The organism is Bradyrhizobium niftali, from assembly GCF_004571025.1.
Lineage (GTDB): Bacteria > Pseudomonadota > Alphaproteobacteria > Rhizobiales > Xanthobacteraceae > Bradyrhizobium > Bradyrhizobium niftali.
In genome coordinates, this window is sequence record NZ_SPQT01000016.1 from 108,979 (window position 1) to 197,038 (window position 88,060).

At 64.3% G+C, this 88,060-nt stretch carries 85 protein-coding genes, 2 tRNA genes and 5 pseudogenes (1 of these 92 cut by a window edge); 58 read left to right on the plus strand and 34 right to left on the minus strand.

Annotated features, from left to right (window positions below):
- The 4 genes from uvrB to E4K65_RS26000 all read right to left on the minus strand — a co-directional run.
- Positions 1–1,582 carry the 5' portion of an excinuclease ABC subunit UvrB gene (uvrB, locus tag E4K65_RS25985; RefSeq protein WP_135176549.1) on the minus strand. 1,334 nt of this gene lie to the left of the window's left edge, so only the first 1,582 of its 2,916 coding nucleotides appear in the window; its start codon is at positions 1,580–1,582; its stop codon lies beyond the left edge, outside the window.
- Between the two features lie 92 nt (positions 1,583–1,674).
- Positions 1,675–1,905: a hypothetical protein gene (locus tag E4K65_RS25990; RefSeq protein WP_135176550.1), complete on the minus strand. Its 231-nt coding sequence runs from the start codon at positions 1,903–1,905 to the stop codon at positions 1,675–1,677.
- A gap of 35 nt (positions 1,906–1,940) precedes the next feature.
- On the minus strand, positions 1,941–2,168 hold the full coding sequence (locus tag E4K65_RS25995; RefSeq protein ID WP_027548436.1) for a hypothetical protein: 228 nt from the start codon (positions 2,166–2,168) through the stop codon (positions 1,941–1,943).
- 137 nt (positions 2,169–2,305) lie between these two features.
- Positions 2,306–3,223: a LysR substrate-binding domain-containing protein gene (locus E4K65_RS26000; protein ID WP_135176551.1), complete on the minus strand. Its 918-nt coding sequence runs from the start codon at positions 3,221–3,223 to the stop codon at positions 2,306–2,308.
- 123 nt (positions 3,224–3,346) lie between these two features.
- On the opposite strand from E4K65_RS26000, the gene E4K65_RS26005 reads away from it, so the two are divergent.
- The 3 genes from E4K65_RS26005 to E4K65_RS26015 all read left to right on the plus strand — a co-directional run bounded on the left by E4K65_RS26005 (position 3,347) and on the right by E4K65_RS26015 (position 5,288).
- Entirely contained in the window at positions 3,347–4,126 is a 780-nt protein-coding gene (locus tag E4K65_RS26005; protein ID WP_135176552.1) for a sulfite exporter TauE/SafE family protein, read from the plus strand.
- Positions 4,123–4,353, plus strand: a complete 231-nt coding sequence (locus E4K65_RS26010) for a hypothetical protein (protein WP_135176553.1) — start codon at positions 4,123–4,125, stop codon at positions 4,351–4,353. Before E4K65_RS26005 ends, E4K65_RS26010 begins: the two co-directional genes overlap by 4 nt.
- Before the next feature lie 236 nt (positions 4,354–4,589).
- The gene (locus E4K65_RS26015) at positions 4,590–5,288 is read left to right on the plus strand and encodes a glutathione S-transferase family protein (protein WP_167771147.1); all 699 of its coding nucleotides are present in this window, start codon (positions 4,590–4,592) and stop codon (positions 5,286–5,288) included.
- 45 nt (positions 5,289–5,333) lie between these two features.
- Here E4K65_RS26015 and E4K65_RS26020 read toward each other — a convergent pair whose 3' ends face one another.
- Together E4K65_RS26020 and E4K65_RS48800 are read right to left on the minus strand one after the other, a co-directional pair.
- The gene (locus E4K65_RS26020; RefSeq protein ID WP_167771148.1) at positions 5,334–6,107 is read right to left on the minus strand and encodes an outer membrane protein; all 774 of its coding nucleotides are present in this window, start codon (positions 6,105–6,107) and stop codon (positions 5,334–5,336) included.
- A 345-nt stretch (positions 6,108–6,452) separates the two neighbouring features.
- Complete coding sequence (locus tag E4K65_RS48800) at positions 6,453–6,650, minus strand: cysteine-rich CWC family protein (RefSeq protein WP_135176556.1); 198 nt, start codon at positions 6,648–6,650, stop codon at positions 6,453–6,455.
- 114 nt (positions 6,651–6,764) lie between these two features.
- On the opposite strand from E4K65_RS48800, the gene E4K65_RS26030 reads away from it, so the two are divergent.
- From E4K65_RS26030 to hmuQ, 3 genes are all read left to right on the plus strand, one after another.
- Positions 6,765–8,342, plus strand: coding sequence for a DUF1800 domain-containing protein (locus E4K65_RS26030; protein ID WP_167771149.1), 1,578 nt, complete (start codon positions 6,765–6,767; stop codon positions 8,340–8,342).
- 2 nt (positions 8,343–8,344) lie between these two features.
- A complete protein-coding gene (locus E4K65_RS26035; protein WP_167771150.1) occupies positions 8,345–9,562 on the plus strand; it encodes a DUF1501 domain-containing protein in 1,218 nt (405 codons plus the stop codon).
- A gap of 144 nt (positions 9,563–9,706) precedes the next feature.
- Entirely contained in the window at positions 9,707–10,030 is a 324-nt protein-coding gene (gene hmuQ, locus E4K65_RS26040; RefSeq protein WP_008544592.1) for a heme-degrading protein HmuQ, read from the plus strand.
- A gap of 16 nt (positions 10,031–10,046) precedes the next feature.
- Here hmuQ and E4K65_RS26045 read toward each other — a convergent pair whose 3' ends face one another.
- The 6 genes from E4K65_RS26045 to E4K65_RS26065 form a co-directional block, all read right to left on the minus strand.
- Positions 10,047–10,988, minus strand: a complete 942-nt coding sequence (locus E4K65_RS26045; protein ID WP_135176559.1) for an aldo/keto reductase — start codon at positions 10,986–10,988, stop codon at positions 10,047–10,049.
- Positions 10,989–11,240: 252 nt separating this feature from the next.
- Positions 11,241–11,696 (minus strand): GNAT family N-acetyltransferase, encoded by a 456-nt coding sequence (locus E4K65_RS26050; protein ID WP_027548413.1) that lies wholly within the window; start codon positions 11,694–11,696, stop codon positions 11,241–11,243.
- Positions 11,697–11,768: 72 nt separating this feature from the next.
- Positions 11,769–12,572: a PAS-domain containing protein gene (locus tag E4K65_RS26055; RefSeq protein WP_135176560.1), complete on the minus strand. Its 804-nt coding sequence runs from the start codon at positions 12,570–12,572 to the stop codon at positions 11,769–11,771.
- A 128-nt stretch (positions 12,573–12,700) separates the two neighbouring features.
- Positions 12,701–12,895: a hypothetical protein gene (locus E4K65_RS26060; protein WP_074077493.1), complete on the minus strand. Its 195-nt coding sequence runs from the start codon at positions 12,893–12,895 to the stop codon at positions 12,701–12,703.
- Positions 12,896–12,932: 37 nt separating this feature from the next.
- Complete coding sequence (locus E4K65_RS47485; RefSeq protein ID WP_164937506.1) at positions 12,933–13,109, minus strand: hypothetical protein; 177 nt, start codon at positions 13,107–13,109, stop codon at positions 12,933–12,935.
- Positions 13,110–13,266: 157 nt separating this feature from the next.
- Positions 13,267–13,917: a glutathione S-transferase family protein gene (locus E4K65_RS26065; protein WP_092189885.1), complete on the minus strand. Its 651-nt coding sequence runs from the start codon at positions 13,915–13,917 to the stop codon at positions 13,267–13,269.
- Between the two features lie 642 nt (positions 13,918–14,559).
- On the opposite strand from E4K65_RS26065, the gene E4K65_RS26075 reads away from it, so the two are divergent.
- The 8 genes from E4K65_RS26075 (at position 14,560) to E4K65_RS26110 (ending at position 23,584) form a co-directional block, all read left to right on the plus strand.
- Complete coding sequence (locus E4K65_RS26075; protein WP_135176561.1) at positions 14,560–15,762, plus strand: pyridoxal phosphate-dependent aminotransferase; 1,203 nt, start codon at positions 14,560–14,562, stop codon at positions 15,760–15,762.
- A 399-nt stretch (positions 15,763–16,161) separates the two neighbouring features.
- Complete coding sequence (locus E4K65_RS26080; protein WP_135176562.1) at positions 16,162–16,644, plus strand: DUF992 domain-containing protein; 483 nt, start codon at positions 16,162–16,164, stop codon at positions 16,642–16,644.
- Positions 16,645–16,794: 150 nt separating this feature from the next.
- Entirely contained in the window at positions 16,795–18,843 is a 2,049-nt protein-coding gene (locus E4K65_RS26085; protein ID WP_135176563.1) for an elongation factor G, read from the plus strand.
- Between the two features lie 317 nt (positions 18,844–19,160).
- Positions 19,161–19,433, plus strand: a complete 273-nt coding sequence (locus tag E4K65_RS26090; protein WP_027547696.1) for a helix-turn-helix domain-containing protein — start codon at positions 19,161–19,163, stop codon at positions 19,431–19,433.
- 94 nt (positions 19,434–19,527) lie between these two features.
- Positions 19,528–21,288 (plus strand): SulP family inorganic anion transporter, encoded by a 1,761-nt coding sequence (locus E4K65_RS26095; RefSeq protein ID WP_135176564.1) that lies wholly within the window; start codon positions 19,528–19,530, stop codon positions 21,286–21,288.
- 70 nt (positions 21,289–21,358) lie between these two features.
- A complete protein-coding gene (locus E4K65_RS26100; RefSeq protein WP_135176565.1) occupies positions 21,359–22,198 on the plus strand; it encodes a shikimate dehydrogenase in 840 nt (279 codons plus the stop codon).
- A 56-nt stretch (positions 22,199–22,254) separates the two neighbouring features.
- Positions 22,255–22,881 carry a hypothetical protein gene (locus tag E4K65_RS26105; protein ID WP_135176566.1) on the plus strand — a complete coding sequence of 209 codons (627 nt, stop codon included), beginning with the start codon at positions 22,255–22,257 and terminating at the stop codon, positions 22,879–22,881.
- A gap of 97 nt (positions 22,882–22,978) precedes the next feature.
- Positions 22,979–23,584 carry a hypothetical protein gene (locus E4K65_RS26110; protein ID WP_430649042.1) on the plus strand — a complete coding sequence of 202 codons (606 nt, stop codon included), beginning with the start codon at positions 22,979–22,981 and terminating at the stop codon, positions 23,582–23,584.
- Positions 23,585–23,822: 238 nt separating this feature from the next.
- On the opposite strand, the gene E4K65_RS26115 is transcribed toward E4K65_RS26110, so the two are convergent.
- Positions 23,823–24,959: an alpha-hydroxy acid oxidase gene (locus tag E4K65_RS26115; RefSeq protein WP_135176568.1), complete on the minus strand. Its 1,137-nt coding sequence runs from the start codon at positions 24,957–24,959 to the stop codon at positions 23,823–23,825.
- Between the two features lie 106 nt (positions 24,960–25,065).
- Here E4K65_RS26115 and E4K65_RS47490 point away from each other — a divergent pair, with 106 nt between their 5' ends.
- From E4K65_RS47490 to E4K65_RS47495, 14 genes are all read left to right on the plus strand, one after another.
- Positions 25,066–25,233 carry a hypothetical protein gene (locus tag E4K65_RS47490; RefSeq protein WP_167771152.1) on the plus strand — a complete coding sequence of 56 codons (168 nt, stop codon included), beginning with the start codon at positions 25,066–25,068 and terminating at the stop codon, positions 25,231–25,233.
- Between the two features lie 222 nt (positions 25,234–25,455).
- Positions 25,456–26,799, plus strand: a complete 1,344-nt coding sequence (glmM, locus tag E4K65_RS26120; protein WP_135176569.1) for a phosphoglucosamine mutase — start codon at positions 25,456–25,458, stop codon at positions 26,797–26,799.
- A gap of 242 nt (positions 26,800–27,041) precedes the next feature.
- The gene (locus tag E4K65_RS26125) at positions 27,042–28,292 is read left to right on the plus strand and encodes an MFS transporter (protein WP_167771153.1); all 1,251 of its coding nucleotides are present in this window, start codon (positions 27,042–27,044) and stop codon (positions 28,290–28,292) included.
- Positions 28,293–28,520: 228 nt separating this feature from the next.
- The gene (locus tag E4K65_RS26130; RefSeq protein WP_135176571.1) at positions 28,521–29,339 is read left to right on the plus strand and encodes an outer membrane protein; all 819 of its coding nucleotides are present in this window, start codon (positions 28,521–28,523) and stop codon (positions 29,337–29,339) included.
- A gap of 168 nt (positions 29,340–29,507) precedes the next feature.
- On the plus strand, positions 29,508–30,269 hold the full coding sequence (locus E4K65_RS26135; RefSeq protein ID WP_135176572.1) for an outer membrane protein: 762 nt from the start codon (positions 29,508–29,510) through the stop codon (positions 30,267–30,269).
- 74 nt (positions 30,270–30,343) lie between these two features.
- The gene (locus E4K65_RS26140; RefSeq protein ID WP_135176573.1) at positions 30,344–30,934 is read left to right on the plus strand and encodes a glutathione S-transferase family protein; all 591 of its coding nucleotides are present in this window, start codon (positions 30,344–30,346) and stop codon (positions 30,932–30,934) included.
- A 14-nt stretch (positions 30,935–30,948) separates the two neighbouring features.
- Positions 30,949–31,413, plus strand: coding sequence for a GNAT family N-acetyltransferase (locus E4K65_RS26145; RefSeq protein ID WP_135176574.1), 465 nt, complete (start codon positions 30,949–30,951; stop codon positions 31,411–31,413).
- Positions 31,414–31,586: 173 nt separating this feature from the next.
- Positions 31,587–31,778, plus strand: coding sequence for a hypothetical protein (locus E4K65_RS26150; protein ID WP_235885730.1), 192 nt, complete (start codon positions 31,587–31,589; stop codon positions 31,776–31,778).
- Positions 31,779–31,857: 79 nt separating this feature from the next.
- The gene (locus E4K65_RS26155; RefSeq protein WP_135176575.1) at positions 31,858–33,030 is read left to right on the plus strand and encodes a phosphoserine transaminase; all 1,173 of its coding nucleotides are present in this window, start codon (positions 31,858–31,860) and stop codon (positions 33,028–33,030) included.
- Between the two features lie 125 nt (positions 33,031–33,155).
- Positions 33,156–34,745 carry a phosphoglycerate dehydrogenase gene (gene serA / locus E4K65_RS26160; RefSeq protein WP_135176576.1) on the plus strand — a complete coding sequence of 530 codons (1,590 nt, stop codon included), beginning with the start codon at positions 33,156–33,158 and terminating at the stop codon, positions 34,743–34,745.
- Between the two features lie 283 nt (positions 34,746–35,028).
- A complete protein-coding gene (locus tag E4K65_RS26165; protein WP_135176577.1) occupies positions 35,029–36,201 on the plus strand; it encodes a thiolase family protein in 1,173 nt (390 codons plus the stop codon).
- A gap of 325 nt (positions 36,202–36,526) precedes the next feature.
- Entirely contained in the window at positions 36,527–36,748 is a 222-nt protein-coding gene (locus tag E4K65_RS48805; protein WP_235885731.1) for a hypothetical protein, read from the plus strand.
- Between the two features lie 308 nt (positions 36,749–37,056).
- Positions 37,057–38,607, plus strand: a complete 1,551-nt coding sequence (locus E4K65_RS26175) for an FAD-dependent oxidoreductase (protein WP_135176579.1) — start codon at positions 37,057–37,059, stop codon at positions 38,605–38,607.
- 51 nt (positions 38,608–38,658) lie between these two features.
- A complete protein-coding gene (locus E4K65_RS47495; RefSeq protein WP_167771123.1) occupies positions 38,659–38,796 on the plus strand; it encodes a hypothetical protein in 138 nt (45 codons plus the stop codon).
- Positions 38,797–38,986: 190 nt separating this feature from the next.
- Here the strand turns inward: E4K65_RS47495 and E4K65_RS26180 are convergent, their stop codons facing one another.
- Positions 38,987–42,493 carry a PAS domain-containing sensor histidine kinase gene (locus E4K65_RS26180; RefSeq protein ID WP_135176580.1) on the minus strand — a complete coding sequence of 1,169 codons (3,507 nt, stop codon included), beginning with the start codon at positions 42,491–42,493 and terminating at the stop codon, positions 38,987–38,989.
- A 615-nt stretch (positions 42,494–43,108) separates the two neighbouring features.
- Between E4K65_RS26180 and E4K65_RS26185 the strand changes: the two genes are divergently transcribed.
- The 3 genes and pseudogenes from E4K65_RS26185 (at position 43,109) to E4K65_RS26195 (ending at position 44,829) form a co-directional block, all read left to right on the plus strand.
- Entirely contained in the window at positions 43,109–43,543 is a 435-nt protein-coding gene (locus E4K65_RS26185) for a phasin (RefSeq protein ID WP_135176581.1), read from the plus strand.
- A 191-nt stretch (positions 43,544–43,734) separates the two neighbouring features.
- A tRNA-His gene (locus tag E4K65_RS26190) sits at positions 43,735–43,811 on the plus strand.
- Between the two features lie 359 nt (positions 43,812–44,170).
- Positions 44,171–44,829, plus strand: a pseudogene (locus E4K65_RS26195) (TenA family protein).
- A 184-nt stretch (positions 44,830–45,013) separates the two neighbouring features.
- Here the strand turns inward: E4K65_RS26195 and E4K65_RS26200 are convergent.
- From E4K65_RS26200 to E4K65_RS26215, 4 genes are all read right to left on the minus strand, one after another.
- Positions 45,014–46,642, minus strand: coding sequence for a M48 family metalloprotease (locus E4K65_RS26200; RefSeq protein WP_135176582.1), 1,629 nt, complete (start codon positions 46,640–46,642; stop codon positions 45,014–45,016).
- 47 nt (positions 46,643–46,689) lie between these two features.
- Positions 46,690–47,181, minus strand: a complete 492-nt coding sequence (locus E4K65_RS26205) for a hypothetical protein (protein ID WP_135176583.1) — start codon at positions 47,179–47,181, stop codon at positions 46,690–46,692.
- Positions 47,182–47,628: 447 nt separating this feature from the next.
- A complete protein-coding gene (locus tag E4K65_RS26210; protein ID WP_135176584.1) occupies positions 47,629–48,999 on the minus strand; it encodes a tyrosine-type recombinase/integrase in 1,371 nt (456 codons plus the stop codon).
- 213 nt (positions 49,000–49,212) lie between these two features.
- Positions 49,213–49,297 (minus strand) — tRNA-Leu (locus E4K65_RS26215).
- Positions 49,298–49,452: 155 nt separating this feature from the next.
- On the opposite strand from E4K65_RS26215, the gene E4K65_RS26220 reads away from it, so the two are divergent.
- Complete coding sequence (locus E4K65_RS26220) at positions 49,453–49,992, plus strand: disulfide bond formation protein B (RefSeq protein WP_025575944.1); 540 nt, start codon at positions 49,453–49,455, stop codon at positions 49,990–49,992.
- A gap of 3 nt (positions 49,993–49,995) precedes the next feature.
- Here E4K65_RS26220 and E4K65_RS26225 read toward each other — a convergent pair whose 3' ends face one another.
- Positions 49,996–51,081, minus strand: a complete 1,086-nt coding sequence (locus E4K65_RS26225) for an AbrB family transcriptional regulator (RefSeq protein WP_135176585.1) — start codon at positions 51,079–51,081, stop codon at positions 49,996–49,998.
- Positions 51,082–51,172: 91 nt separating this feature from the next.
- Complete coding sequence (locus E4K65_RS26230) at positions 51,173–51,460, minus strand: PsiF family protein (RefSeq protein ID WP_135176586.1); 288 nt, start codon at positions 51,458–51,460, stop codon at positions 51,173–51,175.
- A gap of 200 nt (positions 51,461–51,660) precedes the next feature.
- Between E4K65_RS26230 and E4K65_RS26235 the strand changes: the two genes are divergently transcribed.
- Complete coding sequence (locus E4K65_RS26235; RefSeq protein WP_025575949.1) at positions 51,661–52,158, plus strand: hypothetical protein; 498 nt, start codon at positions 51,661–51,663, stop codon at positions 52,156–52,158.
- A 47-nt stretch (positions 52,159–52,205) separates the two neighbouring features.
- On the opposite strand, the gene E4K65_RS26240 is transcribed toward E4K65_RS26235, so the two are convergent.
- Positions 52,206–52,754 (minus strand): TetR/AcrR family transcriptional regulator, encoded by a 549-nt coding sequence (locus E4K65_RS26240; RefSeq protein ID WP_135176587.1) that lies wholly within the window; start codon positions 52,752–52,754, stop codon positions 52,206–52,208.
- A 102-nt stretch (positions 52,755–52,856) separates the two neighbouring features.
- Between E4K65_RS26240 and E4K65_RS26245 the strand changes: the two genes are divergently transcribed.
- The 5 genes from E4K65_RS26245 (at position 52,857) to E4K65_RS26265 (ending at position 55,659) form a co-directional block, all read left to right on the plus strand.
- A complete protein-coding gene (locus E4K65_RS26245) occupies positions 52,857–53,285 on the plus strand; it encodes an acyl-CoA thioesterase (RefSeq protein WP_135176613.1) in 429 nt (142 codons plus the stop codon).
- A 3-nt stretch (positions 53,286–53,288) separates the two neighbouring features.
- The gene (locus E4K65_RS26250) at positions 53,289–53,762 is read left to right on the plus strand and encodes a PaaI family thioesterase (protein ID WP_025575958.1); all 474 of its coding nucleotides are present in this window, start codon (positions 53,289–53,291) and stop codon (positions 53,760–53,762) included.
- Between the two features lie 44 nt (positions 53,763–53,806).
- Positions 53,807–54,190 carry a CidA/LrgA family protein gene (locus E4K65_RS26255; protein WP_027544341.1) on the plus strand — a complete coding sequence of 128 codons (384 nt, stop codon included), beginning with the start codon at positions 53,807–53,809 and terminating at the stop codon, positions 54,188–54,190.
- Positions 54,187–54,909 (plus strand): LrgB family protein, encoded by a 723-nt coding sequence (locus tag E4K65_RS26260; RefSeq protein WP_025575961.1) that lies wholly within the window; start codon positions 54,187–54,189, stop codon positions 54,907–54,909. Before E4K65_RS26255 ends, E4K65_RS26260 begins: the two co-directional genes overlap by 4 nt.
- 87 nt (positions 54,910–54,996) lie before the next feature.
- A complete protein-coding gene (locus E4K65_RS26265; RefSeq protein WP_135176588.1) occupies positions 54,997–55,659 on the plus strand; it encodes a DsbA family protein in 663 nt (220 codons plus the stop codon).
- Positions 55,660–55,739: 80 nt separating this feature from the next.
- Here the strand turns inward: E4K65_RS26265 and E4K65_RS26270 are convergent, their stop codons facing one another.
- The 3 genes from E4K65_RS26270 to E4K65_RS26280 all read right to left on the minus strand — a co-directional run bounded on the left by E4K65_RS26270 (position 55,740) and on the right by E4K65_RS26280 (position 58,099).
- Positions 55,740–55,946 carry a hypothetical protein gene (locus tag E4K65_RS26270; RefSeq protein WP_025575964.1) on the minus strand — a complete coding sequence of 69 codons (207 nt, stop codon included), beginning with the start codon at positions 55,944–55,946 and terminating at the stop codon, positions 55,740–55,742.
- Positions 55,947–56,028: 82 nt separating this feature from the next.
- Positions 56,029–57,099 (minus strand): carboxylesterase family protein, encoded by a 1,071-nt coding sequence (locus E4K65_RS26275; RefSeq protein WP_135176589.1) that lies wholly within the window; start codon positions 57,097–57,099, stop codon positions 56,029–56,031.
- Positions 57,100–57,127: 28 nt separating this feature from the next.
- Complete coding sequence (locus E4K65_RS26280; protein ID WP_025575966.1) at positions 57,128–58,099, minus strand: S1C family serine protease; 972 nt, start codon at positions 58,097–58,099, stop codon at positions 57,128–57,130.
- A gap of 292 nt (positions 58,100–58,391) precedes the next feature.
- On the opposite strand from E4K65_RS26280, the gene E4K65_RS26285 reads away from it, so the two are divergent.
- The 6 genes from E4K65_RS26285 to E4K65_RS26310 all read left to right on the plus strand — a co-directional run bounded on the left by E4K65_RS26285 (position 58,392) and on the right by E4K65_RS26310 (position 65,695).
- On the plus strand, positions 58,392–59,810 hold the full coding sequence (locus tag E4K65_RS26285) for a M20 family metallopeptidase (RefSeq protein ID WP_167771154.1): 1,419 nt from the start codon (positions 58,392–58,394) through the stop codon (positions 59,808–59,810).
- 262 nt (positions 59,811–60,072) lie between these two features.
- Positions 60,073–61,863, plus strand: a complete 1,791-nt coding sequence (locus E4K65_RS26290; RefSeq protein WP_025575968.1) for a peptide ABC transporter substrate-binding protein — start codon at positions 60,073–60,075, stop codon at positions 61,861–61,863.
- Positions 61,864–61,892: 29 nt separating this feature from the next.
- The gene (locus E4K65_RS26295) at positions 61,893–62,852 is read left to right on the plus strand and encodes an ABC transporter permease (RefSeq protein ID WP_011084172.1); all 960 of its coding nucleotides are present in this window, start codon (positions 61,893–61,895) and stop codon (positions 62,850–62,852) included.
- Entirely contained in the window at positions 62,818–63,735 is a 918-nt protein-coding gene (locus tag E4K65_RS26300; protein ID WP_025575971.1) for an ABC transporter permease, read from the plus strand. Before E4K65_RS26295 ends, E4K65_RS26300 begins: the two co-directional genes overlap by 35 nt.
- Positions 63,735–64,730, plus strand: a complete 996-nt coding sequence (locus E4K65_RS26305; RefSeq protein WP_135176592.1) for an ABC transporter ATP-binding protein — start codon at positions 63,735–63,737, stop codon at positions 64,728–64,730. The genes E4K65_RS26300 and E4K65_RS26305 overlap by 1 nt, the downstream gene beginning before the upstream one ends.
- Entirely contained in the window at positions 64,727–65,695 is a 969-nt protein-coding gene (locus tag E4K65_RS26310) for an ABC transporter ATP-binding protein (RefSeq protein ID WP_027544333.1), read from the plus strand. Before E4K65_RS26305 ends, E4K65_RS26310 begins: the two co-directional genes overlap by 4 nt.
- A gap of 24 nt (positions 65,696–65,719) precedes the next feature.
- On the opposite strand, the gene E4K65_RS26315 is transcribed toward E4K65_RS26310, so the two are convergent.
- The 3 genes from E4K65_RS26315 to E4K65_RS26330 all read right to left on the minus strand — a co-directional run bounded on the left by E4K65_RS26315 (position 65,720) and on the right by E4K65_RS26330 (position 68,847).
- Entirely contained in the window at positions 65,720–66,343 is a 624-nt protein-coding gene (locus E4K65_RS26315; protein ID WP_347340971.1) for an HAD family hydrolase, read from the minus strand.
- A 202-nt stretch (positions 66,344–66,545) separates the two neighbouring features.
- On the minus strand, positions 66,546–68,450 hold the full coding sequence (locus tag E4K65_RS26325) for a sensor domain-containing diguanylate cyclase (RefSeq protein ID WP_167771155.1): 1,905 nt from the start codon (positions 68,448–68,450) through the stop codon (positions 66,546–66,548).
- A 178-nt stretch (positions 68,451–68,628) separates the two neighbouring features.
- Positions 68,629–68,847, minus strand: a complete 219-nt coding sequence (locus tag E4K65_RS26330; protein ID WP_025576695.1) for a dodecin — start codon at positions 68,845–68,847, stop codon at positions 68,629–68,631.
- A 291-nt stretch (positions 68,848–69,138) separates the two neighbouring features.
- On the opposite strand from E4K65_RS26330, the gene E4K65_RS26335 reads away from it, so the two are divergent.
- Together E4K65_RS26335 and E4K65_RS26340 are read left to right on the plus strand one after the other, a co-directional pair.
- Positions 69,139–70,140, plus strand: coding sequence for a glycoside hydrolase family 16 protein (locus tag E4K65_RS26335; protein ID WP_135176594.1), 1,002 nt, complete (start codon positions 69,139–69,141; stop codon positions 70,138–70,140).
- Positions 70,141–70,142: 2 nt separating this feature from the next.
- Entirely contained in the window at positions 70,143–71,606 is a 1,464-nt protein-coding gene (locus E4K65_RS26340) for a GH1 family beta-glucosidase (protein WP_135176595.1), read from the plus strand.
- Positions 71,607–72,092: 486 nt separating this feature from the next.
- Here the strand turns inward: E4K65_RS26340 and E4K65_RS26345 are convergent, their stop codons facing one another.
- Positions 72,093–73,322: a hypothetical protein gene (locus E4K65_RS26345; protein WP_135176596.1), complete on the minus strand. Its 1,230-nt coding sequence runs from the start codon at positions 73,320–73,322 to the stop codon at positions 72,093–72,095.
- A gap of 103 nt (positions 73,323–73,425) precedes the next feature.
- Between E4K65_RS26345 and E4K65_RS26350 the strand changes: the two genes are divergently transcribed.
- From E4K65_RS26350 to E4K65_RS26365, 4 genes and pseudogenes are all read left to right on the plus strand, one after another.
- Positions 73,426–74,094: a hypothetical protein gene (locus tag E4K65_RS26350; RefSeq protein WP_135176597.1), complete on the plus strand. Its 669-nt coding sequence runs from the start codon at positions 73,426–73,428 to the stop codon at positions 74,092–74,094.
- 41 nt (positions 74,095–74,135) lie between these two features.
- Positions 74,136–74,228, plus strand: a pseudogene (locus E4K65_RS49545) (ATP-binding protein); the annotation flags it as partial.
- A 308-nt stretch (positions 74,229–74,536) separates the two neighbouring features.
- Entirely contained in the window at positions 74,537–75,538 is a 1,002-nt protein-coding gene (locus E4K65_RS26360) for an ornithine cyclodeaminase family protein (protein WP_135176615.1), read from the plus strand.
- Positions 75,535–76,368 carry a phosphate/phosphite/phosphonate ABC transporter substrate-binding protein gene (locus E4K65_RS26365; RefSeq protein ID WP_135176598.1) on the plus strand — a complete coding sequence of 278 codons (834 nt, stop codon included), beginning with the start codon at positions 75,535–75,537 and terminating at the stop codon, positions 76,366–76,368. Before E4K65_RS26360 ends, E4K65_RS26365 begins: the two co-directional genes overlap by 4 nt.
- A gap of 8 nt (positions 76,369–76,376) precedes the next feature.
- Here E4K65_RS26365 and E4K65_RS26370 read toward each other — a convergent pair whose 3' ends face one another.
- Genes E4K65_RS26370 through E4K65_RS26380 form a run of 3 tightly spaced genes read right to left on the minus strand, consistent with a single transcriptional unit; the run spans position 76,377 to position 79,072 of the window.
- Positions 76,377–77,417 carry an ABC transporter substrate-binding protein gene (locus E4K65_RS26370; protein WP_135176599.1) on the minus strand — a complete coding sequence of 347 codons (1,041 nt, stop codon included), beginning with the start codon at positions 77,415–77,417 and terminating at the stop codon, positions 76,377–76,379.
- A gap of 18 nt (positions 77,418–77,435) precedes the next feature.
- On the minus strand, positions 77,436–78,284 hold the full coding sequence (locus E4K65_RS26375) for an ABC transporter permease (protein WP_167771156.1): 849 nt from the start codon (positions 78,282–78,284) through the stop codon (positions 77,436–77,438).
- Entirely contained in the window at positions 78,281–79,072 is a 792-nt protein-coding gene (locus tag E4K65_RS26380) for an ABC transporter ATP-binding protein (RefSeq protein WP_167771157.1), read from the minus strand. Before E4K65_RS26380 ends, E4K65_RS26375 begins: the two co-directional genes overlap by 4 nt.
- A gap of 182 nt (positions 79,073–79,254) precedes the next feature.
- Here E4K65_RS26380 and E4K65_RS47505 point away from each other — a divergent pair, with 182 nt between their 5' ends.
- The gene (locus E4K65_RS47505; RefSeq protein WP_167771158.1) at positions 79,255–79,428 is read left to right on the plus strand and encodes a hypothetical protein; all 174 of its coding nucleotides are present in this window, start codon (positions 79,255–79,257) and stop codon (positions 79,426–79,428) included.
- A gap of 570 nt (positions 79,429–79,998) precedes the next feature.
- Here the strand turns inward: E4K65_RS47505 and E4K65_RS26385 are convergent.
- Positions 79,999–80,751 (minus strand): anti-sigma factor family protein, encoded by a 753-nt coding sequence (locus tag E4K65_RS26385; protein ID WP_135176602.1) that lies wholly within the window; start codon positions 80,749–80,751, stop codon positions 79,999–80,001.
- The gene (locus E4K65_RS26390) at positions 80,751–81,293 is read right to left on the minus strand and encodes a sigma-70 family RNA polymerase sigma factor (RefSeq protein WP_135176603.1); all 543 of its coding nucleotides are present in this window, start codon (positions 81,291–81,293) and stop codon (positions 80,751–80,753) included. Before E4K65_RS26390 ends, E4K65_RS26385 begins: the two co-directional genes overlap by 1 nt.
- A 480-nt stretch (positions 81,294–81,773) precedes the next feature.
- Here E4K65_RS26390 and E4K65_RS26395 point away from each other — a divergent pair, with 480 nt between their 5' ends.
- The 7 genes and pseudogenes from E4K65_RS26395 to E4K65_RS26425 all read left to right on the plus strand — a co-directional run.
- On the plus strand, positions 81,774–82,337 hold the full coding sequence (locus E4K65_RS26395) for a GNAT family N-acetyltransferase (protein WP_167771159.1): 564 nt from the start codon (positions 81,774–81,776) through the stop codon (positions 82,335–82,337).
- A gap of 382 nt (positions 82,338–82,719) precedes the next feature.
- Entirely contained in the window at positions 82,720–82,950 is a 231-nt protein-coding gene (locus E4K65_RS26400; protein ID WP_135176605.1) for a hypothetical protein, read from the plus strand.
- 745 nt (positions 82,951–83,695) lie between these two features.
- Positions 83,696–84,619, plus strand: a pseudogene (locus tag E4K65_RS26405) (IS3 family transposase); the annotation flags it as partial.
- 4 nt (positions 84,620–84,623) lie between these two features.
- Positions 84,624–85,997 carry an IS30 family transposase gene (locus E4K65_RS26410; RefSeq protein ID WP_135176606.1) on the plus strand — a complete coding sequence of 458 codons (1,374 nt, stop codon included), beginning with the start codon at positions 84,624–84,626 and terminating at the stop codon, positions 85,995–85,997.
- A 37-nt stretch (positions 85,998–86,034) separates the two neighbouring features.
- A pseudogene (locus E4K65_RS26415) lies at positions 86,035–86,313 on the plus strand (IS3 family transposase); the annotation flags it as partial.
- Positions 86,314–86,445: 132 nt separating this feature from the next.
- Complete coding sequence (locus E4K65_RS26420) at positions 86,446–86,709, plus strand: PepSY domain-containing protein (RefSeq protein WP_135176607.1); 264 nt, start codon at positions 86,446–86,448, stop codon at positions 86,707–86,709.
- Between the two features lie 107 nt (positions 86,710–86,816).
- Positions 86,817–87,504, plus strand: a pseudogene (locus tag E4K65_RS26425) (IS110 family RNA-guided transposase); the annotation flags it as partial.
- 66 nt (positions 87,505–87,570) lie between these two features.
- Here the strand turns inward: E4K65_RS26425 and E4K65_RS26430 are convergent.
- Positions 87,571–88,060, minus strand: a 490-nt coding sequence (locus E4K65_RS26430) for an AI-2E family transporter (RefSeq protein WP_135176608.1), incomplete at its 5' end; no start/stop codon positions are given.

Sequence of the window (88,060 nt, forward strand, 5' to 3'; positions counted from 1 at the left end):
CGGTGACGTGGCTCTCGTCGGCGAACACCAGCGCGTTGTCGGGGACATACTCGAACAGCGTCGGCGGCGGCTCGCCGGGCAGGCGCCCGGTGAGATAGCGCGAATAGTTCTCGATGCCGGCGCAGCTCCCCGTCGCCTCCATCATCTCGAGGTCGAAGGTGGTGCGCTGCTCCAGCCGCTGCGCCTCCAGCAGGCGTCCCTGGTCGTGCAGCTGGTCGAGCCGCATCTTCAATTCTGATTTGATCGACTTGATCGCCTGCACCAGCGTCGGGCGCGGCGTCACATAGTGCGAGTTGGCGTACATCTTGATGAATTCGAGCTCGTCCTGCTTGTAGCCGGTGAGCGGATCGAATTCCTCGATGGTCTCGATGGTGTCGCCGAACAGGTTCACGCGCCAGGCCCGGTCCTCATAGTGCGCCGGGAAGATGTCGATGACGTCGCCTCTGACCCGGAACGTGCCGCGGGTGAAATCGGCCTGGGTGCGCTTGTACTGGAGCGCGACGAGGTCGGCGATGAGCTGGCGCTGGTCGATGCGCTCGCCCTTCTTCAGCGCGAAGGTCATCGCGGTGTAGGTCTCGACCGAGCCGATACCGTAGATGCAGGACACCGACGCGACGATGATGACGTCGTCGCGTTCGAGCAGCGCGCGCGTCGCCGAATGGCGCATGCGGTCGATCTGCTCGTTGATGGAGGAATCCTTCTCGATATAGGTGTCCGTGCGCGGGACGTAGGCTTCCGGCTGGTAGTAGTCGTAATACGAGACGAAGTATTCGACCGCATTGTCCGGGAAGAAGCTCTTGAACTCGCCATAGAGCTGGGCGGCCAGCGTCTTGTTCGGCGCCAGGATGATCGCGGGGCGCTGCGTCGCCTCGATCACCTTGGCCATGGTGTAGGTCTTGCCGGAACCGGTGACGCCGAGCAGCACCTGCGAGCGGTCGTTGCGCTGGATGCCCTCGACCAGCTCGGCGATCGCGGTCGGCTGGTCGCCGCGCGGCTCGTAGGCCGACTTGATCTCGAAGCGCACGCCGCCTTCGGACTTTTCCGGGCGCGGCGGCCGATGCGGGGTCCACACCTTCGTGGAGCCGTCGTCCTTGCGGAACTCCGGTCGGCCCTCGCGGATCAGCGATTCCAGCGCGTCTGCGGTGGCCTTGACGCCGAGCGCTTCCATCTTGGTGCGCGGCGGGCGCGCCAGCGCCTCGGCGTCGTCCTCCTCGGTAGGCAGACCAAGCTGCCGTGCCAGTTCCGGATCGAGCGTCGGGATCGTGGCCGCGGTGCCGTAATTGGCCTGCGGCGCCTCGTCCAGTCCCGCCGGGCGGTCACTGGAGAAGTCCTTCGGCGTCGAGGCCCGCGCGCGATGCGCGGCGGCCTCGCCCCCGGCGCGACGGTCGCGCGAATTGTCCGGCGGCGGCTGGAGGCCGGTGCCCGATCCAAGCCCGGCATCGCCACGGTTGATGGCGGGATTGAGCAGCTCGGCCAGCGCCGGCCCGATCGGCTGCACGTCAGGGCGATGCGCCTTCGAGTTCGGGGCCTTGGACTTGGGGGATTTGCCGGATTTTTCGGAGGATGCAGGTTTCTTCGCCATGAGGCGAATATGGGACGAGTCCGCCCCTCAGGAAAGGGCGAATGCCCGTCCGTGCTCAGGCTGCTGACAGCAGGTTGGCAGCAGCCGCAGGATCACGCCACCGGCGGCGGGCCCTCGTCGTCACCGGCCGCCCGCTGCGGCTTGAGGATGTCGAGGTGGATCCCGCCGCAACCGGTGCAGCGCATGGTCCAGTACTCGCATCCGGCGCGGCCGCCGATCACGCGGACCACCGTGAGATCGTTGCCGCATTCGGGACAATTCGACAGGACGGTGCGGTCGTAGATCCGAGGCCGTGTTGCGTCGTCGAATTCGATGACTGACATGACCGGTTCCCCTTTTGCGTGCTGTCCCTGACCGATCATTCGTCGTCGCTGTCGTCCGCCCGCCGGCGGAAGCGATCGATATGGTGCTTGGCGTCGGCGATCGCCGCGTCGCGATCGGGCCAGGCGAAGCCGACTTCCATGGCCGGAAACAGCACGCCGTCGATGGCAACCGGGCTGAAATCGGCGCGCCGGATGCGGGCGTGCCACAGTCCCTTGCCAGCTTCGAAGGATTCGATGTCAAAGCCGTCGTAAATGGTCGTCATTGGTAGTCCCCAGAGTGTCTAGTTCGAGTCTCTTGCTCGAGTGCCTTGTTGGAGGGTCAGGGGACCACGTTTGCGGATTTCAGGATGTGAAGCCGTTCACAAGGGACGGGGTTTTTTGCCGGCGGAACCGCTGAGTGTCAGTTCCGCGTGGTGGTGCGGCCGGTCCGCCTCACCGGGCGGGCGGCAGGTTCCGACGCCGCGCGCATGATCCAGCGGCGGAACGCGGCGAAATCGCGCTGCTCGGTCTGGAAGCTACGATAGACCAGATACCAGCGCATGCCCTTGGGCACCGAGAGGTCGAACGGCGCCACCAGGCGTCCGGCGGCGAGATCGTCGTCGATATAGGGCCGGATGCCCATGGCGATGCCGAGCCCGTCGGCGGCGGCCTGGAGCGCCTGGCCGTAGAACTGGAACTCCGGCCCGCGCGCATTGATCCGGGCGAGGTTGGCGGCCTTCAGCCAGATCGGCCAGTCCTCGGCTGAATGCGCGACGCGGATCAGGCTGGGTCCCCTGAGATCGGCCGGCCGCTTCAATGAGGCGGCGAGACGGGGCACGCAGACCGGCGTGAGATCGCCGGCGAACAGCGGCTCGGCGACGAGCCCGGGCCAGTCGCCGGTGCCGAGCTTGATGCCGCAGCTCCAGTCCTCGCCGAACGGCACCGATGCGCCGCCAGTGGTGAAGCGCACCTCGATGTCGGGCTCCTCGTTGCGAAACTCCGACAGGCGCGGGATCAGCCAGCGCATCGCAAAGGTGTGGCCGACGCCGATGGTGAGAACGCGGACGCTGGAGGGCGCCGTCACCTGCGCGGTCAGGCTGGCCAGCGCATCGAAGATCGGCGTCAGCCCGCTCTGATAGGCGCGGCCCGCCTGCGTCAGCACCAGCCTGTTGGCCTTGCGCTCGAACAGCGCGACGCCGAGCCGCTCTTCGAGCAGATGCACCATGCGGCTGACGGCGGCCGCCGACACGTTGAGCTCGACGCCCGCCGCAGCAAAGCTGCCGGTCCGCGCCGCCGCCTCGAATGCCTTGATGCCGTTGAGAAACAGCAGCCGCCGCAATTGACCGACCCTCAGGAAAGCTGATGCCAGGGCAAGATAACTCAGTTTGCGAAGTCAGGGCAAGCGAGGCACGTTCCCCTTCGCCTCTCCCCGCCGTCCCTCACTCGCTACAGGAGACCCCACGTGACGCCCACGATGATCGCTGCCCTTGGATTGCTGATGGTCGCCACCGCGTTCCTGTCGGGACTGTTCGGCATGGCGGGCGGGCTGATCCTGATCGGCGTGCTGCTGGCCTTGATGCCGCTGCCGACCGCGATGGTGCTGCATGCGATCACGCAGATGGCCTCGAACGGCTGGCGCGCTTTCCTGTGGCGCGCGCATATCCGCTGGCGGCCGGTCGCGAACTATATGGTCGGCGCTGCCATCGCGCTCGCGGCCTGGTCGCTGACCCGCTACGTGCCTGATAAGCCGACGGCGCTGCTGCTGCTCGGCATCACCCCGTTCATGGCGCGGTTGCTGCCGACGAACATCAAACCGGACCCTGACAGGCTCTGGCAGGGCACCGTCTATGGCACGATCTGCATGGGCTTGATGCTGATGACCGGCGTGTCGGGCCCGCTGCTCGATACCTTCTTCCTCGGCGGCGATTTCGGCCGGCGTGAGAAGGTGGCGACGAAGGCGATGTGCCAGCTCGTCAGCCACTTCACCAAGCTGATCTATTTCGGCGGCATCATCGACCAGGCGGCGAGCCTCGATCCCGTGCTCGCCGGCGTCGCGATCGCAGCTTCGATGCTCGGCACCACGCTGGCGCGGCGCATCCTCGAAGCCATGACCGACCAGCAATTCATCGCCTGGTCGAACAAGCTGATCACCACCATCGCCTGCTACTACGTCGCCTATGGCGGCTGGCTCCTGGTTCGGACCCCGGTACTGGCGGCCTTCGACAAGGGAGGTTTGCAATGAGCGAGACCGCCGATCCGCTGGTGCTGGACTTCGTCGAATGGGTCGCGCGCGAGCCGCGCGCCTATGCCGAGGTGATTTCGACCTGGAAGACGTCGTGCCCGCGCCTCACCATCTGGGAAGACGCCGCCGACCGCGGCTACGTCGCGCGCGAGACGGTTGCCGGCCTCGGGCTGGTCATCGCAGTGACGGAGGACGGCGAAAGGTTTTTGCGAACTAACGGGCGGTGAGCCAAGCGCAGCTGTCATCATCCGCGAAGGCGGATGATCCAGTAAACACCGGCAGCAATGTATCTCACGACCGCGGCGGCGTACTGGATGCCCCGCCTTCGCGGGCATGACAACGGAATTTGGTATGCGCATCTCTCTCCACATCGTCATTGCGAGCGCCAGCGAAGCAATCCAGAATGTCTCCGCGGCGGCAGTCTGGATTGCTTCGCTGCGCTCGCAATGACGGAGCACCAGCCATGTCGCTCAAACTGTTCGAACTCGTCGGCACCGACGCCTCGCGTCCCTTCAGCCCGTATTGCTGGCGCACGCGAATGGCGTTGGCGCACAAGGGCCTGGCGGCGGAATCGCTGCCCTGGCGCTTCACCGAGAAGAGCGCGATCGCGCCGCACGGCTCGGAGAAGGTCCCGGTGCTCCTGCACGACGACAAGCCCGTCGTCGATTCCTGGGCGATCGCGAACTATCTCGAAGACACCTTTCCGGATCGCCCGTCGCTGTTCGGCGGCGAGGGCGGCCGCGCCATGGCGCGCATGATCAACGCCTTCGGCGACATCGCCATCGTCGGCGGCATCTTTCCGCTGATCATCGCCGACATCCCGAAGAATCTCGCCGACGCCGATGCCGCCTATTTCCGCAGGTCGCGCGAGGCGCGGTTCGGTGGCAAGACGCTGGAAGAGATCATGGCCAGCCGCGATGCCGGCGTGGTCGCCTTCCGCAAATCGCTCGAAGTGATGCGGCAGACGTTCAAGACGCAAGCCTATCTTGGCGGCAATGCGCCGAACTACGCCGACTACATCGTGTTCGGCGGTTTTCAATGGGCGCGGGTGGTGAGCCCGTTCAAGCTGCTGGAGGCGGACGATCCGGTCTATGCGTGGCGCGAGAAGCTGCTCGATGCGTTCGACGGCATGGCGCGGACATCGCCGGGGCACGCGGTGTAGCAGATCGGAGGGCGGGCTCGGCCGAAGGCGCGAGCCCGACTTGCGTCAGAACTTGTAGGCGATGCCGAAGCGGCCAATGTCGCTGCGCAGCTTGGTCGAGACGTTGAAGGTCGCGGTAGGCGTGTTGCCGGTTGTGACCAGGCCGGAGGTGGAGACCGAGCCGAGGTCAACGTGCAGGTATTCCCCGCTCACCACCCAATGTGGCGTGATCGCATAGTCGATGCCGGCGCCGACAGTCCAGCCGACCCGGGTCTGGCTGACCGCGGCCGTCTCGAATTCCGAGCCGAATCCGAGCGGCGAGAAGCCCACATAGCTGTTCGAATATTTGACGTCGCCGATGGCGACACCGCCGGTAGCGTAGAAGAGCGCCTTGTCGACCGCATAACCGATGCGGGGGCGAATGGTCGCGAGCCAGTTGGTCGAGACGGTGGTTGTGAACGCCGCGGTGCCAACGGGGAAGGTCAGGAACGGACTGCCGGCCGTCGCGACCGTCTTGTCGAAGTGGCGCCACGAAATGTCGCCTTCGACGCCGGCGACGAAACTGCCCCATTGCCGATTGTAACCGGCCTTGCCGCCGACGATTGCACTGGTTCCCGATAGGCCCGGCGAACCGATGGCGTTCAGTCCGGGAATGTCGGCGGGGAAGTAGAGCGCAACCGGCCCGTTGACAGCGCTGAGACTCGGATCGGCTTTGTTCCAGCTCGCGCCGGCGCTTCCGCCGACGTAAAATCCCGTCCAGCTGAACGGCGCGACCGCCGGCAAGGCCTTGTAGGCCTGGGCCTGCATGTCGGCTGCCACCGCCGCGGAGACGGACGCCATTCCCCCGATGGCCGCGAAGAGCGCGAGTCGTGAGAAGCAAATTCGTGACATGGAAGCCCCTGACCGATGAAATCTCAGGTAGTTCAATAGCAGGGGGCCGGTCGATGGGCTGTCCCTGAAATGTCACGCCGGTGCTCAGCAACGGCGTCGAGACTGACATGATCAGGCCCGTGACGACATCGGGCAGGAAATATCCGATAGCGCGGAAGCCGCTCGGGGCTGCGGTGTAGCTGCTGCGCACACTCTCTCCGTAACGTCGTCCCGGCCTGGTGCGCAATTGCGCACCAGGCCGGGACGACACCGAAAGTGTAGCGCGTGCTCGCGTCTCACCGACGATGTTGCGGCCTACTTTGCCGCGCTCGCTGCCGCCTCCCGCAGACAGTCCCGGCACAGACAATCCTCGCCCTTGACCGGCATCGGCAGTCGCGCGGTTTCCTCCGCGCACCAGCAGGTGCCCGAGAGATCGCAGCCGAACTCGGTGCCGCAGCGGGAACAGGCGAGGCGGCGCGGTTCCTGCGTTGAGGATTCTTTCGGAATTGTCATGATTTGCGCAAAAGGTGTCTCGTCATTTTCATGTCGGGTTCATCTCCCGCTGCGGTATATTATCCGCCGCGCACAGACCAGGAAAGCGGTTGGCAATCCGCGAAGGACAAATCGATGGCCCGCGATTCGCAAGCCGCCCTCGTTGCGCTCAACCGGTTCGGCTTCGGCGCCCGCGGCGGGGCATCCGGCGATCTCATCAACGCGGCCTCGGATCCGCGCGGATTCGTCAAGGCGGAGCTGAGCCGACCCAACGGCGTGCTGCTGGAGGCGCCAGGGCTGCAATCCACGCCGCAGCTCGGGCAAGCCGTGTTCGCCTATCAGGACCAGGTCAAGCAGGCGCGCGAGGCCGCCGCCAAAGCCGGCGCGCCGACTGAGGCGCCGCCGCCGCAAGCGCCGTCCGATCAAAAGCCCGGACTGCGCCGCAATCTCTCGCTGAACGCCGCGGCGACGGAAATCGCCGGCCAGATGGCCGAGGCCAAGCCGACTGACAGCAAGCCGGCCGACACTATGGCGAAGCCCGACACCATGCAGCCGAACATGGCCGCACCGCCGGCCGCCAAGCCCGCGCCACAGCCGCTCAACGTGATCCAGAAAACCTTTCGTACCGAGGCGCTGGCGCGCTTGCAGCGTGCGACGCTGGTCGAATGCGGCTTCACCGAGCGGCTGGTCGTGTTCTGGTCCAACCATTTCTGCATCTCCGCGAGCAAGGGCGAGCTGGCGCGGATCTGGGCCGGCGCGTTCGAGCGCGAGGCGATCCGGCCGCACGTGCTCGGACGTTTCGCCGACATGCTCAAGGCGGTCGAGCAGCATCCGGCCATGCTGTTCTTCCTCGACAACCAGCAATCGCTCGGGCCGGACTCGCGCGCGGGGCAAAACCGCAAGCGCGGGCTGAACGAAAATCTCGCGCGCGAGATCATGGAGCTGCATACGCTCGGCGTTGGCGGCGGCTACACGCAGGAGGACGTCACCTCGCTCGCGCGCATCATCACGGGCTGGACCTTTGCCGGAAGGCAAGGCGGGCTCGGCACACCCGGCTCCTTCGCCTTCAACGTCAATGCGCACCAGCCCGGGCCGCAAGTGCTGCTCGGCAGGACCTACGAGCCGACGGGGCTGGCTCAGGGCGAGGCGGCGCTCGCCGACATCGCCCGGCATCCGTCGACCGCGAATTTCATCGCGACCAAGCTCGTCCGTCATTTGGTCGCCGACGATCCGCCTCAGGCATTGGTCGCGCGCCTGCGCGACGTCTTCGCCAAGACCGACGGCGATCTCAAGGCGATGGCGACGGCGCTGGTCGATTCCGACGAGGCCTGGAAGGCGCCGCTGACCAAGATGCGCTCACCTTACGACTTCGTGGTCGCGAGCGGCCGGCTGCTCGCACGCGTGCCGGAGGATCCCGGCGGCTATCTCAACAATCTCAACCTGCTCGGTCAACCGCTGTGGTCGCCGGCCGGTCCCAACGGTTTCCCGGACACCACCGCCGCATGGGCGGCGCCCGAAGGCATGAAGCTGCGGCTCGACATCGCCGCGCAGATGGGCGCGCGGCTCGGCAACAATATCGACCCGCTCGACCTCTTGGAATTCGCAGCAGCAGACGCGGCCTCCATCGAAACGCGGCGAACCATCGAGCGCGCGGAATCGCGCCAGCAGGCGCTGGCGCTGCTGCTGATGTCGCCGGAAATGCAGAGGAGATGATGATGATCGACTGCGTCGAGAACCGCCTCCTCACCTCGCGCCGCGGCCTCCTGCTCGGCGGCGCCTCGTTCGCGGCCTGGGCCTATTTGCCGAAATTCGCGCGCGCGGCCGACGGTCGCGATCCCAGGCTGATCGTCGTGATCCTGCGCGGCGCGCTCGACGGGCTCTCGACCGTCGCGCCGGTCGGTGATCCCGATTATGCCGGCCTGCACGGATCGATCGCGCTCGCGTCGGATGGCGCGCATCCCGCGATCATGCTCGATTCCTTCTTCGCGCTGCATCCGGCGATGCCGGAGTTTGCGCGGATGTATCGCGACAAGCACGCCGCGGTGATCCACGCGGTGGCGACGCCCTATCGCGACCGCTCGCATTTCGACGGCCAGGACGTGCTCGAAAGCGGCTATGCCGGTCCGGGCCGGGTGCAGTCGGGCTGGCTCAACCGCGCGTTGGAAGCGCTGCCGCGCGGCGAGCGCGTCTCGAGCGGTCTTGCGGTGGGACCGACCACGCCGCTGGTGCTGCGCGGCAACGCGCCGACCGTCGGCTGGGCGCCGGTTGCGCTGCCGCAGGCCGACGACGACACCGCGATGCGCCTCGTCGATCTCTACCGTCACCGCGATCCCGCGCTGGCGATGGCGCTGTCGCAGGGCCTCCAGCTCGACAAGGTCGCGAGCGGCGACGACATGAAGCCGAAGGGCGGCAATCAGGTCGCGCAGATGCGCCAGGTCGCGCGCGGCGCGGCAAAGCTGATGGCCGCCGACGACGGCCCGCGCATTGCCGCGCTCGCCTTCGACGGCTGGGATACGCATGCCAATGAAGGCGGCCCGGTCGGCCGCCTCGCCTTCCTGCTCGGCGGGCTCGACGGCGCGCTCGCCGAATTCGAGAGCGGCCTCGGCGAGCGCTGGCGCGACACCGTCGTCGTCGTCGCAACCGAGTTCGGCCGCACCGCGCGCATCAACGGCACCGACGGCACCGATCACGGCACCGCCACCGTCGCGCTGCTCGCCGGCGGCGCGGTGAAGGGCGGCCGCGTCATCTCCGACTGGCCCGGCCTCAAGCTCGCCAACCTCTATGAGGCCCGCGACCTCAAGCCGACCACGGATCTGCGCTCCGTGATCAAGGGCGTTCTGCAAGGCCAGTTCGGTCTGTCGGACCGTGTGCTGGCGGAGACGGTGTTTCCGGACAGCGCAAGCGCAAGGCCGATGAAGGGGCTGGTGGCCTAATCCACAAACGCCGTCATTCCGGGGCGCGCCCCTTGGCGCGAGCCCGGAATCCATACTCCCGATCGGGGTTATGGATTCCGGGCCCGCGCCTTGCGGCGCGTCGGGGAATGACGACATGATGAGCCGAACATCAGGAGACCATCCATGTACATCGCCATGAATCGCTTCCGCGTCGCCAAGGGCTCCGAGGCCGCCTTCGAGCAGGTGTGGCTCTCGCGCGACACGCATCTGGACAAGGTGCCGGGCTTCGTCGAATTCCATCTGCTGCGCGGGCCCGAACTCGAGGACCACACCCTGTACGCCTCGCACACCGTGTGGGCGAACCACGCGGCGTTCGAGGCGTGGACCAAGTCGGAGGCGTTTCGTGCCGCGCATCACAAGGCCGGGGACAACAAGCCGCTTTATCTCGGCCATCCGCAATTCGAAGGCTTCGAGGTGATGCAGACGGTCGGGCGCGGCGCCAAATAGCGCCGCGCTTCAGACGTCAGCCCAGCGTGATCTTGTCGATCTCGGCAAGATCATCAGTGCTGAGCTTCCAGGCGATCGCCTTGACGTTCTCCTCGATCTGCTCGACGCGGGTGGCACCGGCGATCACGCTGGACACTTGCGGGCGTCCGGCGAGCCAGGAGAAGGCGAGCTCGAGCATGCTGTGCCCGCGCGCCTTGGCGAAGGCCTGGAGCTTCTCGACGATGTCCTCGTTGCGCGGCGTGACGTAGCGGTCGCGCAGCCGCGGCACCTTGCCGAAGCGGGTGTCATCAGGCGCGCTCTCGCCCTTCCGGTATTTGCCGGTCAGAAGTCCGCTTGCGAGCGGGAAGAACGGCAACAGGCCGAGCCTGTATTCCTGCGCGGCCGGCAGCAGATCCTTCTCGATGTCGCGCACCACCAGGGAATATTCGTCCTGGCAGGAGACGAAGCGGCTGACATTCGTCGCGCGTGCGACGTACTCCGCCTCGGCGACCCGCCAGGCCGGAAAGTTCGAATTGCCGATGTAGCGGACCTTGCCCTGCCGGACGAGATCGTCGAGCGCGCGCAAGCTCTCCTCGATCGGCGTCAGCGGGTCATAGTCGTGCTGCTGGTAGAGATCGATGTAGTCGGTCTTCAGCCGCTTCAGGCTCGCTTCCACCGCGTTCATGATGTAGCGGCGCGAGGCGCCCTGCTTGGTTCCGTCCTCCGCCATCGGCTTGGAATATTTCGTCGCCAGCACGATGTCCTTTCGGCGATCGCCCAGGACGGTGCCGAGCACGTTTTCCGAGCCGCCCATGTTCGAATAGATGTCGGCGGTGTCGAGCAGCGTGATGCCGAGGTCGAGCGCGCGATGGACCACCTTGCGCGAGGTCTCGAGGTCGGTGCGCTGGCCGAAATTGTTGCAGCCGAGCCCGACCGCGGAAACGCGAAGGCCGGAGGCGCCGAGATTGCGAATTTCCATGGGAGGTCCTGTCAGATGAGCAGCAGCGCATTGTGACCGCGGTGCACCGCGCCAGCAAGCTGCCCGCCGCGCTGCTGCCATGCCGGCAGAGCGGACAAAAAAGTGCGGCCCCTGTCAGACGCGGCGACTGACGGGGACCGCTTTGGGGCGCTTGATCGGTGACGGGGGGCCTGATCAGACGCAGGTGGAGCCTAGTCCCGCTATGTAACGCACAGGTGACATCGGGAGTTATCCACAGGCTGCGCGCTAGAATTAAAACAGCTTGCGATAGACGATGAAGCCGGACCGCTCCGCGACCTTGTCGTACAGGCGCTGCGCCGTGACGTTGGTCTCGTGCGTCTGCCAGTAGACGCGTGGCGATCCCGCCAGTTTCGCCCGCTCGTATACGCCGTGGATCAGCGCCGAGGCGACGCCCTTGCCGCGCGCGGCCTCCAGCGTGAACAGGTCCTGCAAATAGCAGGACGGCTCGATCGCGGTGGTGCTGCGATGGAACAGGTAGTGCGTCAGCCCGAGCAGTCGGCCGTCGCTTTCGGCGACCAGCGCATGCACGGGTTCATAGGCGTCGAAGAAGCGCTGCCACGTCATCCGCGTGATCTCGGGCGCGAGCGCGGTCGGACCCGAACGGCCGTAGAAGGCGTTGTAGCCGTCCCACAGAGGCAGCCATTGATCGTAGTCCTGCTTGGTGACGGAGCGAACGGTGAGCGACATCTGGAAATTCCGCGATCGATGAAGTGCCCTTCATACGTGATGAAGGGCGCGTCGATCAATCGCGCTGTGACGCTATTCGGCGACGCGCAGGTATCGGATCAGCCTGCGGCCCGTGGGATCGCGCAGCGCGCGGTAGTAGTCGGCGCGCGAGGGCGCATCGGTGTGGCGTACGAGGTCGGTCACCGGGGTGTAGCTCAGCATGCGCCCGCCATCGGGCAGCGCGGCGCAGACGAAGCGCAGCACCTCGCCACTGCGCAAGGCGATGTTGATTGGCGTGGCATCGCCGATCCGCACCATCTCCATGCGCTGCGCGATGAAGGTGGCGAGCTCGTCCTCCGGCAGCTCGAACGCGCCGGTGTCGCGGCCATGATACATCAGCGCGACGAACGGCGGCTTGCCGTCGGCGATGTCGTCCGGCACAGCAAAATAATCGCGGAACGCACGATTGATGAATTCGGCGCGCGTCTCGGCATCGAGCAGCACGATGCCGATATCGACCTGGTCGAGCGCGGCCGACAGCCGCGCGGCGGTGGCGTGGCTCTGACGCTCGGCGGCAAAGGTGCCGAGCAGCCGCTCGCGCATCAGGCCGGTGATCGCGGCAGTGCCGGCGGTCGTCACTGCGAGGAGGCCGAGCTGGACCAGATCCGCGATCGCAAAGGGCATGGCGCGGTGGAAGAAGAGGAGCAGCGCCGCGCCGGTCACGGCGAGGGCCGCACTGGTGATGGCGGAGGCGAAACCCGACAGCGCGCCGGCAAGCGCAACGATGCAGACCAACAGCGGCGCGGGCGAGGGGACAGAGCGATCGAGCAGGATCGCCAGCAACAGGGTCGCCGCTGTCAGCACCGGACCGCAGATCGCACGCCATCCGAATCGCATGGCCTGTCTCGTTCCTCCCTGAACGAGGTAAGGCGGCGATACTGACTGATCGTTGCGCCGGTGCGGTGCGAATTCGTGCGAAGTGCTTAAGGGCGGCTTGCGGCGGTGCGCAAAGCTTTCGGATGATTTTAGACCAAGTGCGCGTGCCTGACGCGTTGCTGCGACGCGGGCGCATTCAGCGTCGAGGTGCCCGAGCTCTTGCGCATGCCGGTGAAAATCAACAGCGACGCCGCGACCAGGATGGCCGCAGTCAGGGTGATTGCAACGACTACCACAGGTGACTTCATCGACGTCCTGTCGCGATGCCGGTCGGCGCGGGTCACGCGGCGCCCTGAAGGCTGGTCCAGGATGAAACGGGAATCAGACCGGCAGGCCCATCGCCATGGTCGCCTTGGTCGACAGCACCGTCAGGGTGACGATCAGGCACAGCGAGAGCGCGGCGACGGCGAGCGAGGCCGCGACCGCGTTGGTCAGCCGGGAAGACGCAACGGTAGCGGGTTGGCCCTGAAAGCCTGCCGTGCCGGACGCCCGAGTCATGGGTCTAAATCCTTCAACGTGCGAGCGAATCACCCGCGACTTTCCAGAATTTCCCAGTTTCAACCGGCAATATTGCGGCGGCTGCCGCAACGAAAATGGCGGGATTGCGGCAAAGACGACCCTTATGCCCGCTATTCGCCAGGGCGGGGGCGCGCCATCAGGCGCTGGCGGCGATGCTGGCGGGGTCGTCGACGTCGGCCGGCCGCCAGTCCATCGAGACGAAGCCGGGCGCGGCCTCCACGCGCTTCAGCCAGTCCCGGATCGCCGGGAAGGTCGAGAGGTCGAAGTCGCAGCGGTCGGCGAGATGGGTATAGCCGTACAGCGCGATGTCGGCGACCGTGAGCTGGCGCGCGGCAAAATAGGCGTTGGTCTTGAGATGGTTCTCCATCACCTGGAGCGCGCCATAGCCGCGTTCCATCCAGTCCTCCAGCGAATGGGTCTGGAGGTCGCGGCCGCCCTTGACCAGCGACAGCCAGAAATAGGCGGCGCCGATGTTCGGCTCGAGCGCGTGCTGCTCGAAGAACATCCATTGCAGCGCCTCGGCGCGATCGATGCGGTTCTCAGGCGCGAGCGGTGTGCCGACGGCGACGTACCAGAGGATGGCGTTGGACTCGGCGAGATAACGGTCGCCGCCGACATCGAGCAGCGGCACCTGGCCTGACGGGTTCTTGGACAGAAAGTCCGGCGTACGGCTCTCGCCGCGCAGAATGTCCACCTCGACCGCTTCGTAAGGCAAGTTCAGCAGCGCCAGCGCAAGGCGGACCTTGTAGCTGTTGCCGGAGCGTTGCATCGAATAGAGCTTGTACATTCTGGGAGTTCTAAACCGAGGACGGGAAGGCGCGGCGCTTGTTGCCCCGCACCGCGGCTAAACAATGATGCCGATGCGAATCCGCCGCAAGAGCCAGCCAATAGAAAAACTCGAAAACCCTACCGCACTGCAACGCCGCGGAAGATCGTTTCCACGCGACGACGCAAATCAGATCACGCTTGCGTCAACGTGGGCGACGCATTGCGCCGTGCATTCGTGTGAGATCGCTGAGCGATCCAGTCGGGGTAGGGCGTTGACGCCTCCGCAATCGTCATGGCCGGGCTTGACCCGGCCATCCACGCCTTGCCGCGCGGCACGAAGAACGTGGATACCCGGGACATAGGCGAGCGAAAGCGACGCCGTCCTTCGGACGGCTGTGCCCGGGCATGACGACGGTCTGATTTCATGACGGCCAACACGCAAAATTGCTCTGAGGACAGGCCTTGCCGGATATGAGGGATTCGGACGGCAAAGTGACGGAATATTGCGGGAAATCGCGCGTCGAAACGCGGAATCCGTAAACTTTTGCGAGATCGGGCCGAAGTTTCTTGCGGCGCAGCGGCGCACGTTTTAGGGTAGCTCCATTCCCACAATCAGAGTCGTGACGACCCATGGGTTCACGACGCTTGTCAGGAGATGACGATGTCCTTCCTTGCCGCTGCGCTCGACCGTGTGAAGCCGTCCGCGACCATCGCGGTCACGGATAAAGCACGTGCGCTGAAAGCGGCGGGCCGCAACGTCATCGGCCTCGGCGCCGGCGAGCCCGACTTCGACACGCCCGCCAACATCAAGCTGGCGGCGATCCACGCCATCGAGGCCGGCAAGACCAAGTACACCGCGGTCGACGGCATCCCCGAGCTGAAGGAAGCCATCATCGCGAAGTTTCAGCGCGAGAACGGCGTCGTCTACAAGCCGAACCAGATCATCGTCGGCACCGGCGGCAAGCAGGTGCTCTACAACGCGCTGATGGCGACCATCAATCCGGGCGACGAGGTGATCATCCCCGCGCCATACTGGGTCAGCTATCCCGAGATGGTGGCGCTCGCCGGCGGCGAGCCGGTGCCGGTGGTCTGCACCGCGGCGACCGGCTTCAAGCTCGGGGCCGAAGCGCTCGAGCGCGCGATCACGCCGAAGACCAAATGGGTGATCCTGTGCTCGCCGTCGAACCCGACCGGCGCTGCCTACACCCGCGCCGAGCTGAAGGCGCTCACCGATGTGCTGGTCAAGCACCCGCATGTGTGGGTGATGACCGACGACATGTACGAGCACCTCGTCTATGACGACTTCCAGTTCACCACCGTCGCGCAGGTCGAGCCCAGCCTCTACGACCGCACGCTCACCGTGAACGGCGTGTCGAAGGCCTATTGCATGACCGGCTGGCGCATCGGCTATGCCGGCGGCCCGGCCCAGCTCATCAAGGCGATGTCGACCATCCAGTCGCAGTCGACCTCGAACCCGTGTTCGATCGCACAGTGGGCCTCGGTGGAGGCGCTGAACGGTCCGCAGGATTTCATCCCCGCCAACAACAAGGTGTTCAAGGAGCGCCGCGACCTCGTCGTCTCCATGCTCAACCAGGCGAACGGCATCGAGTGCCCGCGCCCCGAAGGCGCGTTCTACGTCTATCCGTCCTGCGCCGGCACGATCGGCAAGAAAGCGCCGTCGGGCAATTTGATCTCCAACGACGAGCAGTTCGTCACCGAGCTGCTGGAGACCGAAGGCGTCGCCGTGGTGCAGGGCTCGGCCTTCGGCCTCGGCCCGGCGTTCCGCATCTCCTACGCGACCAAGACCTCGGACCTCGAAGATGCCTGCAAGCGCATCCAGCGCTTCTGCGGCAATTTGCGCTGAGCCGCTCGCTACAATGATTGAAAAGGCCCGCTTCGCGCGGGCCTTTTTTTATTTGCATTTCGATCGCGCTGAGTCGGATGGACATTTGCCCTGATTGATATCCTGCCATGCCGCTCACCCGGATCGCACCGGACGATGCTTCGCATCGCCGAGGCGATCCGACCTCTCCCCGCCAAAGAGCGGGGAGAGGTTAGGGCGCTTGCGTCGTGAGGGACGCGCCGGTCGCTCGCTCCCTCGCCCCGTTCTTACGGGGAGAGGGTGGGGTGAGGGGCTCTCTCCGCGCGTTCGGTTTCAGACCTGTCCGATCTGGCACCGCCAGGACTCTTGTGGCATAGACCATCGCGCGCCACGGGTAGGGTGTCCGCTCTGCTCGCATCACATTCATCGCCGGAGACATTCATGCGCCGCTCATTCCTCCTCGCCGGGCTCGCCGCCGCCGGCCTCGTTGCCTCCGTCGCAAACGGCGGCGCACAGCAGCAGCGGATGGTGCGGGTCGGCGTGCTCGAATGCCGTGGCGGTGCCAGCGTTGGCTTCATCGTGGGATCGGTGACCAATCTCGGCTGCGTCCTGCGTGCCGACGGTTTGCCGGAGGATCGCTACGTCGCGACTATCCGCAAAGTCGGTCTCGACATCGGCATCACCCAGGAGACCGCGCTTGCCTGGGGCGTGTTCGCGCCGGTGGACCGACTCGGACCGGGCGACCTCTCCGGCACCTATGCGGGCGCGCAAGGCAGTGCGTCGGTAGGCGTCGGCCTCGGCGGCAACGTGCTGGTCGGCGGCTCCAACAATTCGATCGCGCTCCAGCCGCTCAGCGTGCAGGGCCAGGTCGGCCTCAACGTCGCCGCCGGCCTCGAGAGCCTGGAACTCCGCCCCGGCCGCTAACAATTATGCGTGTGATCGCGCCGTTCCACCGGCGCGATCACGACGACGCACCGCAGCGACGTTTGACGCTTGCCAAATCTCGGGGACGGGCAGAGCATCCGCGTTTGCCGACCCAATCATGGGCCGAGCTCCACACCAAGGAGACGGCGAATGGGACAAGACGTCAGAAGTCCCCGAGGTCCACGGTGCATTGCGCTGGTGGGCCCATTCCAAAGCGGTAAAACCACACTTCTTGAAGCGATATTGGCACGAACGGGCGCAATCCCGCGTGCCGGCAGCGTCGATGCCGGAACTTCCGTCGGCGACGCCACGCCCGAGGCCCGTCATCACAAGATGACCGTCGGCCTCACTGCCGCCACCACGAGTTTCATGGGCGACAGCTACACCTTCCTCGACTGTCCCGGTTCCGTCGAATTCGCCCACGACATGCGCGCCGCGTTGCCCGCGGTCGATGCCGCGGTCGTGGTCTGCGAAGCCGACGAGAAGAAGCTGCCCCAGCTTCAGATCATCCTGCGCGAGCTGGAGGAGCTGAAGATTCCGCGTTTCCTGTTCCTCAACAAGATCGATCGCGCCAACAAGCGCATCCGCGAGACGCTCGCAACGCTCCAGCCCGCCTCGCGCGTGCCGCTGGTGCTGCGCCAGATCCCAATCTGGAAGGACGAGTTGATCGAGGGCTTCGTCGATCTCGCGCTGGAGCGCGCCTTCATCTATCGCGAGCACAAGGCCTCCGAGGTGATCGCGCTCGAAGGCGGCGATCTCGACCGCGAGAAGGAGGCGCGCTTCTCGATGCTGGAGAAGCTCGCCGACCACGACGATGCGCTGATGGAGCAGCTGCTGGAGGATATCCAGCCGCCGCGCGATGCCGTGTTCGACGATCTCGCCCGCGAATTGCGCGAAGGGCTGATCTGTCCGGTGCTGCTCGGCGCTGCCGGCCGCGAGAACGGCGTGCTGCGCCTGATGAAGGCGTTGCGCCACGAGGCGCCGGGTGTTGCGGAGACTGCCAAACGTCTCGGCGCCTCCGAGAGCAAGGACGCGCTCGGCTACGTCTTCAAGACGCTGCACTCGCAGCACGGCGGCAAGCTGTCGCTGACGCGGCTGCTCGCCGGCCATCTCGACGACGGTGCCACGCTGCAATCCTCTTCCGGCGGCGCGGGGCGCATCTCCGGCATCCTCGCCGTCAACGGCGCCTACGACACCAAGCGCGCCGCGGCGGAAGCCGGTGACACGGTCGCGCTCGCCAAGGTCGATCCGGTCAAGACCGGCGACATGGTCTCGAGCGGCAAGACCCAGCCGGCAGCGCTTGTCGCCGCAGAACCGACGTCGGCCGTGCTCGCGATCTCGGTTGCGGCCACCGACCGCAAGGACGACGTCAAGCTCGGCCAGGCGCTGATGCGGCTGCATGAGGAGGATCCTTCGCTCATGGTCGTGCAGAACGCAAAGACCCACGACACCGTGCTGTGGGGCCAGGGCGAGATGCATCTGCGCGTCGCCAGCGAACGCCTGCGCGATCGCTTCGGCGTCAAGGTCGCCTCGCATCCGCCCGCGATCGGCTATCAGGAGACCATCCGCAAGCCGATCACCCAGCGCGGCCGTCACAAGAAGCAGTCCGGCGGCCACGGCCAGTTCGGCGATGTCGTGCTCGACATCAAGCCGCTGCCGCGCGGCGACGGCTTCAAATTCACCGAGAAGGTGGTGGGCGGCGCGGTGCCGCGCAACTACATCCCGGCGGTGGAGGAGGGCGTCGTCGACGGGCTCACGCGCGGTCCGCTCGGTTTCCCCGTCACCGACGTGCAGGTGACGCTGACCGACGGCTCCTATCACAGCGTCGATTCCTCCGATCTCGCCTTCCGCACGGCGGCGCGGGTCGGACTCAACGAAGGCCTGCCGCAATGCCAGCCGGTATTGCTGGAGCCGATCCACGTGGTCGAGATCGTCTGCCCGACGGATGCCACCGCCAAGATCAACGCGATCCTGTCGGCGCGGCGCGGCCAGATCCTCGGCTTCGATACCCGCGACGGCTGGAGCGGCTGGGACTGCGTCCGCGCCATGATGCCGGAAGCCGAGATCGGCGAGCTGATCGTCGAGCTGCGCTCGGCCACCGCCGGCGCCGGCAGCTTCACCCGTCAGTTCGACCACATGGCCGAAGTCACGGGCCGCGCCGCCGACCAGATCATCGCCGCGCATCAGCACGCGGCGTGATGTAGTTCGCTCGGTAAGGAGGCCCCCGCTCTCTCACTCCCTCTCCCCGTTCTTATGGGGAGAGGGAGTGAGGGGCTGCGTCCGAGCGCACGGCGAAAGTTGGACTCACGCCGCCTCCTCCTCTTCGTCATTGCGAGCGTGGCGAAGCAATCCAGACTGTCTCCGCGGAGGCGGTCTGGATTGCTTCGTCGCAAGAGCTCCTCGCAATGACGGGGGAGACTGACGGGCAGCCCCTTGCATTCGCCCCTCAATGATGTATTTTACATCATTGTACATGCTCCAGATATCATTTATAAGCTCTGATACGTGAGGCCAAGGTGATCACGTCGTTCCAGATGCGGGCAGCCCGCGCGCTGCTCGGCATCGACCAGAAAACCCTGGCCGAGCTCGCCGGCGTGTCGCTGCCGACCATCCAGCGGATGGAGGCCAGCACGGGCAATGTTCGCGGCGTGGTCGAGACCTTGATCAAGGTGGTCGAGGCGTTCGACCGGGCCGGCGTCGAACTGATCGGCGAGCAGGCGCGCAGCGACAGCGGCGGACGCGGTGTTCGCCTGCGGGAGCCCGGGCCGCCGCGTCGCGTCGGAGCATGATCGAGCGTTGATCGTGCTCGGGATCAGAATGACCTAGCGCATCGTCGCGCACGCGGGGGCGCGGGACGCACGATGCTTCGGAGCATTGTGGGGCATGAGCATCACAAGCGATCACGCAAGCCGGCTGCATCAGCTGCGTCAGCCGACCTTTGCCGAACTGTACCTGCCAAAGCTCGTCACCGTCTGGCGTGAGGGCTATGGCCTCGCGGATTTCCGCGCCGACGTCTTTGCTGGTCTCACAGTTGCGATCGTCGCGCTGCCGCTGTCGATGGCGATCGCGATCGCCTCGGGCGTGACGCCGGACCGCGGCCTCTACACTGCCGTTGTCGGCGGCTTCATCGCGTCGCTGCTCGGCGGCAGCCGGTTCCAGATCGGCGGGCCGGCCGGCGCCTTCATTGTGCTGGTTGCGGCGACCGCGGAGCGGCACGGCGTCGACGGCGTGATCCTCGCCACCATGATGGCCGGCCTGTTCCTGATCGCCGCGGGCCTCCTGCGTATCGGCACCTACATCAAATTCATTCCCTATCCGGTCACGGTCGGCTTCACCGCCGGCATTGCCGTGATCATCTTCGCCAGCCAGCTCCGCGATCTCTCAGGGATCACGCTGGCGGGCAAGGAGCCCAGCGAATTCGTCCCGAAACTCGCCGCGCTGGCCGGAGGCCTGCACACAGTCAACCCGTCGGCGCTTGCCGTCGCAATCGGCAGCATCGTCATCATCGCCGTGTTGCGGCGCTGGCGGCCGTCCTGGCCCGGCATCCTGATCGCGGTCGTGTTTGCTGCGCTCGCGAGCGCTGTGCTGTCGCTGCCGGTCGAGACCATCGGTTCGCGCTTCGGCGGCATCCCGCGCGAACTGCCGTCGCCGGCGCTGCCCGCGTTCTCGCTTGCGAAGGTGCAGGCGGTGCTGCCGGACGCGATCGCCTTCGCGCTGCTGGCCGCGATCGAATCGCTGCTGTCCGCCGTGGTGGCCGACGGCATGACCGGACGCCGGCACCGCTCCAATTGCGAATTGGTCGCGCAAGGCGTCGCCAATGTCGGCTCGGCACTGTTCGGCGGCATCTGCGTCACCGGCCTGATCGCGCGCACCGCGACCAACATCCGCGCCGGCGCGCGGGGGCCGCTCGCGGGCATGCTGCACTCCGTCTTCCTGCTGCTGTTCATGCTGATCGCAGCACCGCTCGCCAGCTACATCCCGCTGGCCGCGCTCGCCGCCGTGCTGGTCGTGGTGGCCTGGACCATGGCGGAGAAGCAGGAGTTCGTGACGCTGCTGCGCTCCTCCTGGGGCGACGCCGTCGTGCTGCTCGCAACCTTCCTGCTCACGATCTTCCGCGACCTGACCGAAGGCATTCTGGTCGGCTTCGCGCTCGGCGCGGTGCTGTTCATCCATCGCATGTCGGAGATGACCGGCATCGAGGAGCGCACGCCGCTGGTGGCCGCCGACCGTCCCGACGACGGCAATGGCGAGCGCGTTCCCTACGATCCCGCGCTTGCGGTCGATCGCGACGTGCTGGTCTATCGCATCACCGGCGCGTTCTTCTTTGGCGCTGCCTCCGCGATCGGAAGCGTGCTCGACGGCATCGCCGACAAGCGCAAGGGTTTCGTGGTCGATTTCGCCGCGGTGCCGTTCCTGGATTCGACGGCGGCCAACGTGCTCGGCCGCGTCGCCGCCAAGGCCCACCGCCAGGGCATCAGGCTGTTCATCACCGGCGCCTCGCCCGCGGTCCGCCGCGCGCTGCTGACCCATGGCGTCACCCCGCCGCGCGCCCGCTATCGCGAGACCATCGAGCGCGCGGTCGCCGACATCAAGGGCGGTGCGGCAAAGCGCGCGGCCGCCCCGGATGGTGCCGCCGCGCACTAGCGGCGCTGGCGCGCTTGACAGAGCCCGCGGGACGCGAAATGGATCGCCTCGGATACGATCCGGGGAGAAGATGACAGTGACCAAGGCTCCCGCAGCCTGTCTGATCGGATGGCCGGCCGCGCATTCGCGCTCGCCGCTGATCCATCATTACTGGCTGCGCACGCTCGGTATCGCCGGCGGCTATGTCATCGAGGCGGTCCCGCCCGACGATCTCCGCGATTTCGTGCTGCGGTTGTCGCTGCGCGGCTTCGTCGGCGCCAACGTCACCATCCCGCACAAGGAGGGCGTGCTGGAGCTGTCGACGCCCGATGCGCGCGCCAAGGCCGTCGGCGCCGCCAACACGCTGTGGTTCGAGGACGGCGAGCTGCACGCGACCAACACCGACGTCGAGGGCTTCATCAACAATCTCGATGCCAGCGCGCCGGGCTGGGACGCGGCCGAGGAGGCGCTGGTGCTCGGGGCCGGCGGCTCTGCGCGCGCGGTCGTGTTCGGCCTGCGCGAGCGCGGCATCAAGCGCATCCATCTCGCCAATCGCACCATCGCGCGGGCCGAGACGCTGGCGAAGGAGTTCGGGCCGAACGTGCAGCCCGTTACGTGGGACGGGATCAACGACGTGCTGCCGCGTGCAAAACTTCTCGTGAACACGACTTCGCTCGGCATGCACGGGCAGCCTTCACTCGATGTTGATGTTGCACGCCTGCCGGAGGGGACCGTCGTCGCCGATCTCGTCTATGTCCCCCTGGTGACGCCGCTGCTCGCCGCAGCAAAGGCACGCGGCCTCAAGACCGCCGACGGGCTCGGCATGCTGCTGCACCAGGCGGTGCGCGGCTTCGAGCTGTGGTTCGGCCGGCGGCCGCGGGTCACGGCCGAGCTGCGCGCATTGGTCGAGGCCGATCTCACAAAGACTTGAAAGAATAGCAGGCGATCTTCGGAGTTCTCTATCCGTGGGGACAATCGGAGACAATCATGCCTGTTCAACGTGCAACTTTCACACGTCCGCTCATCGCCGTCGCGATGGTGGCCGCTTCCACCCTCTATGCCTTCGCGCAGAAGGCGCCGGTGCCGACGCGCGTGCGCGGCACGATCGAGCGCGTCGACGGCGACACCCTGCAGGTCAAGTCGCGCAGCGGCGAGGACGTCAAGCTCCACATCGCATCCGATGTGCGCGTGTCCGGCATCACCAAAATTTCACTCGCCGACATCAAGCCAGGCTCCTTCGTCGGCGCCACCACGGTGCCGGGACCTGACGGCGGCGACAACGCCGTCGAGGTGCATGTGTTTCCGGAGAGCATGCGCGGCACCGGCGAAGGCTCGCGCCCCTATGACCTCAAGCCCAACTCCAGCATGACCAACGCCACGGTCTCGGAGAGCGTGGTCGGCAATGACGGCCATACGCTGCTGGTCAAGTACAAGGACGGCGAGAAGAAGGTGTTCGTCCCCGACAACACGCCGGTGGTGACCTTCGTGCCCGGCGACAAGACCGACCTGAAGGCCGGCGCCAAGGTGATCGCCTTCATGAAGCAGTTGCCGGACGGCTCGTTCGAGACCAACCGCGTCAGCGTCGGGCGCGACGGCCTCACGCCGCCGATGTGATCGTCACGGCCGGGAATAGCGGCGGTCACACGGGGTTGCCGTGTTTGACCGTCGCAACGCCCTGGAGGGGACAATCATGCCGAAGCTGAAAAACTGGATGCCGCGCGCCGTCGTGGCAGCCTTCGCGACCTTTATCGCTGTTTCCTCTGTCTCGGCGCAGCAGGCGCCGACGGTGCGCATCCGCGGCGCCATCGCGAGCGTCGACGGCAACATGCTCGACATCAAGACGCGCGAAGGCAGCGACGTGAGGGTGCGCATGACCGACAACGTCGCGGTCTTCGCCGTGGTGAAGACGGAGCTGTCGGAGATCAAGGAGGGCTCCTATATCGGCGTCACCGCCATGCCCGAGCCCGACGGCACCCAGAGGGCGATCGCCGTGCACATCTTCCCTGAGAACCAGCGCGGCGCGGCCGAAGGTTTCCGTCCCTGGGACGCGCGCGCCAACTCGACCATGACCAACGCGACGGTCTCGCAGACGATCAAGGGCACCGACGGTCAGAACATCACGGTGAAATACAAGGACGGCGAGAAGAAAGTCGTGGTGCCGCCGGACACCCCGATCGTCACCTTCGTCGCCAGCGACAGGTCCGAGATCAAGCCGGGCGCCAGGCTGATCATCTTCGGCGCGGCGAAGAAGGAGGACGGCTCGCTGGAGGCAAACCGCGTCAACGTCGGCAGGGACGGGATTACGCCGCCGATGTGAGGGCGCTGCGCGCAACCGTCGCCACACTTTCCGCCGTCGTCCCGGACAAGCGCGCCCTCAGGCGCGCGCAGATCCGGGACCCATAACCACAGGGAGAAGTTGTTGCGCAAAGCAGGTCACTCCGAGTCCCCGTAACCACGCCTGCCTGTGGTTATGGGTCCCGGCTCAGCGCTCCGCTTCGCTGCACTTGTCCGGGACGACGATGGTGATTGTGGCGCGTTCTTCGCGCCTCAACGCCTCACACCGCAATGATGTGATCGTCGATCTCCTCGATCCTGTTGACGCCGCACAGGCCCATGGTCGTCAGCAGTTCCTTCTGGATGATGTCGATCGCCTTGGCGACGCCGGCCTGGCCGCCGGCGCCCAGGCCATAGGCGTAGGCGCGGCCGATCATGCAGGACTTTGCGCCGAGCGCGAGTGCGCGCATCACGTCCTGGCCGGAGCGGATGCCGCCGTCGAACATGATCTCCATCCTGTCACCGACGGCATCGACGATCTCGGGCAGCACCTCGATCGAGGACGGCGCGCCGTCGAGTTGCCGGCCGCCATGGTTGGAGACCACGATCGCCTGCGCGCCGGTCTTCGCGGCGAGCTCGGCGTCCTCGACGTCGAGAATGCCCTTCAGGATCAGCTTGCCCGGCCAGATGCTGCGGATCCAATCGATGTCGCTCCAGTTCAGCGAGGTGTCGAACTGCGAGTTGATCCAGGTCGACAGCGAGGTGATGTCGTCGCTGACCTTCAGATGACCGGCGAGATTGCCGAAGGTGCGGCGCTTGCCCTGCAGCACACCCGACACCCAGGCCGGCTTGGTGGCGAAATCGATCAGCTTCGAGAGCGACCATTCCGGCGGCACGGTCATGCCGTTCTTGATGTCCTGGTGGCGCTGGCCGATCACCTGGAGATCGACGGTCAGCACCAGCGCCGAGCATTTCGCCGCGATCGCGCGTTCGATCAGCGCCTTGATGAAGCCGCGGTCCTTCATCACGTAGAGCTGGAACCAGAACGGCTTCTCGACGCTGGCGGCGATGTCCTCGATCGAGCAGATCGACATCGTCGACTGCGTGAACGGGATGCCGGCGGCCTGCGCGGCGCGGCAGGCGTGGATCTCGCCGTCGCCATGCTGCATGCCCAGGAGGCCCACGGGCGCGAGCACCAGCGGCATGGTCGAGGGCTCGCCGAGGATCGTCGTCGAGGTGTCGCGCTTGGAGACGTCGACCAGGATGCGCTGGCGGAACTTGATCGCCTGCATGTCCTCGCGGTTGGCGCGCAGCGTCTCCTCGGCATACGAGCCGCGGTCGCAATAGTCGAAGAACGCCTTCGGCACGCGGCGCTGATGCAGCGCGCGAAGATCGTCGATACAGGTGATGTGCTTCATGAACGTGTCCCCGGCCCGTCTCGTATCCGAAAGTCTTGCATCGGAAGATCGAGGGGTCATCTAGCATGGTTGGATGCTCAGCCAAATCGTTTGCGAGGAGGGTGCCATGACGAGGCCGCACGCCGCACCGACACCGGAAGAGATCAAGGAGAAAAAGGACCTCGAGGACGCCCTGGAAGAGGGCCTGGAAGAGACCTTCCCGGGCTCCGATCCCGTCAACGTCACCCAGCCGGCGCCGAGCCGCGCCGACGGCCATGTGAAGCGCTCCAAATAGGGGCGGGTTCCGCCCCGTTCCTAGTTCCCTAACGGGAAATATAGTGTTAACAATCAGTTAGCGCGGCGAAGCTGGCCCCTATTCCGTAATGATTAATCACATTTTTTGAAGCCAAGTTAGCCGCGATGGCCTTATAAGACCTCAGCAAATCAGGGATGCGGGGCCCGTTCTGGCACTCCGTGGTTGTAGAGGGGATTCCCTGGTTGTTGCGTGGGGGACGATATGAGCCGCAAATATTTCGGGACGGACGGGATTAGGGGCCGCGCCAACGGACTGATCACGCCGGAGCTCGCGCTCAAGGTCGGCCAGGCCGCAGGCCTTGCGTTTCAGCGCGGCGACCACCGCCACCGGGTCGTGATCGGCAAGGACACCCGCCTGTCCGGCTACATGATCGAATACGCGATGGTCGCCGGCTTCACCTCGGTCGGCATGGACGTGCTGCTGGTCGGCCCGATGCCGACGCCGGCGGTCGCGATGCTGACCAAGTCGATGCGCGCCGATCTCGGCGTGATGATCTCGGCCTCGCACAATTTGTTCGAGGACAACGGCATCAAGCTGTTCGGTCCGCAGGGCTTCAAGCTTTCCGACGACGTCGAGAAGCAGATCGAGCAGCTGCTCGACGAGCCCATCGAGAAGCGGCTGGCACAAAGTGCCAGCTTGGGCCGCGCCCGCCGTATCGACGGCGTGCATGACCGCTACATCGAATTCGCCAAGCGCACGCTGCCGCGCGATCTGTCGCTCGAGGGCCTGCGCGTCGTGATCGATTGCGCCAACGGCGCCGCCTACAAGGTGGTGCCCGAAGCGCTGTGGGAGCTGGGCGCCGACGTGGTGCCGATCGGCGTCGAGCCCGACGGCTTCAACATCAACAAGGATTGCGGCTCCACTTCGCCGGAAGCGCTGTCGAAGAAGGTGCGCGAGATGCGTGCCGACATCGGCATTGCGCTGGACGGTGACGCCGATCGCGTCATCCTGGTCGACGAGCGCGGCCATGTCGTCGACGGCGACCAGCTGCTCGCGGTGATCGCGCAGAGCTGGAAGGAAGACGGCCGGCTGTCGCGGCCGGGCATCGTCGCCACCGTGATGTCCAATCTCGGGCTCGAGCGCTTCCTGAAAGGGCAGGGGCTCGATCTCGTGCGCACGCCGGTCGGCGACCGCTACGTGCTCGAGCAGATGCTGAGCGGCGGCTACAATCTCGGCGGCGAGCAGTCCGGCCACATCATCCTGTCCGACTACGCCACCACCGGCGACGGCTTCGTTGCCGCCTTGCAGGTGCTGGCCGTGGTGCAGAAGTCGCGCCGGCCGGTGTCGGAAGTCTGCCACCGCTTCGATCCGCTGCCGCAGATCCTCAAGAACGTCCGCCACAAGGGCGGTAAGCCGCTCGACGATTCCGACGTCAAATCGGCGATCTCCGACGGCGAGAAGCGCCTCAACGGCCATGGCCGCCTGCTGATCCGCTCCTCCGGCACCGAGCCCGTGATCCGCGTCATGGGCGAAGGCGAGGACCGCATCCTGGTCGAGGACGTCGTCGACACCATCGTCTCGGCGCTCGGACAGGCGGCGGCCTGAGCTCGTAGCCATCCTTCGAGACGCCCGCCTTTGGCGGGCCCTCAGGATGAGGTCTTGTTTCTCGGCGAAATCTGAAACCCTCATGGTGAGGAGCCCTCTCGAACCATGCAAGCCGCGCGGCTTCGCGGTGAAACCGGCCGCGAAGCGCATCCCAGCCATCGACGTTTGGCGGTGGTTCCACCGCCACTTGCATCGTAGTTAGGCGGATGCGGCGGTTCGCCGCGCCTCCTGGGATTGGTCCGTTGAACAAGCCTGTCGTCGTCTCTGAGGAAACGCTGACCGAGCCCGTCGTCGTCAGCGACGTCGCGCCCGCTGCCGCCAGAGCTGCGGGGCCGGCCTATGTCGTGCTCGCCGGCATCAGCTTCTCGCACTTCCTCAACGACACCATGCAGTCGCTGATCGCCTCGGTGTACCCGATCCTGAAGGACACCTACGCGCTCGACTTCGCGCAGATCGGCATGATCACGCTGGCCTTCCAGTTCACGGCCTCGCTGCTTCAGCCGGTGGTCGGGCACTACACCGACAAGAAGGCGCAGCCTTATTCGCTGGCGATCGGCATGGCCTCGACCTTCTTCGGTCTCCTGCTGCTCAGCGCCGCGCACCAATATCTCGTCATCCTCGTTGCCGCTGCGCTGGTCGGTCTCGGCTCGGCGGTGTTTCATCCGGAATCCGCGCGCATCGCGCGGCTCGCCTCCGGCGGCCGCTACGGCTTTGCGCAATCGGTGTTCCAGCTCGGCGGCAGTTTCGGCACGTCGATGGGCCCGGTGCTGGCGGCGCTGATCGTGGTGCCGTTCGGGCAGGGCAGCATCGCCTGGTTCTCCTCGATCGCGTTCCTTGCCATCGTCGTTCTCTGGCGCATCGGCCGCTGGTACGCGCCGCAGATCAAGGCGAAGAAGACGGCGGCGGTCCAAGCCCATCCTGATGCGCCGAGCTCGCGCCGCGTCGCGGTCGCGCTCGCCGTGCTGGTGGCGCTGCTGTTCTCAAAACAGCTCTACGTCTCGAGCTTGTCGAGCTACTACATCTTCTATCTGATCGACCGCTTCGGCGTGTCGACGCAGGCCGCCCAGATCTATCTCTTCGTCTTCCTTGCCGCGAACGCGGTCGGCGCGTTTCTCGGTGGTCCGCTCGGGGATCGCTTCGGGCGCAAGATCGTGATCTGGATCTCGATTCTGGGCGCGCTGCCGTTCACGCTGGCGCTGCCCTATGCCGGGCTCTACGCCAGCGCGGTGCTCAGCGTCATCATCGGCCTGATCATCTCCTCGACGACGTCGTCGATCATCGTGTTCGCGCAGGAACTGGTGCCGCACCGCTTCGGCATGATCTCCGGCGTGTTCTTCGGCGTCGCCTTCGGCATCGGCGGCCTGGGCGCGGCCGTGCTCGGCAAGCTCGCCGACCACACCTCGATCGAGTTCGTCTATCAGGTCTGCGCCTATCTGCCGGCGATCGGGCTGCTCGCGGTGTTCCTGCCCAAGCTGCCGCGGCAGACGCGTTAACGGATCCTGTTTCGCTGCATTGCGGCTTCATACATTGTTAGTAATTGGGACGCGAGGCGCTGCATTTTTGCAATGCGACCGCCGCATCCCCGCGTGTGCAGTCACAAAAAATCAACCTTAAAAATTAGGGTTAAGTGGCGCTTAAACATTTGCTGCCATCGTCCGCCCGTGAGTTTCCAGAACGTGAGGCGGCTGCATTGTGCCTCACCGGCCATAAGGACGAAGCCAATGCGTAGCGTTAAGTCTCTCCTTGCCGCGGGTGCGGCAACCCTGATCTCGTCGATGGCGTTCGCCGCCGATATGCCGATCGCGGCGCCCCCTCCCATGTACGCGCCGCCGGCCCCTGCGGCCGACTTCGGCGGCTGGTATCTGCGCGGCGACATCGGCTTCAGCAATCAGAAGGTGAAGCAGCTCAACCCGAGCTTCGTCGATCCCGGCATCAGCATTGCGTCCACCCAGGGGCTCGGTTTCGACACGGCCGGCATCTTCGGCCTCGGCGCCGGTTACAGGTTCAACAGCTGGTTCCGCGCCGACGTGACCGGTGAATATCGCGGCAACGCCAATCTGCATGGTCTCCAGATCATCAATTTCAACGGCGCCCCGGCCTTTACCGACGAGTATCATGGCAGCAAGTCGGAATGGCTGGTGCTCGCCAACGCCTACGTTGACCTCGGCACCTGGTGGTGCATCACCCCGTTCATCGGTGCCGGCGTGGGTGCTTCGCGCAACACCATTTCAAACTTCCAGGACATCAACACGGTGAACGGCGGCGTCGCTTACGCGCCGAACGCTTCGAAGTGGAATTTCGCGTGGGCCGCGCACGCCGGTCTTGCCTACAAGGTCAACCCGAGCCTGACGCTCGAACTCGCGTATCGCTATGTCGACCTCGGAGACGGCGTCACCGGCGCTCTCACCGACTTCACCGGTTTCACCCGCGGCCGCACCATGCAGTTCAAGGACATCACCTCGCATGACCTGAAGTTCGGCGTGCGCTGGGACCTCAGCAGCCCGCCGGTCTACGCGCCGCCGCTCGTCACCAAGGGCTGATCGGCAAGCCCCATCGCTTAATCTCTCTTAACGGCGCGGGACCCTCCCGCGCCGTTTTGCTTTGCGTATTTTTCATTGCTCGTGGCAACGAAGGGCTCCGACGCAACCATTGGTTAAGGTTAACGAGCCATGATCATGGCGAAAGTTCGAGTTCGATGGAGCGTTCCGATGCGTAGGCTTTTGTTGGCGGCGGCGATGTTGGGGACGGTGTCTGCCGCGCACGCGGCCGACATGCCGGATCTGCCGTTCCTGCGCGGCAGCTTTACGGACGGTCTGTCGAGATCCAACGTCAACTGGGAAGGCTACTATGTCGGCGGTCAGGGCGAGTACGGCGCGATCACGTCGAAGATCTCCTCCACCATCAACAGCGACATCCAGTCGACCTTCGTCACACCGGGCCCGGCCTACAATTGGCAACCGCTCGCGTTCGCGCACAGCAACAGCGCCGGCTATGGCGCGTTTGCCGGCTATAATGGGCAATGGGACGACGTCGTGCTCGGCGTCGAGGCCAACTACATTCATGGTGGTTTCAAGTCGACATCGAACTCGGTCGGACAGACGTTCAACAACCTCAACGCGGTCATTGCCACCACCGTGACATCCGCAGTCGTCGGCGTGTCTGACTTCGGATCCCTGCGCGCGCGAGCCGGCTATGCCTGGGGATGCTTCCTGCCTTACGCCTTTATCGGTGGCGGGGTCGGCAGCCAGACCGTCGATCGCTACGCCTCGGCGTCTCCGTCGTCGGTGCAGCCTGCGACGACCTTCGCGAGCAAGAGCAAGCTGGTCTACGGTTATTCCGGCGGCCTCGGCTTCGACGCCATGCTGGTCGGCGGCCTGTTCGTCCGTGTCGAATACGAATATTTGCGGGTGACGTCGGACATCGAGTCGAACGTCAATAGCGTCCGCGCCGGGCTCGGATACAAGTTCTGAGCGCCGCGCATGGCGCCGATTGACAGGCCCTGCGAGCCCTGATGCTCTGTCGCCAGACAGTGGGGGCGGCAGCGATGCAGATCTACGGCGATACCAATTCCGGCAATTGTCTCAAGGTGAAGTGGGTTTGCGACAAGCTCGCATTGCCCTACGACTGGATTGAGATCGACACCCGTAAGGGTGAGACGCGCACGCCGCAATTCCTTGCCATGAACGGCGCCGGCCAGGTGCCGACCGTCGCCTTCGACGATGGCCGTACGCTGGCGCAATCCAATGCCATCATCCGCTATCTCGCCCGCGACAGCGCGCTGATTCCGCGCGACGCCTTTGTTGCTGCCAAGATGGATGAATGGTTGTTCTGGGAGCAGTACAGCCACGAGCCCTATATCGCGGTGTGCCGCTTCCAGCTCGTCTATCTCGGCAAGGACGCCTCCGAGCTCGACCCCGAAAAGGTCAAGCGCGGCTATGCGGCGCTCGACCGCATGGAGCAGCATCTCTCCGGCAACCGCTTCTTCGCGGGCGAAGCGGTCTCGCTCGCCGACGTCACGCTGCTCGCCTATACCCGCGTTGCGCATGAAGGCGGCTTCGATCTCGGCCGTCATGCGGCCGTTCGCCGCTGGATCGGCGAGACCGAGGCCTTTCTCGGCCTTCCGCCGGCGCGCTGAGTCCGGAGTATTTCATGAACGCCGGAACCGTTTCCATCCGTCGCGCGCGCCGCGAGGACGTCGCAGCGATCGTGGCGATGCTCGCCGACGATCATCTCGGGCGCACCCGTGAGCGGGTGGAGGATCCGCTGCCCCCGGCCTATTACGAAGCGTTCGAGCGGGTCGAGCGCGATCCAAATCTCACGCTGGTGGTTGCCGAGAGCGAGGGCAGGGTGGTCGGCTGCCTGCAACTTGCTGTGCTGTCAGGCATCAGCTCGCAAGGCGGCACCCGCGGTCTGCTCGAAGACGTGCGCGTTGCCACTGATTGTCGCAGCCGCGGCATCGGCGAGCAATTGGTGCAATGGGCCATCGCGGAAGCGAAAGCGCGCGGCTGCAATCTGGTCGAACTGTTGACGCATCAGACGCGAGTGGACGCGCAGCGCTTCTACAAGCGGCTCGGATTCACAGCTAGTCATGTCGGCATGACTGTCCGCTTTTGAGGCAGCTCGCCGCGCACCTTGCGCAATCAGCAAATTCGGATCGCGCATTCGTTCATGTTAAGAGCCGGTAAACTACCCAGCCGTCGTTCACGTTGAGGTGGGAACGATCGGTGCTACGGCAGCGTCAGACACCGAGCTCGGTCGGTTCGGGGATTTCGATGACAAGCTATTCGATGATCAAGGTCGGCAACGGCTACGTTGTGCAGGCCAACGACAAGTGCATTTTGAAGGTCGGCAGCCGACGCAAAGCCGCGCAATTGATCAGCGAGGCCACGGACTTGCTGAACGCGCTCGCTACGGTCGAATCCCCCGATATCGCGCCGGAAGCGCCATCACTCGCGCGTGAGGTCCCGGAACTTCCTTGACGACTCTTCCCGTTTCCCGTATCAGCCGCGGCGGGACACCTCCCCCCAACGGGAGGCTTACTATCTGGAAGGGTAGAATATGACTGTAGCGAAGCCCGCTTCGCGGCCCACCGTGCCGCATTTTTCCTCCGGCCCCTGCGCCAAGCGCCCCGGCTGGAACGCCCAAAATCTCAAGGACGCAGCGCTCGGCCGTTCGCATCGCGCGAAGGTCGGCAAGACCAAGCTCAAGCTCGCGATCGATCTGACGCGCGAAGTGCTTGAAGTGCCCGCCGATTATCGCATCGGCATCGTGCCGGCCTCCGATACCGGCGCGGTCGAGATGGCGCTGTGGTCGCTGCTCGGTGCACGGCCCGTCACCACGCTCGCCTGGGAATCCTTTGGCGAGGGCTGGGTCAGCGACATCGTCAAGGAATTGAAGCTCAAGGACGTCACCAAGCTCAATGCGGCCTACGGTGAAATCCCCGATCTCTCCAAGGTCGATCCGAAGTCGGACGTCGTCTTTACCTGGAACGGCACCACCTCGGGCGTCCGTGTGCCGAACGCCGACTGGATCAGCGCGACCCGCGAAGGCCTGACCATTTGCGACGCCACCTCGGCGGCATTCGCGCAACCCCTCGACTGGCCCAAGCTCGACGTCGTTACCTTCTCCTGGCAGAAGGCGCTCGGCGGCGAGGCCGCGCACGGCATGCTGATCCTCTCCCCGCGCGCGGTGGAGCGGCTCGAGACCTACAAGCCGGCCTGGCCGCTGCCGAAGATCTTCCGCATGACCAAGGGCGGCAAGATCAACGAAGGCATCTTCGTCGGCGAGACCATCAACACGCCGTCGATGCTCTGCGTCGAGGATTATCTCGATGCGCTGAACTGGGCCAAGTCGATCGGCGGCCTCAAGGCGCTGATCGCGCGCGCCGACGCCAACACCAAGGTGCTGGCCGACTGGAAGGCGAAGACGCCCTGGATCGACTTCCTGGCCAAGGACGCTTCGATCCGTTCCAACACCTCGGTATGCCTGAAGTTCACCGATCCCGCGCTCACCGCGCTCTCGGACGACGCGCAGGCCGACTTCAGCAAGAAGCTGGTCGCGCTGGTCGAGAAGGAAGGCGCCGGCTACGACTTCGCCTATTACCGCGATGCGCCGGCCGGCCTGCGCATCTGGTGCGGCGCCACCGTCGAGGCCAAGGACGTTGAGCTGCTGACCCAGTGGATCGACTGGGCCTTCGCCGAGACCAAGGCACAGCTCGCCAAGGCGGCTTAACGCGTTCTAACTCATTTTCGTCATGGCCGGGCTTAACCCGGCCATCCATCGATTGAGAGATGGACCCGCGGGTCAGGCCCGCGGGTGACGTTCCGTAAATGCAGCTCGCACCACGGATCATCCCCATGACCAAGCCCAAAGTTCTCATTTCCGACGCGCTCTCGCCCGCTGCCGTGCAGATCTTCAAGGATCGCGGCGTCGAGGTCGACTTCCAGCCCAATCTCGGCAAGGACAAGGACAAGCTCGCCGAGATCATCGGCAATTACGACGGCCTTGCGATCCGCTCCGCAACCAAGGCGACCGCCAAGATCCTCGAGAAGGCGACCAACCTCAAGGTGATCGGCCGCGCCGGCATCGGCGTCGACAACGTCGAGATCCCCGCCGCCACGGCCAAGGGCATCATCGTGATGAACACGCCGTTCGGCAATTCGATCACGACCGCCGAGCACGCCATCACCCTGATGCTGGCGCTCGCCCGCGAGATCCCGCAGGCCGACGCCTCGACCCAGGCCGGCAAGTGGGAGAAGAACCGCTTCATGGGCGTCGAGATCACCGGCAAGGTGCTCGGCGTGGTCGGCTGCGGCAACATCGGCTCGATCGTCGCCGACCGCGCGCTCGGCCTGCGCATGAAGGTGGTCGCGTTCGATCCGTTCCTGTCGCCGGAGCGCGCCAAGGACATCGGCGTCGAGAAGGTCGATCTCGACGACCTGCTCAAGCGCGCCGACTTCATCACACTGCACACTCCGCTCACCGAGAAGACGAAGAACATCATCGATGCTGCCGCGATCGCCAAGATGAAGAAGGGCGTGCGGCTGATCAACTGCGCCCGCGGCGGCCTCGTCGACGAGCAGGCGGTGGTCGATGCGCTGAACTCCAAGCACATCGCCGGCGCCGCCTTCGACGTCTTCGTCGAGGAGCCCGCGAATGCCAACGTGCTGTTCGGCCATCCCAACGTGATCTGCACGCCGCATCTCGGCGCCTCCACCACCGAAGCGCAGGAGAACGTCGCGCTCCAGGTCGCCGAGCAGATGTCGGACTATCTGCTCACCGGCGCGATCTCGAACGCGGTCAACTTCCCCTCGATCACGGCTGAAGAAGCGCCGAGGCTGAAGCCGTTCATCGCGCTCGCCGAGAAGCTCGGCTCGTTCGCCGGCCAGCTCACCGAGAGCGGCATCCTCAAGGTCGAGATCACCTATGAGGGGCATGTCGCCGAGATGAAGATCAAGGCGATCACCTCCGCCGTGCTGTCGGGCCTGCTGCGGCCGATGCTGGGCGAGGTCAACGTGGTGTCCGCGCCCGTCGTCGCCAAGGAGCGCGGCATGGTGGTGGACGAGATCGTGCGCGCCGCGCAGAGCGACTATGAGAGCCTGATCACCGTCACGGTCGCGACCGAACGCCAGGAGCGCTCGGTCTCCGGCACCGTGTACCATGACGGCAAGCCGCGATTGGTTGACGTCAAGGGCATCCGCGTCGACGCCGAGTTCGGCAAGTCGATGATCTACGTGACCAACGAGGACAAGCCGGGCTTCATCGGCGCGTTCGCGAGCCTGCTCGGCGACGCTAAGCTCAACATCGCGACCTTCCATCTCGGCCGCGTCAAGCAGGGCGGCGACGCCATCGCGCTGGTCGAGGTCGACGGCGCGGTGCCGGCCGACGTGCTCGCCAAGGTGCTGGCCCTGCCGCAGGTCAAGCAGGCCAAGGCGCTGACGTTTTAATCGCGCTCTCGCCACTTGCCGTCATGGCCGGGCTTGACCCGGCCATCCACGCCTTGCCGCTCGGCACGAAGAACGTGGATGCCCGGGACAAGCCCGGGCATGACGCGTGGATAGAGCGGGGCGCGCGCCCCCGGAATGACGCGTATCATATATTCCGACCCGCGGAACAACGCCGCCTCCCTCACCGGAGGCGGCGTTTTTATTTCTCCCGCAGCCTGCCGACTTTGTGTACCAATGGCGACCAGGACGCTCCGTTCAAAATTGTTCGACAAGGGAGAAAACAATGCGTGAAGCCGTCATCGTTTCCTATGCGCGCACGGGCCTCGCGAAATCCGGCCGCGGCGGGTTCAACATCACGCCGCCGATGTCGCTCGCGGCCCATGCCATCCACCACGCGGTCGATCGCGCCGGCGTCGAGAAGGACTATGTCGAGGACTGCTACCTCGGCAATTGCGCCCACGGCGCGCCGAACATCGGCCGCCAGGCCGCGCTGCTCGCCGGCCTGCCGAAGACCACCGCCGGCGTCTCGGTCAACCGCTTCTGCTCCTCCGGGCTGCAGACCATCGCGATGGCCGCCAACTCGATCCGCTCCGACGGCGCCGACTGCATCGTCGCCGGCGGCGTCGAGAGCATCTCGATGCCGGGCGGCGGCACGCCGAAGGAATCGATCGACCCGGAGCTGCTCAAGGTCGCGCCTGATATCTTCATGGCGATGATCGACACCGCCGACATCGTCGCCGAGCGCTACAAGCTCAGCCGCGAATACCAGGACGAGTTCTCGCTGGAATCGCAGCGCCGCATGGCCGCGGCCCAGCAGGCGAACAAGTTCAAGGACGAGATCGTCCCGATGAAGTCGAAGATGAAGGTCGTCGACAAGCAGACCAAGGCCGAGAGCATCGTCGACTACGTCGTCGACCGCGACGAGTGCAACCGGCCCGAGACCACGATGGAAGGCCTTGCCAAGCTCGAGCCCGTGAAGGGGCCCGGCAAGTTCGTCACCGCCGGCAATGCCAGCCAGCTCTCGGACGGCGCCGCCGCCGTGGTGCTGATGGAAGCCAAGGACGCCGAGAAGCGCGGCCTCAAGCCGCTCGGCCGCTTCGTCGCCTGGGCGACCGCCGGCTGCGAGCCCGACGAGATGGGCATCGGACCGGTGTTCGCGATCCCGAAGCTGCTCAAGCGCACCGGCCTCAAGATCGACGACATCGATCTGTGGGAGCTCAACGAGGCCTTCGCCAGCCAGTGCCTGTATTGCCGCGACCAGCTCGGCATCGATCCCGCCAAGTACAACGTCAACGGCGGCTCGATCGCGATCGGCCATCCCTTCGGCATGACCGGCGCACGTCTCACCGGCCACCTGCTCCAGGAAGGCGCGCGGCGCAAGGCGAAGTGGGGTGTGGTGACGATGTGCATTGGCGGCGGCCAGGGCGGCGCCGGCCTGTTCGAGATCTACAGCTGAGGCGAAGCGAGATGAATGCGAAAGGGCACGGCGCGCGCCGTGCCCTTTTTGTTTAGGTTCGCGCCCCAGGCTTATTCGCGCGCCTAAAGGAAATCTTTGGCTCGCAAAGCGTTGAGCGCGACGGGGCAGATGGAGGAGAACGCTCATGCGCTCAACAATGGCAGCAATCCTTATGACGGTCCCGCTCATAGCGGCGCCGGCGATGGCGCAGCAGGCGGCGCCGAACCAGAACTTGCAGAGTGAGGCCGACAAGGGCATTAAGACGCAGAACTCGGGCGCCTCGGGTTATGTCGGCGAGCAGGACAAGCCCGGCTCGGCCGCGAACATGCCGGGAGATCGCGCCAACGACGCCAGTGGCGCTGCCACCTCGCCCAGCGCGCAGAATTCAGGGGCGGGCATCGCGGGAGCCCCGGGCAACAAGAACGGCCCGCCCGCGCATACCGGAACCGTCGGCTCGAGCTCGCAAAACATGTCGGTGCAGGAGCAGGATCCCTCGAACGTCAAGGGCCTGCCCGGCAACAAGAGCGGCCCGCCAGCCAAGCGCTAGCTGAGTCCGGCAACGGTCCTCTGCACGCTAACAATCGTCGCGCGAGCGGCATCGCTCGCGCAGGCGTTAAGCGTCCTGCTTTTTTCGTTGCGGAACCAGTGCGACGAAACTATATAGACGCCGTCGGAAAAGGCAGATTTGGTCTGGTAAGCCCAAATCCTTTCGGTAACGAAAGCTCTGGTCTTTGGCCTTGTGCACGAGATCCCCACGACGAACCGCGGGCGCCACGCAGGCGCTCAACCGTTCGTCCGTGTGATCCTTGCCGCGCTGGGAACGCTCCGGTCGAACATCGACCACAGGAGCGTCTCATGCAAACCCAATCCACTGATATCTACGACGTCATCATCGCCGGTGCCGGCCCCGTCGGCCTGTTTCTCGCGTGCGAGCTGCGGCTTGCCGGCCTCTCGGTGCTGGTGCTGGAGCAAGCGCAGGATCCGCACTCTGCGCTGAAGCGACTGCCGTTCGGGCTGCGCGGCCTTTCGACCCCGACAACCGAGGCCTTTCACCGGCGTGGCTTGCTGGACGAGATCGTCGCCGCGCAGCGCACGAAGTCAGGCGCGATCAGGAGTGCTGCACACTGGATGCAGCAGGCGCGACGGCCCGCAGGTCATTTCGCCGGCATCCAGTTCTATCACGACGACGTCGATGCCGCGCGATGGCCCTGGCGCCTGCCGACGCCGGCCGATGCCAGCGTCGCCGTCAATATGGAAACGCTCGAAACGGTCTTGGCCGCGCGTGCAAACAGTATGGGCGTCGAGCTCCGGCGCGGTTTTGGCGTCATCGCCATTGACGCTTCAGACGACGACGTGACCGTGCAAGCGGCCGGCGAGACGTTTCGGGGGCGCTGGCTCGTCGGCTGCGACGGCGGCCGCAGCACGGTGCGCAAGAAGAGCGGCTTCGACTTCGTCGGCACCGACCCCGAATTCACCGGCTATTCCATCGAGGTCGAGCTGGCCGATCCGGAGAAACTCAGCCCCGGCCGCAACTACACGCCGACGGGCGTGTACACCTATGCGCAGCCAAGCACGATCGCGATGGTCGATTTCGACGGCGGCGCGTTCCACCGCACTGCGCCGATGACAATAGACCATGTGCAGAGCGTCCTGCGACGTGTTGCCTGCACTGATGTCACCATCACCGCGCTCCACCTGGCCGCCACCTGGACGGACCGGGCTCGTCAGGCCACAACCTATCGCAAGGGGCGCGTGCTGCTCGCGGGCGATGCCGCCCACACCCATTCGCCGCTGGGCGGCCAGGGTCTCAATCTCGGTCTTGGCGATGCGATGAACCTGGGCTGGAAGCTGGCTGCCACGATCCGCGGCCACGCGCCGGCAAATCTGCTTGATACTTATTCGCATGAGCGGCATCCCGTCGGCGCGCATATCCTCGACTGGTCGCGCGCGCAGGTCGCGATCATGCGGCCGACGCCGAGTGCCCGCGCGCTCCAGGCCATCATGCGCGATCTCATCGCGACGCGGGACGGCGCGACTTATGTCGCGGAACGCGTCCGCGGTGTCTCGCTCCGTTGCGATCTTGGCGGCAGCCATCCGCTCGTGGGACGGAGTGTTCCCGATTTTGAACTCTCGGACGGTGCGACGATCGCAGGGCGCCTCAGGCCGGGGAAAGGCGTATTGCTGGACTTCGACGCGCGCGCATCGCTTCGAGCGCTTGCAAGCCGCTGGGGTGATCGGATCGCCTATTTTGCAAGTCAGCCCAGGGATCGGCTGGGCTTGAGCGCTGTGTTGGTGCGCCCCGACGGCGTTGTCGCGTGGGCCAGCGACGGCGCAACTGATGACGACGAAGCAGCCCAGGCCACGTCGCGCTGGTTCGGCGAACCCACGGCGCGCGGATGTCCCTGATCCCTGCCGTGCACTCCTGCGTGCATTGTGTCACAATACACGTAGTCTTAGGTGCCCGCTCGCGTCAGCGAATTGTCGCGCGCGGCCGCGCGCATCGGCGACGTGGTCGAGCTGATCAACGCGATCGCGGGCCAGACCAACCTCAAGCTCGAGGTCAGCAGGTTCTTGGACACCGTCCGCGCGGCGTGAGGTTGCGTGCGTTGGACTTTCGCGAGGAGGCTGAGGAGCAGCGTCTTTGCGGCCCATCCTTCGAGACGCCCGCTTTGGCGGGCTCCTCAGGTGAGGTCTTGTTCCGCGGTGGGATTTTAAATCCTCATGGTGAGGAGCGCCGCCTTACGGCGCGTCTCGAACCATGAAGGCCGAACTCGTCCCGCCGCCCTCAAGCCCGCGCCAGCGCGGGTGCGAACACCACTTCGATCAGCGTGCCCTGGCCTGCGCTCTTGATGTTGAAGCGGGCGCGGTTGGCTTCGACCAGCGCCTTGGTCAGCGACAGGCTCAGCGCCGAATTGTCCGCGGCATCGCCCGGCGGCGGGGTGCGGAACGGCTCCATCGCGGCCGCGACCTCGCGCTCGGACAGGCCATGGCCGGTGTCGCGGATGCGAAGGGCGATCTCGCCGCGATCGGTGAGCGCGGTCGAGACGATGACCTGGCCGCCGGCGCTGGCAAGCCGGATCGAGTTCGAGATCAGGTTCATGGTGATCTGCCGCATCGCGCGCGCGTCCACCGTCACCTGCGGCAGCGCATGGGCGAGCGAGGTGCGGATGATGATGCGTTCGCGGTTGGCCTGCGGCTGCATCACGACGACGCAAGCCTCGACCAAATCGTTGAGGTTGAGGTTGGCGAAGTCGAGGTCGAGCTTGCCGGTCTCGATCCGCGACAGCTCCGAGAGGTCGTCGATGATCGCGATGACGCGCTCGCCGGAGGCGCGGATGTCCTTCATGTATTCGCCGTAGCGCTCGTTGCCGAGCGCGCCGAAGCGTTCGGAGATCATCACCTCGGCAAAGCCGATGATGGCGTTGAGCGGCGTGCGGATCTCGTGGCTGATCCGCGCCAGCATGTCGGCCTTGGCGTTCGCCGCGCCGTCGACGAGACGGCGGGCCTGCGTCAACTCGCTCTCGCCCTTCTTGCTCTGGGAGAGGTCGCGGAACACGGCGAAGAAGTTCGGGCCGTCGGGCCTGGTGCGGCCCATGATCATCGCGAGCGGAATGACGCCGCCCTTCTTCTCGCGCCCCAGCACCTCGCGGCCGTGGTCGAGCAGGCTCGAAATGTCCTGGCTCTTGATGCTTTCGAGATAGTCGGCGACGACCTGCTGGCTCTCCGGCGCGAACAGCGTCACCAAATTCTGCTCGAGCAGCGCTTCGCCGTCGTAGCCGAACAGCGCCTCGGCGCTGCGGTTGCAGACGTGGATGTTGCCTTCGGCATCGAACATCACGATGCCCTCGGCGGTGGTGTCGAGGATCGCGGCGAGATCCTCGGCGTCGGCATCGCCGGCCTGGGATTCGAGCTCGGAGGCGTAGGGGAAGGACTCCTCGACAAGAGGCTCGGCGACAAGAGGCGCGGCGGCAACGGGCTCGGCGGCAACGGGCGGCGCGGCGACAGGCTCGGCAACCGCGGGCGCAGCCGCAACAGGTGCAGGATTGGGCAGCGCGCAGATCAGCGCATGCGCGCTCTCGCCGTCCCAGTCGATCGTGTGCAGATGCGCCTCGGTGGTCGGCAGCGGCTCCTCGCCATTGGCAAGCGTCGCGCTGATCGTCACCGGCGTGCCGCCTTGCGAGGTGCTGCTGGCGGTCGACACGCCCGGCTCGACATAGAGCGCATCGAGCCCGCCGGCATGCTCCAGCGCGCTCACGCTGGCATGGCCCATGCGCGCGAGGAATGCCGGGTTGGCGTAGAGCAGGCGGTCGAGGCGATAGATCAAAATGCCCGTCGGCAGCAGGTCGAGCAGCGCGCGGTCGCGCATGCTGTGGCCGCGCGCCGGCGGCGCCGGCTCGGTCAGCCATTCGGCCGGCGTGTGCGGCGCCTCCGGCGCCTCGATCGGCGGTTCGGGTGCGGTCTCCGCCGCAGGCTCGGTCGCGCTGGCTGAGATCGTCTCCCGCTCGCGTTCGAGGCGCTCGGACAATTGCCGGGCGAGCTCGTTGAACGCGCTGTTCTCGATCGGCGTCAGCGTCGGCGATCTGGCATCGCCGGGCGGGCGGAACGGCACGACGTTGGGGGGCGTTTCCACTGGCGTTTCCGGATCGGTTGGGTGTGAAGTCGCGTCGGGTGCGGGCAGTTCAGCTTCAGGTGCGGGCTCAGGCTCAGGCGTGGGCTCAGGCTCAGGTGCGGGCGGCTCGGCCGGCGGAGGCGGCGCCTCTGCCACGGGCTCCGGCTCGGGCTCGACGATGTCGGCGGGCAGGCGGTGCTGCGCGTGCGGTTCGGCGAGCTGCTCGAAGCGCCTCAGCGCATCGAGCCGGTTGAGGCCGTCGAGATCGCGGCAGACGCCAAAGCCCTTGAAGCCGGCGAAATTGCGCGCGTGGTCGTAGACCGGCAGGCCCGCGAGTTCGACCGGCAGATGCTCGCCGCCATCGGCCGGCCAGTTCACGGTGATCCCGGCCCAGGTGTCGTGGCTGGCCAGCGCCTGCGCCACGCGTCCCTCCGGGTCGAGCGAGAATTGCTCGGCGATCTCGCGCCAGGGGCGGCCGAAGCCGGCGGCCGTGCGCGCGCCCATCAGGCGGATGAACTCGCCGGTTGCGAGCACGAAGCGGCCCTCTGCATCCATCTGCCAGAGGAAGCGCAGCGGATGCTGATGCGGCGCGGGCGTCTCTGTGGGACCCGACGGCGGCTCGACCATGCCGGATGTGATCGGCGCGGCCTGCGGCGACACAATGGCTTGGGGGTGGTTTTCAACCGGAGTTTTGGGCGCGGCGTCGTCCGGTTCTTGGACAGTCTCTTGGACCGCTTCGTCGACGGCTTGCAGGGCTGCTGCGATCTCCGGCGCCGCCTCTTGCGCGGGCAGCTCGGCGATCGTCGCGGCTGGCGCGGGCGTTTCGGCCGGCTCGGCGAAGGCGTCGAAGAATGCGATGGTGACCGGCGCGTCGCTCGGCGGCGGCGCGTTCGGCGCCTCGGCGGCTTGCGGCGTGGATTGAGCCGGCGCCGCGGGCGTGACATCAGGCGTGCGCGCGGGCGCGGATGCCGCCGGCGCGGCATCGCTCGCCGCTGCCACCGGCGCGGCATCGCTCGGCGCTGCCGCTTGCGCGGCGGCCGGCTCGATCAGCGCGACCAGGCCGATATCGGCCCCGAGCCCAACCCGTTGCAGCACCATCTGGCCGATGCCGATCGGCGTCTCGGCGCGGCCGCTGCGAAGCGCATCGCTGCGGGCCTGTTCGAGTCCGGCTTCGCCGAGATCGCGGAAGCCGAGCAGGGCGCGGGCGGCCTCGCTGGCGCCGACGAACATTCCGTCGGGCGCGAACGCCGCCATCGGCATCCTGGCGCCCGCAACGAGGCGATGCAGGCGCTCGACCAGCGGCATGGTGCGCACCGATGGATCCATCGCGGTGACGAGCACGGCCTGGCCGCCATCGGCGAAGCTCAGCCGTGTGCAGGCGCAGGTCATCAGCATGCCGAGCCGGGCACCGAAGCCGCGCAGCCGTTCGAGCCTGACAGTGCCGTTCGCCGGCAGCTGGCGGGCGAGCCGGGCGACCTGGCGGCGATGGCTGTCAGCCGGGCCGAAAACCTTGTCCGCCAGCGCTGCGGCATGGGCCGCGCCGAAGAATTTTGCGCCGACCGGATTGGCCCACAGCACGCGCGTGCCGTCGACCGACCAGAGCCACGCGGGCAGCGGGGACGTCGCATGCACGGCCAGCCGGGGATCGCCCACGCCTCGCAACTGGAAATCCGAATGACTCATCCAACCGGCTTTAGGTACTCGCTGACACGCGTCTGGTCGCAAGGCTGCCGGGAATGACAGCCTTAAGAAAGGGTTAGTATCGCGCGCAGGCGCGGGCAGGTCCACGGCCCCAGCCTACGGGGAAGGCCCTAAAGCCGCGATAACCTTAATCCGGCCAGACCCGCAAGCCGCGCAGGCGCTACATCCGCAGGATTCGCGGGGGGAGCCAGTGTCAGCCAAGCCGCGATGGATGCGGCCCGGCCGAAACACGCGAGCCCCTCCGTCATTCCGGGGCGCGCCATTTGGCGCGAGCCCGGAATCCATGTCCCTTCAATCTCCGCGGCCGGATGGCTTCCGGGCTCCCTCGCTCCGCTCCGGCCCCGGAATGACCTCAACCATGGGTTCCCTCAGGCAGGAACCTCATCCTCTCCGGGATTAAATTTTCCCTGCGCACCCCGGATCGCGTTGCGCTGCACAATGTTGACATGTTACCCAGTGATACTGCTGGGCGTTGGACGAGCCATCTTTTTCGTTACGCGTATCCAGACTTCGTACCCGCCAACAGAAGGGCCCCGGTTGGCCGGCGGGCGCGCCAGAAGGCTCACTCCATTTTTTTCATAAGCGTGAGGGACGACCATGACAGGTGCGACTGATCCATTCTCTGCCTCGATCATCCCGTTCGAGGTTCCCGAGCAGATGCGTGCGTTCGCCGAAAAGGGCGTTTCGCAGGCCCGTGAGAGCTACGCCAAGTTCAAGGACGCGGCCGAAAGCCATAACGGCACCATCGAGGCCGTGTTCTCGTCCGCCAGCAAGGGCGCGAACGAGTACACCGCCAAGCTGATGGAGTTCATGAAGGCCAACACCACGGCCCATCTGGACTTCACCCAGGAGCTGCTCGGCGTGAAGTCGCCGTCGGATGCGTTCGCGCTGTGGACGGGCCATTCCAAGAAGCAGCTCGAGACCTTCCAGGCCCAGGCCAAGGAGCTCGCCGAGATCGCCCAGCGCGCCGCAACCGCCGCCGCCGAGCCGATCAAGGCCAACGCCGCAAAGCTCTACCCGCCCGCCGCCTGAGCGATCGGCCTGATTTGACTAGGAAACCCGGGCCCAGCGCCCGGGTTTTGCTTTGGAAATAACGTTGTTTGAGGCGCGATTATCGGGTTTTGCGGCCTTGCCAAAAACGCCCGTTGCACCTAGTTTCCGCCCCGTCCAGCCCCCCTCGGTGACCGGCCCGTCAGGGCGCCCCCAGGGCGGCTCGCAAGGATGCAGTTGTAGCTCAGTTGGTTAGAGCGCCTGTCTGTGGAACAGGAGGTCGGTGGTTCGAGCCCACCCAACTGTACCAGCAAAATCAGTAACTTACTCAACTGCTCACTCGAAACCGACGAACGCTAGCTACCGCATAGCTACCGCGGCGATCGAAACGCGTAAAAGCAGTCATTCGTAATGACGAGGTGACAGGTTCGAGTACCGTTTGCGACGTCGCTCGATCTGATGAAATCGCTTCCGAATCCTTGCGCGATTCGCGGTGTGATAACGTGGGAACTCAAGTCAGTGCCGGTGACCCATGGGAAGCGAATTCCCTACGCCGTCGAACCGGCTGATCGCGGCGGCCTGTCAAGGTCGGCGTCCACCAGGTTCGCAGTGCGCTATCGGTAGCGAGCCAAAGACGTTCATGGAAAAGCAAGTCAGGCGAAAAGTACCGTGAGTTTCTTCGAGCGTCTAAAGACGAAAGCATCCGCTGAGTGGCGGGCCTTCACCGAGCATCCCTTCACGAACGGATTGGCAGACGGCTCGCTCCCCGAAGCGGCGTTTCGTCACTACCTCGTTCAGGACTACCTGTTTCTCATCGAGTTTGCTCGCGCCTACGGGCTCTCAGTCTACAAGTCGCCCAAACTTGCCGACATGCGTGAAGCAGCGGCTGGCCTTTCGGCCATCCTTGATGTCGAGATGAACCTGCATGTGAAACTCTGTGCCGGTTGGGGTCTATCCCTGAGCGACCTTGAACAAACCCCTCCGGCGGAACACGCTACGTGCTCGACGCGGGAATGCGCGGCGATCTGCTGGCACTCAAGGTGGCGCTTGCTCCCTGCGTGATCGGGTACGCGGAGATCGCAGCGCGGCTCGCCTCGCGACCCGATGCGGACGCTGCGACAAACTCCTATCGCGTTTGGATCGCCGAGTACGCCGGCGTGCCGTACCAGGAGGTCGCCGCAAAAGCGCGGGCGCACATCGAACATCTCGCCGATCTCTACGCCACGCCGGCCCGCGAGGCAGAGCTGATTGCAATCTTCAAGGAAGCCACCCGACTCGAGGCAGACTTCTGGGAGATGGGCTGGCGCGCGGGCCAGCGTGTTGAATAGCTCTCGGCAATCATTAGGCTCACAACCTGAAGATCATAGGTTCAAATCCAATCCGGGATTTGAACCTACTCGGCGGGCAGTATGGGCAGTGAAGGACAGCGTGAAGATGATGGAGTCAGGGCACCCCCGCAGACCCCCCCAGAAGGGTGCGAGCGAGTGAGCGACTATTTGCGGATACCTGCCGTCATTTTTTGGCGAACTGCCGAAGCGTTTTCAAGCTGGCTATGAAGATGCCGACGCCGAGAACAGCTAATATGATGCAGAAGAAGCCGAACGGCAAAACATTACGATGCGAATATGCAAGATCGGCAACCTGATCAATAATTGATGGTGTCTCCGTCTCCCATCGAAGCGCGATGATGATCGCGAGGTGAAGAAGCGAGCCGCATGCTATAGCTAGCAAGAGTACTGAGATGCCGGCCTTTCGCTCCCTATCACACCGCAACAGCAGTCGACTCGCGACCACGAAGATCGCCGCGAAGGCAAGTAGCCATATCCACGCCGATTTGAAGACGGTTCTCTCGATCCACCCCCCAGCTTCGATGAAGAGCGTGGGAGCGTCAAAACCGAAACCCAGCATGAGCCCACCGATAATATTATTCGTGCTACCCATCGTCAGAAGTGGAAGCTGATAAGCTGCGGCCAATGCGATTGCCAGGACCGCGCACCGTGACATCTCTAGCCGCATATCCGCCTTGTGCGCGAACCAAAGTGTGCCCATCACTGAGGCCACCAAGGCAGTGGAAATGAACCAGGAAAGGAATGAGAAGAACACGATCAGCCGAGTGTGACCGAACCCTTCGAGAAATGGACTGGATTGAACAATCAGCGAAATCCCAAGGCCCAATGCGAAGTAACGAAGTTTGGGCATTACGATGTCGATGGGATGGGTCAGGAACGATAGCCGCTCCGGTCCGGACAGGTGGGTTAAGCTCAGGCTGAAGAGCGATTTGAGCCGGGCCTTGAATTGCAGCTGTGGGACCACCGAGGCCTGCAGCGTCGACACGACTGCGCTCCTGCTGTCCGCAACCGCAGCAGCAGCCAGGTCAGCTCGAAGCTCGCGGAGGGAGAATACCACGCCCGCATAGCGAAGCATTAAGATCCAAGCTGCAAGAAGAGAGAGTCCCCAAGTTACCGCGACAAGCACGACCAAGCCGAGATACAACGGCCGGTCGGCGACACCCACCAAGCTCGCCAGACAGGCAAGCCCGACAGCCGCACTCGAGATTGGCCAGCTTGCGAGCAGGGCCCTCAAGACCGCAAATTGTGTCGGGTCGCCATGTCGGATATGGGCAAGTTCGTGGAGCGTCACGATCTCAACAAGTGCGGGCGTAATGTAAAGTTGAGAAAGCAGCCCGAGGCTGATCGTAACGATGGGTCTTGAGTTCGTACCGATAACGCGTGCAGAGGCGCGCGCGTTCATTGACCAATAGATCGGCGGTTGGTCGCGCGTGCAAGCCAGCATTCTGCGGTAGCAACGATCAAATAGGGGATAATAGTCTTCGCCGGCTCCAGTTCTCGGAAGTAGTTCAAGTACCGGAGTTGGGCGGCCTAGCAACGATACTCCGAGCGCGCCGGAGCGAAATTTGTTCAAAAGATTTGAAACGCCACGAGTTTGCGGCGTGGTCAGGACGCGGAAGCGAGAGGCAAACACGAAAAAACTGGTTGTCACTCCAAGCATGAGCACGGCCCAACCGGGACCCGAGATCCCTTCGGCCCAATAGACTGCGTATGGTGGCAGCAATACACCGTAGCCGAACAAGAGTAGGTAAACGGCATAGAAGACCGCAGTGTGTATCCTGCTCTCGAACATCGACGCTGCGTCGAGGAGAGTAGGGTCATATTCCGCAGGAGGAGCGCTCAATCCGCTTTGGCTACAGTTTTGAGGGCCGACTCGTCTTTCACCAACTTTAACAATCGCTGGGCGCTATCCGGATCGATGCCAGCCTCTTTTCCATATTTTTCCAACGCTTGAGCGAATTGGCCTCCAAGTCGGTCTGGGTGGTCTTCGGCGTCCTTTCGGAATAGCTTCTTCACTTCCTCGAGGGTGATCTGCACGCCCTTGTTGGCCGCGTCTTCCGTCAACTTCTTAATATACGTCTTGAAGAACTCCTGCATTGTAGTGAGCAGGAAGGTTACCAAAGCGGCGCCGGCTAATTCCAATCCAAACTCGCCCGGCTGAGCCTTCTGACCGCCCGACAATTCCTGCACAGTCTGGTCGAGGGTCGTCGTCCCGGCCTCTATTCCTCTCCTGATGCGATCCAGAGCCAATCGACTTGATTTGTCATCGGCCGCGCGGCTCAACCCGTCCGCCAGCCAAAGGGCGCTTTGATCGATCGCATCCTGGCGCATCATTTCTCTCCCGCATTAGCGATTGCAGCATAGTGCCTATATCACCTCAACACCACTTCCTGAGGCTGCGGTACCGGAACTCTCCGTTCACTATCTCTACGGGCAAGCGTTGCCCCGGTAAAGACGTCACGCCTCGGGCGTACGCCGCCACCGGTAGGTACAGGAGCCCTCAAACCTCGGATCAATGCGGCGGAGCCCGATCTAACGCTCGGCGCATGCATTCCGTCAATGGGGAGGAACTGCTGGGCTTCAGTGCAGATAGTTCTTGCGCAAATCATAGGCCTCTGAATCAGGCGATATGTCTGAATTGCGATTACTCACATCGAGCCACCAGCATGACATCGTCGAGATCAGGAGCGCGACTGTCTAGATCCGCCAAAATCGATCCCCTTCCAGGACGAGATGCACAAGCGTCGACAATCTTAACCGGCCTGACGCTAAGGTGACTCAACCCTGCGCGCCTCCCTTGATCGGCCTCACCTTCTTGGGATCGAGCCAGTGGTCGATCCGATCGGCCCAATGCTGCATTAGCTTCGTGCGCGAGCCGATCAGCGCGAGCGGTCCGTGCTTCTTGTAGAGACCCTCCACGGTAGAGTTATCGAGATGCGCGAGCTGCAGCTCGACGACATCGCCATCCCATGCCTTGGCGTCCTTGATCTCTTCGTGATGAGACAGGGTTGAGAAGGTGGTCCGGAAGCCGTGGGCACAATGATCCGTCTTGGTATCAATGCCAAGCAGCCGCAAGCGCTTGTTGAGCGTGTTGTTTGATAGCGGCGCGTCCTTCGAGCAGGAAAACGCGTATCGGCGATGTCCGGTTAGCCTCTGAACGCTTCGCAGGATAGCAAGTGCCTGCCGTGACAAAGGCACGACATGGTCCCAGCCGGTCTTCATCTTCGCGGCTGGAACAGTCCAGCGTTCGGCGTCCCAATCGACCTCGCTCCACTCCATTTCATTGACCATGCCGGGGCGGGGAATGGTCAGCGCATCGAAGCGCAAGGCGAGGCCAACAACGTCACCAAACCTCGCTCTCGTCCACGGTGCGTTGATGAGCTTGAAGACGCGCGTCACGTCACGTGGTTCGGTGACGCCGGGACGTGGCGTCGAAATGTTGGCGATCATCTGCCCCTTCAGGTTGCGGAATGGATTGTAGCCGTCGCCTTCGACATCGGCATAGTCGCAGATTTGCTCACCGATGCTGCGCACGCGGTCGCGCGTTTCCAGCTTTCCCTCGGTTTCGTATGAACGCATGAACGCGAGAACGTCCGGACGCTTGATGTCCAGCCTAGATAACTTGCCGAAGCGAGCTTTGACGTAGCCGACACGCAGCTCAAGCACCTCGATGGTCTTGGGGTCGCGCACCGCGACGATCCTGCCGCGTTTGACTTTTTCGATTTTCTTCTTTGCGAGCCACTCGTCGGCCCATTGCCCGAACGAGCGGGCGGCCGTCTGCCGGTGCTTGTCGAGCTGCTTCTCGGTGCTCGGGTCTTTGCCTTCTTTGAGCAGGTCTTTGGCCTTGTTACGCTCTCGCCGCGCGTCGGCGAGCGAGAACGTGCCATCCTTGCCGTTGCCGTAAGGGCCGATGGAGTAGGTTTTCCGACGGGTGTGGAAGCGGTAGTCCATCCGCCAGAGCTTGGAGGCAGCGTTGCAGGGCTTGCTCTGGTCGGGTGTGACGAAGAGATAGAGACCGCCGCCGGTCACGTCGGAGATCTTGGCGGGGCTCCACGTGCCGTTGTCGAATTTCGGTCGCGCGGCTCGGCAGTCGACGTCTGTCTTGATCTGCTTGGGGTTGGCGCACACGCCATCGTTCTTGCCGGCCATCAGCTCAAAATCCCTTCATCCGGAGAAGCGAAAGTCGCCGTGAACGTTTGTTCTCTAGATACCGACAAAAATACCGACAAATCGGGCGGCTGGGATTGGATGAGAACAAACGGTGACGAACACCGATGTACGCGGAAGGGCCTATTTTTCAAGGGGTTCTGCGTGCTGCGCGGACGGTTGCGGACGCTTTAGAACTGGCTTGAACAGCCTAGTTGGTGCCCCTGGCCGGAATCGAACCAGCACTCCTTGCGGAACTCGATTTTGAGTCGAGCGCGTCTACCAGTTCCGCCACAGGGGCCCTCGGTCGGCCCCAGTGCGGGCGTCGCGAAGCCGGCGGACTATAGCCATGGACGGGGCAGGGTCAACCCGCGCCAAAGTGATCCCGGCCGTTCTCGACAGCCGCTTGGGCTGGGGCTAGAGGCTAAGGAAAGCGACCCAGCGGAAGAGGCTGCCGTGACGACCCAGAGTGCCGCAATACCTGCGTTCAAGCCGGCGGCGGCGAGCCCCGCGCTGGCCGCCTCCCTTCTCGTCACGCTGATTGCGGCAGCCACGATCGCGGGCGCCTGGTTCTTCCAGCTCGTGCTGGAGATCGTGCCCTGTCCGCTTTGCCTGGAGCAGCGTTACGCCTATTACCTCGCGATCCCGCTCGGCGCGCTCACCGCGCTTGCGGCGAGGAGCGGCGCGCCGCGGCCACTGCTGCTCGCGGGGCTTGCGATCCTCGCGCTCGCGACGCTCGCCAATGCCGGGCTCGGCGCCTACCACTCCGGCGTCGAATGGGGCTTCTGGAAGGGACCGACCGACTGCTCCGGCCCCGTCGTCAATCTCGGCAATGCCGCCGACCTCCTGTCGAAGCTCGACACCGTGAAGGTGGTGCGCTGCGACGAGGTGCAGTGGCGCTTCCTCGGCCTTTCGCTCGCCGGCTACAACGTGCTGATCTCGCTGCTGATGGCCGCGATCGCGGCGTGGGGATTTGTGCGGACGGCGAAGCGCTGAAGCTTAATCGTCCACGTCGTCCTGCGTGCGGCCGAACAGGTGCACGATGCCGGGCGTCGCGATCGTCACGAACACGAAGCGCGACAGATGATGGGCGCCGACGAAGATCGGGTCGATGTGCAGCGTCAGGGCCAAGGCCAGCATGGCGTCCATCGCGCCCGGCGCGAAGGCGACGACGACGTCCGAGAACTTCACCTGCGTGGTGAGGGCGACGATGCCGACGAAGATCGCGGAGACGGCGATGGCCACGGTAAATGATCCCAGCGCCGCGTTGATGTGGCCGGCGAGGGTCTTGATCCGCATCCGCGCGAAACGGCTGCCGATCAGGGCGCCGATGCCGATCAGCGCCACGCCGCGCACCCAGTTCGGCAGGCCGCCCTCGACCCAGCCGGCACCATGCAGCACGCTGGAGGCGATCATCGCGCCGAACATCCAGCTCGCCGGAAACTTGATCAGCCGCAGGACGAGCGCCGCGGCCAGCGAGGCCGCAACCAGCTCCACGAGGTCGAGCGGCGAGGCAATGGCCGTCGTCAGGGACGGCGCAGCAGAAGACGACACGCCCGCAAGCGCCAGCACCATCGGCAGCGCGGCGGTGAGGATGATGACGCGCATGGTCTGCACCACCGCGATGCCCGGCAGGTCGGCGCCGCGCTCGACCGCCAAAATCGTGATCTGCGACAGCGCGCCGGGGCTGCCGGCAAGAAAGGCCGAGGTGCGATCCCAGCCATGAACGCGCTGGAGGTAATAGCTCGAGCCGAAGGTCGAGCAGAAGGTCGCGAGTGCGAGCAGGCCGATGGTCAGAGGATAGGCGCTGACCTGCTGGATCAGGTGGCGCGAGACGACCGAGCCCAGCGAGATGCCGAGCAGCACCAGCACGGTCTGGGTCAGGATCGGCGGCAGCGTCAGCTGCCGGCCGACGATCGCGGCGATGCCGACCGCGATCATCGAGCCCGAGATCAGCCCGCCGGGAAGATTGGCGACGAGAAACACGAGGCCGCCGGCAGTGCCGATGACGAGTGTCTCCACCGTGCTCAGGATCTTGGCACGGCTCGGCCATTCGAACGGCAGGGAGGCGGTGATTTGCTTCACGCCACCTTATTGCAAATCAGCGAGAGGCGCACAATTGCAGGCTCGTCATGCCGCAATGCGCGCGCCTCTCGCCGAAGCCGGGGGGACTGATTTACTTCTTGTCCGCGGCAGCCGGCGCGGCCATGCCGGTCTTGGCGGTCTTGATGCATTCGGAGCGGAATTTCTTGCGCTCCTTGCCATGCAGCCCCTTGGCATCCGCCTGCTTGGAGCATTCGAGCGACTCGGCCGAGTGCTCCTTTGGCGCCTTCTTGTCCGTGGGCGCGGCGGTTGTGGTCTTGGTGTCGGTCTTGGCTGCCGGAGCGGCGGTCTGCGCAAAGGCGGTGCCGGTGGCGAGCAGGGAGGCGAGGGCGACGGCGGCGAGGCGGGAGGCGAGGGTCATGGTGTTGCACTCTTCCTGGGAAAATGGCGAAGGGTGGAACGTCGGCTCGCGTTGCTGAACGCGACATGAATGGGCCGAGCGACGGGATCACTATATTTTGCCGGCGAAAGCCATCGTATCCTTGTCGCAAGCGATCGGCACGCTAGGATAGCAATCCTCGTTTAACTTCCGTCGGGGAAGACCAAGGAGGAGACCTAGGGATGACCATTCAGACAAAATTGTTGTGTGCGATTATGGCGTCGGGTGTCGCGGCATTGGTGGCCGCCGCACCGGCGCAGGCGCTGACCTCGCAGGAGTGCAGCGCGAAATATCAGGCAGCCAAGAAGGACGGCTCGCTCGGCACCATGAAGTGGAATGACTTCCGCAAGGCCCAGTGCGGTGCGGACGCGACGCCCGCCGCCGCGCCGACCGCGGCTGCTCCGGCTGCGCCCGCCGCTCCGGCAGCGCCGAAGCAGGCGAAGAAGGAGGCAGCCCCCGCTGCCGCTCCGGCGCCGACATTGCCGGCCGGTCCCGCGATCTATCCGAACGCGGTCGATCCGAAATACGCCAAGGAAACGGCCGGCAAGGCCCGCCTGCACACCTGCGTCGACCAGTACAACGCCAACAAGACCACCAACGGCAATGGCGGCATGAAGTGGATCGAGAAGGGCGGCGGCTATTACAGCGAATGCAACAAGAAGCTGAAGGGCGCCGCCTGAGGCTTCGGCATGATGCGATGGCCGGGGCAGAGCTCCGGCCATTCCGCTCAGTCCAATAGTTTCTCTGCCGATTTCGCCACGAGCTGCGATCGCTTGCGCGGACCGCGCTCGACGAACAGCAGGCTCTGGCCGAAGATGAAGCAGTAGAACAGGAAGGCCTGCGCCTCGGCCTCCTCGGCCTCGAGGCCGGTCGCGCGATAGAGCTCGGCGACGTGCTTGAGCCGCGCGGCATCCACGCTCGCCACCGCCGCCGCGGCATTCTCGTCCGAACGGGCCCATTGCCGGATCGCGAGCTCGATCGCCATGCCCTCCGGGTTGAGCCGCTCCGAATAAAGCTGGATCACCGCCCTCAGCCGCTCGCGGGGCGCCTGCCCGTCGAGGCTCGTCTGCTGTGCGATGGACGCCGCGCGCCCCTCGCGCCAGCGTTCCAGCATGGCCCCGAGCAGTGCGGCGCGGTCGGCGAAGCGGCGGTAGAAGCCACCCTTGGTGACGCCGAGGTTCTTGGCGAGCACCTCGACCCTGACGCCCTCGACCCCCGAGCGGGCGAGCTCGGTAAACCCTGCCTCGACCCAGACATCGCCCTTGCCGTCGCTCATGAAGGAAGCCTCACCGGTTCTTGATACGGTGCCGTATTGCTAACGCGTCTGACGCTTGATACGCTACCGTATCAAGATCAACAAGCAGGGCAGGGAATGGCGATGGAGCGGGAGGCGACCTATCGCGGCACGGTCTATCCGTGGCAGTGCGATCATGTCGGCCACATGAACATCATGTGGTACGTCGGCAAATTCGATGAGGCCAACTGGAATCTGTTCGCCCGCCTCGGACTGACGCCGAGTTATTTGCGCTCCTCCGGCCGCGGCATGGCCGCCGTGCAGCAGAACATCAGCTACAAGCGCGAGCTGCTCGCCGGCGACATCGTCGAGATCCGCAGCCATCTGCTCGACGTCCGCGAAAAATCGATCCGCTTCCGGCACGATATGATCAATGCCGAGACCGGCGAGATCGCCGCTTTCTGCGAGATTACCGGCGTGCATATGGACCGAAGCAAGCGCAAATCAGCGCCGTTCGAGGATGGGATCCGCGAGGTCGCTCTTACATATCTCACCGAACCGGCCGAGGCTTGAGCCATGACCGCGTTCGAGCCGAAGAACCCGGGCTATCGCGCCGCGGCCATTGCCATGTTCGACGGTCAGCCGGCGATGCGCACGCTTGGCGTCACGATCGTCCGCCTTGCGCCGGGCGAGGCCGAGCTGGCGATGCTGCACTCGCCCAAATTCACGCAGCAGAACGGATTTGTCCATGCCGGCATCATCACGGCCGGGCTCGACAATGCGTGCGGCGTTGCCGCCTTCACCCTGATGCCTGACAAGGCCGATATCCTCACCGTCGAATTCAAGACCACGCTGCTCGCGCCCGCCCGCGGCGCGCGCTTCGTCTTCAAGGCCGAGGTGGTCAAGCCCGGCCGCACGCTGACCTTCTGCGAGGCCAGGGCCTTTGCTGAGCACGAGGGCAAGACCACGCTGATCGCCACCATGACCGGAACGTTGATGGCGATGCTGCCCCGCGTTGCTTCGCCCGAAGTGCGCGCGCCCCGTGCATAGCGGCGATTGACAAGCCTGCCGGCGCATCTCTTGATGCGCTTGTCATGCTCGCAAGTCTCGGCCTCATCCTGCTCTGCCAGTTGATCGGCGAAGCCGTCGTGCGCGGCCTCGGCCTGCCGCTGCCGGGACCCGTGCTCGGCCTGCTGCTGCTGTTGATCCTGCTGCTTGCACGCGACCGCTTTGCGCTGCTTGCGTGCGGGCCGTTGCGCAACGGCGGCGTAGAGACCGCCAGCAAGGGATTGCTGGCCCATCTGTCGCTTCTGTTCGTGCCGGCCGGTGTCGGCGTCGTGCAGAAGCTCGATCTGCTCGCATCCCACGGCGTCGCCATCATTCTCGTACTCGCGCTCTCGGTGGTCGTCACGCTGCTTGCGACGGTGCTGACCTTCCGCCTCGTCAGCCGTCTCCTGAGGCAACAGGACGCGCGATGAAGGACAACCCGTTCTCGCTCTGGGTCTATCTCTCGCAGTCCCCCCTGCTGTGGCTGACCGTGACCCTGCTGGTCTATGCGAGCACGGATGCGGTGTCGCTGGCGAGCCGGCGCCATCCGCTCGCCAATCCCGTGCTGCATGCGATGTGGATCATCGGAGCGTTCCTGCTCGTAACCGGCACCTCCTACACCACCTATTTCGCCGGTGCGCAGTTCGTGCATTTCCTGCTGGGGCCCGCCACCGTTGCGCTCGCCGTGCCGCTCTACGAGAACCGCAGGCGCGTGGTGTCGTCCATCGTGCCGATGCTGGTGGCGCTCGTGGCCGGCTCGGTCACGGCGGTGGTGTCGGTCGTGCTGCTGGCCGAACTCGCCGGGCTGCCGCGCGACGTCGTGCTGTCGCTGGCGCCGAAATCGGTCACGGCCGGCGTTGCCATGGGCATCGCCGAATCCCTGCACGCCGATCCCTCGCTGGCGGCGGTCGCGGTGATCCTCACCGGCATCATGGGCGCGATCATCGTGACGCCGCTGATGAACCGCACCGGCGTCACCGATTTCCGCGCGCGCGGATTTGCCGCCGGCCTCGCCGCGCACGGCATTGGCACCGCGCGCGCGTTCCAGGTGGATGAGATCGCCGGCGTCTTTTCCGGCATCGCCATGAGCCTGAACGCTTTGGTGACCTCGTTCCTGGTCCCGCTGGCGGTCACGCTGCTGGTGCGATGACATCGCCGCCGCGACGCTCTATATGAAGCGTAACACTTCCCGGTCTCCAACCGTATTTGCGGGGATGGGACCGAAACGGGACGAGATATGACTGGATTCAGGAATAAGGGCCTCTTGGTACCGACGCGGCGTGCGGCGCTCACGCTGATCGGGGTGGGCGCGCTCGCAGCGGGCGGCATCACCTCGGCGTGGGCCGCCGCCGCCGATGACGAGGTGCTGACCGAAACCAAGGTGCTGCGCGATCCGGACACGCCCGTCGCCGGCAATCCCGAAGGCAATATCACCATCGTCGAATGGTCCGACTACAATTGCCCCTATTGCCGCAAGCTCGAGCCCGAGCTGCGCCAGGTCGTCCAGGACGACGGCAAGGTGAGGCTGGTGATGAAGGACTGGCCGGTCCTCGGGCCGGTGTCGGTCACGGCGGCGCGGATCGCGCTCGCGGCGAAATTCCAGGACAAGTACCACCAGGCCCATGACGCCATGATGGGCGTCAGCTCCCGCCTGACCGAGCCGCGCATCAATGAGCTTCTGGCGGCTGCCGGCGTCGACATGGACCGGTTGAAGCGCGATCTCGCCGACCATGCCAGGGACATCGACGCCATCCTAAAGCGCAACAACGAGCAGGCCGAAGCCTTCGGCTTCCGCGGCACCCCGTCGTTCATCGTCGGCAAGTACCGCGTGCCGGGCGCGCTCAGCATGACCGAGTTCGAGCAGGTCATCGCCGACGCGCGCAAGGCCAAGATGAACTAAGGCGCCCGCCGCAACCGACTGGCCAACACAAAGGCGCCGCCGCAGACCGCGACGGCGCCTTGTTCATGATGTCGGCAACGTTACTTCGACGAGATGCGGACCCAGTCCTTGTGCGCGCGATCGCGCAGAGCATCCCAGTCGGCCTTGGCGACATCCCAGTTCACGATGGTGCGGTTGGCGGTCGCGACCTCGCCATTGGCGACGGATGAGGTCTGCATGGAATCATAGACATAGACGCCGCCCGCAAGAAGCAGCGCGCCCAAAATCATTCCGAAAAAAGTCTTCATAGCGAACCTCCGGTGTCGCGCCGATAACGTCGGCACGGCGCGATGGTTCCGCGGCCATGCGGCGCATCTAAGGAGAGGTTGTTCATTCTCCGTTCAGCCACGCCAGCAGCTCCGCATTGATCTCGCGCGGATAGGTGTGGCTGAGATCGTCGATCTCGCGATAAGTGACGTCGGCGCCGGCGGCGGAGAGCGCCGCTTGCGTCTGCCGCGCGGTCTGCACGGGAAACATCCAGTCGAGCTTGCCGTGGGTGATGAAGATCGGCAGGCCCTGCAGGCGCGCAGCATCCGCCATCTCCGCCATCAGCGGGTGGAAGGTCGCCGCCACCGGCGCGAGATGCGTAAAGGGCGAGGCGCCATCGAGCCCGCTGACGTAGCAGAAAGTGCCTCCGTCGCTCATGCCGGTCAGCAGCATGCGCGAGCCGTCGATGGTCCAGCGGCTGCGCACGGTCTCGAGGATGCGCATGAGGTTGGGCGTATCAGTGTCGTCGCTCATCAGCGCCCAGGTTTGACCGGTCGCCGTCGGCGCCACCAGGATCGCACCCAGGCTGCGGGCATCGCGTAACCAGCTCCACAGGAAGCCACGGCCATTGCCGCTGCCGCCATGCAGCGCCATCACCAGCGGCATGGCACGATCGGGCGTGTAATATTCGGGGACATAGACCGAGAAGCCGCCGCGGCTGCCGGGCTCGTTGTGATCGTGGAAGATGCCGGTGTGCTCGCCCGCGCCGGCCGCGAGCCGTGCCAGCAGGTTCTCATCCTCGCGCCCCGCGGCGTTGAGGAAGAAGCTGCTTACCGGCGGAAACTGCACTGCAAGCGGATAAAGCGCCTCCAGCGCGCGCGGCACGTGGCGCAGTGCGCGGAAGAGGGCGACGAGATCGCCGTTGCCGCGCTCGACCTCGCGAATGCCGCCAAAGGCGGCGAGCGTCTCGTTGCAGGCACCATCGAACCGGTTGCGCAAGCCGGCGAACTGTTCAGGCCAGGCGCCGATCGCGGCGCGCGCCGCTTGCAGCGCGTCGTCCGGCGCACCGATCGCATTCATCACGGAGGCGAAGGCCGGCGGATGCAGGTGGCGGGCGAAGAAGCCGAGCGCCTCCAGCGCATCGAGCAGCGGCGGCAGTACGGCCACGATGTCGTCTACGACGGCCTCGGTCATCGCCGCTTCCTTGCTTCAGTTCGGCCGGTCAGTGCAGCTTGGGCGCCTTCAACAGCTTGAAGCGGTCGGTCGAGGTCACGGTGACGTCGAAGGTGACGCCTTCATGATGCACGGTGAGCGGCACGTCGACGCCGGCGGCGCCGAGCGCCCACATCTTCTTGTAGAAGGCGGTCTGGCTCGTGATCTTCTCGCCGTCAACGGCGAGGATGACGTCGCCGGTCTTGAGCTCGGCGCGAGCGGCCGGACCATTGGCGGAGATTCCGATCACCACCACGCGGTTGTCGATCTCGGTCGAATAGAGTCCGAGCCAGGGCCGCGACGGCTTGTTGACGCGGCCGAACTTGCGCAGATCCTCCAGGATCGGCTTCAACAGGTCGATCGGCACGATCATGTTGACGTGCTCGCCCTTGCCGTCGCGTTCGCGCTCGAGCTGAAGCGAGCCGATGCCGATCAACTCGCCGCGCTCGTTGAGCAAGCCGGTGCCGCCCCAGTTCGGGTGCGCGGGATAGGTGAAGACAGCCTCGTCCAGCAGATATTCCCAGTAGCCGGCGAATTCCTGCTTGGCCACGATCTGGCTCGCAACCGATCGCGTGCGGCCGCCGGCGCCGCCGACCACGACGCGGTCGCCGACCCGGGTCTGCGCCGAGTTGCCGAGCGGCAAGGGTTCGACGTCGAGCTTACCCAGCGCCTGCACGAGGCCGAAGCCGGTGACGGAATCGAAACCCAGGGCATGTCCTTCGACGACGCGCCCGTCGGCGAGGTGCAGCCACACCGATTCCGCCTCGGTGATGAGATAACCGATGGTCAGCACCAACCCGTCGTCGATCACGACGCCGTTGCCGGCGCGCTCGGTGCCCAGCGTCTCGGCGCTGAACGCGTCGGGCGGGATGATGGCGTGCAGGCCGACGACGGACGCGAGCGCGCGGTCGAGATCGAAACCGTATTCGCTCGCACGCGGCTGATTGGCCGGCGGCACTCTCCATTCGGTCAGGGCGGGCATGGAGTTCTCCTGGCTAGTGCATCGCTCCGCCGTGGCCGGCGGGACGACGCGCGAAGCACGCATAATTTAGGCTGGAGAAGGCCGTCTTGAAAGCCTCGTTCCTCAACTATTCCGCAGAACGCGGCGTGAAATCTTCGAAAGTCGCGGGATCGTTTCGCGCGCGGTCGGCGGCCCGGCGGCCCTTCGATCCGGCATCCGCCGCATGGCTGCTGTCCGGCGAGGTGCTAGGCGCCGTGCATTGAAGCTGCTAACGATTGCCGCTTCGTTTGACCAAGAGATCACGGACCGAAGCATGGATAACCGCAGCGACATCTGGCGTGGCGTCGACACGATCAAGACGCGTTTCATCGACCTCAGCGACAAGGTCTGGGGCATGCCGGAGGTTTGTTACACCGAGGCGCGGTCGGCCGCCGAGCATCTCGCCGAGTTGCGCCATCAGGGCTTCCGTATCACCGAGAACGTCGCCGGCATCCCGACCGCGCTGATCGGCGAATGGGGCGAGGGCGGACCGCTCATCGCCTTCATGGGGGAATATGACGCGCTGCCGGGCCTCAGCCAGGAGGCAGGCGTTGCGGAACACCGTCCCGTCGAGACCGGCGGCCACGGCCATGGCTGCGGTCACAATCTGCTCGGTTCCGCGGCGCTGCTGGCCGCGACCGCGGTGAAGGACTGGCTCGCCGAGAACAAGGTGCCGGGCCGCGTGCGCTACTACGGCTGCCCGGCTGAGGAAGGCGGCGCGGCAAAGGCGTTCATGGTGCGCTCCGGTGCGTTCGAAGACACCGACATCGCCATCACCTGGCATCCGCACAGCTTCTGGGAAGTGGCGGTGACGCCGTCGCTCGCCAATACGCGGGCCGACTTCATCTTCACCGGCCGCACCTCGCACGCCGCGGCCTCGCCGCATCTCGGCCGTTCCGCGCTCGATGCGGTGGAGCTGATGAATGTCGGCGTGAACTACATGCGCGAGCACATGCCGAGCGACGCGCGGGTGCATTACGCGCTGCTCGACACGGGCGGCATTGCGCCCAACGTGGTGCAGGCGCATGCGCGTGTGCGCTACTCGATCCGCGCCCGCGACCTGCCCGGAATGAACGAGCTGGTCGGACGCGTCAGCAAGATCGCAGAGGGCGCGGCGCTGATGACCGAGACCAAGGTCGAGATGAAGATCATCTCCGCGGTCTCCAACATCCTGCCGAATACGCCGCTGGAGCAGGCGCTGCATCGGGTCATGGAAGAGCTCGGACCGCCGCATTTCGACGACGCGGACAAGGGATTTGCCACCCAGATCCGATCGACGCTGAGCGACAAGGACATCGCCTCGGTCTACTACGCGATCGGGATGGAGCCGACCGATCGGCCGCTGGCCGACTTCCTGGTGCCGCTCGATGCCAAGCGCAATCCGCTGGTCGGCTCGACCGACGTCGGCGATGTGAGCTGGGTGGTGCCGACGGTGCAGGTTCACGCACCAACGGTTGCAATCGGCACGCCGTTCCACACCTGGCAGGTGGTGGCGCAGGGCAAGAGCCCGCACGCCCATAAGGCCATGGTGCAGGCGGCCAAGGCGATGGCGGGTATCGGCATCAAGGCGCTCACGGAACCGGAGCTGATCAAGGCCGCGAAAGCCGACCTTGCGAGGCGAACGGCCAAGACACCTTATGTCTGTCCGCTGCCGGACCACGTCGCGCCACCGCTGACTATGTCCGTGGTGTAGAATTTCGTCTCGATACTTCGTCTGATCCGGCGAACAAATTTTCCGCAGTGCAACGTGGATTTCGGCGTGTTTTGACGCCGGATTGCCGAACGCTTGGGCTGCAGAACGCAGTTTTGCCCAACGGACAGCCAGAACACCGTTTGCATACACACGGTCGCAGTTGACGGGCGGCCTATTCAGTGTGCCATCTACGGCCAGACAAAACCCGGCGGTCGCATCGCGGCCGCCTGCATCCATTCGGGAACCAGACGGGGGACAAACCATGCTGGATAAAGAACTGCGTTCGATGATCGGCCAAGTGAAGGACGGACGGATGGATCGCCGTGCCTTCATCCAGCGTCTCGCCGCTGTCGGTCTGACTGCCCCGCTGGCCAACCAGATCCTCGCGCTGGGCGGCGTCGCCATGGCGGAAGGCGTTTCAACCTACAAGCCGACCAAGCGCGGCGGCGGCGGTGCGCTGAAGCTGTTGTGGTGGCAGGGGCCGACCCTGCTCAACCCGCATTTCGCCACCGGCACCAAGGACCAGGACGGTTCGCGCCTGTTCTACGAGCCGCTTGCCTGTTGGGATCCGGACGGCAACATGAAGCTGGTTCTGGCCGCGGAAATCCCGTCGATCCAGAACGGCGGCCTCGCCGCCGACGGCAAGTCGGTGACCTGGAAGCTCAAGCCCGGCGTCAAATGGCATGACGGCAAGCCGTTCACAGCCGACGACGTCGTGTTCAACTGGGAATATTCCAAGGATCCCGCGACATCCGCGGTCACGATTGCGACCTATCGCGACATCGTCGTCGAGAAGGTGGATGACCTCACCGTCCGCATCCTCTTCAACAAGCCGACGCCGTTCTGGGCCGACGCTTTCGTCGGGGCTCCGAACTCCATCATCCCCAAGCATCTGTTCGCGGATTACAAAGGCGCCAAGTCCCGCGAGGCGCCGAACAACCTCTCGCCGGTCGGCACCGGCCCGTACAAGTTCCTCGAGTTCAAGCCGGGCGATATCGTCCGTGGCGAGCTCAATCCCGACTATCACATGCCGAACCGCCCGTATTTCGACACGCTCGAAATGAAGGGCGGCGGCGATGCCGTCTCGGCGGCGCGCGCGGTGATCCAGACCGGCGAATACGATTTCGGCTATAACATCCAGGTGGAAGACGACGTGCTGCTGCGCCTGGAGAAGGGCGGCAAGGGCAAGGCCATCTACGCCGTGGGCGGAGATACCGAGTTCATCGCGCTGAACTTCACCGACCCGAACACCGAGGTCGACGGCGAGCGCTCTTCGATGAAGACGAAGCACCCGCTGTTCTCCGATCCCGCCGTGCGCAAGGCGCTGGCGCTGCTGGTCGATCGTGAAGCGGTGAAGAAGGTGATCTACGGCCGCGCAGGCCGCACCACGGCGAACTTCCTCAACGGCCCCGAAAAGTTCGTCTCCAAGAACACCAGCTGGGAATTCAGCATCGAGAAGGCGTCGAAGATGCTGGACGACGCCGGCTGGAAACCGGGTGCGGACGGCATCCGCGAGAAGGACGGCAAGAAGCTGAAGCTTCTGTACCAGACCTCGATCAACGGCCCGCGCCAGAAGACCCAGGCCATCGTCAAGCAGGCCTGCCAGAAGGCGGGCATCGACGTCGAGCTGAAATCGGTCGTCGCCTCGGTGTTCTTCTCCTCCGACGCCGGCAATCCCGACATCTACCCGAAGTTCTATGCCGACATGGAGATGTTCCAGATCCCGATGAGCCAGCCGGATCCGTCCCAGCACATGCGGCGCTATATGTCGGCCAACGTGGCGACCAAGGAGAACAAGTGGCAGGGACAGAATTTCCCGCGCTACGTCAACAAGGAGTATGACGAGGCGATCCTGGCCGCGGAAGGCGAGATGGACCCCGTCAAGCGCGCGGCGTTCTACATCAAGGCCAACGACATCCTGATCGCAGACACCGTCTTCATCCCGGTGCAGCATCGCCTCAAGGTGGAGGCCGCTGCCAACAACCTGGTTTGCGTGATCAGCGGCTGGGCGAACGAGACCGACAACCTGTTCGACTGGTACCGGGAGGCATGATCGCGCAGGCCTAGGCGGGGTCTTTCCCTATGAGTCAATATGTCCTGCGTCGCCTGCTGATCGCCATTCCGAGCCTGCTCGGCATTTCGCTCGTGCTGTTCGTCGTGCTGGCGCTCGCCCCCGGCGATCCGTTCTCGGAACTGGCGACCAATCCGAACGTACCGCCCGAAGTCGCTGCCGCGCTTCGGGCGAAGTTCGGCCTCGACGATCCGATCTATCTGCGCTACCTGCACTGGCTCTCCGCCATGGCGCATGGCGATTGGGGCTTTTCCTTCGTCAGCCGGATGAACGTCGATGCGCTCATCCTACAGCGCCTGCCGGCGACGCTCTATGTGATCGGCTCGGCGCAGATCCTGGCGCTCCTGATCGCGATTCCGGTCGGCGTCTACGCGGCGACCAAGCCGTATTCGCTGTTTGACCAGATCGCCAACGTACTGGCCTTCGTCGGTTTCTCGCTGCCCACCTTCTTCACCGGCATCCTGTTCATCCTGATCTTCTCGGTCACGCTGGACTGGCTGCCCTTCGTCTATTCCAGCGACATCAAGGCCACCGGCATCCGCTGGGTGCTGGAGATGATCCGGCAGGCGATCATGCCGGTGGCGGTGCTCGGCCTGTTCCAGGCGGCGTCGATGACGCGCTTCGTGCGCTCGGCGATGCTGGACGTGATCCGGCTCGACTACGTCACCACGGCGCGCGCCAAGGGACTCGGGCAGGCCAAGGTCATCGTCAAGCATGTGATGCGCAATGCGATGATCCCGGTCGTCACGCTGATCGCGCTCCAGATGCCGGCGGTGTTCGGCGGCGCCATCGTCACCGAGCAGATCTTCCGCATCCCCGGCATCGGCTCGCTGCTGATCTCCTCCATCCTTTCCAACGACACGCCGGTGGTGATGGCCGTCACCTTCGTCTTCGCGTGCCTTGTGGTCCTGTTCAATCTCATCGCGGACGTCCTGTATGGCTGGCTTGACCCTCGCATCTCCCTCCGCTGAGCGGCGCGTCTACTCGCCCTGGCGCGAGACGTGGCGGCGCTATAGCCGCCACAAGCTTGCCGTGGTCAGTGCGTTCCTGCTCCTCATTCTGGTGCTGGCGGTGGTCGCCGGCCCCTTCGTCTGGCGGGTCAAGATCGACGACATCGACATCGTGGCGGGCATGCAGGGGCCCTCGCTCGCCCATCCCTTCGGCACCGACGATCTCGGGCAGGACATCCTCGCCCGCATGATCTACGGCGGGCGCATCTCGCTCGCGGTCGGCCTTGCCGCGATGCTGGTCTCGGTGTTCGTCGGTACGCTGATCGGTGCGCTTGCCGGCATGTCGCGCGGTGCGCTCGGTCACGGGCTGATGTGGCTCACCGATCTCTTCCTGTCGCTGCCGCAGCTGCCGCTGCTGCTGCTGCTGATCTATCTGTTCCGTGACGGGCTCAAGGCCGCGTTCGGACCCGAGGGCGGCATCTTCATCCTGATCGTGCTCGTGATCGGGGGCCTGCGCTGGATGCCGGTCGCCCGCCTCGTGCGCGCGCAGTTCCTGTCGATCCGCGAAAAGGAGTTCGTCGAAGCCGCGCGCGCGCTCGGCGCCAGCCCGGTGCGGCAGGTGGTGCGCCACATCCTGCCCAATGCGCTCGGTCCGGTGATTATCGCCGGCACCATCGACGTCGCCGCCGCCATCATCGCGGAATCGACGCTGTCCTTCCTCGGCCTCGGCTTTCCGCCGGATACCCCGACCTGGGGGCGGCTGTTGTACGACGCCAAGGACTTCCTCGACATCGGCCCGCACTGGGCACTGTTTCCGGGCGGCGCGATCTTCATCGCGGTGGTCGCAATCAACTTCATCGGCGACGGCCTGCGTGACGCGCTCGATGCGCGACGGGTGATCTGATGGCGCCGCTGCTCGAGATCAAGGGCCTGAAAACCCATTTCTCCACCGACGACGGCATCCTGCAGGCCGTCGACGGCGTCGACATCTCCATCAACCGCGGCGAGACGCTCTGCGTCGTCGGCGAGTCCGGCTGCGGCAAGACCGTGACGGCGATGTCGATCCTGAAGCTGATCGCGATGCCGCCCGGGCGCATCGCGGCCGGCCAGATCATCTTCGAGGGCCGCGATCTCGTGCCGCTGACGAGCAATCAGCTCGACGAGATCCGCGCCAAGGAGATCGGCTTCATCTTCCAGGAGCCGATGACCTCGCTCAACCCGGTGCTCACCGTCGGCGAGCAGATCGCCGAAAGCCTGCGCCGTCATGAAGCCGTGACCAAGAAGCAGGCGCTCGAGCGCACCATCGAGATGCTCAAGCTGGTGCAGATCCCCAACGCCGAGGGCCGCGTGCACAACTATCCGCACCAGTTCTCCGGCGGCATGCGCCAGCGCGTGATGATCGCGATGGCGCTCGCCTGCAAGCCGAAGCTGATCATCGCCGACGAGCCCACCACCGCGCTCGACGTCACCATCCAGGCGCAGATCCTCGACCTGCTCCAGGACATGAAGGAGCGCTTCGGCATGGCGGTGATGCTGATCACCCATGCCATGGGCGTCGTCGCCGAGACCGCGCAGCGCGTCGTCGTGATGTATGCCGGCAAGGTCGTGGAGGAGGCGGGCGTCGACGAGCTCTTCGGCGATCCGCGGCACCCCTATACGCAAGGGCTGATCCGCTCGATCCCACGCATCGACCTCGACAGCGAGCACAAGACGCGGCTGGAGGCGATCGGCGGCTCGGTGCCGATCCTGATCAATCCGCCGGTCGGCTGCCGCTTCGCGCCGCGCTGCCGTCATGCCATGAGCGTCTGCACCGAGAAGGAGCCGCTGCTCCGCGAGGTCTCGCCCGGCCACCGCATGGCCTGTCACTTGGGGGATACGCAGTTGGGAGCCGCGCCATGAGCGAACCCTTGCTCCGCGTCAGCGGTCTGAAGAAGCATTTCCCCGTTTTTGGCGGCTTGCTGTCGCGCCAGGTCGCCAGCGTCTATGCGGTCGACGGCGTGTCGTTCTCGGTCAATCGCGGCGAGACGCTCGGTCTCGTCGGTGAATCCGGCTGCGGCAAGTCGACGACGGGGCGCTGCGTGCTGCGCCTGATCGAGCCGACCGACGGCGAGGTCGTGTTCGACGGTCAGGACGTGCGCCAGCTCGGCGGCAACGATCTGCGCGCGATGCGGCGGAACATGCAGCTCGTGTTCCAGGATCCGTTTGCCTCGCTCAATCCGCGCATGACGGTGGGTGCGATTCTCGGCGAGGCGCTCATCATCCATAAGCTCGGCTCATCGGCCAAAGAGCGGGAGGAGCGCGTCGCGAGCCTGCTGGTCAAGGTCGGGCTCAAGGCCGAGCACATGCGCCGCTACCCGCACGAATTCTCCGGCGGCCAGCGTCAGCGCATCGTGATCGCGCGCGCGCTCGCGGTCGAGCCGAAGCTGATCGTCTGCGACGAGCCGGTCTCCGCGCTTGACGTGTCGATCCAGGCCCAGGTCATCAATCTGCTGGAAGATCTCCAGGCCGAGCTGAACCTCACTTATCTCTTCGTCGCGCATGACCTCTCGGTGGTCGAGCACATCTCCGACCGCGTAGCGGTGATGTATCTCGGCCGCATCGTCGAGCTGGCGAAAGCCAGCGACCTCTACCGCAACCCGCAGCATCCCTACACCAGGGCGCTGTTGTCAGCGGTGCCGGTGCCCGATCCCAAGCTCAAGCGTGAGCGCATCCGCCTCAAGGGCGACGTGCCGAGCCCGATGAAGCCGCCGTCAGGCTGCCACTTCCACACCCGTTGTCCGATCGCCCAGCCGCGCTGCGCGGAAAGCGCGCCTGAGCTGAAGGAGGGGGCGGGCGGCCATTTCGTGGCGTGCCATCTGGCCTGACGCCGGGCAAAGCAGGACGCGTATTCATTCGCCCTGAAGCAGGCCGTACGCCGAAAGGGCCTGCCTGAAAGCCTGCACCGACGTGTGGTGATGCGCGAACAGGCCCGCCTCGCGCGCGCCGGCAACATTGGCCGGGAGATCGTCGACGAACAGCGCGGTCTCCGGCATCACGCCGAGCTCGGTCAGGCAGAGGCGATAGCAGCGCGGGTCCGGCTTTGCCGTCTTGAACTGGGCCGAGGTGTAGATCCGGGAGCCGAACAGCGGCAGCAAGTCCGGCAGCAGCGTGTCGATGTGATCGGCGACGAGCGTGGTGTTGTTGGTCAGGACGGCAATATCGACGGTTTCGCGCAGACGTCGGGCAATCTCCAGCATCGCGCGATCGGCCTGCATTGAACGGCGCCGCGCCTCCACCCACTCGTCGAGCGACAGCGGGTAGCCCATGCGCTCGCCGAAGCCTCGCAGATAATCCCCGGCATCGAGAGCGCCGGAATCGCCGAGCGATTCGAAGCCGCTGTCCCAGATCGCGTTGTGGACGAACTCGCTGGTCGATCCCGCGAGCTCTGCCAGACACGCGACACGCTGTCCCCTGTCGTAGTTGCAGAGGACATTGTCCATGTCGAAGAGGACGAGCTTGATCCCATCGGGCACAGCAACACTCTCGGATCGGCCGAACCTCCGGCCGTGATCGCAGTCATATCCCGCCCGAACGCGGGCGACAAATCCGGGAAAGGGCCGATCGCCGCGATGCTGCCTGGTCGGCGGCGGCGCGTTTCGAAGGCGAGTTCTCGAACGTCACCCGCGGCTATGCTCGGGGCAAGCGTTCGCTACGCCTGGGCGGTTGGCGATTGCGTCACGCGCTCTTCGCGGGCCAGGGCACGACCTGTCCCGATGCGATCAGCCGGTCGCGGCCGCTGTCCTTGGCGGCATAGAGCGCGCGGTCGGCGGCCGCCACGAGCGCGCTGGAGTCGGTCGTGGTCTCGGATGGAAACCCCGTCGCGGCGCCCACGCTCACCGTGACGAGCCGTGAGGGCGGATTCTGCGCGTGCAGCATGGCGAGGTCGCGCAACGCGCCGCGAATCTCCTCGCCGACCCTGGCGCAGCCGTCTGCATCGGTGTTCGGCAGCAGCACGGCGAACTCCTCGCCGCCGTAGCGCGCCGCGAGGTCGGCCGGCCGCCGGGGATGAGCGGACAGGATCCGCCCCAGCGCGCGCAGGCAGCCGTCGCCGGCCAAATGCCCGTAATGGTCGTTGAACGCCTTGAAATGATCGACGTCGATCAGCAGGAGCGAGAGTGGGGTGCCGTCGCGGCGGGCGCGGGCCCATTCGTCCGCGAGGCGCTCATCGAATGCGCGCCGGTTGGCGAGCCCGGTGAGGCCGTCGGTCGCCGCGAGCGAGGCGAGCTTGTCCTGCAAGTCCTTCTGCTCGGTCATGTCGCGCACCACCGCGACGACGCCGTCGATCTCGCCGCTGTCGGACGCCCGGGTCACGTGCAGGGCCGACTCGGCCCAGATCTCGCCCTTGTCGCGATGGCGCTGCCGGTAGACGAACCTTGCCTCCTCCGCCTCGCCGTTCTTCAGCGCGGCAATCGCCTGCTCGACCCGTTCCATGTCGTCCGCGTGAACCCCGGCTACGGCCGACGTCCCCAGTAGTTCGCTGGAAGACCAGCCGATGATGCGCGCGCATGACGGAGAAACGTAGATCAGCCGGTTGTCCAGTCCGATCCGGGTCACCATGTCGCTGGATTGCTCGGCCAGCAGGCGGAAATGGGCTTCTTTGGCGATCAGAGCCTGTGCCATGCGCTGCCGCTGCAAGAGCTGGCGGACCAGGTAAAAGCCGATCGCCGCGATCAGCAGGACGAGGCCGAGGACTATGGTCATGCGTGCGACCGCCGCGCGGCGCCAAGGGGCCAGCACGTCGTCCTGCGACTTGCTCGCCAGCACCATCAGGGGATAGCGGCTGCTGCGCTGGTAGTAGCTGAGCCGCTGCACGTCATCCAGCGGCGACTTGAAATAGTAGACTGCCGCAGCCGGACGGGTTTTCCATTGCTTGAACAACGGCGCGTTGGACAGGTCGCGTCCGACGAAGGCGCCGCTCTCGTCGCGGCTGCGCGCCAGCATGATGCCGTCGTTGTTCAGCAGCGACGCCGAGCTGTGCGGACCGAGGTCGAAGCGCTCGTAGAACCTGACGAAATAGCTGACGTCGATCGTGAGCAGGGCAACGCCGGCGAAGCTGCCGTCGGGGTGGTTGATCCGGCGAGACGCGGTGATGATCCATTGGCCCCCGGAGCGGCTCTTGATGGGTCGTCCGATCAGCGTGCCCGGGTCCGGCGAGTCGCGATGGCGCTGGAAATATTCGCGGTCACTGTTGTTGAATTTGGAGAAGTCGACCTGCTCGGTCGTGGCAAGCCAGCGGCCGGTCTCGTCATAGACGAAGATGCCGTGGATGCGGTCCGATGATTTGCGGGTCGGCAGATAGGTCTGGAGCTTTGCGATCGTGTCCGGACCCGTTCCGTCGAGCTCGAGCCGATGGACCAGTCCGACGAGGATGGTATCGACGAGCTCGAACGTGTCGTCGGCATGCTGGACCAGCGAATGCGCGAGGTTGGCCACGTCGATTTCGGCGGTTCTGAGCTCGGCATTGCGCGTTTCCCATTCGCGCCAGCCGCTCAAGCCCAGGATGGCGAAGCAGGTCAGCATGACGAAGCCCGCCGCCCAGAGCGGAAGACGCGTCTTTCCGAGGTCGCGGCCCGTACTCATCAGGCTTGCTCCATTTCGGTGCAAACCTCGCACTTTGGTCTTAACGGGCTGTTGCGTCATCCGCGCTGATTGTGTGAATCCTGTATCCGGCCGGAACCAGTCCTCGATGTTTCGACGGGTTATCGTCGGAGGATGTTAACCATGCTGACCTCACGTCGGATTGGCGTCCCCTGCCTCACTATTCCAGTGTAAACCCGACCCGCAGCGTCACCTGATAGTGGCGCACGGCGTTGTTCTCGATGTGGCCGCGCGTCTGCACCACCTCGAACCATTTCATCTCGCGGATGGTCTTGGCGGCGCGGCTGATCGCGTTCTTGATCGCATCCTCGATCGAAGTTTCGGATGATCCGACCAGTTCCAGGATCTTGTAGACGTGATCCTTCTCGGCTGTGGGCATGGCGCGTCTCCCCTTGTGCTGTGACGGGCCCGGATACGTCTGTCGCGATACATCCGGCCGGCCTCCACCTTGAACGGATCCGGGCGCCCCGGGTTCCGTCCCCGGCGATCGGCCGCGCCACAAGCCGACCGCGGTCCATGGCGGTGTCCAGTTTGTGCAAGTGCACGAAAATATGGGTCGCGCGTTCGGCCGGTGCCCCCAAATTCGTCCGCGGCCGCCTGGCCGCTCTTGCTCGCTCCAATGCGGGCGCGTTAGCCTCGGTCCGTTTCCTTATACCTTCGATGTGCAGCGATGATCGGCCGTTGGACGAGGAGCGCTCTGGTCGCAATCAGTCTGTCCGCCGTGCCAGCGCTGGGCGCGGTGCCGGACGATCTCGACGACGCGCCCGGCACCATGTCGCTGCAGGTGACGACCGATCCGTCCACGATCGAATGCCGCAAGCTCGAAACGGTCAATCCTGCCTCGCTGATCTTCCGGCCGCTGCGGCGGACGTTCAACGAGGATTTCGACGAGCATCCGCTGTCGGGCGGACGCTGGGTGCCGCATTATGCCGGCGGCGCGGCGTGGCCGGAGGCGCGCTACTGGGGCGGCGACGGCTCCGACTTCAAGCGCAAGACCAGCGCCAATGGCGAGCAGCAGATCTATGTCGATCCGCGCTATTCGGGGCGCGCCGCGGCGCCGCTCGGGCTCGATCCGTTCAAGGTGAAGGACGGCGTGCTCTCGATCGTCGCGAGCCGTACACCGCCGGAATTGAAGTCCGTTCTGTTCAACAACGAGTACATCTCCGGGATCCTGACGACGCAGGGCACGTTCGCGCAGAAGCACGGCTATTTCGAAATCCGCGCCAAGCTCCCGGTCGGCCATGCGGTGTGGCCGGCGTTCTGGATGCTGGCGGACGACGGCGGCTGGCCGCCGGAGGTCGACGTGCTGGAAGGCCGCGGTGAGCGGCCGGGCGATCTCGTGATGACGACGCATTGGCGGATTCCGTCGACCCAGAAGATCCAGTCCTGCGGCTTCGACTTCGCGGTCGGCGACGCTTCGAGCTCATTCCACAATTACGGTGTGCTGTGGGAGGAGGATCGCCTGGTCTATTTCATCGACCGCAAGCCGGTGTCCGACATCAAAGTGCCGATCGGCTTCGACGATCCCATGTACATGATCGTCAATCTCGCGATCGGATCGAAGTTCTTTCTCGGCGTCGGTCCCGTCGATGCGGAATCACCGCCGGCCGTCGCATTCGAGATCGACCGGGTTTCCGCCTATCAGATCGAGATGGAGCAGGCGCGGAGATAGATATGTCGGCGGATTTCTCGCGGCGTCATCTTGCCAAGCTCGCCGGCCTTGCCGCGCTGGGAGCGGCGACGGGCGTCGGCGCTGCGGAGAGCGAAACGCCAGCATCGGCCGGGCACGGCGCGCCGTTCCCGAAGGATTTCTTGTGGGGCACCGCGACCTCGTCCTACCAGATCGAAGGCGCCGTCAACGAGGACGGACGCGGCAAATCGATCTGGGACATTTTCAGCCACACGCCCGGCAAGATCGAGGACGGCTCCACCGGCGACCGCGCCAACGAGCATTATCACCGCTACAAGGAGGACGTCGCGCTGATCAAGGCGCTCGGCGTCAAGGCCTACCGCTTCTCGATCGCGTGGCCGCGGGTGTTTCCCGATGGGGCGGGGCAGCCCCATCCCAATGGGCTCGATTTCTACAATCGCCTGGTCGACGAGCTGCTCGCAAACGGCATCGAGCCCTATGCGACGCTCTATCACTGGGACCTGCCGCAGGCGCTCCAGGACCGCGTCGGCGGCTGGCAGTCGAGCGACACCTCGAAGGCCTTTGCCGACTACGCCGCGTACGTCGCCGCACGCCTGACCGATCGCGTGAAAAACATCTTCACCGTGAACGAGGTCGGGCGCTTCGTGAATTTCGGCTACGGCTGGGGCATCGACGCGCCCGGCCTCAAGCTGCCGGCGGCGCAGTTGAACCAGGTCCGCCATCACGTCGCGCTGGCGCACGGGCTTGCCGTGCAGGCGATCCGCGCCTCAGGGCGCGCCGGCACAAGGGTGGGCGCAGCCGAGAATATCGCGGCCTGCGTGCCGGCGATCGCAACGCCGGAAAACATCCGTGCCGCCGAGATTGCAACGCGCGAGCTCAACGCCGGCTTCCTCGGCGTGGTGCTGGAGGGCAAGTATACCGACGGCTTCCTCGCCTATGCCGGCGCGGACGCGCCGAAATTCACCGCCGAGGAGTTGAAGATCATCGGCACGCCGAACGACTTCGTCGGCCTCAACATCTACGCACCGCAGTTCTATGTCACCGCCTCCGACCGCGCGCCCGGCTTCCACGTGCTGCCGTTCCCCACCTCGTTCCCGCACATGAATTCGGAATGGCTGCGGATCGGCCCCGAAGTGATCTACTGGGCGCCGCGCCTCGCCGCGAAGATCTGGAACATCGAGACCATCTACATCAGCGAGAACGGCACCTCGTCGGAAGACAAGATCTCCGCCGACGGCCAGGTCTACGACCTCGACCGCATCATGTTCCTGCGCAACTATCTGACCCAGATGCAGCGCGCGGTCACGGAAGGGGTGCCGATCCGCGGCTACTTCCTGTGGAGCCTGATGGACAACTTTGAATGGATCTTCGGCTACGGGAAACGCTTCGGCCTGTATCGGGTCGACTTCGAGACGCAGGCGAGGGTGCCGAAGCTGAGTGCCGCGTTCTATCGGGACGTGGTGGCGAGGAACGCGATCGGGGTGTGAGTGGATGTGCTGCGACACATAAGCCTGTCAAATTAACCAAGAATCCTCAATGATTCCGGAGCCTGTGCGACACATAAAAATGTCGCGTGCGACTCAAAAGACTGTATCGGCTGGCATTTTGCGACACATAAGAGTGTATCAAAATCGAAAATCCGACTTCGGCGCGCTTGCTAGTTGCATGCGCTAATCGCAAAAATGTGGATTTCTGCTGCGGTCGCGTGCCGGTGTTCGCGAACACAGTTGGCTCAGACGAATCTGATGACCGCGCTTACCGACTGCTTCTCAGGGACCATCCGGGCGATCTGGCCGCCTAGAGGCCTGGTCAGGAGCGCGACATAGGGTCGCTCGCCGCTTCAACATTCAAGGACCCACCGCGACACATCCCTCAGGTGCACCGCAGGCGGGCGCGCCGGGACTTGAGCTGCCTAACGAGATGCGACGACCTTCTGGTCCTGTGCAGCGCAGCGCACGATGCGCACGTCGGGGTTATTTCGATTGGCAGCCAGTTGGGACAAGCTGGCTGTTCCTCCTTGCGCGCCCAGCGATCATCAGCAAGACGCCGCCGAGCTGAGGGAGTAAAGCCAAGAGCACCAAGCGCAGCATATTGAAGTCCTCGGCAGTCGGTTTCAGTTTTCCGGCGCTGATCCAAGCCACGATCTTGATGGCCGCGTCGCTTTGGGGGTCGCTGGCCTGTTCGACCGAACTCAATGCCGCATCGAGCGCGCGCTGGCGCTCGGTCACTACTTTCTCGCGCTCGTGACAGAACCGGCCCACCCCACCGGCACATTCCCGGTTGCGTGCCGTGATGGCGTCATCTAGCGCAGCTCGCGCTGTCGTCACCGCGGGCGTAACGCGTGACGCGCGCGCAAGCGTCACGTCGGTGACGTTAATTGAAGCGAACCCGATGCTGCCGATGAAGGCGAACACTGAGGCGATCAACCATACCAGCCAAGCTGCCGCAGCCGTAATCCGCTTACGTGCCCGCCAAATCTGCGCAGCAGTTGAAGGCACGGTGTGGACAACGAGATCAGCGGCCACGCCAAGGGCGAGAAACAACCGCCCGGAGCGGTCGGTTGACGCCAGCGACTGGGCAAACAGACCATTCATCGCGATGGCAACGCCGCAGAGGACGAGAGCAACTGCCGTCAAGCAGTGCGAGATGACCCACCGTCCGCGCGTTGCGAGAACGTGTGACAACGTGACGGGCGTGACACCGGCCGTGACCGGTAACGTGACGGCGGGAGCGCTGGGCGTGACACCGGCCGTGACCGGTAACGTGACGTCGGGGACGCCGAGCGAGACGTCGGCCAGGACCGGTAGCGCCACCGAGGGAGCGACGGACAGCGCCACGGACGGAGCGACGGACGTGACGTCGGCCGTGGCCGGTAATGCGACGGCAAGAGTGGTGGGCGTGATGGCGGCAGGGGCCGCTAACGTGGCGTCGGCCGCGACTGCTAACTTATCGGCGGACGTGACAGGCAGGTTGCTTTGAAGGACTTCGGGCAGGACAGCAGCCAGCGCAATCTGGCGCTGCTGCCGCTTGCGCTGCCGACAGGCGCGTTGTCGTTCGGCCGCCGTTTTAGGCCGGCGGGTCTGGTGCAAAGGGCCAGCTATTGCAGGGCCATCGACGTTTACCTGATTAATCACCGACTGGGCACCCGGCAGATTCGCGGCGGAATCGTCAGTGTCCTTGGCCGAAATTCCTGAAAACTTCATCTGTTCGGGATAGTACTCTGAACGTCAATGATCAATCGTTCGGTGTATTATCCCGAACGGATGGTTAACGTGCTATTATCACTTGGGCGGTCAACTTCTCCCTATGGCAAAACCTGGACAATTGAGAAAAGCGGTCGCCGAGGCGCTAGGCCTGCACGAACAGTTGGAGTCAGTCGACGTACATCTCCGCAATTTGCGCGAGGCCGGCCATATTACAAAAGCCAAGAAAGGCGGCGGTGCTGCGGACATGAACCCGGACGATGCGCTCAACCTTCTTCTCGCGGTTGCCGGCAGCGACAGAACTAAGGATAGTGTCAAAACGGTTGAATGCTTGCGGTCGCTTCCTCGGACATCAATTCGAATGCGCAGCAACGAACGGCCTCACCACGAACTGTGGCGAGTCGATATTCCGCTAGCCAACTTGCCAGAGCACCACGCCTTCTCGGACGCGCTCCGGGAGGTGCTTATACTGTTGCGTGATGCGGAGTTGTTCACGCCGGGCCTGCGCGACCAGTTCTATCGTAGTGAGCGCCATGTACATGCTACGCAGCCGACCGAATATCTCTTCGTGCATCTTGTCTTCCCGATGAACGCTGCCGCCATCATGTTCGGTATCCGGGGGAGAATTGAGATTGAGACCGTATACGGGCCGCTCCGCACGGCCGGAGTACAGGTTTGGGATCTGCGCCGATTGCAGGCTGAAGGCCAACTTTTGACCATTCGCGCCATCGATCTAAAATCGCTTAAGGCAATTGCAGAGGCGATCGCCTAAGCTTCGCTGGCTCGGGTGCGTCGCCGACATCGTTCGCGACCGCAATCCTCGATCGGCTCCTGCACCACAGCCACGTGCTGACGATCCGCGGCGACAGCTACCGGCTCCGCGCCAAACGGAAGAGCGGCCTCATCAAGGCGCTGCCCGCCGGGGCCCTCCGGTCGGCTCCGCCTCCCTCCGTCCCGTCACTGGGGGAAACCATGTACGGTTCTGTGGGATCCTGCAGACGAGCGTTCCGGGCGGGCCGTCAGAAATAGAACACGCGTCGCAAGCGACGGGTCTTCGCAGCGCAATGCAAAGCAGCTCCGATGATGCTGGCGGGCTGGTCGTGCATCGCCGATCCGGTCGGCGTTGCCGACTGATCCGGTTTGCAAATCCGCCAGATTGACAGTCTCTGTGCCCCGCTTAATGTATAGACATATTATCGGGAGCCACCGCCATGATGCCGCCGATCTACATCTCCTACCTGAACCGCCTCGACATCGAGGAACTGAAGATCACCGACGAGGAGATACTCACGGCGATCGAGACCAGCCTCGCGGCGCAGGGCCGCGGCAACACGGTTATCGAGCCGCGCGTCCATCTGGAGCCTGGCGTCGCCAACGGCCACTTCAACGTGCTGCGCGGCGCGATCAAGGCGCCGATTGACCGGGCCGGCATCAAGATCGTCGGCGACTTCGTCGACAACTATAAGCAAGGTCTGCATTCGGAGCTGGGCATCCTGGCGCTGTTCGATCCCTCCAACGGCGCGCCGAAGGCGATCATGGACGCAAGCGGCATTACCGACATGCGCACGGGCGCGGTCACCGCGATCGGCGCAAAATACCTCGCCCGCAAGAACTCCAAGGTGCTCGGCCATATCGGCGCACGCGGCACTGCCTATTGGAACGTGCGGCTGCTGGATCACCTCTTCGATTTCGACGAGATCCGGGTGCATTCGCGCCGCGAGGAAAGCCGCAATAGCTTTGCCGAGAAGCTCAGTCAGGATCTCGGCAAGAAGGTTGTTGCGACCGAGGATTGGCAATCCTGCCTCCAGGGCGCGGACATCGTCGTGGAGGCCTCGCGCCTCGACAAGCCAACGCCGATGCTCAAGACGGAATGGATCAAGAAGGGTGCGTTCGTGGTGCCCTATGGCACGATGAGTGCGATCGAACTTTCGCTGACCGATATCATGAGCAAGCTCGTGGTCGATGATTGGGGACAGTGCAAGGGCGGCAAGTTCGGCAGCCTCCGCGCCCATGTCGAAGCCGGGAAACTGTCGGAGACAACGCTTCACGCCGAACTCGGGCAGATCGTTGCTGGGCTGAAGCCGGGACGGCAGAGCGATAACGAGACCAATCTGCTCTGGCATCGCGGATTGTCGCTCTCCGATATCGCCCTGGGCCATGCGATGCTTGAAAAGGCGGAGCGGATCGGCGTCGGCCAGCGCCTGCGCTTTGCATGACCGGCCGGCCGCCAGCGCCGCGATACGTCGCCAATGCGCGGATGTATTCGCCGGCGCCAGGGGCGGCCGCGGCATGGAAGGGGCTATTCGCGTGGCTCGCGCGCGAGAGCGGCGTTGATCTCGACGTGGTCGATCACGCCTTCCCGCTTGCGCTCTCAGATCTCTGGGCGCGCAAGGATCTCGGCGCAGCCTTCATGTGCGGATTTCCGTTCATGCTCACAGGCGATCGTCCGCGGCCGGTTGCGGCGCCCATCCCAAGTGGTGCGCTCTATGGCGGGAAACCGGTCTATGCGACCAGGCTTGCCGTCGGCGCAAACACGCGCTTTCAATCGCTTGAGGACACGTTCGGCGGCCGGCTCGGCTACACCGCCTCCGACTCGCATTCCGGCTACAACGCGCTGCGCCATCATCTATTGCCGTACTTCAAGAGACACGGAGCGAAGCTGTACCAGAAAAGCGTCGGGCCGCTGACGACACCGCGCCGGGTGATTGAGGCGCTTCTAGCCGGCGATATCGATGTTGGGCCGCTCGACAGCTATGCGCTGGACCTGATGCTGCGCCACGATCCGGCGCTCGCTTCGCAGATTCGCGTCGTCGCAACGACCGATCTTGCGCCGATTCCGTTCCTGGTCGCGGCGGCCGATTGCCCCGACGAGATCATCACAAGATTGCAGGCTACGCTTCTCACACTTGCTGCAGCGCCAGCCTGCGCCCCCCTGCGCGATCGGCTCTGTCTCGACACTTTCGCGCCGGTCGACATCGCCGTCTACGATCTCATGCTGCGCTGGGATAACGAGGCGCGCTGCGTCGGCTACGCGCAGCCCCGCTGACGGCGCCCTTACTTCGCCTTCGCACCGTCGACGAAGAGGTTAGTCCACAGATCGTCCTTGGTCGCCGCGGCGTCGAAATCCTTGCCGAAATTGTTGCCTACTTCCTTGTTGAAGTTCAGCGCGTTCTTCATGCCGTCGACGTCGATCTTGCCGAGGTCGGCGACGCCGTTGCTCATGCTCTTGACCGCCGAGCTGATCGCCTGCGGATCAGCCTTGGCGAAGAACTGCTTCTGGATCGCATCGGCCGTCTCGGTAGGCTTCTCTAGCACCGCTTTGCTGGCAGCTTGCATCGCCGCCACTGCCTTGGTGATGAGGTCCGACGTCGCCGGGCTGATCGGCTTTTTCGCAACCAGCACGAGATAGGGCTGCTTGGCGAGCAGCGGGAATTCATCGCCCATCGAGACGAGGACGACGCCGCTCCCCGCCTTCTCCGAGAGAAAGCCTTCGGGAGGAGACAGCACATAAGCATCGATCCGCTTGGCTTCGAGCGCCGCCTGGATCGCGACTGGATTGCCGATCTGCGCCACCTTGATGTCGTTTTTCGCGTCGAGGCCGCCTTGTCCCGCGAGCCAGCGCGCCGCGGCTTCCTGGGCGCCGGCGAGCGCGGTGGCGCCGAAGGTCGCGCCTTTGAGCGCTGCCAAGCGCTTCTGCATCGGATCGGTCGGCTTCACGCCGGTGCGCTCAAGGAAGTCCTTGGAAACAACGAGCTGCAGCGTCACCTTCGACATCAGGGAGTAGACGATCTCGAATGGTTGGCCTTTCGCGGCCGCGCGCAGCATCGAATCCGGGCCGACTGCGGCTAGATCGATATCGCCGGCATCGAGCGCCGCGAGCGCGGACGCATCGCCGCCCGGCAGCGCTGCGACTGTGGCAGTGAGGCCTTGCGGCTTGAACGTGTCGAGCGCGCGCCCCGACCAGATCGGCAGGAAGCTCAGCGTCGGTGCACCCAGGCCGATCTTCACGGCTTGCTGGGCTTCGGCCAGACCGGGCAACAATGCGAGCGCCGCAGTGAGTGTAGCGATCTTCGCCCAATTCATCGTCACGCGCATTGCACCATCCTCTTCGGTTTAGGCATCGATTGGGCCGGAGCCCGAAAATGTTCGCCAGCGTAGCAGTCGCCGTTCGATGGCGCCGGCGATCAAATTGGCGATCGTGACGAAGCCGAGCAGGATCACGATCCCGGCGAATACGCCGGCAGGATCGTAGGTTGAGGACGCCTCGTGGATGAAGAGGCCGAGCCCCTGGATCGAGGACGTGAACTCGCCGACGATCACGCCGATGACGCTGTACGGAATTGCAAGCCGCATGCCGAGCATGACGAAAGGCGCCGCGGCAGGCAGGAACACGTGATAGGTCAACTGGCGCTGATTGGCGCCCATCACCAGCGTGAGATTGACGAGCTCGCGATCGACGCTGCGGACGCCGGCAAACACGTTATAGAAGACCAGGAAGAACACCATGATCGAGGCAAGCGCGACCTTCGATCCGATGCCGATTCCGAACCAGATGATGAAGAGCGGCGCCAGGGCGATCTTGGGAATGCCGTAGAAGGCCATCACATAGGGCTCGAAGATCCGCGCCAGCCGGGGCGAGCGGCCGAGTGCATAGCCCGCGAACACGCCGCCGGCGACGCCGATGACATAGCCGAGCACGAGCTCCTGTCCGGTGACCCACAGATGCGGGTAGATCTCTCCGGAGGCGAACAACTCGTAAAGCCGCGCGATGACCGCTGTCGGCTTGCTGACATAGATTTCCTTGATTAGCCGGCCGGATGCCCATTGCCAGAAGATCAGGAGTGCGATGCCCGGCAGCAGCTTGACCGCTACTTGGACGGTTTTCGAGCCAATCGCAGCCAGTCCGTTCGACGCAGTCGACGACTGGTAGGCAACATCATTGATTGCCTTTTGCTCGTTCAATGTATCTGTCCGACTTGAATTTGGGAACGGAACTCGGTCCAGACCGCGTCATAGGCGGCATCAAAGCCCGGGTTTTTAAATGGCTCAAACATGTTGCGCGGCCGCGGCAGGTCGATGGCGATGTTGGCCAGCAGCTTCGACGGCCGCTGGCTCAGCACGACGACATTGTCGGCGAGCAGCACGGCTTCGGTGATGTCATGCGTGACGAAGATGACGGTGGCGCCGGCTTCCACTGACAATGTCTGCAGATCGCTCTGCATCACCATGCGTGTCTGGGCATCGAGCGCGCCGAACGGCTCGTCCATGAGGATGACGTCTGGCCGATAGACCAGCGTGCGCGCGATTGACCCGCGCTTCTGCATGCCGCCGGAAAGTTGGCTGGGAAAATGCTGCTCGAAACCCAACAGGCCGACCGAGCGGAGAACATCAGTAACACGCTTCTGCCGTTCCGGCGCAGAGACTCCGCGCAACACCAGCGGCAATTCGACGTTCTCGAAAAGCGTCTTCCAGGGCAGCAATTGCGCTTGCTGCGGCACGAAGCCAACCTCGGTGTTAACGGACGTCACGTTGTGCCCGCGATGATGCACCGAGCCGCGCGTCGGAAACAGCAGGCCGGCAGCCATGTGCAGCAGCGTGCTCTTGCCACACCCGCTGGGCCCGATCACCGCGATGAACTTGCCGCGATCAACCTCGAAGCTGATCCCGTCCAGCACTCGCACCGGCGTGCGCTGCCCCGGCGACGGAAAGTCTTGTCCAATGCTGTCGAACACCAGCACGCGATCGTCCATGCCGTTCAACCCTCGATCTGACATGTATATACATATTCCAAGCCGTCAGATTGAGCAAGTCAAGGGACGTGGCGAGGTTTTGGGCAATTTGGTCGAGGGCGGACGCTATTAGCATCGTGCGACCAAATCTGCTGTACGCAAAGCCTCGTTTGAAATGCGTCGTACGGCGGGAGCAGAATGGAATGTTCGCCCTTGAGTGGCCGCCGGCACACTTCATTTGGCTATCTTCATCCTTAGTTGGGTTGTTCGCCAGCCTTGAGGGCGTGTTTCTCGCGCGCCTCGAACAGCTCAAGTTCCAGCTGCGCTATCTTCAACTTGGCTTCGGCGACCTGACGTCTATCCGCTCGCCAACCTAGTACTATGGTCGAGGCCGTGCCTATTGCGGAAACCACAAACGTGGCGAGCGAAAGCCAACCTGCCATGACGGCATAGAAGATCAGACGCTTGTTCTCAGGCGGCTAGCGATGGCCCCTGCGGGCCTTTCCTCGCAATCCAGAGCGCAATGGCATATACGACCACCGCCGCGGGCAAGAGCCAGGCGAAGATCTGAGCCAATCTGAAGGCTCGGTCTGGCGACACACGGATCATGGTTGGCAGCGTAACCCGAAGATCGGGATGCCGACAACATGCCCCATGTTGGAAGCCAAACGCCGCGTTGCCTCAGCTTGATATTCGGCACCAGCCTGTCCCTTCGACAACGACTATCGTTTAGCAGCGCCGTGTTGCCCAACGCAAGATATCGCCGGAATTGATCAGTTTGCAGTGGGGTTGTTGTCTGCCTGATTAGCGACCGTGAAGCAGGCGACCATGACGAAGATTTCCATGTGATCGCCCAAGGCGCTGCCTCGGCTTTTGCCCGTTTCTCTTTGCCGCATATTCGGGCCAAACGGGCAGAGCGGCAGTGAGCGAGGCCGAGAGGCCGGCCACTAGCTGGTACTACCTCGGAACACCTTCGCAAAAGTTTCGAGTTCATTCACGTTTAGATCTGAAATCGCGACATACAATCGCTCACGGTTTGACCATCTGATCATGTTGAAGCCATTCTCCGCCCGCCAATCGAATGGCAGGTCGAGCTGATCACGCCCGGTGATTTCGGTCAGGCTGATCACGTGCTCGCGTCTGCGATATACCAGGGTCGACAACGGTGTCCTGCCGACGACATCGACCCGTCCGCCTACAAGTTCGAAGCCTTGAGCAGCGAGATCAACGACCCGTGGCGATTGGGTGATCCGACCATTGAACCAAGGCTTAACCGTATGCTGGTCCGAGGAAGCGACATCCGTGGGCTGTGCTGCCATCAGCGAGCGGAGGTGGGCGTCAAAGAGTTCGGCTACCACGATCTCCTGCGACGCGATCCTGCGGAGTGCGATTCCGGTCAAGGTGCTGGACAGGGCAGCCACGACCAAGATCGACGCCGCGATCTTTGCCCAATTGGGCATTCGTCGTGTCGTTTCGAGCGCAAAGGCGGCCTCGATCCGCGATCGCAGTCGTGGCGGAAACGGTTCCGGCGGGAATTTCTCGGCCAGCACCTTCTTTAAGGTGACGATTTCATCTGCGAGCTTCCGCAAGTCGGGGTCGGCTGCGATCTTGCGCTCGACTGCGAGCGCGGCCATGACGTCAAGTTCCCCGTCGAGATAGGCGTGAATGAGATGCAGATCATTGTCGTCCGAGAGTGGCACTAGCAACTCTCCTGCTTCATTCGTGCAATCAGCCTGTGGCGGGCTCGCGCTAGCCTCGACATCACCGTTCCGATCGGGCTACCGGTGATGCCCGCAATTTCGCGATATTCGAGTCCCTGGATATCCCGCAAGACCAGTACTTCCCTAAATTCGGCCGGCAGGGCCGCGATGAAGGCCTCAAGTTTCGCCGCATCGGCGGCCGCAATTAGCGCTGCTTCCGGTGATCCTGCCGCATCCCTTTCGTTTCCCCGCTCGACGCTGAAGCGATCGGTCTCGCTCAGCTCGTCAAGGCCAACCAAAGCCGCGGCCTTTTTTTCCTTGAGCAAGGTGAAAGCGGTATTCCTCACTATTGTCAGCAGCCAAGCACGTGCATTCGGTCCCGAGAACCGCGGCAATGCTCGAAACGCCCTAATGCACGCCTCCTGCACGACGTCCTCGGCGTCTGCACGGTTGTGCGTGAGCCAGCGCGCAAACGCATGCGCATCGGCCAGATAGGGCGCAACGACAGTCGTGAACTTCTTCCTGTCGTCGTTAGGGTTCAACCTCGTCCCCTGCTTAATGAACTCAAATATGGAACCAAATATTCCCGGCCATCAGAAAAATAGGTGGACGCTTCAAGCTTCCTCCAAAGGACAAGCAGCCTCGCAACTCGGTGCATCAGTCGCAGCGGCAGCCAACTTTATCCAAATGGACCATTTCGCTGCAATTGAGGCACCGCGATGAGATAATCGCATCCCACCGCTCAATGGCTCCTGCTGAACAATTTACAGCGCCAATCGGCTTGCCGGGATCGAGGCGTAGCGCGAACGGATTACTTGTCGCTGGAATCCAACGGCAGAAATAGACTCGAAAACATCGCCATTTATTCCGACCGTCAAAGGAAAAAGATTTCGAGTAGCCCCCGGGAATTTTTTCGCATTGGGCCAAGTTAACTGAACATCGGTACACTTGGACAATTCGGGCATTCGCACAAAGGAACGCCAATGGCGGCGGTTAGTGGAATCGCGCGAGCTGAGAGGGACGTGTCGTTGTGGTCCAACCCACAACAGTCTGATCTCGACATCCGTCAGCTCGACATTGGGCAGCTTCCGTCGGTGCAGGCATTTTTGTCCAGGCTCGATGCAGAGACCCGTTGCCGTCGGTTTGGAGCGCCGCTCTCGGATGCGGCGCTCGATCTGCAGGCGATCACCGCGCTCGAAAACGCTGAACTCATGCTCGGAATCTTCTCTGAACAGAGGCTTCGCGGGCTGCTGGAGCTTTATCGGCAGGGCGACTCGGGTGTGATGGAGCTTCTGATCGTGGTGGAGGGAGCATCTCGTCGGCGTGGAATGGGTCGGCGCCTGCTGAATACGTCGATGCTTCAAGCGTTGGATATGGATGCCCGAAGCGTTGATCTTATCTACACGAGCGACAACTGGCCGATGCGAAGACTCGCGCAAAGGGTGGGAGCCAGGATCGATCTTTCTTTTGGCACGTTCCGTGCCCGGATCGATCTTGTGCAGAGGCCAATCATCACAAGACATTTGAGAATACCCATTGCCGATGATTTGCCGGGAGTGAACGGGCAGCGTGGGAGACAACTTTAGCTCCCTCGCTTCCGAAGCCCTATGAGCTGGTTCACAGAAGAGCGAGCCAGGATACTCAGGTATTGGAGTGCAGAAATGACTTTGGCAGATTACTCATTTGGCGCATTTGCATTTTTGAACACAGCGAGGTTGTTAGGCTATTTTCCCCAGATCGTGCGCGTTCACCGCGACGATAATGGCGCCAAGGCTGTTTCAGTCTGTACCTGGATGCTATTCTCCGCCGCAAATGTAGCGACTGTAAGCTACGCGATGATCGTTTCGCGTGACGCTGCGATGGCGATCATTTTCGCGCTTAACACTCTCGGATGTCTGACCATTGTTGGTCTGACGATGTGGAGGCGAGCAGGGATCCGCAGGACGGAGGCTGATGATGGAGGGGCATATGGTCGACTATCTGGAGCCTCATCGGAGAAAATACCTGGACGAGCTAAGTCCCGGGGACCGCAAACTGTGGCGCAGATGGCAGATTGGCTGGTCTTTAGCCTACTCCGCCGTTCTGCTCGTGCTCATCGGCGTGGGGTACCTTCTGGCTGGATCCAAGGACACCGAGATCGCGCGGTCTAGCTCGCCAGGACAGCACGCGCAGATCGTGCGATTTGGCGGATCGAAATGAGTTCGCGCGCCAACCCCGAACTAGCGTTCCGTGCGAACCCACTTCTCCGCACTGTTGCCACGTGACCACCATTATTGTTCCAACACGGAGTAATTGACATGACGATTACCGATCGAATCCAAAGCACTTCCTACGGTCCAACGGCTCGCAATTACGATAGCTTGATCCTCCTCGGATACTCAGCGTTCGCTGTGCTTGCGCTCGCCGCGATTTGCCTCGCCGCAGCAGGTCCAGGTGTAGCCGATGGCGATCTTGTGGCGGCGGCAGTAATGCCATGAATTGAACGATCGAGCTCTCGGCTGTGATCGGGGTGCTGATCCACTTTTCGGGAGACAGCTGCTTTAAGAACGCGCGCTCGATCTCGATTAGATCCACGGTTGCCTCTCTGGAGAAAACTCCAGACGACCTGGCGTCGATCCACCCGATGTAACCGAGCCAATCAAGAAGGACCGAAAGCGCTTATCAGTCCGATCGCAATGGGGACTAGCCCCACGATGGTCCATAGGGCGGGCGAGCTGGAGCCCAGGCCAGCAACAAAGATGCAGACACCAAAGCCCACAATGAGCGCCGAAATGGCGTAGGCGAGTGCTTTCTCCATTGGCCGATCCACGAGAAACTAAGGATCGATGCGCCTGTAGGACGCGCTTGGGATCAAAACGTTCCTATGCGCCAGGAGCCCCCGGGTGAGCTGCTGCCGGTTTGATGGACACCGAGATTGGGTGCTTTATCAAGCCGGAGGTTGGTCATGCAGAGACGGAAGTTCAGCCGAGAATTCAAGATCGAAGCGATCAAGCTTGTCAGGGAGCGCGGGGTGTCGGTGGCGCAAGCCGGCCGCGACCTGGGGGTGCATGAGAACGTACTGCGCAAAAGGGGTGAAGGAGTTCGGCTCTGACCCGGTGCAGGCCTTTCCCGGCCATGGGCAGATGAAGCCCGAGCAGCAAGAGATCGAGCGGTTGCGCCGCGAGGTCGCCAAGCTGAAGGCCGAGCAGGATATCCTAAAAAAGGCCGCAGCCTACTTCGCGAAGGAAGCGACATGAAGTTCGCCTTCGTCGCGAAGCACCGGACGATCTGGCCGGTGGCATGGCTATGCGATGCGCTGGGAGTGTCGCGGTCGGGCTTCCATGCCTGGCTGAACCGCTCTCCCAGTGCCAGATCCCGCAGCGACGAGGAGCTCGGCGGCAAGGTCAATGCCAGCTTCGTCGCCAGCGACCGCACCTATGGCGCACGTCGGGTGTGGCGTGACCTGCTCGCCGGCGGGGCGGATTGCGGCCTGCACCGGATTGAGCGGCTGATGCGCCTGCAAGGCTTGCGAGCGCGGCCGCGACGTCGGCGCTAGCCGAAGGACAGCGGCGATCGACAGCTCGAGACCGTACCGGCGAACTTGCTTGACCGGCAGTTCGTCGCCGAGCGTCCCAACCAGAAATGGATCGCCGACTTCACCTATCTCTGGACGGCCGAAGGCTGGCTCTATGTCGCAGCGGTGATCGACCTGTTCTCACGCCGCGTGGTGGGCTGGTCGATGAGTGCGGCCATGACGGCACAGCTCGTCACGGACGCATTGTTGATGGCCGTCTGGCGACGCGGCAAGCCGGATGCGCTGTTGCATCACTCCGACCAGGGCAGCCAGGGCGGATCCAAGCGGTCGTCGCAACACCTGAACGAAGGAGGTTGCGATGAGCGTTCGAAAGCGACGATCACACCGTTCTGGACGAGCGCCGTTGCCGTCACCGGGACGACCGCCGGTAGCGGGGCGATCTGCACTCCAGCGATTCTGGTTGGGGATCGCGCAGGGGATGACCAGCGAGGATGCTGCATTGGCGGCTGGTATGTCGCAGCCTGTCGGAGCCAGATTGTTCCGACAGGCGGGCGGCATGGCACCAGCGATGTTCAGATCTTCGACCAAGCCGCCGTCCGGGCGGTACCTCTCGTTTGCGGAACGTGAGGAGATTGCACTTCTTCGCGTTCAGGGCCATTCGAGACACGAGATCGGACGCCGACTTGGCCGATCCGCCTCGACCATCTCCCGTGAGCTACGACGCAATGCCGCGACGCGCAGTGGCGGCCTGGAGTATCGTGCGTCGACAGCCCAATGGCACGCCGAGCGATCGGCCCGTCGACCCAAACCGACCAAGCTTGCGCTCAACACAGCCTTGCGCACTTATGTGGAGCAGCGACTGGCCGGCGTCGTCACGACCCCGAGTGGCGCTGCCGTTCCTGGTCCCGCCGTTCTGTGGAAGGGCCGCCGGCATGGCCCCCGAAAGGATCGGCGATGGGCCAGGGCTTGGAGCCCGGAGCAGATTGCCCGACGCTTGCCGATCGACTTCCCGGACGACAAGACGATGCGCATCAGCCACGAAGCCATCTATCAAGCCCTCTTCGTTCAGGGTCGGGGAGCGCTACGCCGCGAACTGTCGGCCTGCTTGCGAACGGGGCGCGTGTTGCGGGTCCCCAGGGCGCGCGTACGCAGGCGAGGCAAGAGCTTTGTCTCGCCGGAGATCATGATCAGTCAACGCCCCGCCGAAGCGGCCGATCGCGCGGTGCCGGGTCACTGGAAGGGAGACCTCATCCTTGGTCTTGGCAGCTCGGCGATCGGCACGCTGGTTGAGCGTACGACACGCTTCACGATGTTGCTGCATCTTCCCCGGCTTGCGGGGCATGGCGAAGCTCCGCGCATGAAGAATGGGCCTGCTGTTGCAGGACACGGAGCTGAAGCGGTGCGCGACGCGATTACACGCACCATCATCAGCTTGCCCGAAGAGCTGCGTCGTTCGCTGACCTGGGATCAGGGAGCCGAAATGGCTCAGCACGATCGTCTTAAGATCGACGCGGGTGTCCAAGTCTACTTCTGCGATCCGCAAAGCCCGTGGCAGCGTGGCACAAACGAGAACACAAATGGGCTGCTGCGTCAGTACTTCCCGAAAGGCACCGACCTGAGCGTCCACAGCGCCGACGAGCTCGCTGCCGTGGCAGCGGCCCTCAATGCCCGGCCGAGAAAAACCCTGGGTTGGAAAACGCCGGCAGAGGCGCTTGACGAGTTGCTGTCGTGAGTGAACACAATCGGTGTTGCGACGACCGATTGGATCCGCCCAGTACACCAGCGAGCAGTTCCAGCGCCTGATGGCCGACCACGGCATCGTTTGCAGCATGAGCCGCTTCGGCAACGTCTGGGACAACGCGGCGATGGAGAGCTTCTTCTCCTCGCTCAAGACCGAGCGTACGGGCAACAAGATTTATCGAACCAGAGACGAGGCACGCGCCGATGTGTTCGACTACATCGAACGATTTTACAACACGACCCGCAGGCACTCGACCATCGGCTATCTCAGCCCGGTTGAGTTCGAGCGCAAGGTGGGATTAGCTTAACCCGGTGTCCATCAAACCGGCAGCAGCTCATTGATGTCCGTATTTTCCCTCAGCGTCCTAAGTTGAATTTAGGAGTGTCCTGATTCCACAATGCTGCGAAACTAGTTGGTCCCACCCACAAGGAGGTTCCGCATGAATAGGATTGCGCCTGTCGTTCTCGCGGTGGTTCTGTCGGCGGGTTCGACAAACTTCGCTCATGCCGATCGACCGGAGGCGGACTGGATGCCAATCCAGCAAGTCATCGAGAAGGTTCTCAAGTCGGGCTTTACACTGGTGAGCAAAATTGAAGCCGACGACGGGCGATGGGAAGGCGAAGGCATCAAGGATGGCCAAAAGATGAAGTTTCACGCCGACCCCAAGACGGGCGAGATCATATCTGCAAGGCCTGATCGCTAAGAGGAGTAAGGTCGGCGGCCCCGACGTCGCCTACTGGCCCGAAGCAGCCGATGGCCGAGGGGCAGAGCATGTCTGCTCTGCCCCGGTGATTCAGACATCTAGCCTCGATCGGCATCGACATCGGCAAGGAAGTCTTCCACGTCGTCGGTTTCGGCACTGACGGCAACATCGCTTTCCGTCGCAAGATCAAGAGACTGGCACTCATTGAGGCCTTCAAACTACTGCCTCCCAGCATCGTCGGCATGGAGGCTTGTCTCAGCGCGCACTTTGTCAGCCGTGCTCTGCGCCAACTTGGCCATCAGCCAAGGATCATCCCTGCGATCTATGTGAAGCCGTTCGTGAAGGGACAGAAGAACGACTACAACGACGCCGAAGCTATTGCAGAGGCCGCCCTACGGCCGAACCTGCGCGTCGTGCGCGAGAAGACACAGGACCAGCTAGACCTCGAGGCTCTGCATCGGGTTCGCTCCCGCCTGGTCTCTCGGCGAACGGCGACCATCAATCAGATCCGTGCCTTTCTGATCGAGCAAGGCATCGCGGTCAGGGACTGGGGCGACGGCTCTGCGGAACTCGCTCCTGGCGATCTTGAAGATCCGGCAGGACGAGATATCGCCGCGAATGCGCGATCTGATCGTGGGTCTCTACGAAGACTGGATACATCTCGATGAGCGGATCGAGGCCCTCGCCGGCGAGATCGACCAGATCGGCGAGAAGGAAGCCAACTGCCAGCGCCTCATGAGCGTCCCCGGCATCGGTCCGCACACGATAGCCGTCTTCTTTCGGGCCAATGGGCGACATAGCCTCTTATTGATTGCGTAAAGCCTAAGCCTTCACAAGCGTTTCCAGGGACATCCGATGTCGCTATTCCCCTTCAAGGAAGTGTCCCAGGGCCTTTAACGGGCGCAACCTATCAGAAATGATCTTCAGGATGGCCAGCATCGGGACGGCCAGGATCGCCCCAAGCGCGCCCCACATCCAGAACCAGAACACCAGCGACAAGATGATCAACACCGGGTTCAGGGTGAAGCGCCGCGCAAGCAACATGGGCGTCAGTGTTTCGCCCTCCACCAGGTGAATTCCAAGGTAAATGGCCGGTGGCAGCAAGGCCCACCATAAGCTTTCGAAGCTCAGCAATCCGACCAACACGAAGATGCAGACCCCGAATAGCGGCCCTATAATTGGAATGTAGTTGAGCAGGAAGGCTGTGGTGCCCCACAACAAGGGATCTCCCAGGCCGCAAAGATACATCGCGGCCGCCGTCGCGGCGCCCACCGCGGCATTCATGGCCGTGATCGTCACCAGATAGCCCGATATGTCCTCCTGGATCTGCTGAGAGATATCGACGGCTTGC

Excerpts from the sequence above, each read along its gene's own strand:
- E4K65_RS25990 (WP_135176550.1), bottom strand. The coding sequence starts at position 1,905 with ATGTCAGTCATCGAATTCGACGACGCAACACGGCCTCGGATCTACGAC.
- E4K65_RS25995 (WP_027548436.1), bottom strand. The coding sequence starts at position 2,168 with ATGACGACCATTTACGACGGCTTTGACATCGAATCCTTCGAAGCTGGC.
- E4K65_RS26010 (WP_135176553.1), top strand. The coding sequence starts at position 4,123 with ATGAGCGAGACCGCCGATCCGCTGGTGCTGGACTTCGTCGAATGGGTC.
- E4K65_RS26015 (WP_167771147.1), top strand. The coding sequence starts at position 4,590 with ATGTCGCTCAAACTGTTCGAACTCGTCGGCACCGACGCCTCGCGTCCC.
- E4K65_RS26020 (WP_167771148.1), bottom strand. The coding sequence starts at position 6,107 with ATGGCGTCCGTCTCCGCGGCGGTGGCAGCCGACATGCAGGCCCAGGCC.
- E4K65_RS48800 (WP_135176556.1), bottom strand. The coding sequence starts at position 6,650 with ATGACAATTCCGAAAGAATCCTCAACGCAGGAACCGCGCCGCCTCGCC.
- E4K65_RS26030 (WP_167771149.1), top strand. The coding sequence starts at position 6,765 with ATGGCCCGCGATTCGCAAGCCGCCCTCGTTGCGCTCAACCGGTTCGGC.
- E4K65_RS26035 (WP_167771150.1), top strand. The coding sequence starts at position 8,345 with ATGATCGACTGCGTCGAGAACCGCCTCCTCACCTCGCGCCGCGGCCTC.
- hmuQ (WP_008544592.1), top strand. The coding sequence starts at position 9,707 with ATGTACATCGCCATGAATCGCTTCCGCGTCGCCAAGGGCTCCGAGGCC.
- E4K65_RS26045 (WP_135176559.1), bottom strand. The coding sequence starts at position 10,988 with ATGGAAATTCGCAATCTCGGCGCCTCCGGCCTTCGCGTTTCCGCGGTC.
- E4K65_RS26050 (WP_027548413.1), bottom strand. The coding sequence starts at position 11,696 with ATGTCGCTCACCGTTCGCTCCGTCACCAAGCAGGACTACGATCAATGG.
- E4K65_RS26055 (WP_135176560.1), bottom strand. The coding sequence starts at position 12,572 with ATGCGATTCGGATGGCGTGCGATCTGCGGTCCGGTGCTGACAGCGGCG.
- E4K65_RS47485 (WP_164937506.1), bottom strand. The coding sequence starts at position 13,109 with ATGACTCGGGCGTCCGGCACGGCAGGCTTTCAGGGCCAACCCGCTACC.
- E4K65_RS26065 (WP_092189885.1), bottom strand. The coding sequence starts at position 13,917 with ATGTACAAGCTCTATTCGATGCAACGCTCCGGCAACAGCTACAAGGTC.
- E4K65_RS26075 (WP_135176561.1), top strand. The coding sequence starts at position 14,560 with ATGTCCTTCCTTGCCGCTGCGCTCGACCGTGTGAAGCCGTCCGCGACC.
- E4K65_RS26080 (WP_135176562.1), top strand. The coding sequence starts at position 16,162 with ATGCGCCGCTCATTCCTCCTCGCCGGGCTCGCCGCCGCCGGCCTCGTT.
- E4K65_RS26085 (WP_135176563.1), top strand. The coding sequence starts at position 16,795 with ATGGGACAAGACGTCAGAAGTCCCCGAGGTCCACGGTGCATTGCGCTG.
- E4K65_RS26095 (WP_135176564.1), top strand. The coding sequence starts at position 19,528 with ATGAGCATCACAAGCGATCACGCAAGCCGGCTGCATCAGCTGCGTCAG.
- E4K65_RS26100 (WP_135176565.1), top strand. The coding sequence starts at position 21,359 with ATGACAGTGACCAAGGCTCCCGCAGCCTGTCTGATCGGATGGCCGGCC.
- E4K65_RS26105 (WP_135176566.1), top strand. The coding sequence starts at position 22,255 with ATGCCTGTTCAACGTGCAACTTTCACACGTCCGCTCATCGCCGTCGCG.
- E4K65_RS26110 (WP_430649042.1), top strand. The coding sequence starts at position 22,979 with ATGCCGCGCGCCGTCGTGGCAGCCTTCGCGACCTTTATCGCTGTTTCC.
- E4K65_RS26115 (WP_135176568.1), bottom strand. The coding sequence starts at position 24,959 with ATGAAGCACATCACCTGTATCGACGATCTTCGCGCGCTGCATCAGCGC.
- E4K65_RS47490 (WP_167771152.1), top strand. The coding sequence starts at position 25,066 with ATGACGAGGCCGCACGCCGCACCGACACCGGAAGAGATCAAGGAGAAA.
- glmM (WP_135176569.1), top strand. The coding sequence starts at position 25,456 with ATGAGCCGCAAATATTTCGGGACGGACGGGATTAGGGGCCGCGCCAAC.
- E4K65_RS26130 (WP_135176571.1), top strand. The coding sequence starts at position 28,521 with ATGCGTAGCGTTAAGTCTCTCCTTGCCGCGGGTGCGGCAACCCTGATC.
- E4K65_RS26135 (WP_135176572.1), top strand. The coding sequence starts at position 29,508 with ATGCGTAGGCTTTTGTTGGCGGCGGCGATGTTGGGGACGGTGTCTGCC.
- E4K65_RS26140 (WP_135176573.1), top strand. The coding sequence starts at position 30,344 with ATGCAGATCTACGGCGATACCAATTCCGGCAATTGTCTCAAGGTGAAG.
- E4K65_RS26145 (WP_135176574.1), top strand. The coding sequence starts at position 30,949 with ATGAACGCCGGAACCGTTTCCATCCGTCGCGCGCGCCGCGAGGACGTC.
- E4K65_RS26150 (WP_235885730.1), top strand. The coding sequence starts at position 31,587 with ATGATCAAGGTCGGCAACGGCTACGTTGTGCAGGCCAACGACAAGTGC.
- E4K65_RS26155 (WP_135176575.1), top strand. The coding sequence starts at position 31,858 with ATGACTGTAGCGAAGCCCGCTTCGCGGCCCACCGTGCCGCATTTTTCC.
- serA (WP_135176576.1), top strand. The coding sequence starts at position 33,156 with ATGACCAAGCCCAAAGTTCTCATTTCCGACGCGCTCTCGCCCGCTGCC.
- E4K65_RS26165 (WP_135176577.1), top strand. The coding sequence starts at position 35,029 with ATGCGTGAAGCCGTCATCGTTTCCTATGCGCGCACGGGCCTCGCGAAA.
- E4K65_RS48805 (WP_235885731.1), top strand. The coding sequence starts at position 36,527 with ATGCCGGGAGATCGCGCCAACGACGCCAGTGGCGCTGCCACCTCGCCC.
- E4K65_RS26175 (WP_135176579.1), top strand. The coding sequence starts at position 37,057 with ATGCAAACCCAATCCACTGATATCTACGACGTCATCATCGCCGGTGCC.
- E4K65_RS26180 (WP_135176580.1), bottom strand. The coding sequence starts at position 42,493 with ATGAGTCATTCGGATTTCCAGTTGCGAGGCGTGGGCGATCCCCGGCTG.
- E4K65_RS26185 (WP_135176581.1), top strand. The coding sequence starts at position 43,109 with ATGACAGGTGCGACTGATCCATTCTCTGCCTCGATCATCCCGTTCGAG.
- E4K65_RS26200 (WP_135176582.1), bottom strand. The coding sequence starts at position 46,642 with ATGTTCGAGAGCAGGATACACACTGCGGTCTTCTATGCCGTTTACCTA.
- E4K65_RS26205 (WP_135176583.1), bottom strand. The coding sequence starts at position 47,181 with ATGCGCCAGGATGCGATCGATCAAAGCGCCCTTTGGCTGGCGGACGGG.
- E4K65_RS26210 (WP_135176584.1), bottom strand. The coding sequence starts at position 48,999 with ATGGCCGGCAAGAACGATGGCGTGTGCGCCAACCCCAAGCAGATCAAG.
- E4K65_RS26230 (WP_135176586.1), bottom strand. The coding sequence starts at position 51,460 with ATGACCCTCGCCTCCCGCCTCGCCGCCGTCGCCCTCGCCTCCCTGCTC.
- E4K65_RS26235 (WP_025575949.1), top strand. The coding sequence starts at position 51,661 with ATGACCATTCAGACAAAATTGTTGTGTGCGATTATGGCGTCGGGTGTC.
- E4K65_RS26240 (WP_135176587.1), bottom strand. The coding sequence starts at position 52,754 with ATGAGCGACGGCAAGGGCGATGTCTGGGTCGAGGCAGGGTTTACCGAG.
- E4K65_RS26245 (WP_135176613.1), top strand. The coding sequence starts at position 52,857 with ATGGAGCGGGAGGCGACCTATCGCGGCACGGTCTATCCGTGGCAGTGC.
- E4K65_RS26250 (WP_025575958.1), top strand. The coding sequence starts at position 53,289 with ATGACCGCGTTCGAGCCGAAGAACCCGGGCTATCGCGCCGCGGCCATT.
- E4K65_RS26255 (WP_027544341.1), top strand. The coding sequence starts at position 53,807 with ATGCTCGCAAGTCTCGGCCTCATCCTGCTCTGCCAGTTGATCGGCGAA.
- E4K65_RS26260 (WP_025575961.1), top strand. The coding sequence starts at position 54,187 with ATGAAGGACAACCCGTTCTCGCTCTGGGTCTATCTCTCGCAGTCCCCC.
- E4K65_RS26265 (WP_135176588.1), top strand. The coding sequence starts at position 54,997 with ATGACTGGATTCAGGAATAAGGGCCTCTTGGTACCGACGCGGCGTGCG.
- E4K65_RS26270 (WP_025575964.1), bottom strand. The coding sequence starts at position 55,946 with ATGAAGACTTTTTTCGGAATGATTTTGGGCGCGCTGCTTCTTGCGGGC.
- E4K65_RS26275 (WP_135176589.1), bottom strand. The coding sequence starts at position 57,099 with ATGACCGAGGCCGTCGTAGACGACATCGTGGCCGTACTGCCGCCGCTG.
- E4K65_RS26280 (WP_025575966.1), bottom strand. The coding sequence starts at position 58,099 with ATGCCCGCCCTGACCGAATGGAGAGTGCCGCCGGCCAATCAGCCGCGT.
- E4K65_RS26285 (WP_167771154.1), top strand. The coding sequence starts at position 58,392 with ATGGATAACCGCAGCGACATCTGGCGTGGCGTCGACACGATCAAGACG.
- E4K65_RS26290 (WP_025575968.1), top strand. The coding sequence starts at position 60,073 with ATGCTGGATAAAGAACTGCGTTCGATGATCGGCCAAGTGAAGGACGGA.
- E4K65_RS26295 (WP_011084172.1), top strand. The coding sequence starts at position 61,893 with ATGAGTCAATATGTCCTGCGTCGCCTGCTGATCGCCATTCCGAGCCTG.
- E4K65_RS26300 (WP_025575971.1), top strand. The coding sequence starts at position 62,818 with ATGGCTGGCTTGACCCTCGCATCTCCCTCCGCTGAGCGGCGCGTCTAC.
- E4K65_RS26305 (WP_135176592.1), top strand. The coding sequence starts at position 63,735 with ATGGCGCCGCTGCTCGAGATCAAGGGCCTGAAAACCCATTTCTCCACC.
- E4K65_RS26310 (WP_027544333.1), top strand. The coding sequence starts at position 64,727 with ATGAGCGAACCCTTGCTCCGCGTCAGCGGTCTGAAGAAGCATTTCCCC.
- E4K65_RS26325 (WP_167771155.1), bottom strand. The coding sequence starts at position 68,450 with ATGAGTACGGGCCGCGACCTCGGAAAGACGCGTCTTCCGCTCTGGGCG.
- E4K65_RS26330 (WP_025576695.1), bottom strand. The coding sequence starts at position 68,847 with ATGCCCACAGCCGAGAAGGATCACGTCTACAAGATCCTGGAACTGGTC.
- E4K65_RS26335 (WP_135176594.1), top strand. The coding sequence starts at position 69,139 with ATGATCGGCCGTTGGACGAGGAGCGCTCTGGTCGCAATCAGTCTGTCC.
- E4K65_RS26340 (WP_135176595.1), top strand. The coding sequence starts at position 70,143 with ATGTCGGCGGATTTCTCGCGGCGTCATCTTGCCAAGCTCGCCGGCCTT.
- E4K65_RS26345 (WP_135176596.1), bottom strand. The coding sequence starts at position 73,322 with ATGAAGTTTTCAGGAATTTCGGCCAAGGACACTGACGATTCCGCCGCG.
- E4K65_RS26350 (WP_135176597.1), top strand. The coding sequence starts at position 73,426 with ATGGCAAAACCTGGACAATTGAGAAAAGCGGTCGCCGAGGCGCTAGGC.
- E4K65_RS26360 (WP_135176615.1), top strand. The coding sequence starts at position 74,537 with ATGCCGCCGATCTACATCTCCTACCTGAACCGCCTCGACATCGAGGAA.
- E4K65_RS26365 (WP_135176598.1), top strand. The coding sequence starts at position 75,535 with ATGACCGGCCGGCCGCCAGCGCCGCGATACGTCGCCAATGCGCGGATG.
- E4K65_RS26370 (WP_135176599.1), bottom strand. The coding sequence starts at position 77,417 with ATGCGCGTGACGATGAATTGGGCGAAGATCGCTACACTCACTGCGGCG.
- E4K65_RS26380 (WP_167771157.1), bottom strand. The coding sequence starts at position 79,072 with ATGGACGATCGCGTGCTGGTGTTCGACAGCATTGGACAAGACTTTCCG.
- E4K65_RS47505 (WP_167771158.1), top strand. The coding sequence starts at position 79,255 with ATGTTCGCCCTTGAGTGGCCGCCGGCACACTTCATTTGGCTATCTTCA.
- E4K65_RS26400 (WP_135176605.1), top strand. The coding sequence starts at position 82,720 with ATGGTCGACTATCTGGAGCCTCATCGGAGAAAATACCTGGACGAGCTA.
- E4K65_RS26410 (WP_135176606.1), top strand. The coding sequence starts at position 84,624 with ATGAGCGTTCGAAAGCGACGATCACACCGTTCTGGACGAGCGCCGTTG.
- E4K65_RS26420 (WP_135176607.1), top strand. The coding sequence starts at position 86,446 with ATGAATAGGATTGCGCCTGTCGTTCTCGCGGTGGTTCTGTCGGCGGGT.